94 protein-coding genes, 1 tRNA gene and 5 pseudogenes (1 of these 100 only partly in view) are annotated in these 114,307 nt (G+C 72.4%); 44 read left to right on the plus strand and 56 right to left on the minus strand.

The window, feature by feature from the left end; translation table 11 throughout:
- Positions 1–238 precede the first annotated feature (238 nt).
- On the minus strand, positions 239–3,769 hold the full coding sequence (gene mfd, locus PZB77_RS11875; protein ID WP_275492557.1) for a transcription-repair coupling factor: 3,531 nt from the start codon (positions 3,767–3,769) through the stop codon (positions 239–241).
- Between the two features lie 298 nt (positions 3,770–4,067).
- On the opposite strand from mfd, the gene PZB77_RS11880 reads away from it, so the two are divergent.
- The gene (locus PZB77_RS11880) at positions 4,068–4,667 is read left to right on the plus strand and encodes a DinB family protein (protein WP_275492559.1); all 600 of its coding nucleotides are present in this window, start codon (positions 4,068–4,070) and stop codon (positions 4,665–4,667) included.
- A 115-nt stretch (positions 4,668–4,782) separates the two neighbouring features.
- Here PZB77_RS11880 and PZB77_RS11885 read toward each other — a convergent pair whose 3' ends face one another.
- Complete coding sequence (locus PZB77_RS11885) at positions 4,783–7,365, minus strand: FtsX family ABC transporter permease (RefSeq protein ID WP_275492560.1); 2,583 nt, start codon at positions 7,363–7,365, stop codon at positions 4,783–4,785.
- Positions 7,362–8,150 (minus strand): ABC transporter ATP-binding protein, encoded by a 789-nt coding sequence (locus tag PZB77_RS11890; RefSeq protein WP_275492561.1) that lies wholly within the window; start codon positions 8,148–8,150, stop codon positions 7,362–7,364. The genes PZB77_RS11885 and PZB77_RS11890 overlap by 4 nt, the downstream gene beginning before the upstream one ends.
- Positions 8,151–8,555: 405 nt before the next feature.
- Here PZB77_RS11890 and PZB77_RS11895 point away from each other — a divergent pair, with 405 nt between their 5' ends.
- The 3 genes from PZB77_RS11895 (at position 8,556) to PZB77_RS11905 (ending at position 12,369) form a co-directional block, all read left to right on the plus strand.
- On the plus strand, positions 8,556–10,076 hold the full coding sequence (locus tag PZB77_RS11895; protein ID WP_275496024.1) for an MFS transporter: 1,521 nt from the start codon (positions 8,556–8,558) through the stop codon (positions 10,074–10,076).
- A gap of 194 nt (positions 10,077–10,270) precedes the next feature.
- Positions 10,271–10,762 (plus strand): DUF485 domain-containing protein, encoded by a 492-nt coding sequence (locus tag PZB77_RS11900; RefSeq protein ID WP_275492562.1) that lies wholly within the window; start codon positions 10,271–10,273, stop codon positions 10,760–10,762.
- A 26-nt stretch (positions 10,763–10,788) separates the two neighbouring features.
- Positions 10,789–12,369, plus strand: a complete 1,581-nt coding sequence (locus PZB77_RS11905) for a cation acetate symporter (RefSeq protein ID WP_275496025.1) — start codon at positions 10,789–10,791, stop codon at positions 12,367–12,369.
- A 102-nt stretch (positions 12,370–12,471) separates the two neighbouring features.
- Here PZB77_RS11905 and PZB77_RS11910 read toward each other — a convergent pair whose 3' ends face one another.
- A complete protein-coding gene (locus tag PZB77_RS11910; RefSeq protein WP_275492563.1) occupies positions 12,472–12,702 on the minus strand; it encodes a hypothetical protein in 231 nt (76 codons plus the stop codon).
- A gap of 256 nt (positions 12,703–12,958) precedes the next feature.
- On the opposite strand from PZB77_RS11910, the pseudogene PZB77_RS11915 reads away from it, so the two are divergent.
- Positions 12,959–13,096 (plus strand): annotated as a pseudogene (locus tag PZB77_RS11915) (IS5/IS1182 family transposase); the annotation flags it as partial.
- 174 nt (positions 13,097–13,270) lie between these two features.
- Here the strand turns inward: PZB77_RS11915 and PZB77_RS11920 are convergent.
- Positions 13,271–13,783, minus strand: a pseudogene (locus tag PZB77_RS11920) (transposase); the annotation flags it as partial.
- 146 nt (positions 13,784–13,929) lie between these two features.
- Here PZB77_RS11920 and PZB77_RS11925 point away from each other — a divergent pair.
- Positions 13,930–14,403, plus strand: a complete 474-nt coding sequence (locus PZB77_RS11925; RefSeq protein WP_275492564.1) for a hypothetical protein — start codon at positions 13,930–13,932, stop codon at positions 14,401–14,403.
- Between the two features lie 1,410 nt (positions 14,404–15,813).
- Here the strand turns inward: PZB77_RS11925 and PZB77_RS11930 are convergent.
- Positions 15,814–15,975, minus strand: a pseudogene (locus PZB77_RS11930) (IS5/IS1182 family transposase); the annotation flags it as partial.
- 303 nt (positions 15,976–16,278) lie between these two features.
- Between PZB77_RS11930 and PZB77_RS11935 the strand changes: the two are divergent.
- Positions 16,279–17,559: a helix-turn-helix domain-containing protein gene (locus PZB77_RS11935; RefSeq protein WP_275492565.1), complete on the plus strand. Its 1,281-nt coding sequence runs from the start codon at positions 16,279–16,281 to the stop codon at positions 17,557–17,559.
- A 28-nt stretch (positions 17,560–17,587) separates the two neighbouring features.
- Here the strand turns inward: PZB77_RS11935 and PZB77_RS11940 are convergent, their stop codons facing one another.
- The 3 genes from PZB77_RS11940 to PZB77_RS11950 form a co-directional block, all read right to left on the minus strand.
- Entirely contained in the window at positions 17,588–18,487 is a 900-nt protein-coding gene (locus PZB77_RS11940) for a cellulose-binding protein (protein ID WP_275492566.1), read from the minus strand.
- A gap of 275 nt (positions 18,488–18,762) precedes the next feature.
- A complete protein-coding gene (locus tag PZB77_RS11945; protein WP_275492567.1) occupies positions 18,763–21,177 on the minus strand; it encodes an SUKH-4 family immunity protein in 2,415 nt (804 codons plus the stop codon).
- A gap of 5 nt (positions 21,178–21,182) precedes the next feature.
- Positions 21,183–22,160 carry an SMI1/KNR4 family protein gene (locus PZB77_RS11950; RefSeq protein ID WP_275492568.1) on the minus strand — a complete coding sequence of 326 codons (978 nt, stop codon included), beginning with the start codon at positions 22,158–22,160 and terminating at the stop codon, positions 21,183–21,185.
- Between the two features lie 234 nt (positions 22,161–22,394).
- On the opposite strand from PZB77_RS11950, the gene PZB77_RS11955 reads away from it, so the two are divergent.
- Positions 22,395–22,919 (plus strand): YwqJ-related putative deaminase, encoded by a 525-nt coding sequence (locus tag PZB77_RS11955; RefSeq protein WP_275492569.1) that lies wholly within the window; start codon positions 22,395–22,397, stop codon positions 22,917–22,919.
- Between the two features lie 9 nt (positions 22,920–22,928).
- Positions 22,929–23,417: an SUKH-3 domain-containing protein gene (locus PZB77_RS11960; protein WP_275492570.1), complete on the plus strand. Its 489-nt coding sequence runs from the start codon at positions 22,929–22,931 to the stop codon at positions 23,415–23,417.
- A gap of 160 nt (positions 23,418–23,577) precedes the next feature.
- On the opposite strand, the gene PZB77_RS11965 is transcribed toward PZB77_RS11960, so the two are convergent.
- On the minus strand, positions 23,578–25,122 hold the full coding sequence (locus PZB77_RS11965) for a histidine kinase (RefSeq protein ID WP_275492571.1): 1,545 nt from the start codon (positions 25,120–25,122) through the stop codon (positions 23,578–23,580).
- A 478-nt stretch (positions 25,123–25,600) separates the two neighbouring features.
- On the opposite strand from PZB77_RS11965, the gene glmU reads away from it, so the two are divergent.
- From glmU to PZB77_RS11995, 6 genes and pseudogenes are all read left to right on the plus strand, one after another.
- On the plus strand, positions 25,601–27,046 hold the full coding sequence (glmU, locus tag PZB77_RS11970; RefSeq protein ID WP_275492572.1) for a bifunctional UDP-N-acetylglucosamine diphosphorylase/glucosamine-1-phosphate N-acetyltransferase GlmU: 1,446 nt from the start codon (positions 25,601–25,603) through the stop codon (positions 27,044–27,046).
- Positions 27,047–27,166: 120 nt separating this feature from the next.
- Positions 27,167–28,147 (plus strand): ribose-phosphate diphosphokinase, encoded by a 981-nt coding sequence (locus tag PZB77_RS11975; RefSeq protein ID WP_275492573.1) that lies wholly within the window; start codon positions 27,167–27,169, stop codon positions 28,145–28,147.
- 301 nt (positions 28,148–28,448) lie between these two features.
- A complete protein-coding gene (locus tag PZB77_RS11980; RefSeq protein ID WP_275492574.1) occupies positions 28,449–29,036 on the plus strand; it encodes a 50S ribosomal protein L25/general stress protein Ctc in 588 nt (195 codons plus the stop codon).
- A 175-nt stretch (positions 29,037–29,211) separates the two neighbouring features.
- Positions 29,212–29,805 carry an aminoacyl-tRNA hydrolase gene (gene pth, locus PZB77_RS11985; protein ID WP_275492575.1) on the plus strand — a complete coding sequence of 198 codons (594 nt, stop codon included), beginning with the start codon at positions 29,212–29,214 and terminating at the stop codon, positions 29,803–29,805.
- A gap of 265 nt (positions 29,806–30,070) precedes the next feature.
- A complete protein-coding gene (locus tag PZB77_RS11990) occupies positions 30,071–31,249 on the plus strand; it encodes a Cmx/CmrA family chloramphenicol efflux MFS transporter (protein ID WP_275492576.1) in 1,179 nt (392 codons plus the stop codon).
- Positions 31,246–31,356, plus strand: a pseudogene (locus PZB77_RS11995) (IS481 family transposase); the annotation flags it as partial. The gene PZB77_RS11990 and the pseudogene PZB77_RS11995, both read left to right, overlap by 4 nt.
- 160 nt (positions 31,357–31,516) lie before the next feature.
- On the opposite strand, the gene PZB77_RS12000 reads toward PZB77_RS11995, so the two are convergent.
- The 5 genes from PZB77_RS12000 to PZB77_RS12020 all read right to left on the minus strand — a co-directional run bounded on the left by PZB77_RS12000 (position 31,517) and on the right by PZB77_RS12020 (position 37,275).
- Positions 31,517–32,434, minus strand: coding sequence for a Gfo/Idh/MocA family oxidoreductase (locus tag PZB77_RS12000; protein WP_275492577.1), 918 nt, complete (start codon positions 32,432–32,434; stop codon positions 31,517–31,519).
- Positions 32,435–32,499: 65 nt separating this feature from the next.
- Positions 32,500–33,735 carry an ROK family transcriptional regulator gene (locus tag PZB77_RS12005; protein ID WP_275492578.1) on the minus strand — a complete coding sequence of 412 codons (1,236 nt, stop codon included), beginning with the start codon at positions 33,733–33,735 and terminating at the stop codon, positions 32,500–32,502.
- Positions 33,736–33,853: 118 nt separating this feature from the next.
- Positions 33,854–34,720 carry a carbohydrate ABC transporter permease gene (locus PZB77_RS12010; protein ID WP_275496026.1) on the minus strand — a complete coding sequence of 289 codons (867 nt, stop codon included), beginning with the start codon at positions 34,718–34,720 and terminating at the stop codon, positions 33,854–33,856.
- Positions 34,721–34,800: 80 nt separating this feature from the next.
- Positions 34,801–35,781, minus strand: a complete 981-nt coding sequence (locus PZB77_RS12015) for a sugar ABC transporter permease (RefSeq protein WP_275492579.1) — start codon at positions 35,779–35,781, stop codon at positions 34,801–34,803.
- An 87-nt stretch (positions 35,782–35,868) separates the two neighbouring features.
- Entirely contained in the window at positions 35,869–37,275 is a 1,407-nt protein-coding gene (locus PZB77_RS12020) for an extracellular solute-binding protein (RefSeq protein WP_275492580.1), read from the minus strand.
- A 134-nt stretch (positions 37,276–37,409) separates the two neighbouring features.
- Between PZB77_RS12020 and PZB77_RS12025 the strand changes: the two genes are divergently transcribed.
- The 4 genes from PZB77_RS12025 to PZB77_RS12040 all read left to right on the plus strand — a co-directional run bounded on the left by PZB77_RS12025 (position 37,410) and on the right by PZB77_RS12040 (position 42,849).
- A complete protein-coding gene (locus PZB77_RS12025) occupies positions 37,410–38,456 on the plus strand; it encodes a zinc-binding alcohol dehydrogenase (RefSeq protein WP_275492581.1) in 1,047 nt (348 codons plus the stop codon).
- A gap of 147 nt (positions 38,457–38,603) precedes the next feature.
- Entirely contained in the window at positions 38,604–39,416 is an 813-nt protein-coding gene (locus PZB77_RS12030; protein ID WP_275492582.1) for a sugar phosphate isomerase/epimerase family protein, read from the plus strand.
- A gap of 80 nt (positions 39,417–39,496) precedes the next feature.
- Positions 39,497–40,846, plus strand: coding sequence for a trehalase family glycosidase (locus PZB77_RS12035; protein ID WP_275496028.1), 1,350 nt, complete (start codon positions 39,497–39,499; stop codon positions 40,844–40,846).
- Entirely contained in the window at positions 40,843–42,849 is a 2,007-nt protein-coding gene (locus PZB77_RS12040; protein WP_275492583.1) for a glycogen debranching N-terminal domain-containing protein, read from the plus strand. Before PZB77_RS12035 ends, PZB77_RS12040 begins: the two co-directional genes overlap by 4 nt.
- Before the next feature lie 99 nt (positions 42,850–42,948).
- Here the strand turns inward: PZB77_RS12040 and PZB77_RS12045 are convergent, their stop codons facing one another.
- Positions 42,949–43,311 carry a hypothetical protein gene (locus PZB77_RS12045; RefSeq protein WP_275492584.1) on the minus strand — a complete coding sequence of 121 codons (363 nt, stop codon included), beginning with the start codon at positions 43,309–43,311 and terminating at the stop codon, positions 42,949–42,951.
- A 190-nt stretch (positions 43,312–43,501) separates the two neighbouring features.
- Positions 43,502–44,020 (minus strand): SMI1/KNR4 family protein, encoded by a 519-nt coding sequence (locus PZB77_RS12050; RefSeq protein WP_275492585.1) that lies wholly within the window; start codon positions 44,018–44,020, stop codon positions 43,502–43,504.
- A gap of 142 nt (positions 44,021–44,162) precedes the next feature.
- On the opposite strand from PZB77_RS12050, the gene PZB77_RS12055 reads away from it, so the two are divergent.
- Positions 44,163–44,741, plus strand: a complete 579-nt coding sequence (locus PZB77_RS12055; RefSeq protein WP_275492586.1) for a hypothetical protein — start codon at positions 44,163–44,165, stop codon at positions 44,739–44,741.
- Positions 44,742–44,863: 122 nt separating this feature from the next.
- On the opposite strand, the gene PZB77_RS12060 is transcribed toward PZB77_RS12055, so the two are convergent.
- Positions 44,864–45,361, minus strand: coding sequence for a GNAT family N-acetyltransferase (locus tag PZB77_RS12060; protein WP_275492587.1), 498 nt, complete (start codon positions 45,359–45,361; stop codon positions 44,864–44,866).
- Positions 45,362–45,633: 272 nt separating this feature from the next.
- Here PZB77_RS12060 and PZB77_RS12065 point away from each other — a divergent pair, with 272 nt between their 5' ends.
- Together PZB77_RS12065 and PZB77_RS12070 are read left to right on the plus strand one after the other, a co-directional pair.
- Complete coding sequence (locus tag PZB77_RS12065; protein ID WP_275492588.1) at positions 45,634–46,104, plus strand: hypothetical protein; 471 nt, start codon at positions 45,634–45,636, stop codon at positions 46,102–46,104.
- A 104-nt stretch (positions 46,105–46,208) separates the two neighbouring features.
- A complete protein-coding gene (locus tag PZB77_RS12070) occupies positions 46,209–46,727 on the plus strand; it encodes a hypothetical protein (RefSeq protein WP_275492589.1) in 519 nt (172 codons plus the stop codon).
- A gap of 128 nt (positions 46,728–46,855) precedes the next feature.
- Here the strand turns inward: PZB77_RS12070 and ppc are convergent, their stop codons facing one another.
- The gene (gene ppc, locus PZB77_RS12075; RefSeq protein ID WP_275492590.1) at positions 46,856–49,585 is read right to left on the minus strand and encodes a phosphoenolpyruvate carboxylase; all 2,730 of its coding nucleotides are present in this window, start codon (positions 49,583–49,585) and stop codon (positions 46,856–46,858) included.
- 349 nt (positions 49,586–49,934) lie between these two features.
- On the opposite strand from ppc, the gene PZB77_RS12080 reads away from it, so the two are divergent.
- Entirely contained in the window at positions 49,935–50,933 is a 999-nt protein-coding gene (locus PZB77_RS12080) for a fatty acid desaturase (RefSeq protein WP_275492591.1), read from the plus strand.
- The gene (locus tag PZB77_RS12085; protein WP_275492592.1) at positions 50,930–51,616 is read left to right on the plus strand and encodes a TetR/AcrR family transcriptional regulator; all 687 of its coding nucleotides are present in this window, start codon (positions 50,930–50,932) and stop codon (positions 51,614–51,616) included. The genes PZB77_RS12080 and PZB77_RS12085 overlap by 4 nt, the downstream gene beginning before the upstream one ends.
- 88 nt (positions 51,617–51,704) lie before the next feature.
- On the opposite strand, the gene PZB77_RS12090 is transcribed toward PZB77_RS12085, so the two are convergent.
- Positions 51,705–52,445 (minus strand): hypothetical protein, encoded by a 741-nt coding sequence (locus PZB77_RS12090; protein WP_275492594.1) that lies wholly within the window; start codon positions 52,443–52,445, stop codon positions 51,705–51,707.
- A 52-nt stretch (positions 52,446–52,497) separates the two neighbouring features.
- Positions 52,498–53,301: a trans-aconitate 2-methyltransferase gene (locus PZB77_RS12095; RefSeq protein WP_275492595.1), complete on the minus strand. Its 804-nt coding sequence runs from the start codon at positions 53,299–53,301 to the stop codon at positions 52,498–52,500.
- Between the two features lie 87 nt (positions 53,302–53,388).
- Here PZB77_RS12095 and PZB77_RS12100 point away from each other — a divergent pair, with 87 nt between their 5' ends.
- A complete protein-coding gene (locus PZB77_RS12100) occupies positions 53,389–53,886 on the plus strand; it encodes a MarR family transcriptional regulator (protein ID WP_275492597.1) in 498 nt (165 codons plus the stop codon).
- Positions 53,887–54,036: 150 nt separating this feature from the next.
- Here PZB77_RS12100 and PZB77_RS12105 read toward each other — a convergent pair whose 3' ends face one another.
- The 4 genes from PZB77_RS12105 to galT form a co-directional block, all read right to left on the minus strand.
- Positions 54,037–54,774 (minus strand): response regulator transcription factor, encoded by a 738-nt coding sequence (locus PZB77_RS12105; RefSeq protein ID WP_275492598.1) that lies wholly within the window; start codon positions 54,772–54,774, stop codon positions 54,037–54,039.
- A gap of 448 nt (positions 54,775–55,222) precedes the next feature.
- A complete protein-coding gene (galK, locus tag PZB77_RS12110; RefSeq protein WP_275492599.1) occupies positions 55,223–56,440 on the minus strand; it encodes a galactokinase in 1,218 nt (405 codons plus the stop codon).
- Entirely contained in the window at positions 56,437–57,417 is a 981-nt protein-coding gene (galE, locus tag PZB77_RS12115; protein WP_275492600.1) for a UDP-glucose 4-epimerase GalE, read from the minus strand. The genes galK and galE overlap by 4 nt, the downstream gene beginning before the upstream one ends.
- Entirely contained in the window at positions 57,414–58,457 is a 1,044-nt protein-coding gene (gene galT / locus PZB77_RS12120; RefSeq protein WP_275492601.1) for a galactose-1-phosphate uridylyltransferase, read from the minus strand. Before galT ends, galE begins: the two co-directional genes overlap by 4 nt.
- Positions 58,458–58,702: 245 nt before the next feature.
- Between galT and PZB77_RS12125 the strand changes: the two genes are divergently transcribed.
- Both PZB77_RS12125 and PZB77_RS12130 read left to right on the plus strand, forming a co-directional pair.
- Positions 58,703–60,373 carry a sodium:solute symporter family protein gene (locus PZB77_RS12125; protein WP_275492602.1) on the plus strand — a complete coding sequence of 557 codons (1,671 nt, stop codon included), beginning with the start codon at positions 58,703–58,705 and terminating at the stop codon, positions 60,371–60,373.
- A 14-nt stretch (positions 60,374–60,387) separates the two neighbouring features.
- Positions 60,388–60,684, plus strand: a complete 297-nt coding sequence (locus tag PZB77_RS12130; RefSeq protein ID WP_275492603.1) for a hypothetical protein — start codon at positions 60,388–60,390, stop codon at positions 60,682–60,684.
- 48 nt (positions 60,685–60,732) lie between these two features.
- Here PZB77_RS12130 and PZB77_RS12135 read toward each other — a convergent pair whose 3' ends face one another.
- The 4 genes from PZB77_RS12135 to PZB77_RS12150 all read right to left on the minus strand — a co-directional run bounded on the left by PZB77_RS12135 (position 60,733) and on the right by PZB77_RS12150 (position 67,833).
- Positions 60,733–61,461, minus strand: coding sequence for a LuxR C-terminal-related transcriptional regulator (locus PZB77_RS12135; RefSeq protein ID WP_275492605.1), 729 nt, complete (start codon positions 61,459–61,461; stop codon positions 60,733–60,735).
- Positions 61,462–61,712: 251 nt separating this feature from the next.
- The gene (locus tag PZB77_RS12140; RefSeq protein WP_275492607.1) at positions 61,713–63,626 is read right to left on the minus strand and encodes a PQQ-binding-like beta-propeller repeat protein; all 1,914 of its coding nucleotides are present in this window, start codon (positions 63,624–63,626) and stop codon (positions 61,713–61,715) included.
- Positions 63,627–63,702: 76 nt separating this feature from the next.
- Entirely contained in the window at positions 63,703–65,604 is a 1,902-nt protein-coding gene (locus PZB77_RS12145; protein WP_275492608.1) for a PQQ-binding-like beta-propeller repeat protein, read from the minus strand.
- Between the two features lie 408 nt (positions 65,605–66,012).
- On the minus strand, positions 66,013–67,833 hold the full coding sequence (locus PZB77_RS12150; RefSeq protein WP_275492609.1) for an ABC-F family ATP-binding cassette domain-containing protein: 1,821 nt from the start codon (positions 67,831–67,833) through the stop codon (positions 66,013–66,015).
- A gap of 120 nt (positions 67,834–67,953) precedes the next feature.
- On the opposite strand from PZB77_RS12150, the gene PZB77_RS12155 reads away from it, so the two are divergent.
- Positions 67,954–68,643 (plus strand): lipoprotein, encoded by a 690-nt coding sequence (locus PZB77_RS12155; RefSeq protein ID WP_275492610.1) that lies wholly within the window; start codon positions 67,954–67,956, stop codon positions 68,641–68,643.
- Between the two features lie 131 nt (positions 68,644–68,774).
- Here the strand turns inward: PZB77_RS12155 and PZB77_RS12160 are convergent, their stop codons facing one another.
- Complete coding sequence (locus PZB77_RS12160; RefSeq protein ID WP_275492611.1) at positions 68,775–69,719, minus strand: DMT family transporter; 945 nt, start codon at positions 69,717–69,719, stop codon at positions 68,775–68,777.
- Positions 69,716–70,534, minus strand: coding sequence for an SDR family oxidoreductase (locus PZB77_RS12165; protein ID WP_275492612.1), 819 nt, complete (start codon positions 70,532–70,534; stop codon positions 69,716–69,718). Before PZB77_RS12165 ends, PZB77_RS12160 begins: the two co-directional genes overlap by 4 nt.
- A 140-nt stretch (positions 70,535–70,674) precedes the next feature.
- Here PZB77_RS12165 and PZB77_RS12170 point away from each other — a divergent pair, with 140 nt between their 5' ends.
- A complete protein-coding gene (locus PZB77_RS12170) occupies positions 70,675–71,256 on the plus strand; it encodes a TetR/AcrR family transcriptional regulator (RefSeq protein WP_275492613.1) in 582 nt (193 codons plus the stop codon).
- Between the two features lie 79 nt (positions 71,257–71,335).
- Here PZB77_RS12170 and PZB77_RS12175 read toward each other — a convergent pair whose 3' ends face one another.
- From PZB77_RS12175 to PZB77_RS12190, 4 genes are all read right to left on the minus strand, one after another.
- The gene (locus tag PZB77_RS12175) at positions 71,336–72,253 is read right to left on the minus strand and encodes a 4-(cytidine 5'-diphospho)-2-C-methyl-D-erythritol kinase (protein WP_275492614.1); all 918 of its coding nucleotides are present in this window, start codon (positions 72,251–72,253) and stop codon (positions 71,336–71,338) included.
- Positions 72,250–73,122, minus strand: a complete 873-nt coding sequence (gene rsmA / locus PZB77_RS12180; RefSeq protein ID WP_275492616.1) for a 16S rRNA (adenine(1518)-N(6)/adenine(1519)-N(6))-dimethyltransferase RsmA — start codon at positions 73,120–73,122, stop codon at positions 72,250–72,252. The genes PZB77_RS12175 and rsmA overlap by 4 nt, the downstream gene beginning before the upstream one ends.
- Before the next feature lie 48 nt (positions 73,123–73,170).
- A complete protein-coding gene (locus tag PZB77_RS12185; RefSeq protein ID WP_275492617.1) occupies positions 73,171–74,037 on the minus strand; it encodes a TatD family hydrolase in 867 nt (288 codons plus the stop codon).
- A gap of 100 nt (positions 74,038–74,137) precedes the next feature.
- Positions 74,138–74,566, minus strand: coding sequence for a hypothetical protein (locus PZB77_RS12190; RefSeq protein WP_275492618.1), 429 nt, complete (start codon positions 74,564–74,566; stop codon positions 74,138–74,140).
- A 478-nt stretch (positions 74,567–75,044) separates the two neighbouring features.
- Between PZB77_RS12190 and PZB77_RS12195 the strand changes: the two genes are divergently transcribed.
- The 5 genes from PZB77_RS12195 to PZB77_RS12215 all read left to right on the plus strand — a co-directional run bounded on the left by PZB77_RS12195 (position 75,045) and on the right by PZB77_RS12215 (position 79,044).
- Positions 75,045–75,224 (plus strand): hypothetical protein, encoded by a 180-nt coding sequence (locus PZB77_RS12195; RefSeq protein ID WP_275492619.1) that lies wholly within the window; start codon positions 75,045–75,047, stop codon positions 75,222–75,224.
- Positions 75,225–75,234: 10 nt separating this feature from the next.
- Entirely contained in the window at positions 75,235–75,951 is a 717-nt protein-coding gene (locus tag PZB77_RS12200) for a hypothetical protein (RefSeq protein ID WP_275492620.1), read from the plus strand.
- Positions 75,948–77,000 (plus strand): hypothetical protein, encoded by a 1,053-nt coding sequence (locus PZB77_RS12205; protein WP_275492621.1) that lies wholly within the window; start codon positions 75,948–75,950, stop codon positions 76,998–77,000. The genes PZB77_RS12200 and PZB77_RS12205 overlap by 4 nt, the downstream gene beginning before the upstream one ends.
- Positions 76,997–77,920, plus strand: coding sequence for a hypothetical protein (locus PZB77_RS12210; RefSeq protein WP_275492622.1), 924 nt, complete (start codon positions 76,997–76,999; stop codon positions 77,918–77,920). The genes PZB77_RS12205 and PZB77_RS12210 overlap by 4 nt, the downstream gene beginning before the upstream one ends.
- Before the next feature lie 86 nt (positions 77,921–78,006).
- Positions 78,007–79,044, plus strand: a complete 1,038-nt coding sequence (locus PZB77_RS12215) for a serine hydrolase domain-containing protein (RefSeq protein ID WP_275496029.1) — start codon at positions 78,007–78,009, stop codon at positions 79,042–79,044.
- Positions 79,045–79,084: 40 nt separating this feature from the next.
- Here PZB77_RS12215 and rsmI read toward each other — a convergent pair whose 3' ends face one another.
- The gene (gene rsmI, locus PZB77_RS12220; RefSeq protein ID WP_275492623.1) at positions 79,085–80,011 is read right to left on the minus strand and encodes a 16S rRNA (cytidine(1402)-2'-O)-methyltransferase; all 927 of its coding nucleotides are present in this window, start codon (positions 80,009–80,011) and stop codon (positions 79,085–79,087) included.
- A gap of 61 nt (positions 80,012–80,072) precedes the next feature.
- On the opposite strand from rsmI, the gene PZB77_RS12225 reads away from it, so the two are divergent.
- The 3 genes from PZB77_RS12225 (at position 80,073) to PZB77_RS12235 (ending at position 84,358) form a co-directional block, all read left to right on the plus strand.
- On the plus strand, positions 80,073–81,842 hold the full coding sequence (locus PZB77_RS12225; protein WP_275492624.1) for a phospholipid carrier-dependent glycosyltransferase: 1,770 nt from the start codon (positions 80,073–80,075) through the stop codon (positions 81,840–81,842).
- 241 nt (positions 81,843–82,083) lie between these two features.
- Positions 82,084–83,712 carry a penicillin-binding transpeptidase domain-containing protein gene (locus PZB77_RS12230; RefSeq protein ID WP_275492625.1) on the plus strand — a complete coding sequence of 543 codons (1,629 nt, stop codon included), beginning with the start codon at positions 82,084–82,086 and terminating at the stop codon, positions 83,710–83,712.
- A 109-nt stretch (positions 83,713–83,821) separates the two neighbouring features.
- Entirely contained in the window at positions 83,822–84,358 is a 537-nt protein-coding gene (locus PZB77_RS12235) for a YbaK/EbsC family protein (RefSeq protein ID WP_275492626.1), read from the plus strand.
- Positions 84,359–84,404: 46 nt separating this feature from the next.
- Here the strand turns inward: PZB77_RS12235 and PZB77_RS12240 are convergent, their stop codons facing one another.
- From PZB77_RS12240 to PZB77_RS12260, 5 genes are all read right to left on the minus strand, one after another.
- Positions 84,405–85,199, minus strand: a complete 795-nt coding sequence (locus tag PZB77_RS12240; RefSeq protein ID WP_275492627.1) for an SDR family NAD(P)-dependent oxidoreductase — start codon at positions 85,197–85,199, stop codon at positions 84,405–84,407.
- A 47-nt stretch (positions 85,200–85,246) separates the two neighbouring features.
- Positions 85,247–86,407 carry a serine hydrolase domain-containing protein gene (locus PZB77_RS12245; RefSeq protein ID WP_275496030.1) on the minus strand — a complete coding sequence of 387 codons (1,161 nt, stop codon included), beginning with the start codon at positions 86,405–86,407 and terminating at the stop codon, positions 85,247–85,249.
- Between the two features lie 66 nt (positions 86,408–86,473).
- Positions 86,474–87,265, minus strand: a complete 792-nt coding sequence (locus tag PZB77_RS12250) for an ABC transporter ATP-binding protein (RefSeq protein WP_275492628.1) — start codon at positions 87,263–87,265, stop codon at positions 86,474–86,476.
- Positions 87,266–87,343: 78 nt separating this feature from the next.
- The gene (gene cbiQ / locus PZB77_RS12255; protein WP_275492629.1) at positions 87,344–88,105 is read right to left on the minus strand and encodes a cobalt ECF transporter T component CbiQ; all 762 of its coding nucleotides are present in this window, start codon (positions 88,103–88,105) and stop codon (positions 87,344–87,346) included.
- Between the two features lie 8 nt (positions 88,106–88,113).
- On the minus strand, positions 88,114–89,199 hold the full coding sequence (locus tag PZB77_RS12260; protein ID WP_275492630.1) for an energy-coupling factor ABC transporter permease: 1,086 nt from the start codon (positions 89,197–89,199) through the stop codon (positions 88,114–88,116).
- Positions 89,200–89,389: 190 nt separating this feature from the next.
- Between PZB77_RS12260 and PZB77_RS12265 the strand changes: the two are divergent.
- Positions 89,390–89,716, plus strand: a pseudogene (locus tag PZB77_RS12265) (SsgA family sporulation/cell division regulator); the annotation flags it as partial.
- 249 nt (positions 89,717–89,965) lie between these two features.
- Here the strand turns inward: PZB77_RS12265 and PZB77_RS12270 are convergent.
- On the minus strand, positions 89,966–92,191 hold the full coding sequence (locus PZB77_RS12270) for an MMPL family transporter (RefSeq protein ID WP_275492631.1): 2,226 nt from the start codon (positions 92,189–92,191) through the stop codon (positions 89,966–89,968).
- Between the two features lie 144 nt (positions 92,192–92,335).
- Positions 92,336–92,950 carry a TetR/AcrR family transcriptional regulator gene (locus PZB77_RS12275; RefSeq protein WP_275492632.1) on the minus strand — a complete coding sequence of 205 codons (615 nt, stop codon included), beginning with the start codon at positions 92,948–92,950 and terminating at the stop codon, positions 92,336–92,338.
- Between the two features lie 179 nt (positions 92,951–93,129).
- Between PZB77_RS12275 and PZB77_RS12280 the strand changes: the two genes are divergently transcribed.
- A complete protein-coding gene (locus tag PZB77_RS12280) occupies positions 93,130–96,636 on the plus strand; it encodes a S41 family peptidase (protein ID WP_275492633.1) in 3,507 nt (1,168 codons plus the stop codon).
- A 172-nt stretch (positions 96,637–96,808) separates the two neighbouring features.
- Here the strand turns inward: PZB77_RS12280 and PZB77_RS12285 are convergent, their stop codons facing one another.
- From PZB77_RS12285 to PZB77_RS12300, 4 genes are all read right to left on the minus strand, one after another.
- Positions 96,809–97,021 carry a hypothetical protein gene (locus tag PZB77_RS12285; RefSeq protein WP_275492634.1) on the minus strand — a complete coding sequence of 71 codons (213 nt, stop codon included), beginning with the start codon at positions 97,019–97,021 and terminating at the stop codon, positions 96,809–96,811.
- Between the two features lie 120 nt (positions 97,022–97,141).
- Entirely contained in the window at positions 97,142–98,026 is an 885-nt protein-coding gene (locus PZB77_RS12290; protein WP_275492635.1) for an SDR family oxidoreductase, read from the minus strand.
- Positions 98,023–98,955 carry an alpha/beta hydrolase gene (locus tag PZB77_RS12295; protein WP_275492636.1) on the minus strand — a complete coding sequence of 311 codons (933 nt, stop codon included), beginning with the start codon at positions 98,953–98,955 and terminating at the stop codon, positions 98,023–98,025. Before PZB77_RS12295 ends, PZB77_RS12290 begins: the two co-directional genes overlap by 4 nt.
- Entirely contained in the window at positions 98,952–100,601 is a 1,650-nt protein-coding gene (locus tag PZB77_RS12300; RefSeq protein WP_275492637.1) for an NAD(P)/FAD-dependent oxidoreductase, read from the minus strand. Before PZB77_RS12300 ends, PZB77_RS12295 begins: the two co-directional genes overlap by 4 nt.
- Before the next feature lie 169 nt (positions 100,602–100,770).
- Between PZB77_RS12300 and PZB77_RS12305 the strand changes: the two genes are divergently transcribed.
- Entirely contained in the window at positions 100,771–101,424 is a 654-nt protein-coding gene (locus tag PZB77_RS12305) for a MerR family transcriptional regulator (RefSeq protein ID WP_275496031.1), read from the plus strand.
- A gap of 304 nt (positions 101,425–101,728) precedes the next feature.
- On the opposite strand, the gene PZB77_RS12310 is transcribed toward PZB77_RS12305, so the two are convergent.
- Positions 101,729–102,544: an exodeoxyribonuclease III gene (locus PZB77_RS12310; protein ID WP_275492638.1), complete on the minus strand. Its 816-nt coding sequence runs from the start codon at positions 102,542–102,544 to the stop codon at positions 101,729–101,731.
- 49 nt (positions 102,545–102,593) lie between these two features.
- Between PZB77_RS12310 and PZB77_RS12315 the strand changes: the two genes are divergently transcribed.
- The gene (locus tag PZB77_RS12315; RefSeq protein ID WP_275492639.1) at positions 102,594–103,079 is read left to right on the plus strand and encodes a GNAT family N-acetyltransferase; all 486 of its coding nucleotides are present in this window, start codon (positions 102,594–102,596) and stop codon (positions 103,077–103,079) included.
- 286 nt (positions 103,080–103,365) lie between these two features.
- On the opposite strand, the gene PZB77_RS12320 is transcribed toward PZB77_RS12315, so the two are convergent.
- Positions 103,366–104,340 (minus strand): Lrp/AsnC family transcriptional regulator, encoded by a 975-nt coding sequence (locus PZB77_RS12320; protein ID WP_275492640.1) that lies wholly within the window; start codon positions 104,338–104,340, stop codon positions 103,366–103,368.
- A 535-nt stretch (positions 104,341–104,875) separates the two neighbouring features.
- Here PZB77_RS12320 and PZB77_RS12325 point away from each other — a divergent pair.
- A complete protein-coding gene (locus PZB77_RS12325; protein WP_275492641.1) occupies positions 104,876–106,015 on the plus strand; it encodes an FAD-dependent monooxygenase in 1,140 nt (379 codons plus the stop codon).
- A gap of 322 nt (positions 106,016–106,337) precedes the next feature.
- Here PZB77_RS12325 and PZB77_RS12330 read toward each other — a convergent pair whose 3' ends face one another.
- On the minus strand, positions 106,338–107,261 hold the full coding sequence (locus PZB77_RS12330) for a type II CAAX endopeptidase family protein (protein WP_275492642.1): 924 nt from the start codon (positions 107,259–107,261) through the stop codon (positions 106,338–106,340).
- 346 nt (positions 107,262–107,607) lie between these two features.
- On the opposite strand from PZB77_RS12330, the gene PZB77_RS12335 reads away from it, so the two are divergent.
- Together PZB77_RS12335 and PZB77_RS12340 are read left to right on the plus strand one after the other, a co-directional pair.
- On the plus strand, positions 107,608–108,936 hold the full coding sequence (locus PZB77_RS12335) for a histidine kinase (RefSeq protein WP_275492643.1): 1,329 nt from the start codon (positions 107,608–107,610) through the stop codon (positions 108,934–108,936).
- On the plus strand, positions 108,933–109,634 hold the full coding sequence (locus PZB77_RS12340) for a response regulator transcription factor (protein WP_275492644.1): 702 nt from the start codon (positions 108,933–108,935) through the stop codon (positions 109,632–109,634). Before PZB77_RS12335 ends, PZB77_RS12340 begins: the two co-directional genes overlap by 4 nt.
- Positions 109,635–109,916: 282 nt before the next feature.
- On the opposite strand, the gene PZB77_RS12345 is transcribed toward PZB77_RS12340, so the two are convergent.
- The 6 genes from PZB77_RS12345 to glp form a co-directional block, all read right to left on the minus strand.
- Positions 109,917–109,990: transfer RNA gene (locus PZB77_RS12345), tRNA-Ala, on the minus strand.
- A gap of 96 nt (positions 109,991–110,086) precedes the next feature.
- A complete protein-coding gene (glpR, locus tag PZB77_RS12350) occupies positions 110,087–111,292 on the minus strand; it encodes a gephyrin-like molybdotransferase receptor GlpR (protein WP_275492645.1) in 1,206 nt (401 codons plus the stop codon).
- Between the two features lie 165 nt (positions 111,293–111,457).
- Entirely contained in the window at positions 111,458–112,090 is a 633-nt protein-coding gene (locus PZB77_RS12355; RefSeq protein WP_275496032.1) for a GNAT family protein, read from the minus strand.
- Positions 112,087–112,614: a MogA/MoaB family molybdenum cofactor biosynthesis protein gene (locus PZB77_RS12360; RefSeq protein WP_275492646.1), complete on the minus strand. Its 528-nt coding sequence runs from the start codon at positions 112,612–112,614 to the stop codon at positions 112,087–112,089. Before PZB77_RS12360 ends, PZB77_RS12355 begins: the two co-directional genes overlap by 4 nt.
- Positions 112,611–113,111 (minus strand): cyclic pyranopterin monophosphate synthase MoaC, encoded by a 501-nt coding sequence (gene moaC, locus PZB77_RS12365; protein WP_275492647.1) that lies wholly within the window; start codon positions 113,109–113,111, stop codon positions 112,611–112,613. The genes PZB77_RS12360 and moaC overlap by 4 nt, the downstream gene beginning before the upstream one ends.
- Positions 113,112–113,234: 123 nt before the next feature.
- Positions 113,235–114,307, minus strand: partial view of a gephyrin-like molybdotransferase Glp gene (gene glp, locus PZB77_RS12370; RefSeq protein ID WP_275492648.1) — the 3' portion only. 238 nt of this gene lie beyond the right edge of the window; 1,073 of the gene's 1,311 nt are visible here — the last part of the coding sequence; its start codon lies beyond the right edge, outside the window; it ends in the stop codon at positions 113,235–113,237.

Here is a 114,307-nt window from a genome sequence, read left to right on the forward strand (position 1 = left end):
GATCGGCGACCACGGCAGGGGCCAAGTAACGCGCGGACGTGGGGCCCGCTTCACCGCCGCTCATCGTTCTCCCTCGTCACTGTTCCGCCCCACCTGGTTCGCGCATAGGGAGTCCCCGAAGGGCGGCACCGGCGGGGCGTGACGGCTTCGGGGTGGGGTGGTCGCCGTCCCGACGGTCCACCCACCCCGCAGCTGTCACCCAGCAGTCGTCGACGTGACGCGTCCCGTACGGTCGTCCCTACGACCCCAGGATGGTCGTCAGGAACTCGCCCGTCCACGCCAGCAGGTCGCGGCCCACGACCGGCTTGCCGCCGATGCGGCCGGTGGTAGGGCGCGGGACGAGGATCTGGTGGGTGGTGGCCTTGATGACCGTCTTCGGGTGGAGCCGCTTGAGGCGCAGCTCCTGGGACTCGCGCAGCTCGACCGGCGCGAAACGGACGTTCGGGCCCTGGAGGACGATCTCGCCGACTCCGCAGGCGCGGGCGAGCATCCGCAGGCCGGCCACGAGGAGAAGGTTCTCGACGGGTTCGGGGAGCGGGCCGTAGCGGTCGGTCAGCTCCTCGCGGACCGCGCGGACGTCCTCCTCGGAGTTGGCGGAGGCGATGGCGCGGTAGGCCTGGAGGCGGAGCCGCTCGCCGGGGGCGTAGTCGTGCGGGACGTGGGCGTCGACGGGGAGCTCGATCTTGACCTCCAGCGGCGCTTCCTCCTCGACCGTGCCGTCCATCTGGGCGCGGTAGTCGGCGACGGCTTCGCCGACCATGCGGATGTAGAGGTCGAAACCGACGCCCGCGATGTGGCCTGACTGCTCGCCGCCGAGGAGGTTGCCCGCGCCGCGGATCTCCAGGTCCTTCATGGCGACGTACATGCCGGCGCCCATCTCGGTGTGCTGGGCGATGGTGGCGAGGCGCTCGTGGGCGGTCTCGGTGAGCGGCTTCTCCGGCGGGTAGAGGAAGTAGGCGTACCCGCGGTCGCGTCCTCGGCCCACGCGTCCGCGCAGCTGGTGGAGTTGGGAGAGGCCGAAGTTGTCGCCGCGCTCGACGATCAGGGTGTTGGCGTTGGAGATGTCGATGCCGGACTCGACGATCGTGGTGGAGACGAGGACGTCGAACCTCTTCTCCCAGAAGTCCACCACCACCTGCTCCAGGGCCTGTTCGGACATCTGGCCGTGCGCCGTGGCGATCCGGGCCTCGGGGACGATCTCGCGCAGCCGGGCGGCGGCCCGGTCGATGGACTCGACCCGGTTGTGGATGTAGAACACCTGCCCCTCACGCAGGAGTTCGCGGCGCACGGCGGCACCGATCTGCTTCTCCTCGTACGGGCCGACGAAGGTCAGCACGGGGTGCCGCTCCTCGGGCGGGGTGGTGATGGTGGACATCTCGCGGATGCCGGTCACGGCCATTTCGAGCGTACGGGGGATGGGGGTGGCCGACATGGTGAGGACGTCGACGTTGGCGCGGAGCTTCTTCAGCTGCTCCTTGTGCTCGACGCCGAAGCGCTGCTCCTCGTCGACGATGACCAGGCCGAGGTCCTTGAACTTCGTCTCGGACGAGAAGAGGCGGTGGGTGCCGATGACGAGGTCGACGGCGCCGTCCTTCAGTCCGGCGAGGGTGGCCTTGGAGTCCGCCTCGGACTGGAACCGGCTCAACGCGCGTACGTTGACCGGGAACTGGGCGTAGCGCTCGGTGAAGGTGTTGAAGTGCTGCTGGACGAGGAGGGTCGTGGGGACGAGCACGGCGACCTGCTTGCCGTCCTGGACGGCCTTGAAGGCGGCGCGCACCGCGATCTCGGTCTTGCCGTAGCCGACGTCACCGCAGATCAGGCGGTCCATCGGGACCGTCTTCTCCATGTCCTCCTTGACCTCGGCGATCGTGGAGAGCTGGTCGGGCGTCTCCGCGTACGGGAAGGCGTCCTCCAGTTCGCGCTGCCACGGGGTGTCGGGACCGAAGGCGTGGCCGGGGGCGGCCATGCGGGCGCTGTAGAGCCTGATCAGGTCGCCGGCGATCTCCTTGACGGCCTTCTTGGCGCGCTGCTTGGTCTTCGTCCAGTCGGCGCCGCCGAGCCGGTGCAGGGTCGGTGCTTCGCCGCCCACGTACTTGGTGACCTGTTCCAGCTGGTCGGTCGGGATGTAGAGCCGGTCGCCGGGCTGGCCGCGCTTGGCGGCGGCGTACTCGACGAGCAGGTACTCACGGGTCGCGCCCTGCACGGTGCGCTGCACCATCTCGATGTACCGGCCGACGCCGTGCTGCTCGTGGACGATGTAGTCGCCCGCCTCCAGCGTCAGCGGGTCGATGGTCTTGCGGCGGCGGGCCGGCATCCGGCCGAGTTCCTTGGTCGCGGTGCGCTGGCCGGTGAGGTCGGTCTCGGTGAGCACCGCGAGCTTCAGGCCGGCGTCGACGAAGCCGTGGTCGATGGCCCCGCAGGAGACGTGCACGAGCGACGGGGAGATCTCCGTCAGATCGGCGTCGAGTCGGGCGGCGATGCCCTCCCCGCCCAGCACCTCGACGGTGCGGGAAGCCAGGCCCTGGCCCTCGGTGACGTACACCGTGCGCCAGCCTTCGGCGATCCAGCCCTTGGTGTCGGCGAGCGCGCGTGCGGTGTCGCCCCGGTACGCCTCCGGGGCGCGCATCCCGAGCTTGAGGGTGTCGTCGTCCAGCTCGTCGTCGGCGGCGAACGGGGAGGTGGACCACCACATCATGCCGAGTTCGCGGGCCCGGTCGCGTACGTCGGCGATGGACCACAGCGAGGCCGCGCCCACGTCGATCGGGGCCTCCCCGCCGCCCGCCGTGGCCGCCCACGACGCCTGCAGGAACTCCTGGCTGGTCGCGACGAGGTCCGAGGCCCGGGTGCGGACCCGCTCGGGTTCGCAGACCAGGGTCATGGCCCCCGCGGGCAGGACGTCGAGCAACAGCTCCATGTCGTCCACCAGCACGGGTGCCAGGGATTCCATGCCCTCGACCGCGATGCCCTCGGCGATCTTGCCCAGCAGCTCGCCCAGCTCCGGATGGGCCTCGGCGAGCACCGCGGCGCGCTCGCGGACCTCGTCGGTGAGGAGCAGCTCCCGGCAGGGTGCGGCCCAGAGCCCGTGCTCGGCGACCTCCAGGGAGCGCTGGTCGGCGACCTTGAAGTAGCGGATCTCCTCGACGTCGTCGCCCCAGAACTCCACCCGAAGGGGGTGCTCCTCGGTGGGCGGGAAGACGTCCAGGATGCCGCCGCGCACCGCGAATTCTCCGCGCTTCTCGACCAGCTCCACCCGGGCGTACGCGGCGGCGGCGAGCGCCTCGACGACCTCGCCCAGATCGGCGCCCTGCCCGCTCCGCAAGGCCACCGGCTCCAGATCGCCCAGCCCCTTGACCTGCGGCTGGAGTACGGAGCGTACGGGCGCGACCACCACGCTCACCGGTCCCGTCTCCGGGTCGTCGGCGCGCGGGTGCGCGAGGCGCCGGAGCACGGCGAGGCGCCGCCCCACGGTGTCCGAGCGGGGCGAGAGCCGCTCGTGCGGCAGCGTCTCCCAGGACGGGTACTCGGCGACGGAGTCCGGCGGCAGCAGGGTGCGCAGCGCGGCGGCCAGGTCCTCGGCCTCCCGGCCGGTGGCGGTGACCGCGAGGACCGTACGGCCCGTCTCCCGGGCCAGCGCGGCCACAGCGAAGGGCCGGGCGGCGGGCGGACCCACCAGGTCCACGTGCATCCGGTGACCGTCGGTGGCGGCCTTCACCGCTTCGGAGAGCGCGGGATCGCGTGCGACGAGATCCAGCAGACCGTGCAGGCTCATGGAGGGCTTCCGTCCGGGGTGGCTTCGGGTGTCCCGGCAGCCGGCTGCTGCCAGGAGCTGCGCGCGGCGCCCGGGGGACGCAACGCGAAGGGCCCGACACGTAGGACGGGCCGGGGATCCCAGACTACGACGCACGACGGACAGTCGCGTGCGGGGCGGGTCGGCGGGCGGCCTCCGGGGCGGCCGGAACGGGCGCGGAGGCCGGAGAGGCCGTGCGCAAGCCCGTGCGAAAACCCCGTACGGAAAAGCCGTGCGAAAACCCCGTGCCCGGCCGCGGCGGGAGCAGCAGGATGGCCCGATGCCCCTCTCGGACTTCACCACGGATCTGCGGCTCTACGTCCAGGACGCCCGCGACGCCTTCCTGTGGAAGCTGGACGGCCTCTCGGAGTACGGCGTCCGCCGCCCCATGACCCCCACCGGCACCAATCTCCTGGGCCTCGTGAAGCACGTCACCGGTGCCGAGGTGCTCTACCTCGGAGAGACCTTCGGGCGGCCCTTCCCCGGTGCGCCCCGGCTCTGGATCTCCGGCGACGCCGAGCCCAACGCGGACATGTGGGCGACCGCCGAGGAGTCGCGCGAGGGGATCGTCGAGGCGTACCGCCGGGTCTGGGCCCACTCCGACGAGACGATCCGGTCCCTTCCTCTCGACACGGTCGGCCGGATGCCCGGAGGGCCGGGGGAGCCGGGGCCCGCGCTGACGCTGCACCGGGCCCTCGTGCACGTGATCGCGGAGACCCACCGGCATGCCGGTCACGCGGACGTCGTGCGGGAACTCGTCGACGGAGAGGTGGGACAGCGGAAGGGGGGCCGCAACACGGCTCCGGGTGACCGGGCGTGGTGGCAGGGGTACCGCGACCGGCTGGAACGGGTGGCGAAGGGGGCGGGCGGGCGCGCGTAACCCTGCCCCGACCCCGGAGCGGAGGACGCCCCCCCCCTGCACGCCGGGGCCCCGGAACGTTCACAGGAACGTCCCGGGGCCCCGGATCACCTTCGGTGCGGTACGCGTCTCCCCGTCAGCCGTCCGTGGCGATGGCCGTCAGGACGTTCATCCGGCCCGCCCGGAAGGCCGGGACGAGGGCGGCGAAGAGGCCGACGAAGGCGGAGGCGACGAAGACCGTGATGATGGTCGCCCAGGGGATCTCCAGCGCGTTCAGCCCTTCCAGCGCGAGGAGTTGCTGGGCGGAGGCGCCCCAGCCCATCCCGAGGCCGAGTCCGAGGAGCGCGCCGAAGAGCGCGATGACCACCGACTCCAGGCGGATCATCCGGCGCAATTGCCGGCGAGAGAGACCGATCGCCCTCAACAGGCCGATCTCCCGCGTGCGTTCGACGACGGAGAGGGCGAGGGTGTTCACCACGCCGAGGACCGCGACGACGATGGCGAGTGCCAGCAGGCCGTAGACGATGTTCAGCAACTGGCCGACCTGGTCCTTGAGATCTTCCTTGTAGTCGGCCTGGTTGCGCGGCTGGTACACCGGGTACGGGGCGAGCGCCTTCTTCAGCGCGGCGTAGGCCGTCTTCTCCTGGCCGTCCTTCGCCTGGGCGAACATCAGCAGGCTGTCGGGGAGTTGGTCGGCCGCGATGTGCTTCGCCGCGGTGGCGCGGCTGATGTACTTCGCGCCGCCGTCGATGCTGGTGTCGTCGGAGGTGATCGCGGCGACCTTCAGCCGCGCCGTCCCGCCCGCCCTGAAGGCCACGGTGAGGGTGTCGCCGACCTTCACGCCGTGCTTCTCGGCGTAGTCGCCGCCGACCGAGACCGAGTCCTCGCTGTAGGCGGCGGCGAGGTCGCCGGAGAGGACTTCGCGGTGGACGTCCTGCTGGTAGCTGGGGTCGGCGGCGACCAGACCCTCGTCGTCCTTGCCGCCGTCGGGGGAGGTGACGGTGGCGTCGAGGTAGGCGTAGTGGGTGACGTGTTCCAGACCGGGGACGGCTTCGACGGCCTTGGCGGCCTGGGGCACGATCGGCTGGCCGTCGGCGGTCTGCACGATGAAGTCCGCGCCGACCGACTTGTCCAGCTCGTCGGTGACGGAGGCGACCATGGACGCGCCGACGACCGAGAGGCAGGCCACCAGGGCGAGGCCGATCATCAGGGCCGCGCCGGTCGCCCCGGTACGGCGCGGGTTGCGCAGAGCGTTGCGTTCGGCCAGGCGGCCGACCGGGCCGAAGAGCCGGAGCAGGACCGCGCTGAGCCCCCGTACGACGACTCCGGCGAGCAGCGGGCCGATCACGATGAACCCGATGAGGGTGAGGACGACGCCGGCGCCCAGCAGGTACGAACCGTCGCTCGCCTCGTCGGCGCGCGCGGTCGCCCAGAGGGCGGCGGCGCCGGCGCCGGTGAGGACGATGCCGAGGGCGGCGCGGACGCGTCCGGCCTGGCCGTCGGCGGGGGTTCCGGCGTCCCGCAGGGCGGCCATCGGCGACACCTTCCCGGCGCGCCGGGCGGGTACGTACGCGGCGAGCACGGTGACGATGATGCCGAGCGCCAGACCCACGACGGGGGTGGTCCAGGCGACGGTGAGGTCGTCGGTGGAGAGCTCCATGCCGACGGCGCCCATCAGCTGCATGAGGCCGACGGCGAGTCCGACGCCGGCCGCGACGCCGAGGGCGGAGCCGACGATGCCGAGGAGGAGGGCTTCGACGAGCACCGACCGGTTGACCTGACGGCGGCTGGAGCCGATGGCGCGCATCAGGCCGAGTTCGCGGGTGCGCTGGGCGACCAGCATGGAGAAGGTGTTGACGATGAGGAAGATGCCGACGAGGAAGGCGATCCCGGCGAAGCCGAGCATCGCGTACTTCATCACGTTCAGGAAGGACCCCATGGAGTCCTTGCTGTCCTCGGCCGATTCGGCCTGCGTCTTCAGCGTGTAGAGGGAGGTGTCGCCGAGCGCGGCGGCGACGTTGGCCTTCAGCTCCTGGTCGCTGACGCCCTTCTCGGCGGTGACGCTGATCATGCTGTAGGCGTCGGGGCGGCCGAGCAGCTTCTCCTGGGCGGTCGCGGTGTCGAAGTAGGCGACCGCCGCACCGGGGTTGGTGACGGTGAACTCGGCGATGCCCACGATCTTCGCCCTGAGGTCGCCGGCCGCGGTGATGGTGCGCAGTTCGTCGCCGAGCTCCAGCCCGTGCTTGTCGGCGGTTCCGGCGTCGATCATCATCTCGGTCGGGCCGCGCGGGGCGTGGCCCGAGCTGATCTTCATCGAACGCAGGTCGTTGCGCGTCCAGTTGCCCGCGATGGTGGGGGCCCCGGTGTCCGGGCTGAGGTTCTTGTCGTGGCTGTCGACGAGGGTCACCTGGAGGGTGGTCACCTGGCCCTCGGCGTCCTTGACGCCCTCGGCCTTCCCGACCTGGGCGAGGACGGACGCCGGCATGGTCTGCGGCTTGCCGTGGTCGGGCTCGGCGTCGGACTCCTCAGCGGCCTTGAGGCCGACGGAGACGTCGGGCGAGGAGACGGTGAAGAGCTTGTCGAACGTGGTGTTCATGGTGTCGGTGAAGACGAGGGTGCCGCAGACGAAGGCCACCGACAGCAGGACGGCGACGGCCGAGAGGGCCATCCGTCCCTTGTGCGCGAGGAAGTTGCGCAGCGAGGTCTTCCAGACGGTCATGACGTCCGCCCGCGGGTGTCGAAGTTCTTCATGCGGTCCAGGACCTGGTCGGCCGTGGGGTTGCGCATCTCGTCGACGATCTTGCCGTCGGCGAGGTACAGCACCCGGTCCGCGTAGGAGGCGGCGACCGGGTCGTGGGTGACCATGACGATGGTCTGGCCCAGCTGGTCGACGGAGGTGCGGAGGAAGGACAGCACCTCGGCGCCGGCCCGTGAGTCGAGGTTGCCGGTCGGCTCGTCCCCGAAGATGATCTCGGGCCGGGCGGCCAGGGCGCGGGCGACCGCGACGCGCTGCTGCTGGCCGCCGGAGAGCTGGGTCGGCCGGTGCTTCAGCCGGTCACCGAGGCCCACGGTCTCCACGACCTGCTGGAGCCAGGCGGCGTCGGGCCTGCGGCCGGCGATGTCCATCGGCAGCGTGATGTTCTCCAGCGCGTTGAGCGTCGGCAGCAGGTTGAACGCCTGGAAGATGAAGCCGATGCGGTCGCGGCGGAGCTGGGTGAGCTTCTTGTCCTTGAGGCCGGTGATCATCGTCTCGTCGAGGAAGATCTCGCCGGAGGTCACCGTGTCGAGTCCGGCCAGGCAGTGCATCAGCGTCGACTTGCCGGAGCCCGACGGGCCCATGATCGCGGTGAACTCACCGCGTGCGATGTCGACGTCGACGTGGTCGAGGGCGACGACCCGGGTCTCGCCCGTGCCGTACGCCTTCACCACCTGACGTGCTCGTGTTGCCACGGCAGTCCGTTCTCCGGCGCCCCCGTGCCTGGGATTGGTCACAGCCGTCGTCACGATTCTTCTCCTCCGGGGTTGGGCGTACGCCGCCCAGCGAACGCGGTGAACCCCACCCGTCCACCGTCACCGGCCGCACTCCGCGACCTGATGAATACGCTAGGGATGACGTGCCCCGATCACCTCGTCCACGGGGAGGACCGCCCCCTTGGGCCCTGGGGGGAGGTCCCCCTAGGGGTCGGCCGCGAGCCCCTCGTCCTGGAGACGGTGGGGCTAGCCCCCCACTCCTCCCGCCGGACGGCGGGACGGCCCCCGGTGCTCATCGTCCTGACCGCGCACCGGACGGAATGAGACAGTGGGCCCCGGCAGGTACGTGCAGGGGGAAGGAACACCGTGGGCGCCACCAGCAGTACGGACGGCGGCCCCGACGCGGGCCGCAGCCCGGAGCCCGTACCCGAGGCCGCCGTGCCTCCGGCTCCGCGGGGGCGCGGGCCCGTCGTGGCGGCCCTGATGGTGGCGATGGCGCTGGCCGCCGTGGACGGCACCGTCGTCTCCACGGCGGTACCCCGGATCGTCGGCGACCTCGGCGGCTTCTCGGTCTTCTCCTGGCTGTTCTCCGGCTACCTGCTGGCGGTGACCGTCACGCTGCCGGTGTACGGGAAGCTCTCCGACACCTTCGGCCGCAAGCCCGTCCTCGTGGGCGGCATCGTCCTGTTCGTGCTCGGTTCGCTGCTCTGCGCGGGCGCGTGGAGCATGACGGCCCTGATCGCCTTCCGGGTCGTCCAGGGCCTGGGCGGCGGAGCGCTCCAGGGCACGGTGCAGACCATCGCCGCCGACCTCTATCCGCTCGAGGAACGCCCGAAGATCCAGGCGAAACTCTCCACGGTCTGGGCCACCTCGTCCGTCGCGGGCCCCGCGATCGGCGGCCTTCTCTCCACGTACGCGGACTGGCGCTGGATCTTCCTGGTGAACCTGCCGGTCGGCGCCCTCGCGCTCTGGCTGGTCGTCCGCCACTTCCACGAGCCGGCCAGGCCGCGTCCCGCCGTCCGCCCCCGGATCGACTGGGCGGGCGCGCTCACCATCTTCTGCGGCACCGCGCTGCTGCTGACCGCGCTGGTGCAGGGCGGTGTCGCCTGGGACTGGCTCTCGGCCCCCTCGCTGGCCCTCTTCGGGGCGAGCGCCGTCCTCGTCGCGCTGACGGTCCTGGTGGAACGCCGTGCCGCCGACCCGATCGTGCCGGGCTGGGTGTGGCGGCGGCGCCCGATCGCCTCGGTCAACCTGGCCCTGGCCGCGATGGGGCTGCTGATGGTGGCCCCGACGGTCTTCCTGCCGACGTACGCGCAGTCGGTCCTCGGTCTCGGGGCGATACCCGCCGGCTTCGTGCTCTCGGTGATGACGCTGACCTGGCCGGTGTCGGCGGCCCTGTCGAACCGGGTGTACGGACGCATCGGTTTCCGCTTCACCGCGATGACCGGGATGGGCTGCGCGCTGCTGGTCCTCCTCGCGTTCACCGCGCTCCCCTATCCGGGGGCGGTGTGGCAGCCGGTGCTGATCATGCTGCTCCTCGGCGCCTCGCTCGGCCTCTTCCAACTCCCGCTGATCATCGGCGTCCAGTCGACGGTGGGCTGGGCGGAGCGGGGGACGACGACGGCGTCCGTCCTCTTCTGCCGGCAGCTCGGCCAGTCGCTGGGGGCCGCGCTCTTCGGTGCGGTCGCCAACGCGACCCTGGCCTCCCGGCTCGGCGACGCTCCCGCCGCCGGGCTCCCCGGGGACCTCGACTCCGTCGCGCGTGCGCTGGAGGACCCGGGCACCCTGACGGCTTCGGCCGCCGACACCCTGCGGCGTGCGGTGGACGCGGCGGTGGACCACGTGTACCTCGGCGCGGCGGCCGCGGCGGCGCTCGCCCTGCTCGTCCTGGTCTGCGTGACCCCTCGTGACTTCCCGGCCGTCGCCGAGGAGACCGCTGCCGCACCCGCGGACGGCTGAGCGCCTCGGGCGGCCGCCGACCCGCACCACGCTCCCGCCGAGGTCTCCAACTGGCCTAAATACCACCACTGTTCGGCCATTCTGCGGCCGCCACCACCTACTCACTGGTAACTTCGCCACGATTCCACCACCACCGCTCCGCCCGCGTGCCTCGCCGTCCCCTCGTACCGGCTCATGCAAGGAGCAGCTCTGCCATGCACCCCGAGCACGACGAGTCCCCCGCGCACCGGGAGCCGCATCGGCTCCCGCCTCCTCCGCCGCCGTTCCAGCGGGACTACCTGCTTCCCTGGCAGAGTTCCCCGCCGCCGGTTCCGCCGCCACCGCGCCGCCCCGGGCCGAGGGGGACGCGTGCGCAGGCGCCGGGCCGCCACCGGGATCTGCGGCGGCTGCGCACCTCGTACCGGACGCTGCGGCGGCGCTCCGCCGTCACGGTGCTCGGCTTCTTCACCGTCTTCCTGGCTCTCTCCGCGTACGCACCCACACTGATGGCCCGGGACGCCGGCTTCGGCGGTCTCACGATCGGGCTGCTCCTCGCGCTGGTCCAACTACCCCTCGTCCTGCTCTCCTTGGTGCGGTACGAGCGCACCGCACGGCGCACCGTGGATCCGCTCGCCGCCGAGCTGCGGCAGCGCGGCCGGCGTACCGATCCCGTCGTCCGGCCGAGCAGTTGGGGAACCGACCGGTGAAGGGGTTCGACGACTCCGCGCAGGCGATGTCCCTCGTCGTGTTCATCGCCGTCGCCACGATCGTGCTGCTGCTCTGCGTGCTGTCCGGTCCCGACCGGGACGACCTGGAGGACTTCTACACCGGCTACGGCGATCTGGCGCCGCTCCGCAACGGCCTCGCCATCGCCGGCGACTACCTCTCCGCCGCGACGGTCCTCAGCACCACCGGCATCATCGCGCTCACCGGCCACGACGGGCTGGTCCTCATGCTGAGTACGGTCCTCTCCCTGCTCCTGCTGATGTTCCTGCTGGCCGAACCCCTGCGCAACGCGGGGCGGTTCACCCTGGGCGACGTCCTCGCGCGCCGTTCCCCCGGGCGTGCGGTGCGCATCACCGCGTGCACGGTCACGCTCGTCGCCCTTGTACCCTTCATGGCGGTCCAACTGGCGGGCAGCGGCTCCCTCCTCTCCTTCATCCTCGGCTTCGACAGCTCCGGGTTCCGTACCGGGACGATCGCCGCCGTCGGCGCGGTGATGATCAGCTACGCGGCGATCGGCGGGATGCGGTCCACCGCGCTGATCCAGATCATGAAGACGGTGACGCTCCTCGGTGCGGGGCTGCTCATCTCCGTACTGATCCTGGACCGCTTCCAGTGGGACACCGGCGCCCTGCTCGCCGCCGCCCAGCGGCGCAGCGGAGCCGGGGACGCGTATCTGCGGGCGGGGCTGCAGTTCGGGGGCGACGACCTCGACATGATCAGCTCCGAGCTGACCGTGGTGTTCGGCGCCGCCTGCCTGCCGCACATCATCATGCGGATGGCGAGCGTCAACAGCGCCCGGGCGGTGCGCCGTTCGCTCTCCTGGGCGGTCTCGGCGGTGGTCCTCGTCTGCGCCTTCCTCACCGTGATCGGTTTCGGTGCCGCCGCCCTGGTCGGCCACAGCGCCATCGCGGCAGGCGGCAACCAGGGCAGCAGCGCGATCCTCCAGGTGAGCAGCGTGGTCGCGGGCGGTGGCCGCACCGGGGCACTGATCGCGACGACGATGACCACGGCGATCTTCCTCACGCTGCTCGCCTCGGTCGCCGGGATGACCCTGGCCTGCGCGAACTCGCTGGCCCACGACCTCTTCGCGCACGGCCTGCCCGGCAAGGACCGGCCCGGCCCCGCGCCCCGTACCGAGATCATGACCGCCCAGGCGGCGGCGATCGGCGTCGGCGTCCTCGCGACGGCGCTCGCGGTCGTCGCGCGCCACTGGAACGTGCAGGCGCTGGCGATCTTCTCCTTCTGCGTGGGCGCCTCGGCCCTCGCACCGGCGCTGATGTTCAGCCTGTTCTGGCGCCGCTTCACCCGCACGGGGCTGCTCTGCACCCTGATCGTCGGCACCACCGGGGTGGTGGTGCTCATGACGGGGACCAACCTGGTCTCCGGAACCCCGGGGGCGGTCTTCCCGGACGTGGACGCGAACTGGTTCCCGTACACGACGACCGGCCTGGTCTCCATCCCGCTGGGCTTCCTCGCGGGCTGGCTGGGCACCGTCCTCGGCCGCCGCCCCGCAGCCGAGGAACGCCGCCGCTACGAGCGGGTCGAGCCGTGGATCCTCGCGGGCACACCCCCGGTGGAGCGCCGGTAGGCCGATCGGGGCGCCGCTCCCCGTTCCGCTCGTCGCGGCGCTCGTGTGCGTCGGCCGCCTGTTCGACCCGAGCCGGCAGCAGTCGCCGTGGGGTGCCGGGGGTCAGAGTTCGGTCCGTCGACGGCGTGCGGATCGGTTGGCCACCAGGAGGCATACCCACACGACGGGTTGCGCGGCTGCGAAGACGACCTGTCCGGCAGTGGCACCCGCACCCACCCGCCAGACCAACAGGCCGACGCTGGTGAAGAGCAACGGCCAGTAGATCGACGGCCCCCAGCGGTTACCGGCCTTGGTCCATTCCGGCGCGGTGTACGGATCAGAACGTCGAGTCACGCATGCCTCCCCCGTCGGGACGAGCATTCCCCCGCCGCCTCGCTGCATTCGTCCGTCGACTGAGCATGGTCGCCATGCCACGGGTGACGTCGGCGAGACGCGTCGCACGGGGCGCACGTTCCGTGGAGGGAGATGGTCGACCTCTCAACTCATCAGCTCGGGTGACTCATTGGCGACGACCGCGCCTGCGCGGGCGCCGACCCTCGGCCACCACCGAACGCAGGCGCCCACCCGACGGGCGCCCGACCCCGACGGACGGACGGTCGACCAGGCACAGGCCACCTCTCGAACTCCCGTCGAACGCGGTAGGGCACGACTCATGTCCTGGCGGATATCCCGAAGATCGCGAGGCAGCCCGAGCCGCCTGGCGTCCATCACGAAGGCCGTCCCCACCTCGAGAGACGACGCTGAGAACGCCCGTGCGCACTTCCTGCCGACGATCCGACCCCGTGAACTTCCGCTCAATCTGCCAGTTCATGTACGGGAGAGCCCGGCTTGAGAACCCCCTCCGGTATCTCACCCGAGTCACATGTTCCCTCGACGAGCCCGATAAAGAAGGGTTGGCTGGTCAGCCAAGGTTGGGGAGGGATGCGAGTCGTTGGGTCTCGGTGGTGATGAGGTCGGTCCGGGGCCAGTGGTGGGCGGATCTCGGATGGCGGCGGCGGGCAGTGGTGATGATCTGGGCGGCAGCGGAGAAGAGACGGAGCCGTAGCCGACGGGGTTCCCCTGTACGGGCGTCGCCGGTCAGGGCGAGCATGGGCATCCAGGCGAGCAGGTCCAGGGCGATCTGGACGATCTCCGGCCGGATCTGGTCCTGTGCCGTCTTGTGCAGGGGCAGGTTGTGCAGGCTGGTGGCCCGGGCGGCGCTAATGCGGTCCTCGGCACGTGCCCACTGGCGGTGTCGTAGTTCGAGTGCGGCGATCGGGATGTTGACGGTGTTCGTGGCGAACGCGGTGAGCCGCAGTCCGTCAGTGTCGGTGAACCGCAACTGGTCTCCGGGGCGCGGGCGTTCTTTGCGGACGATCAGCCGCAAGCCCTGCGGCCAGCCCTTGAGGACGTTGCCGCCGAGTTCGGCGACCCACCTGGGAAGTGCCTCCGACGGCGACAGGAACAAGGGCCTCCACAATCCTTGGGTCGGGCCCCTCAGGGTTGGCCCGCTCGTCTCTCCTTGCTTGCGCCTCGCCACCACGAGCCGGCTTGTCAGAGCCGTCCGATAGCTTCCTGATCATGGGGAACTCAAGCGGATCATTGACGACCCGGTCCACCGGGGAGCTGCACCAGCTCATGCGGGCAGCAGGATTCACGGGTCTGGAAGACACGGAGGCGTTGGCGGAGGGCTGGCAGGTGACGGGCTTCGCTGAGGCTGGACAGCGCAGCCTGGCCGACCTTGTCCAGAGAACGGGGACACCGGCGGTCATGGTGTCCTTCCTGGACAGCGATGTGGGGTTTGTCGAGGCTGTCACGCCGGACGGCAGCAGCTGGGAGGGCCTACTGAACCGCGAGATGGCGAAGAGCTACGAGATCCCTCTGGAGCACTTCCCCGTCGAACCCGCCGTCGCCGGGGCACTCGCCTGGTCGGCTGCCGCCGGACTCACGCCCGACGAGAAAGCGATCCGGCAGACGCTCACCGGGTCGGCTCTGTTCGCGGAACAGCTCTCCTCTGCGCTTCTGGTCGCCCTGGGGCTACCCGGCGCGACCTAGCCTTCCAGACAAGGTCGATGCGGAATTCCTCTACGCGTCACGGTCATTCCGCAGAGCCTGCATGAGCCAGGGGTACACCGGGATCAGGTTCGGTACTACCTGCCAACCGTTGACGTGCACGATCTGGGACGATGGAGGGCTTCCCCCGGGAGTGCCTCCGACGGCGCAGGAAAAAGGACCTCGGCAATCCTCATTCTTGCTGATCAGAGGTTCTTTCTGGCTTCCTGATTTTCTGCCGGACAGCCCGCTTCATGAAAGCGCGAGGCTCATCGCACACCAATGGAACGAGTCACCGTCCACCGAATCACCCTACGGAATCAACCCGGCGCACATGGGGTGCGGGAGCCGGCCACCCGCCAAGTTGCCAACCGGTTGCCCTCGTTGCGGTTCGACGAGTATCTAAGGATTCTCCTTCCTGCCGAGGGGGTGGAGCGGAATACACTGACGCGATGGCCTACGACCTGGAGACTCCACCTGGACTCGGAAAGGACGAATGTCCTTCTCGCCCAGACCGTGACTCGTTCGCCATCCGGAGTCTGAACCGAACGCGTATTTCAGTGTTCCCGGACAACCGACCCAGCCGTCGAGCCGAACCCGCTCACTGACCCCTTTTCCTCTGAGTAGTCGCGGGTCAGCAGTGTGTGGACGGCCTGGACGGTGGGCGCCACGAACACTGAGCCGGGCATGGTCCCGGTTGTACTGCTGGTAGTCATCTGGCTGTTCGCGGTGGCCGAGAGCAGGGGGCGCGAAGGTGTGCCGGCACCTTGGTAGACGGGGTCGGCCAGGAACCAACAGGGCACCTCGGGCCGCCGGCGTGATGAGTGCATCACCACCCCGGCGACGAGGGGCCCTGGCTCGTCACCACAACCGCTGACCAGCCCATTTCACTCCTGCGGCGCAGGATGAAAGAGGTGCAGTGGCGTTTGATGGGCACAACCACCGTCCACGGTTCCCCGATCGGCCGCAACGCGCAACCCTCACAGATAACGCGGGTGCGGGCTCTGCTCACTTTCTCCAGGAACCTCGAACGATCGTTGCGGTACTAGTTCGTGTGGCGCCTGACCCAGGACTTGAAATCACTTTCCGAGGAGAACGTGGCGTCACGAGTCCTGGTGGTCCCGTGATTGTCGATGACGGTGGCACTGGTCAAGCTGCCGTTCGATTGCAGTTTCCCGGATGCCTTCCAGTGGCTACTGTCGTCCATCCACAGCACAGTCTTTTCGGTCATTGCTTCCTCCGCCGCGTGCGTACAGTGAGGCTTGGACTCTTGCGGAGGCTAACCAACACGAGCGATGGCGTCCGTGATTCGCAAAAATCGAGGCGGCGGCCTACGCCCAACACCTGACGAACCGAGTAGACATGAGAGCCATGTGACAAAGGAAAGACAGCACGGTCAGTGCGCTTCTTTCGTCCTGAGCAGTCGCAGGTCAGCAGTGTGTGGACGGCCTGAACGACGGTGCCGATGCGGCGGGTTGAGCATCTGGTTCGCCGGAGCGGTCGCCAGGACTTCGGTGGCGCGAAGGCGTGCTCTCCAGGAGCTTTGAGCCGGGCGTGGTCGCGGTCGTACTGCTGGCAGGGAACGGCCGTGCACGTCCCCGCAGTCGGTCGGTGTCCCGTCGTCGGCCTGTGGTCGGACACTCCACCGGACGCCGGTATGCCGTTCCCTGGCGAGTCGGCGAACTCCTCAAAGAACCGGGGGAAAGAACTACCCCCCTCCCTCCCCTCCCACTCATCACCCGTGCGGGTGACTCGGTTGCTCAGGGGCGGTTCGGGCGGTTACGTTCAGCTCACTTGCTCCACACACAGAGCGACCCCCGGCCGGGAGTGCAATCCCGATCGAGGGTCTGACCAAGCAGGAAGACAGGACCCTTCCCCATGGCTAAGGCCGAGTTTATCGCGCCCTCGGGCGCCCGCTCCGGTGCTCCGCACCCGGTGTCCGGCGTGACGCATGTCCGCACCCGCCTCACCGCCGAATTCACGATCCTCCACAACGCCCTGGCCCAACTCCGGGGCAGCGCGGCCGCAGTGGGCGTCGGCGCCTACATCCAGTCGCTGCCGGACGGCGCGCCGGTGACCGTCGAGGCCCTCTGCGCCCACTTCGACGAGGGCCGGACCACGATCGCCCGTGCCCTGCGGGAGCTGGAACAGGCGGGCTATCTGGTCCGCCGGAAGGAACGCTGGTCCGGGGGCCGCATCCGTACCCGGACCTTCTTCCGCACGGTACCGGAACTGCTGCTGCCGGAGGTGCCGGGACCGGGACCGGGACCGGAGCCGGAGCCGGTGTCCGCGCCCGAGACGCAGGACCCCGAGGCGTCGGAGGTGTCCGCGCCGGAGGCGCACGGCACTGACGTGCCGAGCCCTGACGTCACGCCCTCACCGGAGTCGGCGGCGAGGGAGTCGTCCTCCCCGGCGGTGCCCACTCAGCGGAGGCCTCTCCCGTCACCGATCGCTGCGGACGCGGAAGGCCCGGCGGACGCGGCGAAGACCGAAGACGGCACCGAGGACGAGGCCGATGAGCACCAAGGTGATGAGCACGAAAGTGATGAGCACAGAGGTGATGAGCGCGAGGGCGATGAGCACGCCCCGCTCGGTATCGCCGAGGTCGACCCGCAGGCCGTAGTGATCCTCGCTTCGCTGCGGATCGTCGATCCCCGACTGGTCCTCAACCGGGGCGAAGTGCGCACCCTGGCACCCGCCGTCGCCAAGTGGCTGGCCGGAGGGTTCGACGCCGCACAGATCACCGAGACCCTGACGGTCGGGCTGCCCTCGCCGTTCCGCTCCCGCCCGGCCAACATCCTCGCCTACCGCCTTCGCGAGACGCCGGTGGCACTTCCCCCGCGACCGGCCCCTTCTCCTCAGGAGTCCGACGAGCGGGCGGCGGACGGATCACCGGCGGGCGGAGCGCCTCTCTCCCCCTGGCAGACCTGCGACGGCTGCGAGCGCGCCTTCCGGGCCTGTGCCCCGGGTCCGTGCCGTGAGTGTGCCCGGGAAGCCGCTCCGGCGCCCGCGCCCAGGGCCGAGGCTGCCACCGGTTCGATCGCGTCGATGCGGAGCGCGCTGAGCGACAGCAGGGCGGCGCGCGCCGCCGCACCCGTCAAGCGGCCGAGGTTCTCCGCCCGCCCGCAGCCCCGGACGGCCGGGGCCGCGCCCGCCTGAACTCCCCGCCCGGCCCCGGCGCCCCGGGTCAGCTCTCGGCCGGCGGGGTCGGGGTCCGGCCCGTGAGGGCGGCGAGGGAGTTGCGGACGTGGTCCATGCGGGCCTGCAACTCCTCACGGCTCTCCTCGTGTTCGCGGAGTATGCGTGCGGTCTCGCGGACCACCCGCTCCTCGCGCACCCGGGCCTCGGAGAGGAGTTCGGCGGCACGGGCCTCCGCGTCCTCCTGGCCGTGCCGGGCGGCCTCCTCGGCCTCGGAGAGTCCGCGCCTCGCCGTCGCGAGCACGGCATCGGCGCGCGCCAGCAGGTCGTCATGACGGGCCGTCTGCTCGGATTCCCGGGCGAGGATCTCGGTCTCGGCGGCCTTGAGGCGTTCGGCCTGCTCCTGCTCCTGGTGGGCGAGGACGCTCGACGTACGGACGCGGGTCCGGGCCATCAGGTCCTCGCCCTCCGCCCGGATCCGTGCGGCCTCCTCGTCCGCGGCGGCCGTGATCTCCGCGGCCGCCCGGCGCGCCTCGGCGAGGGTGCTCCCGGCGTCCTCCTCGGCCTGGGCGCGCAGCTTCTCCGAGAAGGCGCGGGCCGCGTCACGCGCCTCGCGTCCGGCTGCTTCGGCCGCGTCCCGCAGCGCCTGTGCCGCCTCCTGGGCGGCGGCGCCGAACTCGGCCGCCTCCTCCTCGACGAGGGCCAGGAGGGAACGGGCCCGCTCGGTCAGCTCCTGGTACGTCTGCGGGGCCAGGTTCGCGACCCGCTCGGTCAGCGCGGCCGACCCGGCCGTCAGTTCCTCGGCGAGCGCGGACAGCCGGGAGATCTCGTCCAGGGCCGCGTCCCGCTCCGCCGTGAGCGCCGCGACGGTACGGTCCACCTGCTCCGGTCGGTAACCACGTCCTCGTACCCCGACGAAGCCATGCCCGGACACCGGTGCAGCACTCATCCCTGAAGCCCTCTCTTCCGCACGCCGCCATCGATCCTGAGGTCAAGGATGCGGCAATTGGGCCGGAAGTCGGAATCGATCAGCCGCTTTCCGGACGGAAGCGACCGGCGTCACAGACCGGCAGCGTCCGCGAACGCCCACCGCAAACACCCCAGGGATACCCGGCCGGACAGGCCCGGACACGCGAAGGCGCCCGCCCCCTCCGCACACGGGGACGAGCGCCTTCGGAGCCACCGGTCCGGGGACGGGGCCCGGGACCGTTGGCGGCGGACGGATCAGATCAAGCCGTCCCACATCTGTTCGAGCAGCACCGACCACCAGCTCTCCGGCGACGCGAGCGCCGCCGGGTCCAGCGCCGCCAACTGCGCCTGGAAATCGACCGTCCAGCGGCCCGCCTGCTCCGGGTTGAGGCCGTACCGCAGCCGCCACATCCGCCCGAGCAGGGCCATGCAGCGGACGAACTCGGGCAGCCCGGTGTTGACGAACTGCGGCAGCACCGACTGCCCGCCCGGACCGGCCTCCACGGGTACGGCGACGATGTTCGCCGTCCCGTACTGGACGCAGATCGCCCGGCCGAAGTCCGTCCCCATCACGAGGTACGCCCCCGCGTCCGGCGCGGGCCGCACCTGGCGCTGCGCGGCCAGCTCGGCGAGTGTCGGTATCACCGGCTGACCGGGCTGGGCCCAGAAGAACGGCCCGAAATCGGCGGGCAGCCCCGCCCAGACCAGGGTCCGTCCCACGGTCTCCGGCACGCCCTGCCGGGAGACCGCCCGCTCGTCGAAGCGGAGCACGCCCTGCGGGCCGAACGCCTGGAGCAGCTCCTCGGCCACCCCTTCCGGTCCGACCGGCGGCACGGGCTGCACCGGAGTCAGCGGAGCACGCACCGGGGCGGGCCGCGCCGGGCCGTCGGCGACCTGGTGCAGCTCGCCCTGGTGGGTGAGGAGGTGCCGCATGCCCTGCTGCCGGCTCGCGTGATCGGTGCCGTACGGGGCGACGCTGGTGATCCGCACCTGCGGCCACATCTCGCGGATCATCCGCGCGCAGTAGCCACCGGGCAGCTCGCAGGACTCCAGCTCGGTGTGGAGTTCGATGACCTGCTGCGGCGGCACGTTCATGCCGCGCAGCTCATAGAGCATCTGCCACTCCGGGTGCGGGGTGCCGGGCGCCGAACGGCGGATGAGCTGCTGCTCGCTGCCGTCGGGCGCGCGGTAGCGCAGCACCGCCTGGTAGCCGGGGCCCACCGTCGGCGGCTGGGCGGGCTGCTGCGGATAGCCGTACGCAGGCGGAGGCGGGGGCACGGCCCCGGGACCGGGCAGGCCCGGACCGGGTACGCCGCCCGGCATCCCGCCGGGCGCACCGGGCGGTCCCGGCGGTCCGGGAGGACCGGGGGTACCGAGCGGGGAGCCGATCGGAGGCGCGGCGAACACCGTCTCCGCGTGGTGCACACCACCCGGCGGACCGGGCGGGGCCGGGGCGCCGGGCGGCCCGGGCGGAGCCGGGGGCTGCGGCACGCCGGGGGCACCGGGCATGCCGGGAGCACCGGGCATGCCGGGAGCACCGGGGCCGCCGGGGTGGACGGCGGGCGCCATCTGCGTCGGGACGTAGCCTGCGGCGGGAGCACCGGGCGCGCCCGGCCCCGAGGGCGGCGGGGTCGCGCCGGGGCGTGTGCCCGGGATGCCCGGGGCGCCCGGCGGCGGGGGCACCGAACCGGGGCGCGGCGCGCGCGGCGGCAGGCCCGCCTTGCTGGTCGCGGCGTTGGCGATGTCCTCGGCCCCGGGGGCGGCGTCCGGCAGCCGCCGGGGCTGCACCGGCGTGGCGACGGCGGTGGGCGGCAGTGCGCTGCCGCCCGACAGCAGCGCGGTCGGCGCCTCGGCGGGGACCCGGGGCGCCGGGGTGCCCTCGTCGTCGGCGCCCGAGAGCGGCGGGGCGAACACGGTGACGGGCAGCGGGACCGCCCGGTCGTCCGAGTCGCGGTTGGTGTCCGTACCCGCCCACGGCGTGGCGCCGTCCGGCACGGGGGCCGCGCCGGCCCCGGCCACCGGGGAGGCCGTCGCGGGGACCCCGTCCGAGGCGGTCGGCTCGTGGTCCCCGGGCTCCGGTTTCGCGGGCCACGGGGTCGCGCCCGAGTCCTGCGAGTGCGAGGTCGGGACGGAGGGCGCGGAGAACGGCACCGCGGGCGCGGCGGGTGCCGCGGGGACAGCGGGCGCACCGGGGGCGGCGGGCGCGGACGGCACCGTGTCCCGCACGTCGTCCTGCGCACCCGCCCCGGGGGCCGCGTCGGCGGGCGCCGCTTCGGACGGTTCGCGCCTGCCGTCCGGGATGCCCAGCTTGTCGGCGGCTTCCTGGAGCCACTCCGGCGGTGTGAGCAGGAAGGAGGTCTGGTTCAGATCGATGCGCGCGGGCGGCCGGGGCGCGGGCGCCGCGTCCGCCGGGGAGCCGTACTCCTCCTCGTAGCGCCGTACCACCTCGCCCACCGGCAGCCCCGGCCACAGCGTGGCCTCGCCGCTGTCGCGGGCGATGACCAGCCGCTGACGGCCGCCGTCCGAGACGGGTCCCTCCGGACGGTCCTCCGCCCACACCACGAAGCCGAGTTCGAACTCGCGGACCCGCACCTCCCGGTGCTGGTAGGCGGGCACGTCACCGTTGACCCACTCGTCGGCCCGCTCCTGCGCCTGTGCGAACGTCACCATCGCGCTCACCCCTCCACCGGGACGGCACGGGCGAAGCCGCCGTCCACCATCAGGTTGGCCACCGTCTCCAACTCCTGCGGGCTGCCCGCGAGCCGCTGGAGGAACGCGTCGAAGTCCGCACCGCACGGCAGCAACAGGCGATCGGCCCGCTCCTGCACCGACATCTCGTTCCGGTCGCGCGCGTCGTCGTACGCGCAGAACCAGACCGAACCGATGCCGCTCCCCTTCACCTTCACCGCCAGCAGACCGCCCTGGACGAACGCGACGCCCAGGAAGTCCTTGGTGAAGTGGTCCCGCAAGCACTTGTTGACGTAGACGAGGTCGTTGACCGCCGCCTCCTCGCGCACCGTGAAGAACGGCTGGTCCACCAGGAGGCCCAGTTCCTCGTCGAGCGCCGTGCCCACCGGCGCGGATCCGCCCGCCGCCTTCAGGAACGAGCGGTACGCGCCCGGCAGGCGGTACCCCAGGTCCTCTTCCACGCCCTGGATCTGCTGCTCGGACACCGCAACCGCGCCCTTCGGCAACCGGAAGTGCGCGGGCCGGGTGCCCTGCAACGGCCGCGTGCCGCGCCGCTCGTGGTCCACCGGGGCCGTCGAGAGGCCCGCGTGGTGGCGCAACAGCGCCTTCACCTCGACCGGTACGAGTTCCATTCGGCGGGTACCCGACACGTGGTGCCAGGTCCAGCCGTGCGGAGTCGCCACCGAAGGGATCATGTCCCACAGCTCGTGCCCGGTCGCCGCCAGTGCGGCGTTGGCCGACACGTAGTCGGTGAGCCGGAGTTCGTCGATCCCGAAACCCTCCGGCGGATCGGCGATCTCCGCCGCCGCGCGCGCGTAAGGAGAGAAGTCCGGGTGACCGTTGGCGCCCATCCGCACACCCCTCGGGTGGCGTGACGCCCGGACCGGGTCCGGGAAGTGCACGACCTGCCCGGCGTAGGCCGCGTTCGGTGGCGCGGCTTGCTGCCCGAGCCGACCTGTCTCCATGGCGGTTGCCCCCTGCTGCGTCCGGTGTTCCGCACAGCCTATGCGGTGGCGCACCTGGGAGAACCGTCCCTCCGGAGCCATCACCGACCGTCACGCCGAGGTGACGGAAGAGCGACGGTTGGGCGGCTTTGGACGACACGCTGCACGCAATACCGCCCCAGCTTCCCCACCGTCCGACACATTTGACAGGCTGTCCCCGCAACTCGGGGGATTGCACGGGAGGAAATCCAAGCCATGCACGATGTACACACAGTCACATCAGGGGATCCGCGCCTCAGCTGGAGCAGCACCGACTCCAACCGCGTCCCCCGGCTGCTCCACCGCCGCGACGGCATCCTGCCGGCCGTGGCCGCCGCGCTGTCCGTGCGCGGGGAGACGCTCACCTGCACCGCGGGCAAGGGCGATCAGCCGCCCGCGCTGCACCACCTCGTCCAGGACTTCCTCGACACCCTGCCGACCAGTCGGCGGGAGCGTTTCAGCGGACGCTGCCCGGAGGCGATACTCCTCTCCCGGCTGCTCACCGCGACCGAGGAGACCCGCTCCAAGCGCGCCCAGCGCAAGCCGATGACGAGTGGCGAGGCCCGTCGCGCGCTCAAGCACGCCCGGCTCACCGCCCGCCACATCCGCGAGGACGGCGACCCCCGGCACGGGGGCTACGCGGCGCCCTGCCGCTCCTGCACGGTGATGCTCGCCCACTTCGGCGTACGCCCCGTGGACCTCGGCGCCAACAGCGCGGCCACCACCGCCGAGAAGGGCTGACACCGCCCGATGCACGAGCACAGCACCACACGCTTCACCCCCGTCGTGGAGAAGGCCCTGCGCACCGCGGGCTGGGAGCCCGGCCGGTGGGTCATCCGGCAGGCCGAGGAGTGGGCCGACGCGTTGAGCGCCCACACCTCGCCGGCGGGCCACCGGCACGCCGTCTTCCCGGCCGTGGTCGAAGCCTGGGCGGAGTTCGGCAACCTGGACATCGTCGCCCCCGGCCCCGGCCGGCAGATCGCCCCCGTCTCCGTGACGATCGACCCGGTCAGCGGCCTCCACCTCGCCCGCACTCTGGGCGACCTCGGGCGGGCCCTGGAGACCGAGATCAGCCCACTGGGCCACGAGGGCGACGGGCAGGCGGTCCTCGCCATGGACGCCGAGGGACGCGTCTACAGCGTCGACCACACCGGCGACTGGTACCTCGGGCCGGACATCGACCGCGCCCTCAACACCCTGCTGACGGGCGTCCAGCCGACCCGGCTGACGTCGGGCTGAGGGCTTCCCGGTCGCCGGGCCGAGTCCGGCAGAGCGGCCGGCCGGTGTCGGCGGAGTTCACCCGTCGCGACGCCCGGCACGCACGGGCCCGTTCCGCCGCAGCCGTAGCCCGGCCGGACCGGGCGCCCGGCTCCCCCGGGCGGGGTGCCGACGAGTCCCCCTACCGCGCGCCCGCGTCCCTCTCGGGGGGCGCGCCCTCGGCGTCCGGCAACACGCGGGACGGTGCCCCGCCCTCCGCGCCGCGCACCCCCTCCGGCCCCGGCAGTGCCACCTCCATCGGTACCGACTCGACCTCGGGAACGACCACCACGACCTCCGGTGCCGTCACCTCCGGCGCCTCCGCCCCGGCGGCGGACGCCGTTCCGTCCGGCAGTACCGCCGACACCCGGAAGCCGCCCGCGTCCGTCGGGCCCGAGACGAAGACACCGCCGAGCCCGGTCACCCGCTCGCGCATCCCGACCAGGCCGTTGCCCCCGCTCGGCAGATGGGCGTCGGCCGCGGCCGCGTCGGACGGGCCGTTCTCCACCTGCATCGCGACCTCCGCCTCCCGGTGCGCGAGCCGTACCCAGGTCTTCGCTCCGGCCGCGTGCTTGTGCACATTGGTCAGCGCCTCCTGCACCACCCGGTAGGCGGTCCGCTCGACCCCGGGGGCGTACGGGCGGGGGTCACCGTCCACGGACAGCTCCACCGTCATACCGGCCTGGCGCGACTGGGCGACCAGCGCCTCCAGCTCGCCCAGGCGCGGCCCGTCCTCCGGCGCGGAGGCGACAGCGGCGGCGGCCGCGGCGCGGCCCACCCCGGCCAGCGGCGGCCCGCCCGCAGCCGTACCCGGGCCCGTCGTGCGGGTGCCCGCCGGGCGCGGCGCGACCAGGGTGTCCCCGCTGCGCAGCACGCCCAGCATCTCGCGGAGTTCGGTCAGCGCCTGGCGCCCCATGTCGCCGACGAGCGCGGCGTTGCGGACCGCCTTCGCCGGGTCCTTCGGCGCGATGGCCTGGAGCGCCGCCGCGTGCACCACCATCAGACTCACCCGGTGCGCCACCACGTCGTGCATCTCCCGGGCGATCCGGGTGCGTTCCTCCGTACGCGCCCACTCCGCGCGCTCCTCGGCCCGGTCGGCGAGCAGCGACAGCTCCCGCTCCAGCGAGTCGGCGCGTTCGCGCAGGCTCTCCATGAGGCGGCGGCGGGCACCGATGTAGAGGCCGAAGAGCAGCGGGGGGGCGGTCAGTCCCAGCGACATGAAGAGGGCGACCACAGGCGCGTACCAGTCCCCCGGCATCACGTCCGACGGGTCGACGAGGCTCTGGCTCAGCCGTACGTAGGTGACGATGAAGCTGCCGACCAGCGCCATCCCGGTCAGGACGACGGTGATCCTGCGCGGCACGCCGGACGCGGCCAGCGAGTAGAGGCCGACGAGGCCCATCAGGAAGCCGACCTCGGCGGGCGTGGTCGCGATCGACACCAGCACCACGACGATCGGCCACCGGCGCCGCAGCAACAGGACCGAACCGGCGACCAGGCCGAAGAGCACGCCGACCGGCACCGGCAGCCGGGCCTCCCCGGCGAACTGGATCCCCTCCAGTGCGCACTCCAGCGCCGAGACCAGCGCCAGTCCCACGTCCAGGGCGACACCGCGCCGCCGCTCCCACCACCAGTAGCCGCGGGTGGTCGCTCCCGCCGCCTCCCGGTCTGCCCCCGTTGCGGTCATGCCGTCCACCCTACGGGCGCCCGCATCCCATTTTCGGGTGACCGCGACAGCACGACGTGTGCGCGGGGCGGGCCGCAACCGCGTGCGGACCCGGGACCAGGGGAATCGCGGCGGAGCGGCTCCGGAAGGGGATCTTCCGGACGATCTCGCCCACGTGACGGACGCCACGGGCGGGCGCGTGCGCCGGCGCGCGATCGCGAGGCCGGACTCCGTCGTCGCGCGGAAGGGGCTTGGTACGGCATAGTGTTGGGTGCCGATCCGGCGAACTGACAGGATGTCCGTTTAGCCGGGATTATTCCCCCATGGTGTAATCAGGCAGCACTGCGGTTTTTGGTACCGTCTGTTCAGGTTCAAATCCTGATGGGGGAGCTCTTCGACGCGGGCCCCGACCTCACCGGTCGGGGCCCGCGCCCGTTTCCGGCACATGCACCCCCGGTATCCTGCGGGTGACCGCACCCGAAAGCCGAAGGGCACATCCGTGAGCGCCAGCAGCCCCGCAGCAGTCGTCGTCCTCGCAGCGGGTGGCGGCACCCGTATGAAGTCGAAGACGCCCAAGGTCCTCCACGAGGTCGCCGGGCGCTCGCTCGTCGGCCACGTCGTCGCCGCCGCCCGCGAACTCGGCCCGGAGCACCTCGTCGTGGTCGTCGGGCACGCCGGCGAGCAGGTCGTCGCGCACCTCGACGAGAGCGGCGCGGGCGTGCGCACCGCCTTCCAGGCCGAGCAGAACGGCACCGGCCACGCCACCCGCACCGGGCTCCAGGAGCTCGGCGGCGTCGACGGCACCGTCCTCGTCGTCTGCGGCGACACCCCCCTGCTCTCCGGCGCGACGCTCGGCGCGCTCGCCGCCACCCACGCCTCGGACGGCAACGCCGTCACCGTGCTCACGGCCGAGGTGCCGGACTCCACCGGTTACGGCCGGATCGTGCGCGACGCGGCCACCGGCGCCGTCACCGAGATCGTCGAGCACAAGGACGCGAGCCCGTCGCAGCGGGCGATCCGGGAGATCAACTCCGGGGTCTTCGCCTTCGACGGCCGGCTGCTCACGGAGGCGCTCGGCAAGCTCCGTCCGGACAACAGCCAGGGTGAGGAGTACCTCACCGACGTCCTCTCCATCCTGCGCGAGGCGGGCCACCGGGTGGGCGCCTCGATCGCGCGGGACCACCGGGAGATCCTCGGCATCAACAACCGGGTCCAGCTCGCCGAGGCCCGCCGGCTGCTCAACCAGCGGCTGCTGGAGCGCGCCATGCTCTCCGGCGTGACGATCGTGGACCCGGCGTCGACGCTGATCGACGTGACGGTCACCTTCGGCCGGGACGCGGTCGTGCACCCCGGGACGCAGCTGCTCGGGACCACCCACGTCGGCGAGGACGCCGAGGTCGGCCCGAACTCGCGGCTGACCGACACGGTGGTCCACGAGGGCGCCCGGCTGGACAACACGGTCGCCCAGGGCGCCGAAGTCGGCCCCGGCGCCACCGTCGGCCCGTACGCCTACCTGCGGCCGGGGACCAAGCTCGGCGCGAAGGCGAAGGCCGGGACGTACGTCGAGATGAAGAACGCCACGATCGGCGAGGGGACGAAGGTCCCGCACCTGTCCTACGTGGGTGACGCGACCATCGGCGACCACAGCAACATCGGTGCGGCGAGCGTCTTCGTGAACTACGACGGGGTGGCCAAGCACCACACCACCATCGGCTCGCACTGCCGTACCGGCTCCGACAATATGTTTGTGGCACCGGTCACGGTGGGCGACGGGGTTTACACCGCCGCGGGCTCGGTCATCACCAAGGACGTACCGGCGGGCTCGCTGGCCGTCGCCCGCGGCCAGCAGCGGAATATCGAGGGCTGGGTCGCGCGCAAGCGGCCCGGAAGCGCCGCCGCTCAGGCCGCCTTGGCCGCCACACAGGATTCCGAAGGCGAAAGCTGACCGGAAACGCGTGCGCCGGACTCGGCGTACCGTGATAGATGCTCACCCATTTCGGCTGGCACGTTGCACATCGGGACACATGCGTGCAACGGTCAGAAACACGTCTGAGGAGACTGTGCTGTGACCGGGATCAAGACGACCGGCGAGAAGAAGCTGATGCTCTTCTCCGGCCGCGCCCACCCCGAGCTGGCCGAGGAGGTCGCGCACAAGTTGGGTGTCGGCCTCGTGCCGACGAAGGCCTTCGATTTCGCCAACGGTGAGATCTACGTCCGCTTCCAGGAATCCGCCCGCGGCGCCGACTGCTTCCTGATCCAGAGCCACACGGCTCCGATCAACAAGTGGATCATGGAGCAGCTGATCATGCTGGACGCGCTCAAGCGCGCCTCGGCCCGTTCGGTCACGGTGATCGTGCCGTTCTACGGGTACGCCCGCCAGGACAAGAAGCACCGCGGCCGCGAGCCGATCTCGGCCCGCCTGGTGGCGGACCTGATGCAGACGGCGGGTGCGGACCGCATCCTCACCGTCGACCTGCACACCGACCAGATCCAGGGTTTCTTCGACGGCCCGGTCGACCACCTCTTCGCGCTGCCGATCCTCGCCGACTACGTCGGCGCCAAGGTCGACCGCTCCAAGCTGACGATCGTCTCCCCGGACGCCGGCCGCGTGCGCGTCGCCGACCGCTGGTGCGACCGCCTGGACGCCCCGCTGGCGATCGTGCACAAGCGCCGCGACAAGGACGTGCCGAACCAGGTCAGCGTCCACGAGGTCGTCGGCAACGTCGAGGGCCGGGTCTGCGTCCTGGTCGACGACATGATCGACACCGGTGGCACGATCTGCGCCGCCGCCGACGCCCTGTTCGCGCACGGTGCCGAGGACGTCATAGTGACCGCCACCCACGGCGTGCTCTCCGGCCCCGCCGCGGACCGACTGAAGAACTCCAAGGTCAGCGAGTTCGTCTTCACGGACACCCTGCCGACCCCGGGCGAGCTGGAGCTCGACAAGATCACGGTGCTCTCCATCGCGCCGACGATCGCGGCCGCGGTGCGCGAGGTCTTCGAGGACGGTTCGGTCACGAGCCTCTTCGAGAACGACGAGGACTGAACGACGGGCACGGGGCGGCCCGGCCCGGCGCCGGAGGGCGCCGACCGGTGACGGTGGCGTCGGCCGCCGCGCACGGGTTCACCACGTTGCACGAGTAACCAGCAGGTCAGCGGGGTGCTCGCAGGACGGGACTGATCCACTTTGGGGTACGGCCTCCCCGCCGGGTAGACTCACGGAGTTGCTCGGCGAGGGAGGCCGTACTCATGTACGGCGGTCCGTTATCGACGCGCTCTTCGTAGCAGGCCATCAAGTCGTGGCCGGGTGACCGATCCGTTTTCGTCACCTCACGAGGAGTGCAGCCATGGCCGACCAGATCAACCTCGCCGCCGAAGCCCGCACCGAGTTCGGCAAGGGTGCCGCCCGTCGCGCGCGCCGTGCCAACCTGGTCCCCGCGGTCGTCTACGGCCACGGCGCCGAGTCCGTCCACATCAACCTGCCGGGCCACGAGCTGCAGCTCGCGCTGCGCACCGCGAACGTCCTCATCGGTCTCACGATCGACGGCAAGGACGCGCTGGTCATCCCGAAGGCCGTGCAGCGCAACGCCCTCAAGGGCAACATCGAGCACGTCGACCTGCTGACCGTGAAGCGCGGCGAGAAGGTCAACGTCGAGATCGCCGTCGAGACCGAGGGCGACCTGGCCCCGGGCGCCTTCCTGCTGGACTTCGTCCAGAACACCCTGAGCGTCGAGGCCGAGGCCACCCACATCCCCGAGTCCGTCACGGTCTCGGTCGCGGGCCTGTCCGCCGGTGACTCGATCCTGGCGAAGGACATCACGCTGCCGAAGGGCTCCGTGCTCTCCGGTGACGAGGACGCCATCATCCTCCAGGTCGTCTCCGCGCAGGCCGAGGAGCCGGCCGCCGAGACCGCCGCCGAGACCACCGAGGCCTGAGCCTCCGTCTCGTACCGAGCTGCTTGACCGACGGGGCGGCGGCCTCCCATCCCGGGAGTCCGCCGCCCCGTCGGGCGTGTGCGGGGCACCTCAGCACCGGTGACCCGCCCGAGTGACCCGCCCCGCCCTCCGGCCATTGCCCGACCCGGCCCGTATCCGAGGAGACCGCGCGCAGATGTCCGACGTCACCGACCCCTGGCTCATCGTGGGCCTCGGCAATCCCGGCCCCGAGTACACCGGCAACCGCCACAACGTCGGCTTCGTCGTCGCCGACCTGCTGGCGGAGCGGATCGGCGGGAAGTTCAAGCGGGCCCAGAAGGCGCAGGCGCAGGTGCTGGAAGGGCGGATCGGGCCGCCCGGACCGGCGAACCGGCGCGTGATCCTGGCGAAGCCGCAGTCGTACATGAACCTGTCGGGCGGCCCGGTGACGGCGCTGCGCGACTTCTACAAGGTGCCGACCGACCACGTCGTCGCGATCCACGACGAACTGGACGTGGAGTACGGCGGTTTGCGGCTGAAGCTGGGTGGCGGCGACAACGGCCACAACGGGCTGAAGTCGATGACGAAGGCGATGGGCCCGGAGTACCACCGGGTGCGCTTCGGCATCGGCCGCCCGCCGGGCCGGATGCAGGTCGCGGACTTCGTGCTGAAGGACTTCTCCTCCACCGAACGCAAGGAGCTCGCCTACCTGGTGGACCGGGCGGCGGACGCGGTGGAGTCGCTCCTCACGGACGGCCTGGAGCGGGCCCAGGGGACGTACAACTCCTAACTGTTGCGGGACATGACGTTGGTGACAGAAGTCGAAGCTGGTGCAACCCAGGCGCCTCGACGGGCATCGGTCGGGTAGCGTGCAGGCCATGTCGAGTCCTGAGTCGGACAAGGTGGGGGCTTTCGGTCACGCCGTCAGCCCCCTGAAGCCCTGAGCTCGTAGCCCTGTCGTTGCGCCGCATTCCGTGGTGGGACGAGTGTGCCCGTGGGGCTGGCCGCGGTGACGAGATGACCTTCTCGTACCTCTCCTCACCTCGGAGCCTTCGATGCCTTTCCCGCTCTACCTGCTTGCCATGGCGATTTTCGCCATGGGCACCTCGGAGTTCATGCTCGCCGGCCTGTTGCCGGACATCGCCTCAGATTTCGACATCACCGTCGGGACAGCAGGCGTGCTCACCTCGGCCTTCGCGATCGGCATGGTCGTCAGCGCTCCCCTTGTGGCCGCGCTTGCCCGCAACTGGCCCAGGCGCTCCAGCCTTCTCGGATTCATCCTTGCTTTCGCGGCAGCTCACGCTGCGGGGGCCATCTCCATGAGCTTCCCGGTCCTGTGCGCCACCCGAGTCGTTGCAGCGCTCGCGAACGCGGGGTTCCTTGCCGTCGCTTTGACGGCTGCCGCTGCCCTGGTCCCGCCTGACAGGAAGGGACGTGCGCTGGCCCTGCTGCTGTCGGGCACCACGGTGGCCACGATCGCCGGTGTCCCCGGCGGGTCGGTGCTCGGTACGGTGCTCGGCTGGCGAGCCACATTCTGGGCCGTCGCCCTTCTCTGCCTGCCCGCGGCGCTCGGCATCCTGAAGGGCATCCCGGCGGGACGTGTGAAGGAGGAAGCGAGGGGCGGCCCGGCCCTGCGAGCGGAACTCGCCCTGCTCACAAGGCCACGGTTGATTCTCGCGATGCTGCTCGGCGCACTGGTGAACGCGGCAACGTTTGGAAGCTTCACCTTCCTCGCCCCCGTGGTGACCGGTACAGCCGGGCTGGGCGAGTTGTGGATCTCTGTGGTTCTGGTGCTCTTCGGGGCTGGTTCCTTCGTCGGCGTCACCGTCGCCGGGCGACTGTCCGACCAGCGGCCCGGTCTGGTCATCGCGGCCGGTGGTCCGCTGCTCCTCGTGGGCTGGCCGGCCCTGGCGGTGCTGGCCGACGAGCCGGTCGCCCTGTGCGCCCTCGTGTTCGTGCAGGGCGCGCTGTCGTTCGCGCTGGGCAGCACGCTGATCACGCGGGTTCTCTACGAGGCGGCGGGAGCTCCCACCATGGCCGGCTCGTACGCGACCGCGGCACTCAACGCCGGCGCCGCCGCCGGCCCCCTCGTCGCCGCGACCACCCTCAGCACCCAGGCCGGGGACCTCGGACCGATGTGGGCAAGCGGGCTCCTGGTCGCTGTCGCCCTACTCGTCGCGATCCCCCTCCGCGCTGTTGTCACGGCGGGCCGAAGCGCCGAGGTGCCCCAGTGACACACGCGAACGCTCCCCTGAGCATCGAAGGGCGCCGAAGGCTCGTGGAACGCTGTCGCAGTCGTCCCCTCGCCCGGGTGGCAGCCGGAGCCGGCGTATCCCGCGCCGGCCTGTCCCCATGGAAGAACCGGTACGACACATACGACAACTACCACCGGACTCACACCACGGCAGGAAACCGTCCACCAGCCTCACGCCTCCTCACGGACGGCCTGGAGCGGGCCCGGGGGACGTACAACTCCTGGCGGGCCCCGGGCCGGCACTCCGTCAGGCGGCCTGCGGCCGTGCCTGGTCGAGGAGTTCCTGGATGCGCAGGCCGCGTGCGGCGTCGATGCCGGTGCCGGTGCCGGTGCGTACGGCGCCGGCGAACTCCCGGCGCAGCACCGGCCAGCACTCCTCGTGGTCGATGCCGGCGGTGTCGTAGACCAACTCCTCGCGGGGGCCGAAGAGTTCGATGCGGGTACGGGCGCGGGGCAGGCGGACACTCCCGGACAGGGAGGCCTGGCTGACCGCGCCGTTCTCGTGCTCGCAGGTCAGCTCGATCCACCGGCGGGGGTCGCCGGTCCCGCGTACGGAGACGATCGGGGCGACCGCGCTGTCCAGCAGGTCCAGCAGGTGCGGGCCGAGGTCGAGCAGAGCGCCGTGCTCCAGCCGCCAGGAGGTGGCGAACTCGCCGCCGAGGAAAGCCCCGTGGAGGTAGCAGGAGCGGGCTCCGGCGACCTCGAGGCCTGCCGCCTCGGCGAGGAACGCCCGGGTCGTCGGGTGGTAGCGCTTGGTGAGGACGAGCTGCGAGACCACCCCGTGTTCGGCGACCGCGTCGGCGACCGCGCGGGCGGCGTCGAGTCCGGCCCCGAGCGGCTTCTCCAGCAGCAGGGCCTTGCCGGCCCGTGCCGCCCGCACGGCGAGCGCCGCCTGTACGGCGGGCGGCACGGCGAAGGCGACCGCGTCGCAGCCGTCGAGCAGCTCCTCGAACGAGCCCGCGGCCCGCGTGCCGGAGGCGTCCGCCACCTCGGCGGCGGCTTCGGGGCGCCGGGCCCAGACACCGGTCAGGATGGTCTCCGGTCCGGCCGCCAGCATCCGGGCGTGCATCGTGCGGGCCCACGGCCCCGCCCCGACCAGGCCGACGCGGACCGGCGGGTATGCCCAGGCGTCGGTCGGGGTGCCGGCGGCGGGGGTCTGCGACATGGTGCTCTCCATCGAAGGGGTACGGCCGTCCGGTGCGGCGGCCGATCGGTGCGGTACGGGGCGGGTCAGCCGGCCGTGCCGCCGCCCGCGTTTGCCGAAGCGGCGAGCCGGGCGTCGGCCCGGTCGGGGTCGTAGAGGCGCTCGACGACCATGACGGCAGCCCCCGCGAGGGCGGCGCGGTCGCCGAGCGTGGTGGTGACCACCTGGAGGTGGGCCGTGGTGCGGGGCAGGGCCCGCTGGTAGAGGAGTTCGCGCACCCCGGTGAGGAACGGGGTGCTCGCCAGGTCGCCGCCGAGCATCAGGACACCCGGGTTGAGGAGCGTGACCACGGTGACGAGCACCTCGCCGACGCGCTGCCCGGCGGCGCGGGCGAGCCGGACGGCGTCGGGCTGCCCGGCGGCGAGGTGGCGGCGCACGTCCGAGCCGGAGGCGGTGGGCACGCCCGCCGCCGTGAGCTGCTCGGCGATGGCCCGGCCGCTCGCCACGGCGGCGAGGCAGCCGTAGGAGCCGCACATGCAGAGCGCGTCGGGCCGGTCGTGCAGGCGGATGTGGCCGATGTCGCCGGCGCCTCCGTCGATGCCCCGGTACATCTCGCCGCCGACGACCATTCCCGCGCCGATGCCGGTGGACGCCTTCACCAGGACGAACGCCCCGCAGTCGGCGTAGTTCTCGCGTTGTTCGGCAAGCGCCATGAGGTTGGCGTCGTTGTCGACGTAGACGGGGAGCGGCTCCGCCCCGCCCAGCGCGCCGGGGCCTGGCGGGCCGAGGTGCTCGGCGAGCGCGGTGCGCAGTCGCTCCCGTACGGGGAAGCGGTCCCAGCCGGGCATGATCGGCGGCTGGACGACCTGGGCGCTGTCCCAGTCGACGGGCCCCGGCACGGAGAGGCCGACGCCGCACACCCGGGCCGGCGGGGTGCCGGCCTCCTCCAGGAGCGGGCCGAACCAGCGGGCGATCCGGTCGAGCACGACGTCGGGGCCGTCCGTGACGAGGAGGCTCCCGGTCCGCTCGGCGAGGACCTTCCCGGCGAGGTCGACGACGGCGGCCCGTCCGTGCCGGGTCTCCAGGTCCGCGACGAGGACGACGGCGTGGGTGGGGTCGAACTCCAGCCGGGCGGACGGGCGTCCGCCGGTGGAGGTCCCGGCCGCGCCGCGCAGCCAGCCCGCACCGAAGAGCTGGTCGAGACGGTGTCCGACGGTGGATCTGGAGAGGCCGGTGGCCTGTTGGAGCTCGCCGCGCGTGGTGGCCTCCCCGCTGCGGATGAGCCGCAGCAGGTGTCCCGCGCTCGCCTGGTTTCCCGCCATCGTCGCCGTCCTCGTCCCGTCTCTCGTGTCCCCGTCGGGGGCGGCCGTGCGGCCGCGCCTCCCCCGGGCGCGGCCGCCGCTGACCGGGCGTCACCAGGTGCCGGTCGGTGTCAGGTTGTCAGCCCTTGTCCGCGCCGCTGGTCAGCCCCTCGGTGAGGAGCCGCTCGGAGGCGAAGAAAAGGATTACCACGGGGATGGTGAGGATCACCGAACCGGCCATCAGGACCGTCTTGGAGACCTCGATGCCGTTGGCGAGCTGCTGGAGGCCGAGCGAGACCGTCCACTTGCCGGGGTCGGCGGCGAGGAAGAGGAGCGCGAAGAGGAACTCGTTCCACGCGATCATGAAGACGTAGAGCCCGGTCGCCATCAGGGTGGGCAGCGCGAGCGGCAGGACCACCTTGCGCACGGTCTGCAACCGGGAGGCGCCGTCGATGGCGGCGGCCTCCTCGATGGAGTACGGGATGGTGACGAAGTAGTTCTTCATCATGTAGATCGAGACCGGCACCGTCTGCGCGATGTAGACGACGGCCAGCCCGACGAGGCTGCCCGAGAGCCCCATCTTCGCGAACATCACGAAGAGCGGGACGGCGAGCAGGGTGGCCGGGAAGAGGTAGACGGCCAGGAAGAGCGCGCTGACGTGCCGGCTGCCGAAGAACTTGAGACGGCTGACGGCGTACGCCCCGGGCACCGCGGCGGCGAGCGTGAGCAGCACCGTGGCGACGGCGACCAGCGCGGAGTTGGCGAGCATGCCGAGGAAGCCCTGGCCTCCGTCGTCGGTGGACTTCAGCACACTGCGGTAGGTGTCGAGGGTGAAGTCCTTCGTGGAGACCCAGAGGTTGCCGGGCTCCACCAGCAGCTTGTCGATGGGCTTCACCGACAGCATCAGCATGTAGTAGAAGGGCACGATCGTGATCACGGCGAGGAAGATGATCACGAGCCAGCGGGTGACTCCGAAGAACCGTTCCTCGAACTGGGCGCGGCTCATGCGCCGCCTGCGCGGGGCGGGCGTGCCGGAGGGGGTGGCGGGGCCGGAGGCCGGCGGGCGCGTCACGGACGGGGCGTGGGTCATGCCGATTCCTCCTGGACCTTCTTGCCGAAGAAAGCGAAGTAGAGGCCCAGCAGGACCATGAGGACGACCGCCAGGACGAGCGCCTGGGCCGAGGCCGCGCCGACGTCGAAGCGGGAGGTGAGGAAGTCGTACACGCGCACCGCGACGACGTCCGTGCCCGAACCGCCGCCGGTGAGCAGGTAGATGTCGTCGAACTTGTTGAACGTCATGATGAAGCGCAGGACGGACAGCAGGGCGATGACGGGCATCATCAGCGGCAGCAGGATGTGGCGGAAGCGCTGGGAGATGGTGGCGCCGTCGACCTCGGCGGCCTCCTCCAGGCTGTCCGGCACCGCCTGGAGGCGGGCCAGCATGAAGAGGAAGGCGAACGGGAAGTAGCGCCACGACTCGAAGGCGATGACGGTGAGCAGCGCCAGCGGGATGTCGAAGTGTGCTCCCAGCAGGCTGACTTCGTAGGAGCGGGTGGAGAGGAAGGCGATCGGGTCGTCCCACCCGAGGAACCTGCTGCCCCACTCGTTGACGATGCCGTACTGCGGGCTGAGCGCCACTTCCCAGACGAAGGAGACGGCCACGACGGGGGCGACGTACGGCAGCAGCATCGAGGCCCGCAGGATGCCGCGGCCCCGGAAGGGCTTGCGCAGCGCGAGCGCGGCGACCAGGCCGAGGAGGATGGAGCCCGCGGTGGCGCCGACGGTGTAGAGCAGGGTGGTGCCGAGGCTGCTCCAGAAGCCGGGCGAGCCGAAGACCTGCTGGAAGTTGTCGAGGGTCCAGTTGCCGAAGAGGCCGTTCTCCTGGATGTCGACGAGCTTGGCGTTCTGGAAGGCGAGCAGCACGGTCCACAGGATCGGCAGGATCACCACGACCAGGACGACCAGGAAGGTGGGGGTCACGAAGGCGAGGCCCGCGCGGTTCTCCCGGCTGCTGGTGGTCCGTGGCCTGCTGCGGCGCACCGTCGCGCCGCTGGTTTTCGTACTCATGGGTCGGTTACCTCGGGGGGAGAGCGCCGTGCGGCTGCTGCGGGAGGGACTTCTCTCGGGGGGAGAGGGCCGTGGGCCGGGCGGCTGCTACTGGAGGGACTTCTGGAGGGCGGCCACTTCGTCGTTGGCTTCCTTCGCGGCCTCGTCCGGTGAGCTCTGGCCGCTGGTCATCGCCCCGATGGCCTTGGCGACGGGCAGTTCACCGTTGGTGGCGCCCACGAGGGTGCCCTGGCCCTGGGTGAGGCCCCACCGCTTCATGTCGCCGACGCCGGCGACGAGCCGGTCGAGGAGTTCGGAGGGGTACGCCTTCTGCATCGACTCGCGCCTGTCGACCCCCATGACGCTGGCGCGCCAGGCCTTCTGGAAGGAACCGGGGTCGGTGGTGGTGCCGGTGCGGACCGGGATCTTGCCCTCGGGGGCCATGCCGAACCAGTCCTCGTAACCCTTGCCCATCATGTACTCGATGAACTTCGCGGAGGCGCCGGTCTCGGCGGTCTTGGTGACGGCCCAGGAGGTGATCTCGCCGAACTGGGCGGGCTCCTCGCTGTCGGGGCCCTGGAGGGAGGTGACGATGCCGGTGTTGCGGGCGAGGAAGCCCGGGTCGTCCTGGCACTCGGCGCAGCTGGGCAGCGCGTCGGAGCGCAGGCCGGCCAGTTCGTCGAGGAGGAAGGAGGACCAGACCATCATCGAGGACTTGCCGGAGAAGTAGGTGGAGCGGGTGGAGTCCACGGTCTGCGTGCCGGGGGCGCCGTGTTCCCCGCCCAGTTCGGAGTAGGTGGCGAAGGCGGTGCGGCAGGCGGCGGAGTCGAGGGCGGGTTCGCCGTCGTCGTCCACCAGTTGGCAGCCGTTGGCGAGAGCGAGGTCCTCGAAGCTCTGCTGGGTGAAGACGTCCGAGGGGTCGGTGGCGAGCGAGATCCCGTCGACTCCGCCCTTGTCGAGTGTCTTGGCGGCCTTCAGGGCGCTCGCGTAGGAGTCGGGGGCGTCGAGCCCGGCCTTCGCGAAGAGGTCCTTGCGGTAGACGAGGAGCTGGAGCCAGGCGTCGGAGGGGACCGCGAGGGTGGTGCCGGCGTCCTCGGTGAGCGAGAGGGCGTTGGCGTTGAAGGTCCCGGTGCCGAGGTCGTCGACGATCTTCCCGGCGACCTCGGTGTTGAGCAGCCCGCTGCCGTACATCTGCCAGACCTGGCCCATCGGGACGGCGCCGATCACATCGGGGAGGTCGCCGGCGGCGGCCGCGGACATGATCAGCTGCGGCAGCTGCGCCTCGTCCACGCCGACCAGGTCCACCTGGACACCGGTCTCCTTCTCGAACCGCTCGACCACCTTCTTGGTCGCCGCCATCCGTGGCGCCAGGTTCTCCTGCGACCAGACCGTGATCTTGTCGTCCGGCTTCCGCTCGGCACCGGAGCTGCCCGAGCAGCCCGCCAGCAGGCCGGCGCCCAGGGTCGCGGCGAGTCCGAACAGGGTCGCCCTCGACCGTCGGGTCTTCATCACCATGCTGTTTCCTCACGCCACTTACGCACTTTCATGACGCATCTCACCACCACTTTTGTTTATTGACAAGACATAACTCTGAGATATCTTCGACCTAAGTCAGGAGCAGTCACCTCCCAGCACCAACGGAGACCCCCGTGGAACGCGTCGTCCAGTTCGTCGGCCCCCGCCAGGTAGAAGTCGCCGAGCACGAGAGCGCCGCGCTGCCCGCGGGCCATCTCCGCGTCCGTACGCGCTACTCGGGCATCTCCGCAGGCACCGAGCTCACCGCGTACCGCGGCACCAACCCGTACCTGACGCGGACCTGGGACGCCGAGGCGCGGATCTTCCGCGACGGCGCGGCGGGCATCGAGTACCCGGTGGCGGGGTGGGGGTACTCCGAGGTCGGCGAGGTGACCGAAGTCTCACCCGAACTGGCCGGGGTCGCGGACATGCCCGTCGTGGGCGACCTGGTCTGGGGCATCTGGGGCCACCGCAGCGAGGGCATCGTGCCCGCCGAACGGATGGCCGGACACACCCTGCCGGTGGGCCTGGAGCCGTTGGCGGGCGCTTTCGCCCGGGTCGGTGCCATCGCGTACAACGCGGTGCTGGCCGCCGACATCCACCTCGGCGAAGAGGTCGCCGTCTTCGGACAGGGCGTCATCGGCCTGCTCACCACCCGCCTCGCCCAGCTCAACGGCGCCCGCGTCACCGCCGTCGACGCCCTCGACGGCCGGCTCGACACCGCCCGCGGCCACGGCGCGCGCCGCACCCTCAACGCCCGCACCGACAGCGTCGCCGAGCGCGTCCGCGAGGCCACCGGCGGCCGGGGCGCAGACGTCGCCATCGAGATAAGCGGCGCCTACCCGGCGCTCCACGAGGCGCTGCGCTCGGTGGCCGTGGGCGGCCGCGTGGTCGCCTCCGGCTTCTACCAGGGCGACGGTGCCGGACTCCGGCTCGGCGACGAGTTCCACCACAACCGGGTCCAGCTCATCTGCTCACAGATCGGCGGCGTCCCGCCGCAGCTGGCCGGCCGGTGGAGCGTCGAGCGGCTCCAGCAGACCTTCCTCTCCCTGGTCGCCGAGGGCTCGGTCGACGTCACGTCCCTGGTCAGCCACGTCGTCCCGGTGGCGGACGCGGCCGAAGCCTACGTCCTGCTGGACGAGCGGCCCGCCGAAGCCCTCCAGGTCGTCCTGGAGTTCTGAGCCGGTCCCGGACCGCAGGGCGCCGTGCGCATCGCGGCCCCCGCGGCACGGGCACGGGGCGCCGCCGCACCCCGGCCCCGCTCCGCACGATCTCCGCCCCTTCCCCACCCCCGCACGCTGCCCGCCGGCAGCGCCGAAAGGCCCCTCATGCCGAAGACCGCGTTGAAGACCGCCTGCCAGGAACAGCTGCTCCCCGGTGACACGCTCCAGGAGAAATGGGCGTTCGCCCAGGACGCCGGGTTCGACGCCGTCGAGCTGCGCTCGCGGGGCGACTTCCACTTCCGCGACCGCCTCCCCGAGCTGAAGCGCGCGCTGGCCGACGGTGTCGTCATGCCGACCGTCTGCGTCGAGATGTCGCACTTCTTCGCCGCCTTCGACGACGGCCTGCGCAAGGACGCGCTGGAGCAGATGAAGTCGCAGCTCAGCGTCGCCGCCGAGATCGGTGCGCTGGGCGTGCAGACCCCGGCGTCCTACGGGATGTTCTCGCGCCGGCTGCCCCCCTTCGAGCCGCCGCGCTCGGAGGCGGAGGACCGCGAGGTGCTCGTCACGGGACTGACCGAACTCGGCGAGCACGCCCGCGCGGAGGGCGTCACCCTCTACCTGGAGCCGCTCAACCGGTACGAGGACCACATGGTCAACCGGCTCGACCAGGCCGTCGACCTGCTCCGCACCGTGGGGCTCGACTCGGTCAGGATCGGCATCGACAGCTACCACATGAACATCGAGGAGGCCGATCCGTCGGCCGCCATCCTCGCCGCCGCCCCGTACATCGGCCACGCGCAGGTCAGCGACTCCAACCGGTTCCAGCCGGGTGCGGGCCACCTGGACTGGCCGGCCTGGCTCGGCGCGCTGCGCACCATCGGCTTCGACGGCTACCTCGCCGCCGAGTGCCGGCTGACCGGCGACCCGGTCGAGGCCGTCCGCTCCATCCCGGCGTTCCTGCGGAGGTCGGGCGCGTGACCTCGCTCCTCGTCGGGACCCCCGCGGACCCCACGCCGGGGGACGACGCCCCCGAGGCGCTCCGGCGCGGCGCCGCGGGCGTGCTGCTCAGCAACTGGACCGGTGCCTCCACCGTCCCCTCCCGCGGCCTCTACCCGCACCAGTGGAGCTGGGACTCCGCGTTCATCGCGATCGGCCTGCGTCACCTCTCGGTGCGCCGGGCCCAGCGCGAGCTGGAGACCCTGCTGCACGCGCAGTGGGCGGACGGCCGGGTGCCGCACATCGTCTTCAACCCGGCTGTCCCGCACGACGCGTACTTCCCGAGCCCGGACTTCTGGCGCTCCTCCAGCGCCGGTGCCCCCGCCGGCGCCCCCGGGGGCACCGAGACCTCCGGGATCGTGCAGCCCCCGGTGCACGCGCTGGCCGCCTGGCTGGTGCACCTCGCCGACCCGGAGGACTCCCGCCGACGCGGCTTCCTGCCCCGGGTGTACGGGCGCCTCGCCGCCTGGCACGACTACCTCACCGGTCCCCGGGACCTGGGCGGCGGCGGTCTCGCCGCGATGGTGCACCCGTGGGAGCCGGGCATGGACAACAGCCCGTGCTGGGACGGGCCGCTGCGGCGCGTCGAGCCCGCCGCCTCCGGCTCGTACCGGCGCGCCGACCTCGACCACGGCCAGCCGTCCGAGCGGCCCACCGACCTGGACTACGGCCGGTACGTACGGCTCGCCACCGACTACCGTGACGGCGGCTACGCGGACGCGGGCACCGCCCACGCCTTCGCCGTGGAAGACCCGTGCGTCAACGCGCTGCTGATCGTCTCCGAGCACGCGCTCGCCCGCATCGCCGCCGAGACGGGTGCCGACCCGGCCCCGCACCGGGAGCGCGCCGCCCGCCTCACCGGGGCACTGGTCGCGCGGCTCTGGTCGCCGGAGGCCGGGATGTTCCTCTGCCGCGACCTGGTGGGCGAGGAGCTGGTCCCGGAGCGGAGCGTTGCCGGGCTGATCCCGCTGATCGTCCCCGGTCTCCCCGGCGAGGTCGTGGACGCCCTGCTCGCCACCGCCACGGGCGCCTCCTTCCGGCTGGGCGAGGTCCCGATGGTCCCCTCGTACGACTTCTCGGGCGCCGACTTCGACCCCTCCCGCTACTGGCGCGGACCCGCCTGGTTCAACACCAACTGGCTGCTGGAGCGCGGCCTGCGGCAGTACGGGCGGACCGTCGCGGCCGACCGGCTGCGGTCGGCGATGCTGGCGGCCGCCGGGGCGAGCGGCTTCGCTGAGTACGTGGACCCCTTCACCGCCGAGGCCCGCGGCACCCGCGACTTCGGCTGGACCGCGGCGCTGGCGCTGGATCTCCTGGTGGCGGCGCACGAGGGCGGCGCGAGCGCGCCCGCCACCGGTGACGCTGCCGCGGACGGGGCGGTCACGGGCGAGCCGGTCGGGGCGGACGCATGAGCGCGGGCACGGGACCGACCCTGGTCCGCGCCGGCATGTTCGCCGTGCTGGGCGCGGACGGCCGGATCACCGGGCGTCGGGGCGCCTCGCCGGACGGCCTCTTCCGCCGCGACGCCCGCCACCTGAGCCGCTGGACGCTGAGCGTGGACGGGGAGGTCCCCGGTGTGCTCGTACCGGCCGCCGGGGAGCACGTCGCCACGTGCGTGCTGACCCCGTCCGGCACCCGGGACGAGCCGCCGGCCTACACCGTCTTCCGCGAACAGGCTCTCGGTGACGGCTTCCTGACCGAACGCGTCCGGCTGGTGGGCAACCGCGACGAGCCGGTCTCCGCCGTCCTCGGCCTCACTGTGGATGCCGACTTCGCCGACCAGTTCGAACTCCGTTCGGACGGCCGCCACTACGACAAGGACGAGGCCCGGCACAGCTCGGCGCCCACCCCGGACGGGGCCGTCTTCGCGTACGAGCGGGGTGACTGGATCTCCCGCACGACGGTGTCGGCTTGCCCCGCACCGGACGAGGTGAGCCCCGTGGGCGACGCGCCGACGGCGCGTCACCTCCGCTGGCGCGTGGAGGTGCCGGCCCAGGGCGCGGCCGAGCTGCTGCTCACGGTCGCGGCCCGGCCGCACGGCGCCCCGGCGGTCGGGCCGCTGGTAGCTCCGGACGTGGCGGCGGCCGAACAGGCTCTGGACGCGGCGTCGTTCACGGGCGAGGTGAGCCCCCGCCCCTCCGCCGGCCCTTCTTCCGGGCCCCTTCCGCTGCCGCTCACCCGCTCGCTTCCGGCCGACGCTCCGGACGGGCTGGCGGACGCCTGCGCACGCGGGCTCCGCGACCTGGCGTCGCTGCGGGTCCCGGCGCTCGGCCCGGACGGTGAGGAACTGCGGGTGCCGGGGGCGGGGGTGCCGTGGTTCCTGACCCTCTTCGGCCGGGACGCCCTGCTCACCTCGCACTTCGCGCTGCCCTACCGGCCCGGACTGGCCGCGGCCACCCTCGGCGCGCTCGCGGCGACGCAGGGCACCGGCTACGACGCGTTCCGGGGCGAGCAGCCTGGCCGCATCGTGCACGAGATCCGGCACGGCGAACTCGCCGCCTTCCGCCAGGTCCCCTACGGCCGTTACTACGGCTCGGTGGACGCGACCCCGCTCTTCCTGGTCCTGCTGGAAGGGTTGACCCGTACCACCGGTGACACGGCGCTCGCCGTGCGCCTCGAAGCGCACGCACGGGCCGCGGTGGCCTGGATGTTCCGGGACGGCGGCCTGGCCGACAGCGGCTACCTCGTCTACACCCCGGACCCGGGCGGCCTCGTCAACCAGAACTGGAAGGACTCCGAGGGCGCGATCTGCTTCCTCGACGGCACCCAGGCCGAAGGCCCGATCGCGGTCGCGGAGGCGCAGGGGTACGCGTACGACGCCCTGGTCCGCACCGCACACCTGGCCCGCACGGTGTGGGGCGACCCCGCCTGGGCCGGTGAACTGGAGTCGGCGGCGGCGGACCTGCGGGAACGGTTCCTGCGGGACTTCTGGATGACCGGGCCCGGCTTCCCGGCACTGGCGCTGGACGGGAAGGGCCGGCAGGTCGACTCGCTCGCCTCCGACGCCGGCCACCTCCTCTGGTCGGGCATCCTCGACGAGGAGCACGCCCGCCGGGTCGGACGGCGGCTGCTGGAGCCCGACTTCTTCTCGGGCTGGGCGATCCGCACCCTCGCGGCGGGACAGCCGGGCTACCACCCGCTCTCCTACCACCGGGGCACCTCCTGGCCGCACGACAACGCGGTCATCGTGCTCGGACTCGCGCGGGCGGGCCTGGCCGACGAGGTCCGCACCGTCGCACGCGGCCTGCTGGACGCCGCCCGCCACCACGGCGACCGGCTGCCCGAGGTGATGGCCGGCTACGGCCGCACCGACCACCCGCGCCCGGTCCCGTACCCGCACTCCTGCTCCCCGCAGGCGTGGGCGGCGGCGACCCCGCTGGCGATCCTCACGGCGCTCCGGGAGACGGCCGCGTAAGCGCTGCCCCGAAAAGGGCCGGCCGCCCCACCCCGATGCGACGATCGGCCGGGGCGGCCCGCCCTCTTCCCCCGCTCAGGCTTGCGCGCCCGGGTGGGATCAGGTGGAGTCGTGGAACTCGTGGACCAGTCGGATCGGGCCGACGAGGTGGGCGTTGAAGAGGTCGAGCTCTTCCGCCGGCACCCAGAGCTCCAGGATCGTCCGGCCCCCGGCCTGCCGGACGGGGTAGCGGGTGAGGAAGTCCGACTCGACCTCGAACCGGGTGACGTAACCCGCCCCGTCGAACCGGACGTTCCATTCCCGGGCGATCGTGACCGCGTACCCCTCGTCGAGGACCGGGTAGAAGATCGGCTGCTCGGGCAGGCGCGGCGGCCACGCGCGCCACCCCGACTCCTTGACCAGGTCGAGCTCCGCGGGACCGGTGGGGCGCCAGAGGGTGGTGGTCGCTCGTCGGCCGGTCATGGCTCTCTCCGCACGTCGGGGACCGCCGAAGCGGTGGTCCGGGGCCGGACGATACCGGTCGGCCCCCGCACGTGACCACGCCGTTTCCGGTGTCGAGCGCCCCGACCCGGGGGGCCCGCCACCACCTGTTGCCGCTCGTCGCCCTCCTGGCGCCCCCTGGTAGCTCTCGGCGGCCTCGAACCGGCCCGCGTCAGGGGCTCCAGGGCTCGACCTGTTCCAGCGGTTCGAAACGGGCAGCCCCCTCGATGACCGGAGCGTGGAGCTCGCCCTTCAGAGCGGCCCACAGGAAGTCGGTGAAGCTCATCTCGAACACCGCCCACTCCCCCATCTCGACCGCCACAGCCCACTCACCGGCAACCGGGCCGGGCACGAGGAAGACGGTGTTTCCGGAGATGCTTCGCGCGATCGGTACGAATCCATTCTCCGCGGGGTGTACCGGACAGGGATACATCTCGGGGTCCTGACGGGAGAGCTCGCCGTACGCGGTGGAGGTCTGCTCCCACAGGGACGACAACCGCAGACCGGCTGCCCGGGGGTGGAAGAGATCGAGCTGGTCGTTGACGCGCCCGGGTCCGTACGCCGAGACGAAGCGCTTGTAGTCGTCGGGGAGCCCGGCGCCGTATGCGGCTTCGGTCTCCCTCCACTCCCGCTCGACATCGCCGTTGACCAGCGGCGCGCCGAACAACTCGCCGAAGCGGGAGAGTTCCACCGGATGCCCCTTCCCTTCCACGCACAACGGCCGGGACGGCCGGCCAGGGGGCGGAGCCTACCGGCAGGGCGGGAACGGGGAGTACTGCTTCACCAGGGGGGTGCCGGGAGCGCGCCACTCCGGGCTGGCAGAATCTCCGTCCGTGTCCCCCACCCCCTCACTCACCCCCTCACTCACCCTGGCCCGCGTGGGCACGGTGCTGCACGCTTCCAGCATGGTGACGGAGGCGGAGTTGCGCGGAACTCTCGCAGCCGCCGCCGGATACGCCGACGAGCCGCTGAATCCGTACGGAACGGCCCGCGCCCTCGAGGAGTTCGGCGCGGCGGTCTCCGTCCACGGCGACGACATCGACTCCCTCGGCGAGGGGTACGCGGAGCTCCTGGCGCGGGCCGCCCGGGTCGCCGGTGGTTCGGTCGCCATCACCGGCGTACGACTGGTGCGGGGCGAGGCCGGATTCGCCGACGGACGCGCGGACGTGGTGGAGTTCGACCGGGACGGCGTGCGCGTGTCCGTCCCCGCCGAGCACTTCGCGGACGACTACCTCGACCACATCGCCGCTTGCGAGGCGGTGGCCCGGACCGTTCACCGCGACGACCCCCGCACATGGCGGTCCGTGGACTTCCCCCGCGATCCGCACGCGACGTACGACAGCATCATGGTGCTGGCCACGCCCGACCAGGCGGAGTCGTTGCGAGCACGTCTCGGACTCCGGATCGGCTGACGGCCGTCGCGCTACGCCCGTCCCGGAGCAGCGCGCGCGTCCCGGAGCAGCGCGCGCTTCCTGGTCGGCGGCCGGCAGGACGGTGAGCCCGTTCGACGGTCCTCCGTCGTGACACCCCGTGGTCAGCCCTCGCCGTCCCCCGGGACCCTGAACTCCATCAGAAGGTGCTCGTCCGTGCTCGACACCTGCTGGAAACCGGCTTTCTCCCAGGCGCGCACCGCGCGCGTGTTCCCCCGGGCGGGGTCGACCGTCACGCGCCGCCACCCGAGGTCCCCGACGAGGTGCGCGAGGAGCGCGCGAGCGGCGTCCGGCCCCAGGCCCCGGCCCCGCGCGGCCGGTCCCAGCACCATGTCGATGCCACCCTCGGCCGCCCCGCCGTGCCAGTACTGCGCGTAGCCCACGGGCGTTCCCTCCGCCCGTACCCGTACGAGGAAGGACTCCACGCGCGGTCGGCGCCGTCCGACGTACTTCTCGGCCACCTCGTCCCGTGTTTTCGGTACCCCGTCCCAGTGCTCGAAGAAGGCCGGCGTGGCGAACCATCCGGCCAGCAGGTCCACGTCGTCCTCGGTCGTCGGGACGAGACGGGTCAGTACGCCGTCGAGAGCTGCTCCCCCGGCCATGGTTCTCTCCCCTTCCGCTGTCGGACACCCGGCCCGTACCTACCCCAGGAGTTCGGCCGGCAGCCCGCGTACCCGTCGCTCGATCCCGTCCATGAGGGGCGGACCGCCTCGGCGCCCTGTCCGGCGGGGTCGTCGAGCCGCCGGGCGAGGCGGCGCCCGCCGGGGATCACCGGGCGGGTGCCACGCCCAACTCCCGACATAATCACCGCTTCCCCGTCCCTTTTCGGCCGCGAGTTGACCGAGGGCATTGTTCTGCCCAAAGATCGGCCCTCATGAAGCGGACCCCCTCCCAACTCGCGGCCCTGATCGGCCGCAACGGCGCGATGGCCCTGGTCGCCCTCCTGCTGCTCGTCGCCGGCGGGTGGACCTCGTGGGAGTCCGCGCACCACATCATTCTGGCCAAGGGGCGCGAGCACGGCACGCTGACGGTGACCGGCTGCGGCGAGGAGACCTGCACCGGTCCGTACGCCCCCGACGCCCAGTCCCCGCCCCGCTCGGGCGTGATCGTCGAGCGCTCGGTGGCGGCCCGGCGCGGCGACGCGTTCCCGGTCGTACTGAAGCCCGGCACCGCCGAGGCCGTACGGACCGGTGTCCCCGGATTCCTGCACGCCTGGCTCCCGTTGGGCGGCGCGCTGCTCCTGGCGTCCCTGGTCCTGGGCGGCGGCCTGCGCCTGACCCGTACGGCGTGGGCGGTGGGGGTGGCGGGCGCGACCCTGCTGGTGGCGACGTTCCTCGCGCTCTGAGGGGGAGACGCGGTGCTCCGCCCTCCCGTACCGCACCCGAGGTCGCAGACCACGTCCCTCGCGCCCTCTTCCCTTGTGTCGCAAGGGCGTTGGAGAATCCGCGCATGAATTCGCCTGCGCCAGAACCGACCGCCGACGCGGCTGCCGCGTACCTCACGGCACTCCACCAGCGACTGACGACCGACGGGTGCACGGTCAGGACGTCCGACTGGAAGAACCACCCGTCACTGACCGGCTACCGCGCCGACCGCAAGGCCCGCTGGTTCGGGACGAGGGTCGAGCTGTTCGTCTTCGCGGCGGCCGTCCCCGAAGTCGACGTGGCCCTCCTGAACGATTTCACGACGTGGGCCATGCAGTACGCGAAGAGCGTGCGCGGCGGGATGCCCGGCGCCCGCAACGTGGCGCAGGTGCTCCCCGCACTGGTGAGCTCCCGCGTGCAGCCCGACGCGGCCCGGTGGGCGGCCCAGGACGCCCGCCTCCTCGGCACGACACTGATCAGCCGCCCCCACACGGTGGAGATCACCCCCGGCGCCCCGCGCACCACGGCGTACCGGGGCGGAACCGCCTGGGGCGGCATGTTCACGCGCCACACACTGGAGAAGGCCGCCCTCTACTTCCCGTGAACCCGGACGCCCCACGGGCCCGGGCTCCTTCCGCGGGTCCGGCGGCTTCCGCCGACGCACAGGTGCCCCCGCCCGGACGACACGTCCGGACGGGGGCACCTGTGCGCGAGCGGGCAACGACCTCTGGATCAGCCGGTGTTGCGGAGACCCGCCGCGACACCGTTGACGGTGAGCAGCAGGGCCCGGGCGAGCAGCGGGTCGGCTTCCTCGCCGGCCGCCGCGGTGTCGCGCTGGCGCTTGAGGAGGGCGACCTGGAGGTAGGAGATCGGGTCCAGGTAGGCGTCGCGGATGGCGAAGGTCTGCTGGAGGACCGGGCTGGTGCCGAGGAGTTCGGCGTTGCCGGTGATCCGCAGGACTTCCTGCACCGTGAGGGCGTGCTCCGCCTCGATGGTGTCGAAGACGTGCTTCAGCTCGTCGGGGACGAGTGTGTCGACGTAGTGGCGGGCGATGCGCAGGTCCGTCTTGGCCAGCGTCATCTCGACGTTGGACAGGAAGTTCTGGAAGAAGTGCCACTGGCCGTGCATCTCGTCCAGGACCGTGTCGAGACCGGCCTCGCGCAGGGCCTTGAGGCCGGAGCCGACGCCGAACCAGCCGGGGACGATCTGGCGGGACTGGGTCCAGCCGAACACCCACGGGATGGCGCGCAGTCCGTCGAGGCCCATACCCGAGTCGGGGCGGCGCGAGGGCCGCGAGCCGAGGTGGAGTTCGGCGAGCTGGTCGACCGGGGTGGAGGAGAGGAAGTACGCGGGCAGGTCGGGGTCCTCGACGAGCCGGCGGTACGCGGAGTGCGCGGCGTCGGAGACGGTGTCCATCGCCGCGTCCCAGCGGGCCAGCGCCTCGTCGGACTGGCGCGGGGCGGTGTGCAGGGCGGAGGCCTGCAGGGTCGCCGCGACGGTCAGTTCGAGGTTCTCGCGGGCGAGCGCGGGGATGAGGTACTTGTCGGAGATGACCTCGCCCTGCTCGGTCACCTTGATCTCGCCCTCCAGGGTTCCCCAGGGCTGGGCGAGGATCGCGTCGTGCGAGGGGCCGCCACCGCGGCCGACGGTGCCGCCGCGGCCGTGGAAGAGGCGCAGCCGTACGCCGTAGCGGTGGGCGACGTCGCGGAGCCGGCGCTGGGCGCGGTGGATCTCCCACTGCGAGGTGGTGATGCCGCCGAACTTCGAGGAGTCGGAGTAGCCGAGCATGACCTCCTGGACGTCGCCCCGCAGGGAGACGAGGCGCCGGTAGGAGGGGTCGGCGAGCATCTCGTCGAGGATGACGTCGGCGGCGCGGAGCTCGTCGGTGGTCTCCAGCAGCGGCACGATGCCGATCTTCGCCCAGCCGCCGTGCAGGTCGAGGAGACCCGCCTCACGGGCGAGCACGGCGGCGGCGAACACGTCGTCGGCGCCCTGGCACATCGAGATGATGTACGACTCGATGACCTCGGGACCGAAGCGCTCGAAGGCCTCCCGGATGGTGTGGAAGACGCCGAGGGTCTTCTCGCCCGCCGCGTCCAGCGGAGCCGGGGTCGGGGCGAGCGGACGGCGGGAGCGGAGCTCCTTGGCGAGGAGCTTCTGCCGGTAGTCGCGGGGCATGTCGGTGTAGCGCCAGGACTCCTCGCCGAGCCGGTCGAAGAGCTGACCGAGGGCGTGGTGGTGGGCGTCCGCGTGCTCGCGCACGTCCATGGTGGCGAGCTGGAGGCCGAAGGCGCCCAGCGTGCGGATGGTGCGGTCCAGCCGGCCGTCCGCGAACAGGCCACCGCGGTGCTCGCGCAGCGAGGTCTGGATGAGGGTGAGGTCGGCGAGGAGCTCGGAGGTGCCGAGGTAGTCGCAGCCGGGGCGGTGCGGGGTGCCGTTGGCGAGGCGCTCGCGGGTGTTGACGAGCTTCTGCCGGATGCAGGTGGCCTTGAGGCGGTAAGGCTCCTCGGCGTTCAGCCGCTTGTAGCGGGGGCTGATCTCCGGGAGACGCTCCAGGTCGGCCTGGAGGGATTCGAGCAGCTCTTCGGTGGCGCCCGTGTAACGGATGGAGTTGGAGAGCAGACCGCGCAGGTGGTCGATGAGTTCGAGGGCGTCACCGATGCCGTGCTCGTGCTGGAGGATCAGCACCTCCCAGGTGACGGCGGGCGTCACGTTGGGGTTGCCGTCACGGTCGCCGCCGATCCAGGTGCCGAAGGTGAGCGGGCGGGTGCCCGAGGGCAACGGGACGCCGACGCGCTCCAGTTCGGCCGAGAGGTCTTCGAGGACGTCGCCGACCGCGCCCGTGTGCAGCTCGTCCAGGTAGTAGATGGCGTTGCGGGCCTCGTCGGCGGGCTCCGGGCGGACGACGCGCAGCTCGTCGGTCTGCCAGATGAGGTCGATGTTCTCCGCGAGCCGCAGGTCGACGCGGCGCCGGTCGGCCTCGATGACGGGCGTCTCCAGCAGGGCGGCGATGCGGCGGAGCTTGTTCAGCACCGAGCGGCGGGCGGCCTCGGTGGGGTGGGCGGTGAAGACGGGCCGCACGTTGAGGTTCCGGACCGTCTCGCGCAGGTGCTCGGGGTCGGCGTCCTTGAGGAGGTCGGCGGTACGGGCGAGGAGCCCGCCCTCCGCGGCACGCCGGTCGCGCATCTCGTGGGCGCGGTGCACCTGCTCGGTGACGTTGGCGAGGTGGAAGTAGGTGGAGAAGGCGCGTACGAGCTGCGCCGCGGTCTCCAGGTCGGTGTCCCCGAGAAGCTCGGCCGCCGCTTCGCCGTCCGTGCGGGTGAGGGCGCGAACGCGTTCGACGAGTTCGAGGAGTTCCGGGCCCTCCTGGCGTACCAGGGTCTCGCCCAGCAGGTCGCCGAGGCGACGGATGTCGGCCCGCAGCTCGGGGCTGGCGGCAGGGGTCTGGTCGGCACTGCTCACAGTGTGCGGCTCCTTGCAGTGGTAGAGCACGAGTCCGGGGCCGACGGCCGCAGCGGTGCTGTTGCCACCCCCCGGGACGAGCGGGGTGCGGACCGCGCTGTCCGACTCTCCCAGGATATGTGTCACCGGCCTCGGCGCGTCCGGTGGCCTCACAGGGTGGGACGGCGGAAGCGATCGGCGGCCGGAGCCGTACAGGCTTTACCCGTACGGGGGCAGGAGATACCACGAACGGCGCACGGAACGTGGTCTGGTGGTGTGGGCCGCGTCACTGCGGTACCTACGATCCCGTAGCTTACGGACCCGTAGCCAAGGCCGATTCCGATTTGCTCCTCACCCCCCGGGGGACCACATGACCATCAGCCCCGACCTGACCGACCAGCCGGATCAACCGGCCGTGCCGGCTTCCCCTCCCTCCGCCACGCTGGGCGGCGACAGCAAAGGGTCGATCGAGCAGATCGCCCTGCTGCTCTTCATCGTGGTGCCGTTCGCGGCTCTGGTGGCGGCGGTGCCGCTGACCTGGGGCCACGGCGTCAGCTGGCTCGATCTCGGGCTGATGGTGGCGATGTACTACATCGGCTGCCACGGCGTGACGATCGGCTTCCACCGCTACTTCACGCACGGTTCCTTCAAGGCGAAGCGCCCGCTGCGCATCGCGCTCGCCGTCGCGGGCTCCCTCGCGGTGGAGGGCCCGCTGGTGCGGTGGGTCGCCGACCACCGCAAGCACCACCGGTTCTCCGACGCGGAGGGCGACCCCCACTCCCCGTGGCGCTTCGGCGAGACGCTGCCGGCCCTGACGAAAGGGCTGTGGTGGGCGCACATCGGCTGGATGTTCAACGAGGAGCAGACCCCGCAGCAGAAGTACGCCCCCGACCTGGTCAAGGACCCGGCCATGCGGGGCATCTCGCGCCACTTCCTCACCTTCACCATCATCTCGCTGGGCATTCCCCCGCTCGTCGGCGGTCTGGTCACGATGTCCTGGTGGGGCGCGGCGACGGCGTTCTTCTGGGGTTCGCTGGTCCGCGTCGCGCTGCTCCACCACGTCACCTGGTCGATCAACTCGATCTGCCACGCGGTCGGCAAGCGCCCCTTCAAGTCCCGTGACAGGTCGGGGAACGTGTGGTGGCTGGCCGTGCTCTCCTGCGGCGAGTCCTGGCACAACCTGCACCACGCGGACCCGACGAGCGCCCGGCACGGGGTGATGCGCGGCCAGATCGACTCCAGCGCCCGTCTGATCCGGTGGTTCGAGCAGCTCGGCTGGGCCTACGACGTCCGGTGGCCGGACGCCGACCGCATCGACTCACGACGCAAGGAGTCCCGGCGGGAGGCCGCGTCCGCCGACGCGGCATGATGGGGAGCGTGGCGACCGACGGCAGCACGCGCAGCGAGAAGAGCAGTCCTCCCCCCGTGCGCCGGACCCGGCGGGTCCGCATGACCGGGAAGGAGCGGCGCGAGCAGCTGCTGGACATCGGTCGCACGCTCTTCGCGGACAAGGGGTTCGAAGGGACCTCGGTGGAGGAGATCGCGGCCCGCGCCGGGGTCTCCAAGCCGGTGGTCTACGAGCACTTCGGCGGCAAGGAAGGCCTCTACGCCGTCGTGGTCGACCGGGAGATGCGCCGACTGCTGGACATGGTGACCGGCGCCCTCACCGCGGGCCACCCGCGCGAGCTGCTGGAACAGGCGGCGTTCGCGCTGCTCGACTACATCGACACGTACACCGACGGCTTCCGCATCCTGGTCCGGGACTCCCCGGTCGCCCAGTCGACGGGGACCTTCGCCTCGCTCATCAGCGACATCGCCACCCAGGTCGAGGACATCCTGGGCATGGAGTTCGAGGCCCGGGGCTTCGACCAGAAGCTGGCCCCCCTCTACGCGCAGGCTCTCGTCGGGATGGTGGCCCTCACCGGCCAGTGGTGGCTGGACGTCCGCAAGCCCCGCAAGGCGGAGGTGGCGGCGCACCTGGTGAACCTGGCCTGGCACGGCCTGGAGAACCTGGAGTCGAAGCCCCGGCTGATAGGGCACCGCAAGAGCTGAGGCATCCGTGGGTGTCCGAGAAGGGTCCCGCCGTCCGCGAGGGTGGCGGGACCCTTCTCGTACGGGGACGTACGCCGCCCCGGGGAAGTCAGCCGTGCAGCCAGACCCGCAGCGGGCCGGCCGGGGTGAAGCCGTGGCGCCGGGCGGTGTCCAGGTCCTCGCCGTGTTCGTAGCCGACCACGGGCAGGCCGGGGAAGAGCCGGTGCGCCGCGTCCAGGGCCCCGGGCCAGGCCGCGTCGGCGCCGCCGTCCCGGGCGAAGACGTTGGAGAGGCCGAGGACGCTCCCACCGCGGGCGTCCTCGCCGGGGCCTCCCTCACCGCGGCTCGCCACCGCCCCGGCGGTGACCGTGCCGTCCGCCGCGCGGGCGGTGAGCAGGAAGGTGCCGGGGTCGTCGAGGAGGGCGGGCCGGAAGAGGTCCGCGTTCCCGTCGCCCCCGTCCCAGGCGTGCGCCCAGGCGCGTACGGAGTCCGGGTCCTCCGCCACCTCCCAGGGGACACCGGAGAAGGCGGTGGGCGGACCGGCCGGGCGGTGGATCCACTCGGCCTCGAACAGCACCCGGAATCCGGCCGCCGTCAGATCGAGGTCGGCGAAGCTGTCCTTGACGGTGGCGCCGGGCGTGGTGAGGTCGATGCGCCCGACGACGCCGGCCGGATCGGCTCCGGGGAGCAGGGTCACCGCGTCGGGGTGGTACAGCGGGGTGCGGACCGGTGCCGCCCATGCCTGCGCACCGAACTCGCCCGGCACCCCGTGCGTGCGGCTCATCACCGCGCACCAGGCGGCGTTGTTCCGGGCGGACTTCTGGACCAGGGAGGGCTTCGTCGTCGTCACGGGGACGGAGCCTGCCCCGGGGCTCCCTGATCCGTCGAGCAGTTTTCGCCGCTCACCCGTCACTCTTCCGGGCGACTGCGAAGATCCGCCGGAACGGGAAGACCGTGCCGTTCCGGCCCGGCGGGTAGGCGGTGCGCAGCAGGTCGCGGTAGGCCCCGAGGAAGGCGTCGCGGGCGTCGGGGTCGTCGGCGAGGGCGGCGAGGACCGGGCGCAGGCTGGTTCCCGCGGTCCAGTCGAGGACCGCGTCCTCGCCGTGCAGCACCTGGAGGTAGGTGGTCTCCCAGACGTCCACCCGCGTACATCCGGCGGCGGCGAGCAGGTCGTGGTAGGCGGCGGGTTCCAGGACCGCGTCGTCGTGGCGGAGGAGTCCGGCGAGGCGGCCCCGCCAGCGGGGGGACTCGGTGAGTCCGCGCAGCAGGACGTGGCTGGGGGCGGTGAAGTTGCCGGGTACCTGGAAGGCGAGGGTGCCGCCGGGGGCGAGGCCGTCCAGCCAGGCGGGGAAGCGGCCGGCGTGGCCGGGGACCCACTGGAGCAGGGCGTTGGAGACGATCAGGCCGTGCGGCTCCGCGGGGGTCCAGAGCGCCGCGTCCGCTTCGGCGAAGTCGACCGTGGCGGTGGCGCGGGAGCGGGCCTCGGCCAGCATCGGCGGGGAGTTGTCGTAGCCGGTGATCCGCGCGCCGGGCCACCGGGCGGCGAGGAGGAGGGTGACGTTGCCGGGGCCGCAGCCGAGGTCGGCGATGCGGGGGCGGGGGCCGCCGGGGAGGTCGCCGATCCGGGCGAGGAGATCGAGGAAGGGGCGGGCGCGGTGCGCCGCGTGGTGGAGGTACTGACCGGGGTCCCAGCCGGGTTCGCTCATGCCGCCAGCATCCCTCCCGACTATCTTGACGTCAAGACACTTGAGACCAAGAGACTTCATGTCGACAGACCCTCTACACTGATCGACATGGAGGATGAGGTCGACCGTCTGGTCGCAGCATGGCGCCGCGAGCGCCCCGACCTCGACGTGGAACCACTGGAGGTCCTCAGCCGGGTGTCCCGCCTCGCGCGCCACCTCGACCGGGCCCGCCGCATCGCGTTCTCCGAGCACAGCCTGGAGCCCTGGGAGTTCGACGTCCTGACGTCGCTGCGCCGGGCCGGCGCCCCGTACCAGCTCTCCCCCGGCCAGCTGCTGACCCAGACGCTCGTCACCTCGGGCACGATGACCAACCGCATCGACCGGCTGACCAAGAAGAACCTCGTGGAGCGCCTCCCCGACCCCAGCGACCGGCGCGGAGTGCTGGTCCGGCTGACCGCCGAGGGGCGCGACAAGGCCGACCAGTCACTGGCCGGGCTGCTCGACCAGGAGCGCGCCATCCTCGGCGAGCTCTCCTCGCGTCAGCGCGGGGAACTCGCGGACCTGCTACGCCAGTTGACCGCCCCGTTCGACAACGTCCCCGGCTAGGCCGCGTCCGGCGATTCGCGTCGGACCGGCGGGCGGTGTCCGGTGCGGTGCCGCGCAGTCCGCGAGGATCGCCCGCGCACGGGATGTGTACGGGCGGTCCGACGACGCCACGGGATGCCGCGTCGGGTGCCAGGCGCCCGACGGGAAGGGTCAGACACGGTCCAGCGGCGTCAGGTCCACCGGACCGACGCCCGCCCGGCGGGCCAGTGCGACCGCGGCCAGCGTCGAGTGCACCCCGAGCTTGCCGAGGACGTTCTGCATGTGCGTACGGACCGTGTGCGGCGAGAGGTAGAGCCGCTCCGCCACCGCCTTGCGCCCCAGCCCCGCGACCATGCAGCACAGCACCTCACGCTCGCGCGGGGTGAGCGACTCCACCAGCAGCTCGCTCTCGGTACGGTGCTTGCGCGCGGCCGTCAGCTCCCGCAGCACCCCGGTGAGGAGGGCGGGCGGCAGATGCGTCTCGCCCCGCAACACCCCGCGGATGACCGTCAACAGGCGTTGCAGGGAACAGTCTTTGGCCACCCAGCCGGAGGCTCCCGCCTGGAGCGCCGCCGCCGCCCGGCGCGGATCGTCCCGCTCGGCGAGCACCACCGTGCGCACCGCCGGCCGGCTCTCGCGGACCCCGGCGACCAGGGCGATGCCGTCGACCGGTCCGCCGCCCTGGGGCGGGACCGCTCCGGCCGCGCCCAGCACCCCGCCCAGCTCCGCGTCGACCAGCATGACGTCGTAGCCGCGGCCCTCGGTGGCGGCGCGTTCCAGGCAGCGCAGCGCGGCCGGGCCGCTGCCGGCGGCTGCCACGTCCACGTCCGGCTCGGCGGCGAGTGCCGCGGCGAGCGATTCGGCGAAAATGCGATGGTCGTCGACCACGAGAACCCGGATACGGGCCACGTCTACCCCCCAGTGGGACGGTCCCGGTCCGACGTCCTGAGGCCGGACCCGGGTGGGGACGCGTCGAGGCGGTCGTGACGCCCGAGTCCCGCAGGGGGAGAGCCGCCCGCACGGACCCGCCGCGCGCGCCGAGCCGCCACCTGCGCCCGGGTGCCGCACCGCCCCTCTCGGCCCCTGAACGGCACCGGCCCCCACCGGTGCTGCCCATCAGCGTACGGGCGTACGGAGGGCCGGGAAGGCCAAACGCGGAAGTGACCGTCCTCGGCGTTCAGGGGGTGCTTCCTGGCCGTTGTGGGACGGATGGGGGACGGAAGTGGACGAACGGGGGCGGATTCTGTGCCGGTCCGGGCCCCTGGCCGGGCACACGCGCGGCAGAGCGCCGGGAGCCGGCCGTGGGGCCGGTCCCGGCGCTCTGCCGCGCGGATCGGGTGCGGGTGCGGGCAGGCCCTCAGGCCAGGCGGCGTGCGCCCTGCGAGGGGACCGCGGCGAAGACGCCCGGGGCGGCGTGGCCGGCCGCGGCGAAGGCGTCGAGCACCGAGGCGGTGACCGCTTCCGCGTCGGCCTCCTCGACCAGCACGATCGCCGAACCGCCGAAGCCACCGCCGGTCATGCGGGCGCCGAGCGCCCCGGCCGCGTTCGCGCTCGCCACGGCGAGGTCGAGCTCCGCGCAGGAGACCCGCAGGTCGTCACGGAGCGAGGTGTGGCCCTCGGTGAGCACGGGGCCCGCCGCACGCACGTCGCCGGAGTCGAGCAGGGCGATGACCCGCTCGACCCGCGCGTTGTCGCCGACCACGTGGCGTACGTAGCGCACCACGGACTCGTCCGCGCCGGCCGCCTTCAGCCGGTCGAGGGCGTCGGGGAGGTCCTCGTACGCCAGCTCGCGCAGCTTGCCGAGCGAGAGCAGGCGGGCGCCCTCCTCGCAGCCGGCCCGGCGCTCGGCGTAGGCGCCGTCGCCGAGCGCGTGCTTGACACGGGTGTCCACGACCAGCAGCCGCAGCCCGTGGGCGGCCAGGTCGAAGGGCACCTGCCGCACCGCGAGGTCGCGGGTGTCCAGGTGGAGGGCGTGGCCCTCGGTGCAGCAGGCGGAGGCCATCTGGTCCATGACACCGCAGGGCACGCCGACGAAGTCGTTCTCGGCGGCCTGGCCGAGGACCGCCAGCTCCGCCGCGCTCAGGCCGAGGCCGAAGAGGTCGTTCAGCGCGAGCGCCACGACCACTTCGAGGGCGGCGGACGAGGAGAGCCCGGCGCCGGTCGGCACGGTGGAGGTGACCTGGATGTCCGCGCCGGTGATCTCGTGCCCGGCCCGCCGCAGCGCCCAGACGACACCGGCCGGGTACGCGGCCCAGCCGTGGCCCTCGTGCGGGGTCAGGCCGTCGAGGGCGAGCTGCACGATGCCGCCGGGGACGTCGGTGGAGTGCAGGCGCAGCTGTCCGTCGGTGCGGCGGGCGACGGCGGCCCGGGCGGTGTGCGGGAGGGCGAGCGGCATGACGAAGCCGTCGTTGAAGTCGGTGTACTCGCCGATGAGGTTGACGCGCCCGGGGGCGGCCCAGACGCCTTCGGGCTCGGTGCCGTACAGCGCGCGGAAGGAGGCGACGAAGTCGGCCTGGTCCGTCGGACCGGTGGTCGCGACGGTTTCGGCGGTGGTGGCCCCGGTGGTTCCGGTCATGATGCGGAGGTCTCCTCTCGGCGGGCGAACGCCCAGGCGTCCGCGACGATTCCGGCCAGGCCGGGGCGGCTCGGCGTCCAGCCCAGGCGCTCGCGGGCGGTGGCGGCGGAGGCGACGAGGACGGCCGGGTCGCCGGCGCGGCGGGGGGCGGCGGTCTCCGGGATCGGGTGGCCGGTGACCTCGCGGACGGTCTCGATCACCTGGCGCACCGAGAAGCCGTTGCCGTTGCCGAGGTTGCAGATGAGGTGCTCGCCGAACGTGGCGGCACCCAGCGCGAGGAGGTGGGCCTCGGCGAGGTCGGCGACGTGGATGTAGTCGCGGACGCAGGTCCCGTCGGGGGTGGGGTAGTCGTCGCCGTAGACGTTGATCGACGCGCGCTCGCCCGCGGCGACCTGGAGCACCAGCGGGATGAGGTGGGACTCGGGGTCGTGGCGCTCACCGGTGTTGCCGTACGCGCCGGCCACGTTGAAGTAGCGCAGCGAGACGGCGGCCAGCCCGTGCGCCGCGGCCTCCCCGGTGATCATGTGGTCGACGGCCAGCTTGGTCGCGCCGTACGGGTTGGTGGGGGCGGTCGGGTCGGTCTCCGTGATGGGGCTGGAGACCGGCTCGCCGTAGGTGGCGGCCGTCGAGGAGAAGACGAGGGTGCGCACCCCGGCGTCGCGCATCGCGGTGAGCAGCGCGGTGGTGCCGCCGACGTTGTTGAGCCAGTACTTCTCCGGGTTCACGACGGACTCGCCGACCTGGGACGACGCGGCGAAGTGCAGGACGGCGTCGTAGGAGGCGTCGAGCCACTTCGCGGCGTCCTGGATGCGTCCCTCGATGAACTCGGCGCCCCGCGGGACGCCCTCGCGGAAGCCCGTGGAGAGGTCGTCGAGGACGGTCACGGCGTGCCCGGCCTCCAGCAGGTGGGTGGCGACCACACTGCCCACGTACCCCGCGCCACCGGTCACCAGGTACTTCTTCGGGGTGCTGCTCACTTGCCGGCCACCTCTCGCAGTCGCTGGGCCGCGCTCTCCGGCGGCACGTCGTTGATGAACGCTCCCATGCCGGATTCCGATCCGGCGAGGAACTTCAGCTTGCCGGTGGTCCGCCGGATGGTGAAGAGCTCCAGGTGGAGGGCGAACTCCTCGCGTCCGGGGGCCCGGAACGGCGCCTGGTGCCAGGCCGCGATGTACGGGGTCGGGGGCTCGTCGGGGCCGAAGATCCGGTCGAAGCGCCTCAGGAGTTCGAGGTACATCCGCGGGAACTCCGTGCGGGCGGCGTCGTCCAGCCCGCGGAAGTCGGCGACCCGGCGGCGCGGGTAGAGGTGGACCTCGTAGGGCCAGTGGGCGGCGTACGGCACGAAGGCGACCCAGTGCTCGCCTTCGAGGACGACCCGGTCGCCGTCGGCGAGTTCGCGGGCGACGACGTCCTCGAAGAGGTTGCGGCCGGTCTCCGCGCGGTGCGCGACGGCGGAACGCACCATCAGTTCGGTTCGGGGCGTCACGAAGGGGTAGCCGTAGATCTGGCCATGGGGGTGACCGAGCGTCACACCGATCTCGGCGCCGCGGTTCTCGAAGCAGAAGACCTGGGCGACCTGGTCGAGTTCGGCCAGTGCGGCGGTGCGGTCGGTCCAGGCCGCGAGGACCAGGGCGGCCTGGTCGTCGGTGAGATCGGCGAAGGAGGAGTCGTGGTCGGAGGTGAAGCAGACGACCTCGCAGCGACCGGAGTCCCCGGCGAGCGAGGGGAAGCGGTTCTCGAAGACCACGGCGTCGTACCGGTCGTCGGGGATCTCGCTGAGCCGTCCGTCGCGGGAGGGGCAGAGCGGGCACTCGTCGGCCGGCGGGTGGTAGGTGCGGCCCTGGCGGTGCGAGGCGATGGCGACCGCGTCCCCGAGGAGCGGATCGCGCCGGATCTCGGACGAGCTCACGACCGCGTCGAGCGGCCGCCGGTCCACCGCGTCCCGCACGACGTCCTCGGCCAGGTCGTAATAGATCAGTTCCCGACCGTCGGCGAGGGTCGTTGCCGTCTTCTTCACCAGGTTCCTCCAAACATAACCAAACACAACTAACCACAAACCAACAGAGGCGTCAATGACGTAACCCTTTGTAAGCATTCTGATTCACTGTGTGCGTTTTAGTGGAGATCCGTTTCCTTATAACGGGTCATATCGCCCCTCTGCATCACGATCAAACAAAGAACATCAGTCGAGTCATTCATTTATTGAATGCATGGGCGTAAGTTTCCTCAGGTTCAGTTCGCGCAACGAAGCGAGTACCCCCCATGAACTATCTGGCTGAAGGGCTTCGGCTCCCCACGAACGGCCTCGATTACACAATCCTGGCCATCTACTTCGTCGTGGTCCTCGGCATCGGCTTCGCAGCCCGCGCCAGTGTGAAGACCAGCCTCGACTTCTTCCTCTCCGGCCGCTCGCTGCCCGCCTGGGTCACCGGACTGGCCTTCGTGGCCGCCAACCTCGGCGCCACCGAGATCCTCGGCATGGCGGCGACCGGCGCGCAGTACGGCGTCTCGGTCGTCCACTGGTACTGGATCGGCGCCATCCCGGCCATGGTCTTCCTCGGCCTGGTGATGATGCCCTTCTACTACCGGTCGAAGGTCCGCTCCGTCCCGGAGTTCCTGCTCCAGCGGTTCGACAAGTCGGCCCACGTGCTGAGCTCGGCCCTGTTCGCGTTCGCCGCCATCCTGATAGCCGGCGTCAACCTCTACGCGCTCTCGATCGTCGTGGAGGCGCTGCTGGGCTGGCCGAAGTGGTTCGCGATCATCGTCGCGGGCATCTTCGTCCTGCTCTACATCACCATCGGCGGACTCTCCTCGGCGATCTACAACGAGGTGCTCCAGTTCTTCGTCATCCTCGCCGCGCTCATACCCCTGACCGTCCTGGGTCTCAAGCGCGTCGGCGGCTGGGACGGGCTGAGCGACTCCCTGACCAAGACGCACGGGTCGAACTTCATGTCCGCCTGGAGCGGTACGGGCATCGGTGACTCCAACGCGCTCGGCGCCAACTGGCTGACGATCATCCTCGGCCTCGGCTTCGTCCTCTCCTTCGGTTACTGGACGACCAACTTCGCCGAGGTGCAGCGCGCCCTGTCCGCGAAGAACCTCTCGGCCGCGCAGCGCACCCCGCTCATCGCCGCGTTCCCGAAGATCTTCATCGTCTTCCTGGTGATGATCCCCGGCATGGTCGCCGCCGTCGTCGTCCCGAACATCGGTACCGACCGCTCGGACCTGACGTACAACGACGCCATCCCGCTGCTGATGCGCGAACTGCTCCCGAACGGCGTCCTCGGCATCGCCGTGACCGGCCTGCTGGCCGCGTTCATGGCCGGCATGGCCGCCAACGTCTCTTCGTTCAACACGGTGTTCACCACGGACATCTGGGCGCGGTACGTGCAGAAGGACAAGCCGGACGCGTACTACCTGAAGTTCGGCCGCGGCGTCACCGCCGCCGGTGTGCTGGCCTCCATCGGCACCGCGTTCATCGCGTCGAGCTTCTCGAACATCATGAGCTACCTGCAGACGCTGTTCTCCTTCTTCAACGTCCCGATGTTCGTCGTCTTCATCATCGGCATGTTCTGGAAGCGCGCTTCGATGAAGTCCGGTGTCTGGGGCCTGGTCGCGGGCACCACGGCCGCGATGGTCAACTACTTCGTCTTCTACAAGCAGGGCGTCATCGGCATCCCGACCGACCAGGGCGCGAACTTCGTCTCCGCCATCGTCGGCTTCGTCGCCGGTGCGGTCGTCATGGTCGTCGTCACCCTCTTCACCGCTCCGAAGCCGGAGGCCGAACTGGCCGGTCTGGTCTACGGCACCGAGTCCCCGGACGCCCCCGAGGTGCCGGAGGAGTCCGACGCCGCGTGGTACCGCAAGCCGGCCCTGCTCGGCTGGGGCGCGATCGTGATCGCCGCCGCCTGCTACGTCCCCTACTCGTTCTGATCGGAGGAACCACCATGTCCGAGCTGCACAAGGAAGTCTCCGACCTGGAGAGCAAGTCCGCCACGGCGGCACGCCTCTTCGACATCAGGCGGATCATCGGCGGTCTCTTCGTGGTCTACGGAGTCATCGTCACCATCGCGGGCATCAGCCCCTCCGACGCCGACCTGGAGAAGGCCCAGGGAGTCAACATCAACCTCTGGACCGGCCTCTCGATGCTGGTCCTCGGGCTGCTGTTCCTCGTCTGGATGTGGCTGCGCCCGACGCAGGCGCCGGTCGAGCCCGTCGAGCCGGGCGGCCCCGCCGGTCACTGACCGGCCGCGCCTCCCCCGGTCTCCGCAGGGGCCGGACACACCCGCGGTTCAGGGTGTGTCCGGCCCCTGCGCCGTGTCGTGGCCCGGTTCGCGGGCCGCGCCCATCGCCGTGTGCACGGCCGCCCGGTCCAGCAGTCCGGTACGGGCAGCCAGCGCGGCGGCCTCCAGCCGGGAACCCACCCCGAGCTTCATCAGGACCCGCTGGACGTGGGTGCGCGCGGTGCTCGGCGCGATCCTCATGCCGGCGGCGATCAGCCGGGTGCCCTCGCCCTCGGCGACGCGTACCAGCACTTCGGCCTCGCGGGGCGTCAGCAGCCGCAGCAGCCGCTGCCCCTCGTCGTCGGGCTTCTCCACCGGGTTCAGCAGCTCGGTGAAAGCACCTCGGAGCAGGGCGGGCGCCACCGACGCCTCGCCGGCCCTGGCCTTCATCATGGCCCGTTCCACGCCCTCGATGCGCTCGTCGTGCCGGACGTAACCGGCGGCCCCGGCCGCGAAGGCCGCCGCGATCCCCCGGGGGCTGGGCACCGGACCCAGCACCACCACCGCCACCTGCGGGCGTTCCCGCCCGATCCGCACGATCGGATCGAAGGCACCCGGCACGGCCGGCGAGGCCGTCCCGAAGAGGCAGACCTCGGGGGCCCTGGCTATGACCAGATCGGCGGCGCCCGCCGTCGGCGCCGTGGCCGCGAGCACGCGGTGCCCCCGGAGCTTGAGTGCCGAGGCGAGCGCCTCGGCCAGCAGGCGGTGGTCGTCGACCACCATGAGCCGCACGCTCATCGCGCAGATACCCCCAGTACCGCCGTGAACCGCCGTGCGCAGATGTGCCACGACCGTCGGCCCCCCGGCCTAGACCCGGCAAGCTACACGCTTGTTCGACGCCATGGCGCCCATACGTGGCAGAAGCCCCCCAGAAGGCCGGTTTCTTCTGCTCCTGGCCCCACCGGGTTGACGGAAAACGATCGGCCCCGCTGGTCAGGGTGTGACCGGCGGGGCCGTTGCGCCGGAGCGCGCGGTGTCTTCGACGGGCGTCAGCCGGTGGTGAACGCCATCGCGAGCAGCCTCTCCTCGCCCGCCCCGCCGCTCGACTCGCTGATGATGTTCGGCGACAGGAAGAGCCGTCCCTTCTCGTACAGGAACTCCCCCCGGTCGTAGCCGAAGTACGTCTCCGCGTCCCGGGTCTTCTCGGTGCTGGGGTTCTCCATCAGCACCGTCTCCTCGAGGGTGGTGCCGTCGAGCGAGACGACCTGGCCGCCCTTGTCGTACGGCGGCACCTTGTACGCGATGACGTCGCCGCCGTCCATGCGGAGCGGGATCATGGTGTACCGCTCGCCCGCGTCGGCGCGGGCGCCGATCATCTTGCCGGTGGTGAGGTCGAAGGCGACGACCTCGTTGGTGTCACCGAACTCGGCGGTGCCCTCGTGGGACTCGGTGGGCACGTACAGGCGGTTGTTGCCGACCGCCATGCCGACGCACCGTTCCACCTCGGTGGAACCGCACTCCCCCGCGAACCGCTCGGCGTCGGCGGAGATCCGCACGATCAGCTTGCCGGTGCCGGAGTCGAGGGAGAAGTAGTCGGAGATGCTGGAGCCGTCACCTGCCGTGTCGCCGACGTCGGCGGCGACGACCAGCGGCTTGGTGGAGACGACCCCCGCGTAGTCGATGCCCGGCGGCATGTCGTACGAGGAGAGCGGGGCGCCGGTTCTGGGATCGAGTGTCTGGATGGAGAGCGTCGGGTCGTCGTACGAGCCGCACTTGCGGACGGTGACGAGCGCCTCGCCGCCGGCGTAACCGGTGTCGTAGCAGTCGTCGGTGGAGACCTTCGGCGCCCAGAGCTGCGCCCCGGTGGCGATGTCGAAGGCGGCGCCGCCCTCGGTGCCCGCCGCGGCGACGGTCGTCCCGCTGATCGTCACCTCCGAGAAGCGCACCGGCTTGTCGCCGTTGGACGCGGCGACGACCGACTTCGACCAGATCATCTTGCCGGTGTTCAGGTCGAGCGCGCCGAGCTTGTTGCAGGAGGGGTACTTGTCCGCGGCGGTCGGCTTGCCCTCCTCGAAGACGATCGCGGTCTTGTAGTCCTTGGTCATGTGGCGGGAGGCCGCGCAGAGCTGGCCGGCCGTGGGGACCGACCAGAGCTTGGTGCCCTTGGCCAGGTCGTACCCCGCGACCTCGTACACCCCGGTCTTCACGTAGACCTTGTCGGTGACCCAGGAGCCGTAGACGGAGGTGACGTCGGAGACCTCCGGCTTCGGGATCGTGAAGGCGACCTTCGACTTGGTGGAGGCCGGCACCTTCTCGGTGCCCCCGGACGCACCGCCGTCACCCCGCCCGTCGTCGCCCCCCTTGTCGGCTCCGCCGGTGGGACCGGCGGTGGAGACGTCCGGGTCGCCGCCGTCACCGGACGCCGAGTAGACGATCCCGGCGCCGACGATCAGCACCACGGCGAGGACCGCCCCGAGGATGATCTTCGTCTGGGCGGAGAGCCTGCCCCGGCCCCCGCCCTGGGGAGGCTGCGGCTGCGCGTACTGCGGCTGCGTCGGATAGCCGTACCCCGGCTGACCGGGACCGGGCTGGCCGAAGTAGCCGGGCTGGCCCGGCTGCGCGGAGGTGGGGGTCTGCGGATAGCCGTACCCGGGCTGCCCCTGGGGATAGCCGTAACCGGGCTGCGGTTGCGGGTAGCCGTACGCGGGCCCGGCCGGTCCCTGCGGCGGCGGGCCCGCGGGCGGGGTGCCGTACGCGCCGGGGGGCGACGGCTGGGGCGCCTGCGGCGGCGGGGGCTGCTGTGGGGCGTGCGGCGGCGAGGGCTGGGGCGCCTGCGGGGGCGGAGGCGGGGGCGTTCCGGGGGAAGGGGGCGGGGGCGCGCCGAATCCGCCGGGCGGCGGGTCCTGCGGGGCCCCGAACCCGCCCTTCGGCGGCTCGTCGGGCTGCTGCGGCGGCTGGGTCATGGCGTGCGTACCTCGGGGGGAAGGGGGACGGAGCGGGAAAAGGGGAGCGGGTGGAGGCGGCCGGGCGGGGGGAGCGTCACTCGCCGAAGGCCATCATCGTGTTCTCGCGCTCGTCGCCGCGGTTGTTGGCCTCGGTGAGCCGGTCGGCGACGATGACGGAACGCCCGCCCACATAGAGGAAGTCGGCGTCGAAGAAGCCCTGCTCCACGGCCGAGGTGGACGCCGGGTGCTGGAGCAGGATCTTCGGGGTGCCGCCGGTCGGCGGAAGCGACGCGACGGCGCCGCCCGCTTCGTACGTCGGCTCCATGTGGAGGATCACGTTCGCGCCCTCCATCCTCATCGGGGTCATGACCCGGCCGGCCGGTGCGGCCGCCTTCCACCGGGGCTTGCCGGAGTCGAGGTCGAAGGCGACCACCTTGTTGGAGCGGTCCGTGGTGCCGGCGGCCTCGGTCGCCATGTAGAGGGTGTCGGCCGACACCGCCACGTCGTCACAGCCGTCCAGCGTCTTGGAGAAGATCTGCAGGAGGGCACCGCCGCAGCTCGGCGAGAACGCGTCCCCGGCGTCGCTCACCAACTGGGAGCGGAGCGCGCCGTTCTCCCGGAGGGTGATGACCCCCCACGACTTCTCCTTCTCGTTGGTCAGCGCCATGACGAGCGGGTCGACCGAGTAGACCTTCTCGATCTCCCAGCCGCGCTTGGGCTGGTAGGTCCAGCGGGCCTTGCCGGTGACCGGGTCGAGCTGCTGGATCTGCTGCTGCGGGTTCTCCGGGTCGTCGGTGGTGCAGTTGAGCGCGGCGATGAGCTTCGTGCCGCCCGCGAAGGCCTCGGGCGTGCACTTCCCGGTCGGGGATCCGAAGAGGGCCGTCCCGTCACTGACCTTGAAGGCGTCGGTGCCGCCGGAACGGCCGACCGTCACGGTGTCTCCGCTGATCGCCAGACCGATGTCGGACAGCAGGTCCCAGAGGCCGTTCGGCTTGATCGTCTTCTTCCAGCCGGCCTTGCCGGTGGTGAGGTCGACCTGCTGGACGGTGGTGCACTTCGCCCGGTCGCCGGTGCCGTCCATCACACCGATGACGATCTTGCCGTCCTCGGTGGCGTTGCTGGGCGCGGCGCAGACGTCGGTGGGGAACGTGCGGGTCCACTTCTCCTCACCGGTGGCGGCCGAGTATCCGGAGATGCTCCGGTACATGGCCTTGACCAGGGTGTCGCCCACGACCCAGGGTCCGTAGACCCGGGCGCCGTTGCGGGGCAGCTTCACGTCGTTGGGCGTGAGCCAGAGGACCTTCGCCTCACCGGGCTTGCGGCCGGCGTTGAGGTCGTCCCGCGCACCACCGCCGTCGCCGTCGCCGTCGCCCTTGTCCTCCGAGGTCGAACCGGTGGGCCCCGGAGCGTCCGTACCGGTGGGGCTTCCGCTTCCGTGCGCGACCGGCTTCTCCGGGTCGTCGTCGCCCCCGAGGACCGCGAACCCGACACCGGCTCCGACCACCAGCACCACCGCGACGGCCGCGGCCGTGACCACCCCGGTCCGGCCGCGGAGGAACCCGCGACCGGAGGAGGCCGGCGCGGGTACGGGGGCGTAGGCAGGGGCGCCGGGGTGCCCCTGCTGCCCGTACGCGTACGGACCCGGCTGCTGCCCGTACGGACCGGAGGCCTGGGGCTGCTGCCCGTACGGACCGGGCTGCACGGGCTGCTGCCCGTACGGACCGGGTGCACCGGGAGCGGGGGGCTGCTGCCCGTACGGGCCGGGGGCCGGCGGCTGTTGGCCGTACGGGCCCGGCTGCGGCGGCCCGTACGGGCCGGGCGGCTGCTGCCCGTACGGGCCCGGGGCCTGCGGATAGCCGTACGCCGGAGCTCCCGGGACGGGCGGCTGAGCGGGCGGGGCGGGCGGGAGCGGCGGGGTCCCGGAGGGCTGAGCCCCGGGCTGCTGCGGGGTCCCCGAGCCCTCCTGCGGCGGTTGCTGGCTGGGCGGCTGAACCATCAGCACGTCCCCCTTCGTGCGGTACCGGTGCCCGTACCGGCCTCCCCCGCTATCCCGCGGGAGCCGGAGGAACGTCGTACGACGAACGTCCGAGGCTCCCCGGAATGGAGCGGAACGGGCATGGCCACCGCGGTGTCACGACACTCGGGCGGGGCTTCTTTGTACCACCCGCACCACCGCCCACACCGGTTCGGTCCGCTGCCCGTTCCCAAGGGAGAACCGGGTCGTGACACCGCCGTTATGCGCGAACGGGGCGCCGGTCCGGCACGTCGGACCGACGCCCCGTCAGGAGCACCATGGGCGGGGCGACTTCGGCGGCATCAGACCACCGCGCCCGCAATCACCCGTTTCGTACGCACCTCACGCCGCACCCGGCCCGCACGGGCCGCCGGGGGCGGCCGCATCACCTCACGCGTCCTCGGCCAGCTCCAGCCAGCGCATCTCCAACTCGTCCCGCTCGGTGACCAGTTCGCGCAGTTCGGCGTCGAGCTTGGCGACCTTCCCGAAGTCCGTGGCGCTCTCCGCGATCTGGGCGTGCAGCTTGGTCTCCCGGTCGGAGAGCTTGCCGAGCTGGCGCTCCACCTTCTGCAACTCCTTCTTCGCCGCACGCGACTCCTGCGCGGAGAGGGCGTTGACGGGCGCCGCGGACTCCTTGGCACCGGCGCCGGGAGCGGCGGACGGGGTGGCCGCCTCCTCCATCCGCTGCCGCCGCTCGATGTACTCGTCGATGCCGCGCGGCAGCATCCGCAGCGCCCGGTCACCGAGGAGCGCCATCACGCGGTCGGTGGTGCGCTCGATGAAGAACCGGTCGTGCGAGATCACGACCATGGAGCCGGGCCAGCTGTCGAGGAGGTCCTCCAGCTGGGTCAGGGTCTCGATGTCCAGGTCGTTGGTGGGCTCGTCGAGGAAGAGGACGTTCGGCTCGTCCATCAGCAGGCGCAGGATCTGGAGCCGGCGCCGCTCACCACCGGAGAGGTCGCCGACCGGCGTCCACTGCTTCTCCTTGGTGAAGCCGAACTGCTCGCACAGCTGCCCGGCGGTCATCTCGCGGCCCTTGCCGAGGTCGACCCGGTCCCGGATCTGCTGCACGGCTTCCAGCACCCGCAGGTTCGGGTTGAGCTCGTGCACCTCCTGGGAGAGGTAGGCGAGCCGGACCGTCTTGCCGACGATGATCTTCCCGGCGGCCGGCTGGACGTCGCCCTGGCTGCGGCACGCCTCGGCCATCGCGCGCAGCAGCGAGGTCTTGCCCGCGCCGTTGACGCCGACGAGACCGATGCGGTCGCCGGGTCCGAGCTGCCAGGTGAGGTGTTCGAGCAGCGTCTTGGGGCCGGCCTGGACGGTCACGTCCTCCAGCTCGAAGACGGTCTTTCCGAGGCGCGCGTTGGCGAACTTCATCAGCTCGCTGGTGTCGCGCGGCGGCGGCACGTCGGCGATCAGCTCGTTGGCGGCCTCGATGCGGTAGCGCGGCTTCGAGGTACGGGCGGGGGCGCCGCGCCGCAGCCAGGCGAGCTCCTTGCGCATGAGGTTCTGCCGCTTGGACTCCTCGGTCGCGGCGATCCGCTCCCGTTCGGCCCGGGCGAAGACGTAGTCGCTGTAGCCGCCCTCGTACTCGTGGACGGTGCCGCGCTGGACGTCCCACATGCGGGTGCAGACCTGGTCGAGGAACCACCGGTCGTGGGTCACGCAGACGAGCGCGGAACGGCGGGCCCGCAGGTGTCCGGCGAGCCAGGAGATGCCCTCGACGTCGAGGTGGTTGGTGGGCTCGTCGAGGACGATCAGGTCCTGGTCCGCGATCAACAGCTTGGCGAGCGCGATGCGGCGGCGCTCACCGCCGGAGAGCGGCGCGATGACGGTGTCCAGCCCGTGCTCGAAGCCCGGCAGCGCGAGGCCGCCGAAGAGGCCGGTCAGCACGTCCCGGATCTTGGAGCTGCCCGCCCACTCGTGGTCGGCGAGGTCGCCGATGACCTCGTGGCGGATGGTCGCCTTCGGGTCGAGGGAGTCGTGCTGGGTGAGGACGCCGGCGCGCAGCCCGCCGAGGTGGGTGACGCGGCCGGAGTCCGCCTCCTCCAGCTTGGCGAGCATCCGGATGAGGGTCGTCTTGCCGTCGCCGTTGCGGCCGACGACACCGATCCGGTCTCCCTCCGAGACGCCGAGAGACACACCGTCGAGCAGCGCACGGGTGCCGTACACCTTGCTGACCTGCTCGACATTGACCAGATTGACGGCCATTTCACTCCTGCCCAGGGGATGGATCGACTTCCCAGGGTAGTCGCCGCGCGCATGCGGTAGCGTGCGGCGATCTTCCGGGGGCGGACCCCGGGCAGGAACGACTCCGGGGTGGGGACTCACATGGCGGGCAGGACGGCACGGCGCGGGATCCCGGCGGTACTGGTGGCCGCGGCGACGACGGTGGCGGTCTGCGCCCTGTCCGGCTGCGGCAGCGGGGACGACGGCGCGGCTCCGGCGGACGAGGTCACGGCGTCGGCGGCCACCAGCGCCCCCGCCTCCGCGCAGGACGGGGCCGGTCCGAACGCCGGGTCCGTGGCCAAGGGCGGCAGCATCGGCGCCGCAGGCTCCGCCTGTGAGCTGCCGGTCACCTTCGACCTGGCGGCGGACTGGGAGCCGCAGGCCGTCGACACCACCGACGCCCCCGAGCTCGCCGCCCTGGCGGAGCAGGGCCCACTGACCATGGTCTGCGAGATCGACGCGAAGCCGGCCGGGAACATCGGCTACCTGCGGGTCTGGCGGGGCGAGAAGTCGTCCGGCTCCCCGCGTGACCTGCTGAAGGCCTTCGTGACGGCCGAGGCGGGCGCCACCGACATCACCTACACCGACATCGAGGCCGGCTCGGTCGCCGGAGCCGAGGCCTCCTACACCGTGGACGTCGAGCTCCTGGACGAGACGAAGACGGAACGCGCCTTCCTCGTGCCCACGGCCGAGGGCCCGGTCGTCGTCCACCTCGGCGGCCTGGACACCGAGGAGCACGAAGCGATGCTCCCGGCGTACGAGCTGGCGAAGTCGAGCCTGCGGACCGGCTGAGGCGGGGCGGCTCCGGGGATCCGGACCGGCCCGTCCGGCCTGACCGTCGTCGAGGGCCGCGCCGCCGGTCCGGCGGATGCGGAGCGGACGGAACGGGGAGCCGAGTCGTCCCGCCCACCGGCACGGGCATCTCAGTGTTCTTCACGGTGGACCTCCCGTTCCTCCGTTCCGGACCGCTGGGCGGGAAGGCCTTCCTGCCCAGCGGTGCCGGTCGTCCCGGGCTGCCGCATGCCGATCAGGACACCTGCGGCGACGATCACCGCGCCGGCAGCGTCCGCGGGGCCCACCTCACCGAGCCCGAGCACGAGGGTGGTGACCAGTGCGCCCACCGGGACGAGCCCGGCGAAGAGTCCGGCACGTGCGGCGCCCAGTCGGCGCAACGCGTCGTACCAGAGGAAGAAGGCAGTGGCCGTGACGAGCACGCCGAGGTAGCCGAAGGCGGCTGCCTCGGTGGGCGTGGGCAGGCGGAGGGAGCTCGTACCGTCCAGGGCGAGGCTCGCGGCCAGCAGCATGGGCACGGCCAGCGCGGCGGGGTAGGCGGCGACTCTCACGGGGCCGAGTTTGGGCAGCAGGGGAAGAGCGAGCAGCGAGAAGGCGACCTCTCCGCACAGGGCGCCCAACGAGAGCAGCACACCGTGCGGGCTGCCGCCGCCGAGCCCGGCGGCGACGCCGGCGCCCAGGGTCACGACAGCCGCGGCGCCGACGGTGCGCCCGGCCGGCCGGCGGCGTTCCGTCAGCGGCCCGACGAGGGCGAGGACGATGGGGATCGCTCCGACCACCGTGCCGATCATCGCGGGGCTCGCGTGCCGGGTGGCTTCGACGAGGAAGATGTTGAAGCCCGCCAGGCCGGTGGCCGCAAGTGCCAGAAGAAGCAGGAGGTCACGGGGGGTCAGCCGGGCACGGGGTAAACGGCGGTGGCGTACCACGGCGAGGAGGATCGCCGCGGCGAGCGCGTAGCGCAGGGCCTGACCACCGAGGACGGGATAGTCGGCGATCGTCGCGGAAACGGCCGTCGAGGTACCGACGAGCAGCATCGCGGCGGCGGCGCCTGCGGCGGGAACCGTGGAGGAACTCATGCCGCGAGCTCCTTCGAGGGTGCGTCGGTGCCCACGGGGCCGAGGACCTTACGGGTGACGCGCTCGGCGACGGCGGCGACGAGGGTGCGCGGCCGGCGCGGCAGCAGATGCGCGGCCAGGGCATTGCCGAGGCCGGGAGTGACGTAGCCGCGGTCGCGGTCGAGTGCGCGCAGAGCCGCGCGGACCACCGGTTCCGGTGTGGTCATCGAACCGTTGACGGCCGCCTCGCGGGTGCCGATGGCCTCGAAGAAGGGGGTGTCGACGGGGCCGGGGCACAGGGTGAGTACGCGAATGCCGCGCCCTCGGTACTCCTGGCGCAGGGCGAGGCCGAAGTTCAGCACGAAGCCCTTGGCCGCGCTGTACACGGCGAAGTACGGGGAGGGCTGGAAGCCCGCGGTGGACGCGACGTTCACGACCGCGCCCGTGCCGCGCTCCAGCATCGCGGGGAGCAGGGCGTGGGTGAGACCGACGAGCGCGACGACGTTGACCATCAACAGGTCGTGGTCGCGGTCCGCGGCGATGTCCTCGAAGCGACCGCATGTGCCGAATCCGGCGTTGTTGACCAGCAGGTCGACGCTCAGACCGCGGTCGGTGAGACGCCTGGCGATCCGCCGGGCCGCCTCGGGCTCGGCGAGGTCCTGTACCAGGACGTGGGCGCGGATGCCGTGCTCCGCGGCGAGACGCTCGGCGAGGTCGGTGAGCCTGTTCTCGGAACGCGCCACCAGGATCAGATCGTGTCCGCGGGCGGCGAGCTGCGCGGCGAACTCCGCCCCGAGTCCGGACGAGGCACCGGTGATGAGCGCTGCAGAAGGCACGGGATCTCCTTGGTTGGCCGATGAACCAGGGCACCAGAGTATCCATTCCTCTCCTACATGCAACACACTTGATGCAGTTAAAGCCTCAGTCGCCCAGGGCTGTATCGTTTCGAAGCACGACCAGGTGAGTGGGAGGCACGATGAGTGAGACAGCGGCACGGCCGTTGCGAGCGGACGCGGAGCGCAGTGTGCGCGCGATTCTGGAGGCAGCCGAACGCGTTCTCTCCCAGGATCCCGGTGCGTCGATGGAGCAGATCGCGGCTGCCGCGGGGGTGGCCAGGACCACGATTCACCGGCGGTTCGCCCACCGGCAGGCTTTGATCGACGCACTGGCCGCTTCGGCCGCCCGGCAGCTCGTCCGAGCCGTGGAGGACGGCAGGCCGGACACCGCCCCGCCCCTGGTGGCCCTGCACCGGATCACGGCCAACGTGCTCGAGGTGAAAGGTGCCTGGGCCTTCGCCCTGGAACTCCCGGCCGCTCCCGGCAGCGACGCGGCCGTCCTCCACGAGGACATCGGCCGACGGTGCATCACCGTGCTGGAACGGGCCCGGGCGGACAAGCTCATCGACGAGGCGGCCGACCTCCACTGGCTGCGGCGGGTCTACTACGCGCTCCTCGGCGAGTCACTGCGCGGAAGCCCGGACGATGCCGGCATCGACACCGACACCCTCGCCGCCCGCGTCATCGACACCCTGTTGCACGGCGCGGGCCCACGTACCTGAGCCTGAGTCCCGCCGGCAGACCGGGCACCCGCACGGCCGCCGACGGCGCCCCCGTCCCCCGGGAACCGCACTCGCGGGCTCAGACCACCGTCGCCCCCGCAGCCGGCGAGAGCGCCGTGCGCGCGGTTCGGCAGGTGCCGGAGGCGGTCAGGGCGGCGGCGACCCGGTGTGCGGTGGACTCGTCGGGGACGAGGAACGCGGTGGTGGGGCCGGAGCCGGAGACCAGGGCGCCGAGCGCTCCGGCGCCGGTGCCGGCGGCCAGGGTCGCCGCGAGCGAGGGCCGCAGCGAGAGCGCCGCGGCCTGGAGGTCGTTGCTCAGGGTCTTGGCCAGGGCGGCCGGGTCGCCGGAGGCGAGGGCGTCGAGGAGGGCCGGGGCGGCGGCCGGGACGGGGAGGTCCGTGCCGGCGGTGAGCCGGTCGAACTCGCCGAACACGACCGGGGTGGAGAGCCCGCCGTCGGCGAGGGCGAAGACCCAGTGGAAGGTGCCGCCGGTCGCGACCGGGGTGAGGAGTTCGCCGCGTCCGGTGCCGAGGGCGGCGCCGCCGAGCAGGCTGAACGGGACGTCGCTGCCGAGTTCGGCGCAGATCTCCAGCAGCTCCTCGCGGGAGGCGCCGGTGGACCAGAGCGCGTCGCAGGCGAGGAGGGCGGCGGCGCCGTCGGCGCTGCCCCCGGCCATGCCGCCGGCCACGGGGATGTCCTTGGCGATGTGGAGATGGACGGCGGGCTCGATACCGTACCGCTCGGCCAGCGCCAGGGCCGCGCGGGCGGCGAGGTTGCCGCGGTCCAGCGGCACCTGGGCGGCGTCCGGGCCCGAGCAGGTGATCGTCAGCTCGTCGGCGGGGGCCGCGGTGACCTCGTCGTACAGACCGACCGCGAGGAAGACGTTGGCCAGGTCGTGGAACCCGTCGGGGCGGGCGGCGCCGACCGCGAGCTGGACGTTGACCTTGGCCGGGACACGGACGGTGACGCCGCGGGTCCCGGTGTCGGCACGGGTCATGCGGGGAGCTCCGGCTTGTTCTCGGCGATGGCGGCGAACTCCTCGACCGTGAGTCCCTCGCCCCGGGCCTGCGGCGAGATTCCGGCGGCGACCAGGGCGGCTTCGGCCGCGGGAGCGGAGCCCGCCCAGCCGGCCAGCGCGGCGCGCAGCGTCTTGCGGCGCTGGGCGAAGGCGGCGTCGACGACGGCGAAGACCTCCCTGCGGCTCGCGGTGGTGGCGACCGGCTCCGCCCGCCGGACCAGCGAGACCAGCCCGGAGTCGACGTTGGGGGCGGGCCAGAAGACGGTGCGGCCGATGGCTCCGGCGCGCTTCACGTCGGCGTACCAGTTCGCCTTCACCGACGGCACGCCGTAGACCTTGTTGCCGGGGCGGGCGGCGAGCCGGTCGGCGACCTCGGACTGCACCATGACGAGCGTCCGCTCGATGCTCGGGAAGCGCTCCAGCATGGTGAGCAGTACGGGCACGGCGACGTTGTACGGGAGGTTGGCGACGAGCGCCGTGGGCGCGGGGCCCGGCAGCTCGGTGACCAGCATCGCGTCGGAGTGGACGAGGGCGAACCGGTCGGCGCGTCCGGGCATCCGGGCGGCGACGGTGGCCGGCAGCGCCGCGGCGAGGACGTCGTCGATCTCCACGGCCACGACCCGGTCGGCCGCCTCCAGCAGCGCCAGGGTCAGCGAACCGAGCCCCGGCCCGACCTCGACGACGACGTCGTCGGGCCGCACCTCGGCGGTGCGCACGATCCTGCGGACCGTGTTGGCGTCGATGACGAAGTTCTGGCCGCGCTGCTTGGTCGGGCGTACGCCCAGCGCCGCCGCCAGTTCGCGGATGTCTGCGGGGCCCAGGAGGGCGTCGGACTCTGTGCTGCTCACCGGCTCAGCGTAGTGCGTGCGCGTCACGGGAACGGTCGTCGGGCACGCTCAGTAGTCGAAGGCCCGCGCGGTGTTGGCGTCGATCGTCGCGGCGAGGGTGTCCTCGTCGACGCCCTTGACCTCCGCCATCGCCCGGAGGGTGACCGGGATGAGGTAGGGGGCGTTGGGGCGTCCCCGGTAGGGCGCCGGGGTGAGGAAGGGGGCGTCCGTCTCGACCAGCACCAGTTCGGCGGGGGCGACGGCGAGGGCGTCGCGCAGCGGCTGGGCGTTCTTGAAGGTGACGTTCCCGGCGAAGGACATGAAGTAGCCGGCCCGCGCGCAGATCCGGGCCATCTCGGCGTCGCCGGAGTAGCAGTGGAAGACCGTGCGGTCCGGGGCGCCCACCTCGGCGAGGACGCGCAGCACGTCGGCGTGGGCCTCGCGGTCGTGGATGACCAGGGCCTTGCCGTGCCGTTTGGCGATCTCGATGTGCGCCCGGAAGGACTCCTCCTGGGCGGCGCGGCCTTCGGGCCCGGTACGGAAGTGGTCGAGGCCGGTCTCCCCGACGCCACGTACGTGGGCGAGGGCGGCGAGCGCGTCGATCTCCGCGAGCGCCTCCTCCAGCGCGGCCCGGCCGCCCGGTGCGCGTACCCCTTCCCGGGTGTGCCCGTCGGGGTCGCCGTGGACGATGCGCGGCGCCTCGTTGGGGTGGAGGGCGACCGAGGCGTGCACCCGCGGGTGGGCGGCGGCGGTCTCGGCGGCCCAGCGCGAGCCGGCGAGATCGCACCCCACCTGGACGACGGTGGTGACGTTGACGGCGGCGGCCCGCGCGAGGGCCTCCTCCACGGTGCCGTCCTGCATGTCCAGGTGGGTGTGCGAATCGGCGACCGGAACCCGCAGGGGTTCGGGCAGCGGCGGCGCTTCGGTACGGCTCATGTCCTTGATCGTACGAGGAGTGCCGGACGGCAGTCCCGTGGGCGCCGGCCCGGGGCCCAGGGCGTGCGGGCGGGCGCCGGCTCGGCGCGGGAGTTCCCCGTCAGCGGCGCTGGAAGGGGTGGAACAGGTCCGAGAGGTGCCAGTGCCGGTCGGCTCCGGCGCCCGCGGGCACGGCCACGGCGGCCACCCGCTCGTCGTCGCCCGGCCCGGAGACCGTGCCGGGGCCCGTGCCGCTCGTGGCGCCGGCCAGGGCGGACGGCTTGTGACCCGGGTTGCCCCGCAGCAGTTGCTGCACGAGGGAGACCCGCCCCGAACCCATGATGCGGACCACGTGGCCGCCGCAGTTGGTGCAGGTCGGTGTCGACAGGGGCGAGGGGACCCGCTCCCCGTCGGCCTTGTACACGACGAAGGTCTTCCCGGAACCGTCGACGTGGTGCTCTATTGCGTAGGCCTGTTCCCAGCCGTGTCCACATCGCATGCAGGCGAAGGCATAGGCCTCATGGACCGTGGTCACCGCGATCTCACTCATACGTACTCCCCTTGTCCGCCGGACAAGCCACTGCCGAGTGTTTCCACCTCCAGTGCACACCCGCGGTAAGTGGATCGCACCGGCTCGGAGCCAGTGTTGATGCGTTCTTGGCGTCCTTGGTGAGCCCTTGGCCCGCCCATGGTGCGAGGGCTCCCCGCAGGAGACCGGCCGTTGGTGACGCGCGGGCGCGCACCGCCCGTTCACCCGGCTGGAGGGCGCGTTCTCCGCTCCTCGCACCCCCCGCGCGCCGGGCCTCCGCACGGGTTCCACCGCCGGAGAAAGGGCGCGGGACCACGGTGGAGAAGGGGGCGCTCGGGGGGCGCATTCACATCCCGCGGAATGCATGAGGCATTCAATTGAATTCCGAACCTACGAAAACGGCATGTCCGGTTTGCGCGGTTCGCTTATCTGCCTTTCACTCAGTCTGTACGCAAGTACGCACCACCCCGGCTTTTCCACAGAACAGAACGGGAAACCCATGCGCACCGAAATCACCCCCACCACGACGGACCTCGACACGGACCTGGAGGCCGCGCTCAACCCGGGCGAGGTCGAGGGCCTCTACCGTGACTCGCGCGAGTGCGCGTACCTGGCGCTCCTCGGTGGCGGCTCGCTGCTCCTTCTCTCGCCGCCCACCCCGCGGCCGAAGAAGGGCTGACCCTTCACCGATGAACCAGTCAAGCGCTTCGTCCCGTCTCACGGACGCGGTGCACGACCTGGCGAACGAGGTGGTCCTCGCTCTTAGGAGCGGGGGCCACCTCGCCACGGTGTGCGGCGCGGCCGGAATCCACGAGAACGACAGAACAGGCATCGCCGCGGTACGGGTCATCGGAGCCGACCTGCTGCTGCCGAGCGTGCTGTACGGACAGCGACCGCACCCCGGGGACGTGGAGGTCTTCCACCGCGCGGTACGGGAGTTCCCGCCCCGCCCCGACGCCTCCCCCTCCGCCGCGTGGGGCCACTGGGCGATGCTCTCCACCCTGCGCCGGGTGGCCCCCTCCCTGACCACCGGACTTCCGGCGGACGGGGTGAGTGCCCTGGACGAACCCGGCGTCACCGGTCTGGACGACGCGCCCTGGCAGGCGTTCTCGCACCAGATCTCCCTCCTCGCTCCGCTCGCCGTCCCGGCGGCGGCGTCCTCCGTGGCGTCGGTCGCCCGGGGCCGGGTGACCGACCTCGCGCGCGGATTCGTCCGCGCGGTGCGCCGCCGCGACTGGCTCCAGGCGTCGGGCACCGGCCGCTGGCTGGCCGCCCTGGGCGGGGAGCCGCCGACGCTCGGTCTCGACCGGGGGCTCGACTTCGTCGAGCTGATGGGCGGCCAGGACCCCCGGGTGGCCCTGAACGTCCGCGCGGCCCGGCTGATGACCGAGGAGCGCGGCAGGTGACGGCGGAGCACCCCGGCGGCCGGGACGCGGCGGGGCACCGGACCGCCGCGCCCGCCGCGCTCACCGGCCTCGTGCGCGAGGTGCGTGACCGGGCACTGGCCTGGACCGAGGACCACCTCGGCGGGTTCGTCCTCCCCGACGACGTGCTGGAGCCGCACACCAAGGTCGACCACACCCTCAAGCCGCTCGGCGAGCTGGCCCAGCTCTGCGGCACCGCCCAGCGGGTCATCGCCCCCGACGACCCGTCGCACGCCTCGGCCGGGCGGCTGATCGGCTTCGCGTGGGAGCAGACCCGGCACGGCGAGCTGCTGCTGGAACTCCTGCGCTCCGAGCCGTTCGCCGCGTACCCCTTCGAGATCTACGCGGCCTTCGCCGGTCACGGACTGCGCCACGAGGGGTTCGAGCGGCTCGCCCGGCGGATCGCCACCACCCGCGGCTGGGCCTTCACCGAGCAGCACGCCAACCGTCAGCTGGGACTCGTCAACTCGGAGCGCCGGGTGGGCGTGGCCCCGCACGCGGACGCCGAGGAGGTGCTGCGCCGCACCTGGCTGGGCGGGCTCTGCGAGCCGTGGATGCTGGAGCGCGCCTCCGGCTACTCCCTGACCCACGCCGCGTACCACGTCACCGACTGGGGCACCGCACCCGAGCGGATGCCCGCCGACCTGGACGTCTATCTGCGGACCTGGCTGCCGCCCTGGGTGGACGGCTGTCTGGAGAGCGACCAGTGGGACCTCACCGGCGAGCTGCTGGCGGTGGGCGCGGGTCTGCCCGGCGAACCGCCGGTGGAGCTGTTCGCGGCGGCCTGGCCGGTGCTCGCACGGGTCCAGCACCCGGGCGGTGCCCTCCCCGAGACCGGTCCGCCGGTGGAGCTCCCGGAGGACGGGGCTCCGGCCGGCGAGGAGCCGTACCCGTTCCTGGGCTGCTACCACTCCACGCTCGTGACCGCCTTCGCCGCGTCGCTCACGGTCGCGCGGCTGGAGGAGACCCCCGCCGCGGACGTCGTCCACCCGGCCGTACCCACCCCCTCCGGAAGGAAGCAGCCCGCATGAGCGGTATCCAGCAGATCCACGAGGTGGGCGCGAAGGCCCTGCAGTGGCTGCACGCCCACCGGGACGGGTTCCGGCTGGAGGACGACCCGTCCCCCGAGGTCGGCATGCTGGACCGGTTCCAGCCTCTCGGTGAGCTGGCGCTCATCAGCAAGGTGATCTTCCGCGAGGGTGTCGCCGGATCCCAGCAGGCCTCGCTCGCCCGTTCCCTCCTCGACTTCGCCTGGCACGAGCTGCTGGACTCCGGTCATCGCCTGCTGGAGGGCCAGCGGCGCGAGCCGCTCTCGCCGGCGCCGATGGAGGTGTACCTGCCGTTCAAGGAGCTGGGGTATCAGCACCAGGGTCTCGAAACGGCCGTCCGCCTCAACCACCGGCTCGGCAGCTGGGGCCGGCTGGAGGTGCGGCCGACCCGGCGCCTCGGCATCGCCACGGTCGAGCGCCGCTTCGGGCTCGCCGCGAGCCTCCCGGAGGACGAGGCGTTCCGGCGCACCTGGCTCGCCGGCCGCCCCGAGCCGTGGACCGTCGAAGGGCACACCGGCTACGACATCACCCACACCGTCTTCCACCTCACCGACTGGGGGCAGTCCCCCGAAGGGCTTCCGCCCGAGACCGCCGAGTACCTCGCACTCTGGCTGCCCGTCTGGCTGGACGACTGGCTCGACCTGAAGCGGTGGGACCTCCTGGGGGAGCTGCTCGTCGTCGACGCCTGCCTGCCCGAGCCGACGCTCGACGCGGACGCCTGGCGCGGATTCGCCGCCGCGCAGCAACCGGACGGGGCGATGCCGGCGCTGCTGGGGATGCCCGGGGGCGACCCGGAGACCGTCTTCGACCTCGTCTACCACCCGACGCTGGTGGCCGCGTTCGCCTCGGCGCTGGCGGTCTCCCGGTCCCTGTCGGACCTCACCTCGGCGGCCTCCGCGTGAGTGCGGGACCCGCCGTCGCCCGTACCGCGCCCGGCGGCCCCGGTCTCCCCGAGGGGGCCGACCGGGCCGCTGCGGCCGACGCGCTTCTGCTGGGCCGCGCTGCCGACGCGATCGGCCCGGCGCCCGGCCTGGTGCTCGCGCTCAGCCGCTACGGCCGCCGCACCCTGCACTCCACCGGCACCGCGCCCGCCGGCGGCCGGCCGCGCGACCGCCTCCGGTACGAACTCGGCTCGGCGTCCAAGACCTTCACCGGGCTGCTGCTCGCCCGGCTGGTCGCCGCCGGCCGGTTCTCCTACGACGACCCGGCGGCGGAGCTCCTGGCCCCCGGCCACCCGGTGCACCCCTCGGTGCGGGCGATCACCCTGCGCCATCTGGTCACCCACACCTCGGGGCTGCCCGGCCTGCCGGCCGACTTCTACCCCCAGGCCGTACCGCGCTGGACCACCGCCCCGTACGCCGGTTACCCGGCCGGCCGGGTCGTCCGCGCCTTCCTGCGGGCCCGCCCGCGCCACGCGCCCGGGACACGCTGGCACTACTCGAACTTCGCGGTCGCGGTGCTGGCCCACACCCTCGCCACCGCGACCGGCACGCCCTGGGAGGTCCTCGTCCACCGGGAGGTCCTCGCGCCACTGGGCCTGGACGCCACCTCGCTCGCTCCGGGACGGCCGGGCGCCGACGCACGGGGCCACCTGCGCGGCGGGGAGCCGGTGCCGGTGCTCGACATCGGCGGGTTCGCCGGGGCGGGCGCCGTCCGGTCCACCCCGCACGACCTGCTGACCTTCCTGGAGGCGCACCTCGCGGCGAGCGGCGCGTACGCCGGGACCGGGGCGGCCGGGGACATGCCGACCGTGCCGCCGGACGGCCCGCTCACCGCCGCGCTGGCGGGGATGGCACGGCCGGTGCTCCGCCGGGGCCCGCGCCACACCCACACCCACACGCTGACGTGGTTCCAGCACGCGACCCCGCACGGGCCGGTGAACTTCCACGCCGGGGCGACCCCCGGGCAGCAGGCGTTCCTCGGCTACTGTCCGGACACCGGGACCGCGCTGGCCGCCGTCTGCACCCGGCGGGTGTCGTTCAGGGACCCGTTCGTCGCGACGGCCCACGGCCTGCTGACCGACTGAACGCGGACGCGGGGCACGACGGGGCGGGGCACGGCGGGGTTCAGGCGCCCGGTGCGGGCGTCAGGTGGTCTTTCGCCGCGTTCTTCGCCGCGTTCTTCGCGGCCACCACCGCGTCGAAGACCTCGCGCTTGGGCAGCCCGGCCTCCGTCGCGACCGCGGCGATGGCCTCCTTGCGCCGCTCCCCCGCCTCCTCGCGGACCTGGACCCGGCGCACCAGTTCCTCCGCGTCCAGCTCCTCGGCCACGTCGCCCGCGCCCTCGACGACCACGGTGATCTCGCCCCGTACGCCCTCGGCCGCCCACACCGCGAGCTCGCCGAGCGGGCCGCGCTTCACCTCTTCGTACGTCTTCGTCAGCTCGCGGCAGACGGCGGCCCGCCGGTCCGCGCCGAAGACCTCGGCCATCGCGGCGAGGGTGTCGTCGAGGCGGTGCGGGGCCTCGAAGAAGACCATGGTGCGGCGCTCACCGGCGACCTCGCGGAGGCGGCCGAGACGCTCGCCCGCCTTGCGGGGCAGGAAGCCCTCGAAGCAGAACCGGTCCACCGGCAGGCCGGAGAGCGCCAGCGCGGTGAGGACCGCCGAGGGACCGGGCACCGCGGTGACCTTGATGTCCTTCTCGACGGCGGCGGCGACCAGGCGGTAGCCGGGGTCGGAGACGGACGGCATGCCCGCGTCGGTGACGAGCAGCACCCGCGCCCCACCGGTCAGCGCCTCGACCAGCTCCGGAGTGCGGGCCGACTCGTTCCCCTCGAAGTAGGAGACGACCCGCCCCGTGGTGTGGATGCCGAGCGCCTGGGTGAGGCGGCGCAGCCGGCGGGTGTCCTCCGCCGCGACGACGTCCGCCGTCTCCAGCTCGGCGGCGAGCCGCGGCGGGGCGTCCGCCACGTCGCCGATGGGGGTGCCGGCGAGGACCAGCGTTCCGGGCGTCGGCGTTCCAGGAGGTCCGGGCGTTCCAGGCGTTTCAGTCACAGAACCATTCTCCCAGCCCGGGAGGCACCCCTCGCACAGATGATTTCCCTACGATGGCGCGGTGACGAGTACTGCGCCCGACGCCCGGCAGGGCCACGACGCCGGGGACGAACTCCCCGGCGAGCAGCCTTCTCCCTGGGAGCGGCGGCTGCACCGCTTCGGCCACGTGCCCCGGAAGGACATCGGGCTGCGTGAACGCCTGATCCCTCCCTACACCCGGCCGAGCCCCCGTGTCTGGGGCGTCCTCGGGGTGTCCCCGGTGCTGGCGGACCGGCTGCTGCGGTGGTCGGGATGGGCCGGTCCGCTGCTGGTGACCCTCGTCGCCGGGGTGCTGCGCTTCTGGCGGCTGGGGCAGCCCGACGCGGTGATATTCGACGAGACCTACTACGCCAAGGACGCCTGGGCCCTGATCAACCAGGGGTACGAAGGCGCCTGGCCCAAGGACATCGACAAGGTCATCCTCAACGACCCGTCCCGCGTGGACGTCCCCGTCGAGCCGGGGTACGTGGTGCACCCGCCGGTCGGCAAGTGGGTCATCGGGCTCGGCGAGCACATCTTCGGCTTCACACCGTTCGGCTGGCGGTTCATGGTGGCGGTGCTCGGCACCCTGTCGGTGCTGCTGCTCTGCCGGATCGGGCGCCGGATGTTCCGCTCGACGTTCCTGGGGTGCCTGGCCGGCCTGCTGCTCGCGGTGGACGGCCTGCACTTCGTCATGAGCCGCACCGCCCTGCTCGACCTGGTGCTGATGTTCTTCGTGGTCGCGGCCTTCGGCTGCCTCGTGAACGACCGGGACTGGGCCCGCCGGAGACTGGCCCGGGCGCTCCCCGTCGACGGGGACGGAGTGCTCCGCCCGGACGCCCGGACCGCCCAGACCCTGCGCCTCGGCCCGCGCCCCTGGCGGCTCGCGGCCGGGCTGATGCTCGGCCTCGCCTTCGGCACCAAGTGGAACGGCCTCTACATCCTCGCCGCGTTCGCCGTCATGTCGGTCCTCTGGGACGTGGGCGCCCGCCGCACGGCCGGCGCGGCCCGCCCGTACGCGGCGGTCCTCCGCCGCGACCTGCTGCCCGCCTTCGTCTCCACGGTCCCGGTCGCCCTCGCCACGTACCTCGTCTCCTGGACGGGCTGGCTGGTCACCGACAAGGGGTACGACCGCGACTGGGCGAACAGCGCGGAGGGCCGGAAGGGTTCCTGGACCTTCCTCCCCGACTGGCTGCGCAGCCTCTGGCACTACGAACACCAGGTCTACGACTTCCACGTCGGCCTGACCTCCGGTCACACCTACCAGTCGAACCCGTGGAGCTGGATCGTCCTCGGCCGCCCCGTCTCGTACTTCTACGAGGAGCCGAGCTGCGCCGAATCGGCCACCGGCAAGTGCTCCCGCGAGGTGCTGGCGCTGGGCACACCGCTGCTCTGGTGGGCCGCCTGCTTCGCCCTCGTGTACGTCCTGTGGCGCTGGTTCTTCCGCCGCGACTGGCGGGCGGGTGCCATCGCCTGCGGGGTCGCGGCGGGTTGGGTGCCGTGGTTCTTCTACCAGGAACGCACGATCTTCCTCTTCTACGCGGTCGTCTTCGTGCCCTTCCTCTGCCTCGCCGTGACGATGATGATCGGCGCGATGATCGGCCCGGCCGCCGGCACCGGGACCCGCGCGGAACTGGGCCTCTCCACCTCCGACCCCACCGGCGAACGCCGCCGGGCGATCGGGGCGGTGGCGGCGGGTCTGCTGGTGCTGCTGATCGTCTGGAACTTCATTTATTTCTGGCCGCTGTACACGGGGAACCCGATCCCGGAGCCGGACTGGCGGAACCGGATGTGGCTGGACACCTGGGTGTAGCGGGTGAGGCCCGGAGGAGCGTCCTGGGGTGGCCGTCCCCACCCCCGGACGGTCCTCCGGGCCTCCACGCCGGGTCATGCCGTGGACGACCCCAAGCGGGGAGAGCGCTCCCCCCTCCACCCCCGCACAGCGTCCCGTTCTGATAACAACTGGCCCTCCCCACACTCATGTCCCGTACAGTCATGCACGCAGGTCGATTCTTGAACATGTTCAAAGAAGATCTCGGGGGAGGGACCGCATCATGCGCAGCGGAGCCAAGGTCGCCATCGTCGGCGGGGCGTTCGTGCTGGTGGCCGGAGGGTTGAGCTACGGCGCGTACACCGTGCTGACCGGGGACGGGGACGTCGGCATCGGGTCGCAGAGCGCACCCGCCGAGGTGAAGAGCGGACCGCCGGACGCCAAGGAGATCGCCGCCGCGTCGAAGGCGTTCTTCGATGCCTGGTCCTCCGGAAACGGGTCACTGGCCTCGCAGTTGACCAACAACGCGGTCGACGCCGAGCCCGTGCTGACCGGCTACTCCACCGAGGCGCACATCGAGAACCCGGTGATCACGCCTGGTCCGGCGGTCGGGGCGACCGTCCCGTACACGGTGAAGGCGACCGTCTCCTACGAGGGGAAGAGCCGGCCGCTCTCCTACTCCTCCGAGCTGACCGTGGTCCGCGGGCTGACCACCGGCAAGGCGCTCGTCGACTGGCAACCCAGCGTCGTCCATCCGAAGTTGACGAAGGGGGCGAAGCTCGTCACCGGGGAGCCGTCCGCGCCGGAGATCGAGGCGGTGGACCACAACGGCACGGTGCTGACGGCGGAGAAGTTCCCTTCGCTCGGGCCGGTCATCGCCACACTGCGGCAGAAGTACGGGGAGAAGGCGGGCGGCTCCGCCGGCATCGAGACGTGGATCGAGGGCCCGGACGAGGCCACCCCCGACATCACCCTGCTGACGCTCGCCAAGGGCAAGCCGGGCAAGGTCCGGACGACCATCGACGCGGACGTGCAGGCGGCGGCCGAGAAGGCGGTGAAGCAGTACGACGAAGCCTCCGTCGTCGCGGTCAGGCCGTCGACCGGTGCCATCCGGGCGGTCGCCAACAACCCGGTGACCGAGTTCAACGTGGCACTGGAGGGCCAGCAGGCACCCGGCTCGACGATGAAGATCGTGACCGCGGCGATGCTCCTGGAACGCGGCAAGGCCACGGCGAACGGGGCCGTCGAATGCCCCGTGGACGTGATGTACCAGGGCCGGACGTTCCACAACCTGAACAACTCCTCGCTCCCGGACGGCAGCAGCTTCACCCAGACCTTCGCCAACTCCTGCAACACCGGCTTCATCAAGCTGATCGACGACGTGGACGACGACTCCGCGCTCGCGAAGGAGGCGAAGGAGGTCTTCGGGATCGGGGAGGACTGGAAGACCGGTGTCACCAGCTTCGACGGGAGTGTGCCCGAGGAGACCGGCGGTGAGGCCGCGGCCCAGTACATCGGGCAGGGCACGATCCAGATGAACGTCCTCAACATGGCGTCCATCACCGCCACGGCCCGCACCGGGACCTTCCACCAGCCGGTCATCGTGCCGCTCGACCTCGACGGCCGGCCCGCCGCCACGGCGTCGCGCTCGCTCCCGTCCTCCGTCGTCCAGCAGCTCACCACGATGATGCGGGCCACCGCCGCGTGGGGCACCGGCGCGAAGGCCATGGCCTCGGTCGGCGGCGACAAGGGCGCGAAGACGGGCTCCGCCGAGGTCGACGGACAGGGGAAGTCCAACAGCTGGTTCACCGGATTCAGCGACGACCTGGCGGCGGCCGGTGTAGTCCAGTCCGGCGGCCACGGCGGCGACGCGGCCGGTCCCATCGTCGCAGCGGTCCTGCGGGCGGGGTGACCCGGGCGCGGCCGCGCGTGGGGGAAGCCGGGCGCGGCCGCCCTGCCACCCGGCTCCGGATCACCGCCGACCCGCCCGGCGACCCGTCGGAGTGCGTAGCGTGCGGGTCATGAGTACTTCGACCGCAGGCTCCGCCGCCGAGCCCCAGCCCGCCCCCGTCTCCCCCGCGCACCCCGACGCGCACCCCCGGTTCGCCGCCGCGCTGGCGGAGTTGGGCGTGAGCGTGGAGGTACGCCGCTTCCCCGATGCCACCCGCACGGCGGCCGAGGCGGCCGCCGCGATCGGCTGCGGGCTCGCCGAGATCACCAAGTCCCTGGTGTTCGTGGCCGACGGCGCCCCGGTGGTGGTCCTGATGGACGGCGCCTCCCGGGTCGACGTCGAGCGGGTGCGCGAGGTGCTGGGCGCGGCGAAGGTGAAGCGCGCGGGGGCCGACGTGGTCCGCGAGGCGACCGGGTACGCGATCGGGGGCGTACCGCCCTTCGGCCATGCGACGCGGACCCGGGTGCTGGCCGACCAGGGCTTGCTGGATCACTCGATCGTGTGGGCGGCGGCGGGAACCCCGCACACGGTCTTCCCGCTCGATCCGGAGAGCCTGATCGCCCACGCGGGCGGCACGGTGGTGGACGTGCGCGAGCGGAGCGCCTGACGCGCCTGCCGTGCACGCGGGCGCCGGGCGTGCACCCGCGCCCCGCTCACTCCCCCGCCATCGCCTGCTTGAAGCCCGTGTTGACGGCGAGCAGGCCACCGTCGACGCGGAGGGTGGTCCCGGTGATCCAGGACGCGTCGCGGGAGGCGAGGAAGGCGACGGCGGCGGCGATGTCCTCCGGCTCGCCGATGCGGCCGAGGGGGTAGAGGGCGGCGGCGCGGTCGAGTTCGGCGTCGCGGCCCGCCCAGGCGTCGGTGCGCAGGGTGCCGGGGGCGATGAGGTTGACACGCACCCCACGCGGTCCGGCATGGCCGGCGAGCGTACGGGTCAGGCTGGTGAGGCCCGCCTTGGCGGCGCTGTAGGCGTGGCCGCCGAAGTCCTGCTCGCCGTTGACCGAGCCGATGTTGACGATCGCGCCCCGGCCGGAAGCGGCCAGGTGCGGGAGGGCGGCCCGCGAGCAGCGGAACGCGCCGCCGAGGCAGATGTCCAGGTCCCGCTGCCAGACCTCGTCGCTCTCGTCCTCGAAGAGCGGGGCGTCCGGACCGGCCGCGTAGGCGTTGTTGACCAGCACGTCGAGCCGGCCGAAGGCCGCGACCGCGTGCGCCACCGCCGCCTCCACGGCCGCCCGGTCGCCGACGTCGCAGGCGAGGGAGTCGGCCGATCCTCCCTCGTCCCGTATCCGCCCGGCGGTGGCCCCGGCCCGGGCCGGGTCGAGGTCGGTGACGAGGACCGAGGCGCCCTCGGCCGCGAGCCTGCGGGCGGTGGCGGCGCCGACGCCCTGTCCGGCGCCGGTGATGAGGATGCTGTGGCCGTCGAAACGCGCGAGCGTGTGGGGTGTCATGGGGGCGACCGTACTGCCCCGGGCGGGACCGCTGTACCGGAGCGGTCTCAGAGCACCGATCGCACCGCCCGGATCAGTGCCTGGGCGCGGGGGTCGGCGGTGACTCCCTTCCGGAGGCCGTTGGTGACGTAGCCGAGGGCGATGCGGGACTCGGGGTCGGCGAAGCCGAGGGAGCCGCCGCGTCCGGGGTGGCCGAAGGAGCCGGGGCCGAGCAGCGGGGCGGCGGGGCCGTGCAGCATGTACCCGAGTCCAAAACGGGTGTGGACGACGAGGACCCGGTCGGGTCCGGCGGACTCCTCGGTACGGGCCAGGGTGAGGGTGGCCGGGGCGAAGAGGCGGTGGCCGTCGACCTCGCCGATCATCGCGGCGTAACAGCGGGCGAGGGCACGGGCGGTGGCGATGCCGTTGGAGGCGGGGAGTTCGGCGGCCCGGTAGGCGGGGTCGTTCTCGTCCGGGTCCGGGTGGATCGCGCCGAAGGCCCGGCTGGTGAGCGAGTCCGGGTCGGCGTAGGCCTCGCTGACGGCGCGTTTGGGCCGGATCCGCAGGGCGCCCGGGTCGCCGTCGGCGGGGGGTGGGACGGGGCCGATCCGGCCGATGCGGTGGGCTTCGTCGGCGGGGAGCCCGAACCAGAAGTCGAGTCCGAGGGGGCGGCCGATCTCCTCGGCGATCCAGCGGCCGATGGTCCGGCCGGTGGCCCGGCGGACGAGTTCGCCGATGAGCCAGCTGTAGGTCTGGGCGTGGTAGCCGTGGTCGGTTCCCGGTACCCACTCGGGGCGTTGGGCGGCGAGGGCGGCCGGGCCGCTGTGGCCGTCGGCGGCCTCGGCGGGGGTGAGCGGCCGGTCCAGGGCGGGGACGCCGGCCCGGTGGGCGAGGAGGTCGCGGACGAGGACGCGTTCCTTGCCGTTCGCCTTGAACTCGGGCCAGTACGTGCCGACCGGGGCGTCCAGGTCCACCTGTCCGCGCTGATGCAGCATCAGGGGGACGGCGGCGGCGATGCCCTTGCCGGCCGAGCGGACGATCTGGACGGTGTCCACCGCCCAGGGCTCGGCGCCGTCCACGTCCCTCGTACCGGCCCAGAGGTCCACGACCTTGCGCCCGTCGCGGTAGAGGGCGACGGCCGCGCCGCGCTCACCGCGCTGTTCGAAGTTCCGTACGAAGGCGTCCCGGACCGCTTCGAATCCGGGGGCCACCGTGCCCCGTACGTCCACGCCTGCTTCCGCGCTCCCGCTCATCCCCCCATCCTGCACGGCCACGCGGGTCGTGCGGGTGGCGGGTCACCCCGTTTCGGGGGTCACGGAACCGGGATCGAAGCCGAAGGGCAGCTCCAGCCTGTGAGCGCGCATCAGTTCCTCGTCGAGGAGGAGGTTCTGCGTGCGGTCGTCGGCGACGATCACCCCGTCGCTGAGGACGACAGCGCGGGGGCAGAGTTCCAGGGCGTACGGGAGGTCGTGCGTGACCATCAGGACGGTGATGTCCAAGGAGCGCAGGATGTCGGCGAGTTCACGGCGGGAGGCGGGGTCCAGGTTGGAGGACGGCTCGTCGAGGACGAGGATCTCCGGCTCCATGGCGAGGACGGTGGCCACGGCCACCCGGCGGCGCTGCCCGAAGGAGAGGTGGTGCGGCGGGCGGTCGGCGTACTCGGCCATGCCGACCTGGGTGAGGGCGGTGGTGACCCGGGCCTCCAGTTCGGGTCCGCGCAGCCCGGAGGCGGCGGGGCCGAAGGCGACGTCCTCGCGGACGGTGGGCATGAAGAGCTGGTCGTCGGGGTCCTGGAAGACGATGCCGACGCGGCGGCGGATCTCGGCTAGGTTCCGCTTCTCGACCGGGAGTCCGGCGACGCGGACCGTACCGGCGCCCGCGTCGAGGATGCCGTTGAGGTGGAGTACGAGGGTGGTCTTCCCGGCGCCGTTGGGGCCGAGCAGGGCGACGCGCTCGCCGCGGCCGACGGTGAGGTTCACCCCGAAGAGCGCCTGGTGTCCGTCCGGGTAGGCGTAGGCGAGCCCGCTGACGTCGAGGGAGGGCGGCGCGGCGGGGGGAGTGGGGCCGGTGGGGGTGGGGCTGTTCATGTGCTCATCCCAGCAGACGTACGGAAGGGGGGTGCGGGGAGCCCGCGGGATCGCGGGACGCCGCGGGGCGCGGGCTCCTCACAGCGCCCACCCCAGGGCGCAGACCACGAGGGCGGGCAGCGGGAGGGCCGCCGCGTACGCCCACTGGACACGGGTGGCCGTCACCTCGTCGATGACCGGCATGGTCCCGGTGTACCCCCGGCTGACCATCGCCAGGTGGACGCGCTCGCCGCGTTCGTAGGACCGGATGAAGAGGGCGCCGGCCGACTTGGCGAGGACGCCCCACTGCCGTACACCGCGCGCCTCGAAGCCCCGGGAGCGGCGGGCGATCGACATCCGGCGCATCTCGTCGGTGATGACGTCCCCGTACCGGATCATGAAGGACGCGATCTGGACGAGGAGCGGCGGAAGTCTGAGCCGCTGGAGGCCCAGCAGCAGGGCGCGGAGTTCGGTGGTGGAGGCGAGGATCACCGAGGCGGCGACGCCGAGGGTGCCCTTGGCGAGGACGTTCCAGGCGCCCCAGAGGCCGGGCACGCTCAGGTGGAGGCCGAGGAACCCGGTCTGCTCCCCCGGTACGAAGAACGGCATGAGCAGCGCGAACGCGACGAACGGGATCTCCACGACCAGTCGCTTCAGGAGGTACCCGGCGGGGATCCGGGCCACCGCGGCGACGGCTCCGAGCAGGACCGCGTACAGCGCGAAGGCCCAGACCGCGTCGCGCGGGGTGGAGACCACGACGAGGACGAAGACGAAGACGGCGGCGAGCTTGCAGTGCGGGGGCAGCGCGTGGACGGGGGAGTGTCCGTGCCGGTAGAGGCGGTGGGCGTGGCCCGAACCCATCGCGGTCCTCAGACCTTCTCGGAGAGCGGCGTGTCGGCGTGTCCGGCCGTCGTGTCCCCGCCCTCGTCCCGGCGGCGGCGGATCACCCAGAACACCGTGCCGCCCACCACGACGGTGGCACCGACGCCGATGACCCCGGCGAGACCACCGGAGAGGCGGGCGTCGTCCACGTCCTTCACTCCGTAGTCGGCGAGCGGGGAGTCGGCGGAGGCGTGCTCCTTGACGTGCCGGTCGATGCCCTGGTCGGTGGCGACCTTCTCCAGGCCGTCGGGGCTGGAGGAGGCGTAGTACGAGACGAAGCCGGCCAGCACGAGGGCGGCGAGCAGACCGGCGGCCAGCAGACCGCGCGTGGAGCGGGTCGCGACGCCGATGGTCTTGGTGCCCCTCGTGGCGGCGGCGGGGGCGGCGTCGACCAGCTTCCCGTCCACCCGGAGCTTGAGCGGCGCGGCGAAGCCCCTGGCACCGTGCACCAGGTCGGGGCGGACCGCGATGACGGCGCCGACCGTGGCGGCGGTGATGACCGCCTCGCCGATGCCGATGAAGACGTGGACGGTGACCATCGCCTTGAAGACGTCGCCGATCGGGATGTCGGTGGTGCCACCGATCCAGTAGAGGAACGTGAAGGCGAGGGCGGCGGCGGGTACGGAGACCAGCGCGGCGACGAAGGAGGCGACCGTGACGGTGGACCGGCGGCGCGGCAGGACCCGCATCAGCAGGCGGAAGACCCCGTACGCGACGACGGTCGTGACCACGCCCATGTCCGTGATGTTGACACCGAGGGCGGTGAGGCCGCCGTCGGCGAAGAGGATGCCCTGCATCAGCAGGACCACGGTGACGCAGAGGACCCCGGTGTAGGGCCCGACGAGTATCGCCGCCAGGGCCCCGCCGAGCAGGTGGCCGCTGGTGCCCGCGCCCACGGGGAAGTTCAGCATCTGCACGGCGAAGATGAAGGCCGCCATCAGCCCGGCGAGCGGGGCGGTGCGCTCGCCCAGCTCACGGCGGGCGCCACGCAGGCTGACCGCGACGGCGCCCGCGGCGACGACTCCGGTGGCCACCGAGACAGGTGCGTTGATGAAACCGTCGGGTACATGCATGGGGAGGCTCCGCTTCTGCGGGGTCGACGAGGACGGGGTCTGCGACCCGGCACGGGCCATGAACCCGCCAATCATAGGGCGTTCTTGCGAACGATGCGCAAGAGCGCATGTCCCACATCTACGCGCCGCGCGTGCGCTGCGATATATGGGACATTTATTACAAAGTGCTTTTAACAGGAGGAGTCGGCCGATGTCCCCCGTGATCGAAGAACACACCCGGGCCCGCCTCATCACCGACGGTCCGCTCACGCGTCCGGTCCCGGTCGACCTGCGCTACGACGCCGAAGACGACCCCGGCACCGTCCACCTCGTCTTCGACGGCGGCGCGGACTGGGCGCTCGGCCGCGAGCTGCTGGAGGACGGCATGAACGCGCCGGTCGAGAACGGCGAGGTGCGCCTCTGGCCCGCCGGGCGGGCGCAGTTGATGCTGGAACTGCACTCCACCGGCGGAGTCGAGGTCTTCCAGATCGACAACGCGGCGCTCCAGCGTTTCCTCTGCCGCACCCGCGCCGAGACCGCTCCACCCGCCGCGGCCGGCCGCTGACCCGGGGCCGCCGGGTCAGCGGACCGACCCCCCGGCCCGCATCCCGCATCCCGCAGACGTAGCGGGTACGTCGAAAGCCCCCGTGCCGCTCGCACGGGGGCTTTCTGTCACACCGGCACCCGTCCCCACAGATGTCGGTGCACCCGGCGCCGCGCCCCGCTCAGGCGCGGCCCCGGAGTCCGGTGCGGCCGTCGGACCGGTGGGCCCGACGGCTGCCGGGGGTCAGACCCGGCTCAGCGCGCGCTCGCCGCCGGCCGGCCCGTCGCCGTCACCGGCGTCGTCGGCCGGGAGGTGCTTGCGCAGACCCTCGCCCTCGACGTCGACGTTCGGCAGGGCGCGGTCCAGCCAGCGCGGAAGCCACCAGGCGTGCTTGCCCAGCAGGGCGAGCACGGCGGGGACGATCGCCATGCGGACCACGAAGGCGTCGAAGAAGACGGCGATCGCGAGACCGAAACCGATCATCTTGATCATCGACTCGGTGGCGCCGATGAAGCCGCCGAAGACCGCCATCATGATGACCGCCGCCGCCGTGACCACACGGGCGCCGTGTTTGAAGCCGGTCTCGATCGCCTGGTGCGGGGTCTCCCCGTGGACGTACGCCTCCCGCATCCGGGTGACGAGGAAGACCTCGTAGTCCATCGCCAGACCGAAGACCACGCCGACCATGAAGATCGGCATCATCGACATGATCGGACCGGTCGTCTCCACGCCCAGCAGGGAGGCGAGCCAGCCCCACTGGAAGACCGCGACGACCGCGCCGAGTGCCGCGACGACCGAGAGCAGGAAGCCGAGGGCCGCCTTCAGCGGGACGAGGATCGAGCGGAAGACCAGGATCAGCAGGAGGAAGGCCAGGCCGACGACGAGCCCCAGGTAGGGGACGAGCGCGTCGTTCATCTTCTGCGAGAAGTCGATGTTCATCGCGGTGGCGCCGGTGACCAGCACTTCGGCGCCGGTGTCGCTCTTGATGTGCCGACCCGCGTCACGGATCTGGTGCACGAGCTCTTCCGTGCCGGCCGAGCTGGGCCGGTCCTTCGGGACGACCGTGATCGTCGCGGTGTCCCCGGCCTCGTTGTACACGGCCGGGGCGACGGCGGCGACGTGGCCGATGGACTCGATCTCGTCGGTGACCTGCTTGACCGCGGTCTTACCGTCCGAGCTGTGGCGGGTGTCGACCACGACCATCAGCGGCCCGTTGAAGCCGGGGCCGAAACCGTCCGACAGCATGTCGTACGCCTGGCGCTGGGTGGTGCTCTTGGGCTGGGAGCCGTCGTCCGGCAGGCCCATCTCCAGCGAGGTGGCCGGCAGGGCGATGGCCCCGAGGCCGAGGACCCCGACGACCAGGACCCACACCGGGCGGCGCAGCACGAAGCGGGCCCAGCGGGTACCGCCGTTCGGCCTGGCGTCGGGAAGGTTCGCGGCGGCGGCCTTGCGCGCCTTGCGGCCCATGATCCGCCTGCCCGCGAAGCCCATCAGGGCCGGAACCAGGGTGAGAGCGATGAGGACGGCGACGACGACCGTGCCGGCGGCGGCGAAGCCCATCTTGGTGAGCATGGGGACGTTGACGACGGCGAGACCCGCGAGGGCGATGACCACGGTCAGCCCGGCGAAGACGACGGCGGAGCCGGCCGTGCCGACCGCCCGTCCGGCGGCTTCCTCCGGTTTCCGCCCCTCGGCCAGTTCGGCCCGGTAGCGGGAGACGATGAAGAGCGCGTAGTCGATGCCGACCGCCAGGCCGATCATCGCCGCGAGCGTGGAGGTGGTGGTGCCGAGGTCCAGCACGTTGGCGAGCGCCGTGATCGAGCCGACGCCGATGCCGACGCCGATGATCGCGGTCAGCAGCGGAAGCCCGGCGGCGACCAACGAGCCCAGGGTGACGACGAGCACCACTGCGGCGAGGACGACGCCGATGACCTCGGTGGCGCCGCCCTCGGCGCCGGGTTCGAGCGCGTCACCGCCGACGGCCACCGTCATCCCGCTCGCCTCGGCGTGGTCGCCCGCCTCGGTGAGGGCGTCGCGGGTCGCGTCGGTGATGTTGGTGGCGTCCTCGGTGTAGGAGACCGAGATGTACGCGGTCGAACCGTCCTCGCTGACGGCGTTGGCGGTGTACGGGTCGGTCACCGAGGCGACCTGGTCGGAACTGCCCTTCAGCTCACCGACGATCTTCTCGACGTCGGCCTTGTGGGCCGCGTCGGTCACCTTCTGCCCGTCCGGGACGTTGAAGACGACCCGGGCGGTGGCGCCATTCGCGTGGGAGGCGGGGAAGCGCTGCTCCAGCAGGTCGAAGGCCTTCTGCGCCTCCGTCCCCGGTATCGAGAAGGAACTGGAGGCGGGGGTGGCCGCGGTGGCGGCACCCACTCCGGCGACTGCCAGCAGGGCAACCCAGATGAGGGCGACGTAGCGCCGCCTGCGGAACGCGAGGCGCCCGAGTTTGTAAAGGAAAGTGGCCACGGAGGCGGACTCCCGGTCAAGTCGTGTGCGGGAAATGAGGCGTGAGGAACCAGCCCGACGACGAGAGCGGCGTGTCAGGTGGAGCGGTGGGGAGCGGACCGCCGGGGAAGCGGCCGGGGAGGTCGGACGCCGGTGTCCGACGGGTCAGGCTCGGACGGGGCTCGAAGCCCCGGCCGTGGTCCGCCCGGCGACACCGAGGGCGGGGAGCACCACGGAGTCGACGTATTCGAGAAGGAACTCCTGGTCGACGGGGCGGCCGTCGACCAGGTGCCGGACGCCGAGGGCGCCCATCAGCATGTGGGGTACGTACTTGAGCGCCGGATTGTCCGGGTTCAGCTCGCCCCGCTCGACACCCCTGCGCAGCAGCAGGGCGAGTCCGGAGAGCTCCGGCTCGACCAGCAGGTCGCGCAGGGCCTGGTGCAGATCGGGGTTGTCGTGGACGGCATGGCTCAGGCCTCGCATGAGCGCGGAATCCTGTTCCATCCGGCAGTCGTCGGTACGGGTCACGACGGCGTGGAAGTCCCCACGCACCGATCCCGTGTCGATGTCGGCGAGGCTCACCGGCTTGTTGTGCCGCAGGGCCGTCACCACCAGCTCGGGCTTGCTCCCCCACTGGCGGTAGAGGGTGGCCTTGCTGGCGTGGGTGCGGGCGGCGACGGCGTCCATGGTCAGGGCGTCGTAGCCGACCTCGCGGAGCAGGTCGAGGACGGCGGCGAACAGCTCGCTCTCGCGTTCAGGCGTGAGCCTGGTGCGTGCCACGGGCGCCGGCCTCCTTCCTTGCTCCGGTCCACGGCTCGCTCACAGGAACGAAACCGTTTCGTACACCTGAGCCTACGTCCGCCCCCCAGCGAAACGGGGCCGTTTCGCTTGTGGGGTGCGCCACATGTAAGCCGCGTCACGAGTTGCCCCGGGACCCGCCCACCGAAAGCATGGGTCGGGTGAGTGACGACGTCGCGTATCTCCGTTTCCCGCACCTCCACCAGGACATGCTCTGCTTCGCGGCCGAGGACGATCTCTGGGTCGCCCCCCTCGCCGGCGCCGGGCACCGTCCCGGACGGGCGTGGCGGCTGACCGCCGACCGCACCCGGGTCGGCCACCCGCGCTTCTCCCCCGACGGGAGCGGCATCGCCTACACGACTTGGCGCACCCTCGACCCCGAGATCCACCTCGCCCCCGTCGACGGCGGCCCGGCCCGCCGCCTCACCCACTGGGGCTCAACCGACGCCCGGGTCTGCGGCTGGACGCCCGACGCCGGCGACGGCGCCCAGATCCTGGCCGTCTCCTCGCACCGCCAGCCGTTCTCGTACTTCTCCTGGGCCTACAGCGTCCCCACCGACGGCTCCCCCGGGGGCCGGCTCCCCTGGGGGCCGGTCTCCGACATCGCCGTCGCCGACCTCGACGGCGAGCGCCGCACCCTGCTGCTCACGGGGACGCCGCCGCACGAGCCGGCCGCCTGGAAGCGGTACCGGGGCGGCGCGACCGGCCGCCTCTGGCTCCACGGCCGACGGCTGCTGCCGGACATCGGGGGGCATCTCGACGCCCCGATGTTCGTCGGCCGGCGGATCGCCTTCCTCTCCGACCACCAGGGCGTCGGCAATCTCTACTCCTGCCTTACGGACGGCACCGACCTGCGCCGCCACACCGACCACGACGCCTTCTACGCCCGCCACGCCTCCAGCGACGGCACCCGCGTCGTCTACCAGTGCGCCGGCGACCTCTGGCTGGTCGAGGACCTGGAGGACCCGGCCGCCACCCCCCGGAAGCTGGAGGTACGGCTCGGCGGCCCGCGCACCGGACGCCGCACCTACCAGGTGCCGGCCGCCAGCCACGTCGGCTCGCTCTCGGTGGACGAGACGGGCCGGGCGAGCGCGGTCAACGTACGCGGTTCGCTGTACTGGCTCACCCATCGCGACGGCCCGGCGCGCACCATCGCCGACACCCCGGGCGTACGGGTCCGGCTGCCGGAGATGCTCGGCAGCGGCGGCCAGGTCGCCTACGTCACCGACGCCGACGGCGAGGACGCGGTGGAGATCGCCGCCCTGCCCCGCGCCACCGGCGACCGCCCCACCCGGCGGCTCGCCTCCGGGCAGCTGGGCCGGGTGCTGGAGATGGTCTCCGACCCGGAGGGCGAGCGCCTCGCCCTCGCCGCGGACGACGGACGGCTGCTGCTCCTGGACACGCGGGACCCCGGCGAGGCGGACGCGACGGCGGCGGGCGAGCCGCCCGGGTCGGGGCCCGGCGGGTCCACCCGGGCCGAGGTCTTCCGCGCACGCGCCGCCGGGGTCGCCGAGAAGGCCGGGGCGGTCGAGGCGACGGCGGTGGCCGCGCTCGCCGAGACCTCGGGGCCGGACGACCCGGAGGAGACGCCGGAGGCCGCGGACCCGGACACCGCCGAGGTGCCGTCCCCGGCGCCGCCCGCCCGGATCACCGAGCTGATCCGGTCCGTCAACGGCCCCGTCCGCGACCTCGCCTTCTCCCCCGACGGCGCCTGGCTCACCTGGTCCCACCCGGGCATCGGCCGTTCGCTGCGGCAGATCAAGCTCGCCCGGATCTCCGGTCCGGGCGCCCCGGTGATCGTCGACGTGACCAACGGCCGCTTCGAGGACGAGAACCCGGTCTTCACGGAGGACGGCAGGTACCTCGCCTTCCTCTCCTGGCGCGGCTTCGACCCGGTGTACGACGTGCACACCGGCGACCTCTCCTTCCCGCTGGGCTGCCGCCCCTATCTGGTGCCGCTCTCCTCCGCGACCCCCTCGCCGTTCGCGCTTCTGCCGGACGGCCGCCCGGCGGCGGGCGGCCTCGACCCACTGGACCTGCCCGAGGGCGGTACGGGCGAGGGGACGGCGCCGGTGACCGTCGAATTCGAGGGCTTGGAGAACCGGGTGGCACCGTTCCCGGTCGCCGCGTCGAAGTACTCCGCGCTACACCCCGTCAGCGGCGGCGGGCTGGTCTGGCTGCGGTGGCCGATCTCCGGCGCGCTCGGCGAGACCTTCGCCAACCCGGCGGACATGTCGGGCCGCCCCACGCTGGAGCACTTCAACATCGCCAAGGCCCGCAGGACCGAACTCGTCGACCACCTCGACTGGTTCGCGGTCAGCGGCGACGCGACCCGGATGGTCGTCATGGACGACGGGGAGTTGCGGGCCGTCCCGTCCAACGAGCCCGGCGACGGCGACTCCACCACCTACCTCGACCTGCGCCGCATCCTGCACGAGGTGGACCCGGCGGCCGAGTGGCGGCAGGCGTACGACGAGGCGGGCCGCATCATCCGTTCCTACTTCTGGGAGCCGGACATGTGCGGGATCGACTGGCCGGGGGTGCTCGACCAGTACCGCCCGCTCGTCGAACGCGTCTCCTCGCCCGACGAGTTCGCCGATCTGCTCCGTGAGGTCCTGGGCGAACTCGGCACCTCGCACGCGTACGTCTCCCCCGCCCGCCGCAACGAGGGCCCCCCGCACTACCAGCGGGCGATCGGCCTGCTCGGCGCCAACCTCGTCTGCCGGGACGGGGCATGGACCGTCCAGCGGGTGCTCCCCGGCGACTCCTCCGACTCCAAGGCCCGCTCCCCGCTCGCCGGCACGGGCATCCGGGAGGGCGCGGTCCTCACCCACGTGGACGGCCGCCCCGTCGACCCGCTCACCGGCCCGTACCCGCTGCTGACGGCCGCGGGCGGCACCACGGTCGAGCTGACGTTCGTCCCGCCGGGCGGCCAGGGGCGACCGCGCCGCGTCGCGATCGTGCCGCTGGTCGACGAACGGCCCCTGCGCTACCAGGACTGGGTGGCCAAGCGCCGTGAGGTGGTGAGGGAGTTGAGCGGGGGGAAGTGCGGCTACCTGCACATCCCCGACCTCGGGGGTTCCGGCTGGGCGCAGTTCAACCGGGACCTGCGCATGGAGGTGTCCCGCCCCGCCCTCATCGTGGACGTACGCGGCAACGCGGGCGGGCACATCAGTGAGCTGGTGGTCGAGAAGCTGACCCGCAGGATCCTGGGCTGGGACCTGACCCGCAACGCCCAGGCCGTCTCGTACGCCTCCAACGCGCCGCGCGGCCCGGTGGTGGCCCTCGCGGACGAGGCGACCTCCTCCGACGGCGACATGATCACCGCCGCGTTCCGGCTGCTGAAGCTGGGGCCGGTGGTGGGGCAGCGCACCTGGGGCGGGGTGGTCGGCATGACCGGGCGCCACCGGCTGGGCGACGGCACCGTGATCACGGTGCCGATGAACGCGGCCTGGCTCGACACGTACGGCTGGTCGGTCGAGAACCGCGGCGTCGAGCCGGACATCGAGGCGCTGCGCACCCCGCTCGACTGGGCGGAGGGCCGGCACGCGGTTCTGGACGACGCGGTGCGGCTCGCCCTGGAGCTGCTGGAGGAGCAGCCGGCCGCGACCCCGCCGACGTACGACGCCGTACCGGACCTGCGCCGGCCGCCGCTTCCGCCGAGGTGAGGCGGGTGCCCCGGCTTCCGCCGCGGTGAGGCGGGTGCTCCGGCGGGCCCGCCTCGGCCGGGTGCACGGCCGGGGCCGCAGGGGGTGAGCACGCCGAAGGGGCGCACCCGGTCGTCCGGGAATGCGCCCCTTCGTGGTCGGACCGGCCGGAGCCGGCCCGGGCCTCGGCCCGTCAGCGGTCGAAGCGCTCGCGGGCCTGGTCGGCCGCGTCGTCCGCCCGGTCGCGGAGACCCGCCTTCCCGTCGCCCCGGTCGCCGGCGTCCTTGGCGCGGTCGCCGGCGTCCTTGGCGCGGTCGCCGGCGGCGTCCTTGCCCTTGTCCGACTTCTGCTTGGCCTGGTCGGCGAGTTCCTGCGCCTTGTCCTTGAACTGGTCTGCGATACCCATGCTGTTCACTCCTGTGGGATGCGTGGGGCCAGGGGGGACCGCCCCGCGGGGTGGCCTCGCCCAGCCTCGCACGACAGGACATACGACGCATTTTGATCATTGGTGCACGGTGGCGGCGGCTCAGTGGCGCGGGGCGCGTGCCTCCGTGTCGGCCGCTCCGCCGGCTCCCACCAGCCCCTTGGGAATGGAGTCGAGCCGGGGGGCGAACCGTTTCATCTCCCGGGCGCCGACGGTGCCGATGAGCGTCGGCAGGTAGCCGCGCACCGACTGCATGCCGCGCAGCCACCACTGGGCGTAGACGTGCGAGGAGCGCCGCTCGATGCCGGCCACGATCCGGTCGACCGCCGGGCCCAGCGGGTAGGTGCGGTTGGTGGGCCAGGGCAGCCGGCCGCGCAGCTCCCGCATCACCTCGTCCTGGTCGGCGCCGCGCACCATGTCGGTGTCGGTCCAGGAGAGGTAGCCGACGCCGACCCGCACACCCCGGTAGCCGACCTCGGCCCGCAGGCTGTGCGCGAACGCCTCGACACCCGACTTGGAGGCGCAGTACGCGCTCATCATGGGCGCGGGGGTGATCGCGGCGAGGGAAGCTATCTGGAGGAAGTACCCCCGGCTCTCCATCAGTACGGGCAGGAACGCCCGGCCGGTCACCGCGCTGCCGATCAGGTTGACCTCGATCACCCGCCGCCAGGCCACCGGGTCGGAGTCGACGAACGGGCCGCCGGTGGCGACCCCGGCGTTGGCGACGACCACGTCCACCTTGCCGAAGCGCGCCTTGACCTCCTGGGCGACGCGCGCCATCTCCTCGTGGTCGGTGACGTCCGCGTACCAGTGGCCGCTCTCCCCGTGGAGCCGCTCCGAGACCTGCTTCAGCTCTTCCGGCTCCAGGCCGACCAGGGCCAGCGTGGCGCCGCGCGCGGAGAGTTTGCGCGCGAGCAGCTCGCCCACGCCCCGGGCCGCTCCGGTGACGACGACGACCTGTCCTTCGAGGCTCCTACCGGCGCTCATGCGACATCCTCCTTCTCGGTCGTCGCGGTCCCGGTGAGGTGACCGGCGACGAGTTCGCGGATCTTGGCGGTGACGGCTTCGGGTGCTTCGAGCGGCGTCATGTGCCCCATCCCGGGCAATTCGGTGAGACCGAGGCACTCCGGCAGGGCGGCGGCGAGCGCACGGGCGTGCGCGGGCGGGGTCATCCGGTCCTCGCGGCCCACCAGCACCGCGGTCGGCACCCGCAACTCGGGCACGTTGAGGTCCAGATCGAGGTCGGAGAGCACATGGCCCCACGCGGTGCGGGCCTTGGCGGGGCAGGCGTGCACGATCCGCGCGCAGATCTCCACCCGCTCGGGCGGCGAAGCGGGGCCCATCGTGGCGTACTTGAGGAGCTTGCGGGTGACGGGCGTGACCGGCCCCAGCGGGAAGGGCGCCCCGAGGATCGCCCGGGTCCCCCGGGTACGGGCGGCCCCCTTCGGCAGCGGAAGGACCCGGGACTCCGCCGCCAGCCGCCCACTGCCGGTGCTGCACAGCAGGACGGCGGCGGCGTGCTCCCGGAAGCCGGGGCGGCGGGCTGCGGCCATCATCGTCATCCCGCCCATGGAGTGCCCCGCCAGCACCGCCTTGCGGCCGGGCGCGAGGGTGGCGGCGAGCACCGCTTCCAGGTCGTCGGCGAGGGCGTCCGTGCTGTGGCCGCCGGGGCCGACGTCGGGGCTCCCGCCGTGTCCGCGCTGGTCGTAGGCGATGACCCGGTGGTCGACGGCGAGGTCGGCGATCTGGGCGGCCCAGAAGCGGGTGCTGCAGGTCCAGCCGTGCGCGAGGACGACCGCGGGCGCCTCCTCGGGGCCGTGCAGTTCGACGTGGACGCGGGAGCCGTCGGCGGAGACGGCGAAGAGCGTCCGCGCCGGTACGGGGGCGGGGGTACCGGGATTCGGTCGTGCGCTCATCGGGTGGCCTCCTCGGTCACGGGCCGGTCCGGTCCGGCGTTCTTCGCGTGCGGTACTGCCCGGGGTGCTGCGTTCGGTGCCGCCGCGGGTTCCTGGGCCGCCTGCGGGGCCCCGCCGGGCGTCCAGGACCCGCCGGACCTCTGCGCGACCACCGTAGGCGGCCGGGCGGTCGCGGGGGCGCGGATCACGTCGTACTCCGCCAGATCGACTGACCTGGTGGCGCGGCGGAAGTCGGCTGTGGTACCCGGCCAGACGGTGGTGTTGCGGCCGTTCTCGTCCAGGTACCAGCTGGTGCAGCCGCCGGTGTTCCACACGGTGCGCTTCATCCGCTGCTGCACCCGGTCGTTCCAGCCGTCCACCGCGGCCGGCCGGGCGGCGAGCGCGGTGCCGGCACCGAGGACCTTCAACTGCCGCAGGTAGTCGGCCATGTAGTTCAGCTGGGACTCGATCATGAGGATCATCGAGGAGTTCCCGAGCCCGGTGTTGGGGCCGATGATGGTCATCCAGTTGGGGAAGCCGGCGGCGGTCGCGCCGCGCAGCGAGCGCATGCCGCCCTTCCAGGTCTCGGCGAGGGTGGTGCCGTCGGCGCCGACGACCCGTTCGGCGATCGGCATGTCGGTGACGTGGAAGCCGGTGCCGAAGACGATCGCGTCGGCCTCGGTCTCCGTACCGTCCGACGCGACCAGCGTCGATCCGCGCACCTCGGCGAGGCCGGAGGCGACCACGTCGACATTGGGCCGGGCGAGCGCCGGGTAGTAGGTGCTGGAGAGCAGGATGCGCTTGCACCCGATGCGGTACGAAGGGGTCAGCTTGGCGCGGAGCGCCGGGTCCTTGATCGCCCGGGCCATGCCGGCCTTGGCTATCGACTCGATCAGGCCGAGGCCGTCGGGGTACTTCGTGAAGGCGCTGACCTGCAGCTCCCTTATGCCCCAGAGCAGTCCGCGCCGTGCGGTGCCGGTGACCGGGACGGTGCGGTGCAGCCACCGCTCCGCCTTGCCGATGGCCCGGTCGGCGCGCGGCATCACCCAGGGCGGGGTGCGCTGGAAGAGCGTCAGCCTGCCCACCCGGGGCTGGATGGCGGGCACGATCTGGATGGCGGAGGCACCGGTGCCGATCATCGCGACGCGCTTGCCGGTCAGGTCGTAGTCGTGGTTCCAGCGGGCGGAGTGGAAGACCTCGCCCGGGAAGGTGTCGAGCCCGGGGACGTCCGGCATCTTCGGGTCGGAGAGCGGTCCGGTCGCGGAGACGACGACGTCCGCGACGATCGTCGAGCCGTTGGCCGTCTCGATGACCCAGTTGAACGCCTCGGTGTCCCAACGCATCACGGTGACTTCGTGGTTGAGCCTCAGGTGCGGACGGATGCCGAAGGTGTCGGCCACCCGCTCCAGGTACGCACGTATGTGCTCCTGGCCGGAGAAGGTGCGCGGCCACTCGGAGTTGGGGGCGAAGGAGAAGGAGTAGAGGTGCGAGGGCACGTCGCAGGCGCACCCGGGGTACGTGTTGTCGCGCCAGGTACCCCCCACCGAGCCGGCCCGCTCCAGGACGACGAAGTCGGTGATGCCCTCGCGGCGCAGCCGGACCGCGGCCCCGAGGCCCCCGAATCCGGATCCGATCACCGCCACCCGTACGTGCTCGTGCTGGGCCATGCTGCCGCCTCCCCGAGGTACGCCATTCGACGCTGCCAGCAATCACTGGCACCTTTCGGAGGGTAGAGCAGCCCCGTACCGATGGGTAGAGGGCGGGACAAGGAAGTTACCGGCGGTACGACATAAGGTTCGCTCTGTGGCCGAAGGACATGAGCAACGCGAATACCGCATGGAGGAGCTGGCCGAGGAGGCCGGCATCACCGTGCGGACCCTGCGCTTCTACCGCGAGCGCGGACTCATCCCGCCGCCCCGCCGCGAGGGACGCATCACCTGGTACGACAGCCACCACCTGGCACGACTGCGCACCATCACCGGCCTGTTGGAGCGCGGCCACACCCTCAACGGCATCGCCGACCTCGCCGCGACCTTCGACAGCGGACGCGATGTCGCCGAGGTCCTCGGCCTCGGCGAGCCCACCGAGGAGACCCCGGTCCGGCTGACTCCGGAACAGCTCGCCGACTATTTCGAGGGCGAAGTCACACCGGAGAACCTCGCCACCGCCCTCGACCTCGGCTACCTCGCCACCGACGGCGACGAGATCGTCCACATCAGCCGTCGCCTGTTGGAGGTATCCGCGGAACTGGTGCGCGAAGGCGTCCCGCTCGCCACCGTCCTCTCCACCGGCCGCCGCATCCGCGAGCACGCCGAGTCGCTGGCCGAGATCTTCGTCCGCGTCATCCAGGTGCACGCGGCGGACAGCCCGATCGACAAACTCCGCCCACTGGCCCGCGCCGTGGTGGACGCGGAGCTCTCGATGGCCCTGGACCGGCGGCTGCGCGAGAGCGACGAGGGCGGGCCGGGGGCGGGCGCAACCCCGGAGTAGGCGCTCCGGGACCGCGCCCGGGGTGTGGGGCGCCAACCGGATCACGCCCACGCGGGCTGCGGCGCGGACCTGTTGACCGTCCGAGCCGATCGCGACCCGCGGCGGCCCGTTCCCTCACCCACCTACCGAGACGCGCGCCGCTCCACGAGATGCTGGACACGCAGCCGCTGCGTGCGGTGCGGGGAGCGAGCCGATCTCCTCGGATGCCACGAAGCGGAACTCCGCGCTCTCGTCCGTGCCGCCCGACACCCTCCGCGCGCAGGGCGCGCGGCGCCCCCACAGCGATGGTGAGCGCACTCCGCCCCTACCGCTCGTACGTCACCGTCACCGGCGCGTGGTCGCTCCACCGCTCGGGGTGGGTCGCCGCCCGCTCGACCCAGGCCTTGACGGCGCGGGCCGCGAGGCCGGGCGTCGCCACCTGGTAGTCGATCCGCCATCCCGCGTCGTTGTCGAAGGCGCGGCCACGGTAGGACCACCAGGAGTACGGCCCCTCCTGGTCCGGGTGGAGGGCGCGCACCACGTCCACGTACGCGGCCTCCTCGAAGACCCGGGTCAGCCACTCCCGCTCCTCGGGGAGGAAGCCGGAGTTCTTCCGGTTCGACTTCCAGTTCTTGAGGTCGGCTTCCCGGTGCGCGATGTTCCAGTCGCCGCAGACGACGACCTCGCGCCCCCCGGCGGCAGCCCGCTCCTTCAGCCCCACCAGGTACGGGAGGAAGACCGCCATGAAGCGCTCCTTCTCGTCCTGCCGCTCGGTGCCGACCTCGCCCGAGGGCAGGTACAGGCTGGCGACGGTGACACCCGGGAGGTCGATCTCGGCGTACCGGCCGCTGAGGTCGAACTCCTCGCCGCCCTCGGCCGCGAACCCGCCGAAGCCGATCTGTACGCGCTCCGGCGCACGCCGCGAGTAGAGGGAGACGCCCGCGCGCCCCTTGGCGGCGGCCGGGGCGTGCACGACGTGCCAGCCCTCGGGATCGCGTACCTCCTCGGGGAGCTGGGCCGCCTCGGCCCGCACCTCCTGGAGGCAGACGACGTCGGCCGCCGTCCCGGCGAGCCAGGGGACGAAGCCCTTCTTCGCGGCGGCACGGAGCCCATTCACGTTGACACTGGTGACGGTAAGCACCCGGGAACAGTACCCAAGGGCGGGGGCGCACATATGTACGCTTACCTGCGTGAATATCCAGCGCCGGTCGTACGACCACCCTGACGCCGTCAAGCTCGACGAACAGGTACAGCTCGAGTACGTGGAGCGGTACCAGGACGGCGGCGACGCCACCTTCCTCGACCCGACCATGTTCGAGCCGCCCCACGGCCTGTACCTCCTCGCCTACGACGAGCGGGAGCGCCCGGTGGCGACCGGTGGCTGGCGTGCCATGGAGCAGAACGAAGAGGGCTACTCCGACGGCGACGCCGAACTCAAGCGGATGTTCGTGGTACCCGAGGGACGTGGCCAGGGACTCGCCCGCCGGATACTCGGCCTGCTGGAGGAGGACGCCCGCGCCGCCGGCCGTACGCGCATGGTCCTGGAGACCGGCGACAAGCAGCCGGAGGCCATCGGGCTGTACACGTCGAGCGGCTACACGGTCTGCGAGAAGTTCGGCCACTACCGGACGTACGAGAACAGCATCTGCATGGCCAAGCCGCTCCAGGAGTCCTGACCCCCGCGTCCGCCACCCCGCCCGGGTCGCCCCGGCTCCCGGCCTCCGGGCCCTTTGCCGCGCGGCTGGAACGGACGGTCCGGCAGGAGCACCCGCTCCGGCTTGCCGGGGTCGCGGACCACCCGGATCCCCCCGATGCCGTCCGGTCCCGCCTCCGGGACGAGGACGTCGTCGTTCACCCCCGCGACGGTGACCGGCAGACCGGGCACGTCCGGTGCGGGAGAGGGGCCTCACGGGAGAAACAGGAGAGGGCCGCGCGATGTGACGTTCCCCGCCGCGAAGGGCTTCACCCGGCAGATGGCTGGGTGAGGGTCTTGACCCGGCGCAGGGTGGGGGTGGTCTCCGCCGTCACCACTCCCGGCAGCCCGGCGAGCTTCTCCCCGACGAACGCGTACAGGTCGGCGGTGGTGCGGCAGAGCACCGAGACGACGAGGTTGGTCCGTCCGGTGACCGCGCCCGCGAAGCGCACTTCGGGGTGGCCGGCCACCAGCCGGCCCGCCCCGACCAGGTCGCGCGGGGTGACGGTGAGCCAGCACAGGGCCTCGACGCCCCGTCCCAGCGGTACGTGGTCGTACTCGACGGCGAAGTACAGCACACCGGTGGAGCGCAGCCGGTCCAGGCGCCGTGCGACGGACGCCTCCGACTGTCCGGTGACCGTCTGGAGCTCGGTGAGGGGTGCCCGGCCGTCCCGGGCGAGCGCCGTGAGCATGGTCTCGTCGGCCGCGTCGAGTACCACCGCCGCCGAGGACGGGGCGGGCGAGGCGGTACGCAGTGCCAGCTCCTCCTCCGCGTCGAGCGCGCTGATCTTCCTCAGCCAGCCGAGGGTGTTGCCGTAGTAGGAGTGCAGCACGCAGTGGGCGGTGACAGAGGTCACCTGCGGGGTGCGCTGGATGCGTTCCAGGAAGAGTTCGTCGCGCTCCCGCTCGCTCCGGGGGCGGATCGCGCAGACGACTTCGGCGCCGCCCGCCACCAGGTCGATGTAGTGGGTGTCGGGCCGCCGGGCGAGCGCGGCGGCCAGCGACGGCGCCGCGTCGTGCGCGCAGCCGAGCCGGACGATCCAGCCCGTCCGGCCGAGGCGGCTCTCGTCCACCATGCCGACCACCCGCAGCCCCGCCGTGGCCCGCAGCCGCCGGAACCGGCGGGCGACGGTCTGGTCGGAGACCCCGAGCACCTGGGCGATCCGGCTGAACGGTGTACGTCCGTCGAGTTCGAGCGCCTGCAGCAGCTTGAGGTCCAGGGTGTCGAGCAGGTGGGGCTCCACGTGATTCTCCCGGTCGGTCCGAGGGCCCGGGCGAGGGCCGTCCGGCCCGACCGTACAGAAGTCGGCGACGAAGTCGCCACGGGAAACCCGTCGGCGCGAGGGGCGCCGAACAATAACGGCGGACCGCTCGGAAATGAATCACGGCGCCCCGGAAAGCTTCGCACCCCCCGGGGAATTCGGGCAAGCACATCAGCGCCGGGAAAGGAAATCCGACACCGCACGCCGACTCAGGACGCACATCCCTCGCTCCGGAGGGTGGGGGATGACTCCTCAGGGACATCACCGCAGTTCGCAGCCGTTGCCCACCCTGTCGAGTTCCCCTGCGCAGTGCGCGGTGAGCGCATGTCCGGCCCCCCGGGACCGGACATGCGCGATTTCGAGAGAGCACTTCCGGCCCGACGGGAAGGCGACGGGAACGCAATTTAACTATGCGTTTCCCCTTGCTTCCCTATGTGGCGCGGGGCCATTACGTTCGCCACTCATCGGTCCAGCGCATCCGCTCCGGACCGTCCGAACGAGATGCGGGTGGTCGGAAATGAGCCGAGGAACTGTTCTGGTCGTCGGTGGCGGTATCGGCGGCCTCTCCACCGCCGTCGCGCTGCGGGAGGCGGGGTACGACGTCGACGTCGTGGAACTGCACGAGGATCTGCACTCCTCGGTGTACGGCGTCGGCATCATCCAGCCGGTGAACGCATTGCGGGCCCTCGACGCGATCGGCTGCGCGGAGGCGTGCCTCGGCGTGGGGTACGCGACCACCGCGTGGGGCCAGGTCCACGACGTGGCCGGCAACCTGGTCCGGGAGATGCCGGGGGCGCGCATCGCCGGCTCCGAGCTGCCGCCCATGAACGGGCTCGCCCGTCCGCAGCTGCACCGCATCCTCACCGAGCGGGCCCGGGGCGCCGGCGTGACGATCGAGTACGCCAAGACCTTCACGGAACTCGTCAACGGCCCCGGGGGCGTCGACGTGACGTACACGGACGGTACGAGCGGCCGGGTGGACTTCGTGGTCGGCGCGGACGGGGTGTACTCGAAGGTCCGCCCGTACGTCCTTGCCGAGGACCTGACACCGGTCTACATCGGGCAGTCCGCGTTCCGCCTCAACATCCCCCGCATACCGGAGATCGACCGCATCATCCTCCAGCACGGGCCCACCGGCATGGCCGGCTTTGTGCCGATCGGGCCCGAGATGGCGTACTTCTTCTTCAACACCGTGTGGGAGGAGGGGCAGCGACTGGAGCAGAACCGGATGGACCACGTCCTGCGGGAGCTGCTCGCCCCGTTCGGCGGGTTGGCCGGCCGGGTCCGCGACGAGTTCGTCACCGACCCCTCCGCCATCGTGTTCCGCCCGGAGGAGTGGCTCATCGCCCCCGCCCCCTGGCACCGGGACCGGATCGTCCTCATCGGTGACGCCGTCCACGCGGTCACCCCGCACCTGGGGCAGGGCGCCGCGCAGGCCATCGAGGACGGCGTCGTACTCGCCCAGTGCCTCGCGGCCGGCTCCTCCCCGCAGGAGGCGTTCGAGCGGTACACCGAGCGCCGCTACGAGCGCTGCAAGCTCGTCGTGGAGTCCTCGGTCGCCATCGGTGAATGGGAGATCGACCCCACCGGCAAGGAGGACTTCGACCACGCCGGCCTCACCCAGCACGTGCTGGAGACGATGGTCCAGCCCTTCTGATCCCCCGGCGCGCACCGGACTGGCCGTCTCCCCACTCGCCGCCCCGACTCCCCACGCCAAGGGCTCTGCGGCCGGTCCGGCCGAGGCGACGCGCCGCGGCCGGGCCGGCCGCCAGCAGCAGCCGCCGCCCACCGTGGCGGCAGGACCGAGACGGCGGCAGCGCCGACGCACGGACCGCGCCGAATCCGTGGGCCGGGGCCGGTCTCAGGACGCCGGGGTCGTGCACACCTCGGCGCCGAGACGCGGCCCCCGTTCCGCTCGACCGTGCCAGGGTGACGCGGGCTCCGTCCGGTCCCCCCGGCTCGGCGGCGGGGGACGCCTCTCAGCCGCGTCGCGCCCGGGCGAGTTCGCCGCGCCCGTGGATCCGGCCCCGTCGCTCGGCGGCCCGCAGGAACACCACCGTCGCGACGGAGCACACCAGAATGGCGAAGATGCCGGCCTCCGGGCCGAAGCTCCCGCCGGACAGCAGGTGGGGGCCGCTGGTGGAAGCGTCCAGCAGGCCGCCGGTCCCGCTCCCGGAACCCGAGACGGCGGTGCCGAAGATGCCCTGCTCCGCCATGTTCCAGCCCAGGTGCACGCCGATCACCGGCCACAGCGAGCGGGTGGCGGCGTAGAGCGCGCCGAACATCAGCCCGGCCTCGACGGCGATGGCCAGCGCGCCCCAGAGCGTCGCGTTCTCGTTGACCAGGTGCAGGGTGCCGAAGGCGAGCCCCGAGACGATGACCGCCCCGTACGTCCCTGCCTTCTCCTCCAGTATCCGGAACAGCGCGCCCCGGAAAGCCAGTTCCTCGGTGACCGCCACGCAGCTCATCAGCCCCAGGGTGGTCAGCGAGCCGCCGATCGAACCCCACCCCCGGACGTGGTAGCCGCCCGAGAGGGCGACCGCCGCGATCGTGACGGCGAAGAGGCCCAGTCCGAGCAGGGCCCCCCGGCACAGCTCCGGCCGCGCCTTGGCGAGGGTGAGTTCCTGCGGTCTGCGGCCTTCCAGGCGGCGCACCAGTCCGGCGTACACGGCCAGCGCCGCGACGCCCGTCGCCACCCCGGCGATCAGGGCGGTCCACGCGGTCGCGTCGGCGGCGTGGTTGATCCCGGCGGCGATCGCGTTGACGGCCAGCAGGGTCACGAAGAACACCGGCAGGCGCACCCAGGGGGAGGCCGCCCACCGGGCGACCGGGCGGGAGGGGTTCGGGGTGGGACGGCTGTCACCGTCGGCCGGCGCCGCCGGGCGGGGATGGGGGAACGACATGGTTTGCTCCTCAAGTTCCCGCTCTCCGCGGGCGGTTCGCACCTTCGATGCCGGAAAGGTACGGGCCTTGGCTCCGGCGGATCGTCACCATGGGGTGGGCACTTTCCCCCGGCGCCGGTCCCCCGGGCGAGCTACCGGACTGTCCCCCGTGGGGGGATGCCGCCCGCGTCACCAGGCGCTACGTTCGCCGTAGGAGGCCGTCCGCTCCCCGTGCGGGGGCGCGGAGGGCGGGCTGCCCGACGGAGGCGCGGAACGTCGGCCGACCGGTGAACGCGGTACGCCTCACGCTCCGTTCGCCACCGGACCGGTCGCTCCGGCCCCGGACTTACCGGATCATGGACGGTGCATGGAAGACCGAGCAGCTCACGACCCCAGGGCCACGGCATGCCCCGAGCCGGTGGGCCCCGCCCTCCGCCCGGGCCGACCGTCGGCCCGCCCGTCCGCGGCGCCTGCCTCGCGCGGCGCGCACCCCGCGCCCCCCGGCCCCCCGGCCGATCCGCTCGCCGGGCTCCGTCGCCTCGCGCGGTGGTGGGCCTCCCGACCTGTCGGCACCCGGGACCGCGCGTTCGCCCTCGTCTTCACCGCGCTGTCGTTCGCGCCGCCGCTGTCGGGGATCGGGGCGCGGTTCGGGGACCTCCCCACCCACGGAGTCTCGCTCACCGGGGTGCTGCTGACGCTCGGTCAGACGCTGCCACTCGCGGTTCGGACCCGGTGGCCGGCCGCCTGCCTCGCGGTGACGGGCATCTCGTTCGCGGTCCACGAGTCCCTGGGCTGCCCGCCGACCTTCGGCAGTGTGGGGCTGTACCTCGCGCTCTACTCGGCGGGCGCCCACGGGGGAAGCCTGCGCAGGTCCGTCGCGCTGGTGGCGACGGGCGGCTACGTGATCTTCTGCGTCGTCCTGCACGCCCTGGGATCGCCCGCGGGGCCGGCCGACTTCCTCCTCTACTACGCGGTCCTGGCGGTGTTGTGGGGCCTGGGCCTCCTGGTCCGTGAGCGGCGGGCGCACGAGGCCGAGCGGCGGCGGCTCACCGCCCAGGCGTCCGTCGCCCAGGAACGCAGTCGCCTGGCGCGGGAGTTGCACGACGTGGTGACCCACCACGTGACCGCGATGGTGGTGCAGGCCGGCGCGGCGAAGTACCTCACCGGGGCGCCCGAGCGTCTCGACGACGCCCTCGACGCCATCAACGGCACCGGCCGCCGCGCCTTGGCCGAACTGCGGTTCCTGCTCGGCGTGCTGGAGGCGACCGGAGAGTCGGGGGACCGGGAGCGGACGCCGATGCCGGGCCGGGTGTCCGACCTGGTGGAGCAGACGCGCGCGGGTGGCCAGCCGGTCGAACTCGCCGAGGAGGGGGAACAACCGGAGATGGCCGTGGCAGCTCGGCTCACCGCCTATCGCGTGGTGCAGGAATCCCTGACGAACGCCGTGAAGTACGCCGCGGGCCGGCAGACCCGCGTACGGGTGACGCACGGCCCCGGCTGGACGGAGGTCGAGGTGATGACCGCGGGTGCCCCCGGCGGTGCGCCCCGCCCCGCCGGCCCGCATGCGTCGGGCGGCCGGGGTCTGGCCGGACTGCGGGAGCGGGTGGAGATGCTGGGGGGCGAGTTCGCGGCGGGCCCCGCCCCGGACGGCGGGTTCCGGGTGTCCGCGCGCATCCCCGCGGGAGGTGCCGCATGAGCGGCGAGCCCACGACGATCAAGGTGCTGGTCTGCGACGACCAGGCTCTCGTACGCGCCGGCTTCACCACGATCTTCTCCGCGCAGCCGGACATGGAGGTCGTCGGCGAGGCCGCGGACGGGAGGGCGGCGATCCGCCGGGCGCAGGAGCTGGAACCGGACGTCGTCGTCATGGACATCCGTATGCCACTGCTCGACGGCATCGAGGCCACCCGTCACCTGGCGGGCCCCGACGTCCTCAGCCCGGCCAAGATCCTGGTCGTCACGACCTTCAACGTCGACGAGTACGTGTACGAGGCCCTGCGCGCCGGCGCCAGTGGCTTCCTGCTGAAAGACGCGGCACCGCCCGAACTGATCAACGCCGTACGCACCGTCGCCCGAGGCGAGTCCCTCCTCTCCCCGGTCGTCACCCGCACCCTGATCGGCCACTTCGCCGAACGGCTGCGCCCGGCCGGGGCGCCCGCCTCCCCCGAACGCGACCGTCTCACCGTGCTCACCCCCCGCGAACGCGAGGTCTTCCTCCTCATCAGCGAAGGGCTGTCGAACGCCGAGATCGCCGGCGAACTGGTCCTCAGCCCCGAGACCGTGAAGACCTACGTCTCCCGCATCCTCACCAAGCTGGGCCTCCGCGACCGGGTGCAGGCGGTGGTCCTGGCGTACCGGGCGGGCATCGCGACGGGAGGCGGCGACCGGTCGTGACGCGAAGGTGGTCCACACGCCGGCCGCAGCGACAGTCCGGCCGGGCGGCCGGCCGGAGCCGGCCCGGGTACCCGCCGACCTTGCTCCGGCGGTGACGGCCGTCCCAACCGACCACGCGCGTCGGCGTCACCGTGCGGGGACGGGGTACGGAGTCCCCGTCGTACGCGTACGGCGGCGGGTCCCACACGCCGGCGGACCCCGTGAACGCCAAGATCCCGCCCGGTCTTCCGACCGGACGGGATCTCGTGACGTTCCCGAGAGCTACTCGCGAACTGTCGTCTGTGGACCTGTGGGGATTTGAACCCCAGACCCCCTCGATGCGAACGAGGTGCGCTACCAGACTGCGCCACAGGCCCTTGCGACGAGTGAAACTCTAGCACCCTCCAGGGGGTGCTTGGAAATCCGTTCCCCCCTGGTCAGGGGCGCCGGGTCCGTCGGACCTTCCGCGGCCGTCACTCGTTGGCGGCACGCGGTCGGTCCTCCTCGTCGTCGTACTGGTCGAAGAGAGGGGTACGGCCCCGGTCCCGGGTGCGGCGGGCGTCGGCGCGGTGGCGCGGCGCCCGGTCGGCGTCGGGGACGTCCGGCTCCGGCGGTGCGGGCTCGACGGTGCTGGAGCGGGCGGCGCTCCACGTCTCCGGGTCGTTGACCTCGACGCCGCCGGAGGCGCGCGGGGCGACCGGGGCGGTGACGTAGGTCGGCAGCGGGACGGGGACGGGCTCCCAGCTGTCGCCCTGGACCCGGCCGCGGTCGCGCTGCTGGTCCACCCACTCCGCGTGGTCCGTCTGCTCGACGAGCGCCCGGCGGCCGGCCTCCTGCGGGGAGACGGTCGGCACGGGTACCGGATCGGCGGGGTGCGCTTCGGGCTCCTCGTCGGGCTCGACCGCGGGGGCCGCCGCCTGCTGGTGCCGGCGGGGGCGGTTCTCGCGCAGGCGCTGCGCCGCGTCCTCGGCCCGGCGGCGGTCCATGGTGAAGGCGAACCGCCGTCGCTCCTGGGCCCGCAGGTGCACGATGTACGCGCTCAGCATCACCGCGGGCGCGGCGGGCGCCCAGAGGAAGCCGAGGCCCCCGACCGCCGCGACGACCGCGCCGCAGGTGAAGACGAGGAAGAGGACGATGGTGGTGCGCCGGCGCCGGGCAAGGACCTGGGAGCGCTGGGCGCGACGGACGCGCTCGGCGTCCTCCGCTCCGGCTCGGCCGCGTCGCATCGCGGACGCCCCCGGCGCCGCGCGCTGCTCCGGGGCTCTTCCGGCGGGCGGGCGCTGCGCCGGCGTACGGGCCCGGGGGTCACCCCGGTCGGGCGCCGGGTGCTCCACCGCCGGGCGTCCGGCGGCGCGCTCGGGAGCGTGCGCCGGATCGAGGATCCGGGCTTCGGTGTGCGCTCCGGGCGCGGCGAAGGCCCGGACGTCGACGGAGTCCATTCGATCCGTCTCGGCGTCCGGGGATACGGTCGGCTCCGCCTCCTCGGCGTCACGCTCCCGCAACTCCTTGGCGTAACGACGCTCCATCGCCGCCCGTCCGGACAGCAACCGGATGGCGGTGCTGAAGCGTTCCGTCGGACGGGCTTCGTTGAGTTCGTCCTGCCTTCGGAGCCACATCGGCACCAAGTAGGCGGCCCAGGCCCCGACGATGACTGCGTAGATCAGGCCGCTGCTGCTCACGCTCACACCGTAGAGGGGTTTGCGCGGCGGCATCGGCCAATTGCCACGGTGTGTCGCACGATCAGGCTGATATCACGGGCCTTTTCTGTGATTGTTCAGACCAACGAGTGACGCCGCCGGTGCTTAATGCGACGACAAGGCGCTTATTTCGAACACGCATTTGATTTATTCGGGTGAGGGGCGCGTCCCCGGTCTCGCCCGGTGCCAGCGCCGGAGCAGCCCGTCCGCCGCCTCCTCCGACGTGAGCGCGTAGATGAGGTGGTCCCGCCAGGCCCCGTCGATGTGCAGATAACGGGGCCTCAGCCCTTCTTCGCGGAATCCGAGTTTCTCCACGACCCGCCGGCTCGGCCGGTTCTCGGGGCGAATGCAGATCTCGATGCGGTGCAGCCCGACCCGGCGGAAGCAGTGGTCGGTGGCGAGGGCCACGGCGGTGGGCATGACGCCCCGGCCGGCCACCTCCCGGTCGACCCAGTAGCCGATGTGCGCCGAGCACATGGAGCCCCAGGTGATGCCCGCGACGGTCAACTGGCCGACGAGACGCCCCTCGTACTCGATGGCGAACGGCAGAATCCGGCCGGCCCTCGCCTCGGTGCGCAGGTGACGGACCATCTGCCGGTAGGTGGGCCGGCGGATCACCGGGCCGCCGGGGACGGGCGGCGGGACGGTGGCCTCCCACGGGCGGAGCCACTCGCGGTTGCGGCGGTTGACCTCGCGCCAGACGTTCTGGTCCCGCAGGCGTATCGGCCGCAGGGTCACCTCACCGTCCTTCAGGAGAACCGGCCAGAGGGGCGCGTTCAGGACGGGCTCCCGGGCCGGGGGTGGTCGCCGCCGCGCAGCTGGTCGACCGCGTGCACCAGGATCCGGCCGAGGACCGCGAGCCCGTCGCGCACGCCGCCCGTCGAACCGGGCAGGTTCACGATCAGCGTGCGCCCCGCGACCCCGGCGAGCCCTCGTGAGAGCGCCGCGGTCGGCACCGCGGCGCGGTTCTCGGCGCGGATCGCCTCGGGGATGCCGGGCACCTCGTGGTCCACCACCCGCCGGGTCATCTCCGGGGTGAGGTCGGTGGGCGAGATGCCGGTGCCGCCGGTGGTCAGGATGACGTCGTAGCCGGTGGAGACCCCGGCGCGGAGCGAGAGCTCGACCGGCTCGCCGTCCGGCACGACGAGCGGGCCGTCCGTCGCGAAGCCGAGGGCGGTGAGGCCGTCGACGAGGATCGGGCCGCCCTTGTCGGCGTAGACCCCGGCGGCCGCCCGGTTGGAGGCCGTGACGACGAGAGCGGTGTACGGGGCCGGGGGCTCTCCGGGACCGGAGGGGGCGCTCACGCGTCCGCCCCCGACCGCGCCGGGCGCTCCCAGTCGCCCGACGTGCCGCCGGACTTGGCCTCCACCCGCACGTCGGTGATGACCGCGGCCTTGTCGACCGCCTTCACCATGTCGATCACGGTGAGCGCGGCCACCGAGACCGCCGTCAGCGCCTCCATCTCGACCCCGGTGCGGTCCGTCGTCCGTACCCTGGCGCTGATCTCGACGGCGTCGTCGGCCACGCTCAGATCGACCTCGACGCCGGAGACGGCGAGCGGGTGGCATAGCGGGATGAGGTCGGGGGTGCGTTTGGCCCCCATGATCCCGGCGATACGGGCGGTGGCGAGGGCGTCGCCCTTGGGGACTCCCCCGCCCCGCAGCAGCTCGATCACCCGCGGCGACACGAGCACCCGGCCGCTGGCCCGGGCGACGCGCGCCGTGACGTCCTTCGCCGACACGTCGACCATGCGGGCCGCGCCCGACTCGTCGATGTGCGTCAGCCTGTTCTGCGTACTCAACTCACTCCGCCTAGCGGTAGGGCGCCGTTCGCCCGCCCGCCCCGCACCGGAGTGCGGGCCGGGGGTCCGGGGTACGTCCCCCGGTGAGGCAGCGGCAGACACCGTACCGCCACGGCGGCGGTCTCAGCGGAGCAGGACCACTTCGACGTCCGCGCCGGGCTCGACCGAGGTGGTGTCCTCGTCCACCACGATCAGCGCGTCCGCCCGTGCCAGGGCGCCGATCAGGTGGGAGCCGGACCCGCCCACCGGGACGACGGTGCCCGACGCCTCGTCGTAGGTACCGCGCAGGAACTGGCGCTTGCCCGGCGGGGAGGAGAGCGCACCGGTGGTGGTGAGAGCGGCGCGGACGGTGGGCCGGCGCACCTCGTCGAGGCCCATCAGCGCGCGGATCGCCGGTCGGACGAAGAGCTCGAAGGAGACGTAGGCGGAGACCGGGTTGCCCGGCAGCGCGAGCAACGGGGTGTGCTCGGGGCCGATGGAGCCGAACCCCTGCGGCTTGCCGGGCTGCATGGCGAGGGTGCGGAAGTCGACGCCGCCGCCCGCCTCGTCCTCGTCGCCGACCGAGGAGAGCGCCTCCTTGACGACGTCGTACGCGCCGACGCTGACGCCTCCGGTGGTGACCACCAGGTCGGCCCGGATCAGCTGGTCCTCGATGGTGGCGCGAAGGGTCTCGGCGTCGTCGGTGACCGCGCCGACGCGGTAGGCGAGGGCGCCCGCGTCGCGGGCGGCCGCGGTCAGCGCGAAGCTGTTCGAGTCGTAGATCTGACCGCCGGTCAGCTCCTCGCCCGGCTGGACGAGTTCGCTGCCGGTGGAGACGACGACCACCCGGGGCCGGGGGCGCACCGTGACCGTGGCGCGGCCGATCGCGGCGAGCAGGCCGATCTGCGGCGGGCCGACGACCGATCCGGCCGCGAGCGCCAGGTCGCCCGGCTTCACGTCGCTGCCCCGGGCCCGCACGTGGGCGCGGGCCGCCGCGGCGCGGTGGACCCTGACCTCGCCGCCCGCGGCCTGGGGAGCGTCCCGGTGGGCGCGCATGGTGGCGGCGGGGCCCTCGCCGGTGCCGCCGTCCGTCCACTCGACGGGGACCACCGTCTCGGCGCCCGGGGGCAGCGGGGCGCCGGTCATGATGCGGGCCGCCTGTCCGGGGCCGACCGCTGCGCCGCCGGGGAGCCCGTCGCTGCCGGCCGCCACGTCGC

This window comes from Streptomyces sp. AM 2-1-1, from assembly GCF_029167645.1.
Lineage (GTDB): Bacteria > Actinomycetota > Actinomycetes > Streptomycetales > Streptomycetaceae > Streptomyces.

What these genes read in the sequence shown, in the direction of transcription:
- mfd (WP_275492557.1), bottom strand. Translation starts at nt 3,769, where the DNA reads ATGAGCCTGCACGGTCTGCTGGATCTCGTCGCACGCGATCCCGCGCTC.
- PZB77_RS11880 (WP_275492559.1), top strand. Translation starts at nt 4,068, where the DNA reads ATGCCCCTCTCGGACTTCACCACGGATCTGCGGCTCTACGTCCAGGAC.
- PZB77_RS11885 (WP_275492560.1), bottom strand. Translation starts at nt 7,365, where the DNA reads ATGACCGTCTGGAAGACCTCGCTGCGCAACTTCCTCGCGCACAAGGGA.
- PZB77_RS11900 (WP_275492562.1), top strand. Translation starts at nt 10,271, where the DNA reads ATGCACCCCGAGCACGACGAGTCCCCCGCGCACCGGGAGCCGCATCGG.
- PZB77_RS11905 (WP_275496025.1), top strand. Translation starts at nt 10,789, where the DNA reads ATGTCCCTCGTCGTGTTCATCGCCGTCGCCACGATCGTGCTGCTGCTC.
- PZB77_RS11925 (WP_275492564.1), top strand. Translation starts at nt 13,930, where the DNA reads ATGGGGAACTCAAGCGGATCATTGACGACCCGGTCCACCGGGGAGCTG.
- PZB77_RS11935 (WP_275492565.1), top strand. Translation starts at nt 16,279, where the DNA reads ATGGCTAAGGCCGAGTTTATCGCGCCCTCGGGCGCCCGCTCCGGTGCT.
- PZB77_RS11940 (WP_275492566.1), bottom strand. Translation starts at nt 18,487, where the DNA reads ATGAGTGCTGCACCGGTGTCCGGGCATGGCTTCGTCGGGGTACGAGGA.
- PZB77_RS11945 (WP_275492567.1), bottom strand. Translation starts at nt 21,177, where the DNA reads ATGGTGACGTTCGCACAGGCGCAGGAGCGGGCCGACGAGTGGGTCAAC.
- PZB77_RS11950 (WP_275492568.1), bottom strand. Translation starts at nt 22,160, where the DNA reads ATGGAGACAGGTCGGCTCGGGCAGCAAGCCGCGCCACCGAACGCGGCC.
- PZB77_RS11955 (WP_275492569.1), top strand. Translation starts at nt 22,395, where the DNA reads ATGCACGATGTACACACAGTCACATCAGGGGATCCGCGCCTCAGCTGG.
- PZB77_RS11960 (WP_275492570.1), top strand. Translation starts at nt 22,929, where the DNA reads ATGCACGAGCACAGCACCACACGCTTCACCCCCGTCGTGGAGAAGGCC.
- PZB77_RS11965 (WP_275492571.1), bottom strand. Translation starts at nt 25,122, where the DNA reads ATGACCGCAACGGGGGCAGACCGGGAGGCGGCGGGAGCGACCACCCGC.
- PZB77_RS11980 (WP_275492574.1), top strand. Translation starts at nt 28,449, where the DNA reads ATGGCCGACCAGATCAACCTCGCCGCCGAAGCCCGCACCGAGTTCGGC.
- pth (WP_275492575.1), top strand. Translation starts at nt 29,212, where the DNA reads ATGTCCGACGTCACCGACCCCTGGCTCATCGTGGGCCTCGGCAATCCC.
- PZB77_RS11990 (WP_275492576.1), top strand. Translation starts at nt 30,071, where the DNA reads ATGCCTTTCCCGCTCTACCTGCTTGCCATGGCGATTTTCGCCATGGGC.
- PZB77_RS12000 (WP_275492577.1), bottom strand. Translation starts at nt 32,434, where the DNA reads ATGTCGCAGACCCCCGCCGCCGGCACCCCGACCGACGCCTGGGCATAC.
- PZB77_RS12005 (WP_275492578.1), bottom strand. Translation starts at nt 33,735, where the DNA reads ATGGCGGGAAACCAGGCGAGCGCGGGACACCTGCTGCGGCTCATCCGC.
- PZB77_RS12010 (WP_275496026.1), bottom strand. Translation starts at nt 34,720, where the DNA reads ATGAGCCGCGCCCAGTTCGAGGAACGGTTCTTCGGAGTCACCCGCTGG.
- PZB77_RS12015 (WP_275492579.1), bottom strand. Translation starts at nt 35,781, where the DNA reads ATGAGTACGAAAACCAGCGGCGCGACGGTGCGCCGCAGCAGGCCACGG.
- PZB77_RS12020 (WP_275492580.1), bottom strand. Translation starts at nt 37,275, where the DNA reads ATGGTGATGAAGACCCGACGGTCGAGGGCGACCCTGTTCGGACTCGCC.
- PZB77_RS12030 (WP_275492582.1), top strand. Translation starts at nt 38,604, where the DNA reads ATGCCGAAGACCGCGTTGAAGACCGCCTGCCAGGAACAGCTGCTCCCC.
- PZB77_RS12040 (WP_275492583.1), top strand. Translation starts at nt 40,843, where the DNA reads ATGAGCGCGGGCACGGGACCGACCCTGGTCCGCGCCGGCATGTTCGCC.
- PZB77_RS12045 (WP_275492584.1), bottom strand. Translation starts at nt 43,311, where the DNA reads ATGACCGGCCGACGAGCGACCACCACCCTCTGGCGCCCCACCGGTCCC.
- PZB77_RS12060 (WP_275492587.1), bottom strand. Translation starts at nt 45,361, where the DNA reads ATGGCCGGGGGAGCAGCTCTCGACGGCGTACTGACCCGTCTCGTCCCG.
- PZB77_RS12065 (WP_275492588.1), top strand. Translation starts at nt 45,634, where the DNA reads ATGAAGCGGACCCCCTCCCAACTCGCGGCCCTGATCGGCCGCAACGGC.
- PZB77_RS12070 (WP_275492589.1), top strand. Translation starts at nt 46,209, where the DNA reads ATGAATTCGCCTGCGCCAGAACCGACCGCCGACGCGGCTGCCGCGTAC.
- PZB77_RS12080 (WP_275492591.1), top strand. Translation starts at nt 49,935, where the DNA reads ATGACCATCAGCCCCGACCTGACCGACCAGCCGGATCAACCGGCCGTG.
- PZB77_RS12085 (WP_275492592.1), top strand. Translation starts at nt 50,930, where the DNA reads ATGATGGGGAGCGTGGCGACCGACGGCAGCACGCGCAGCGAGAAGAGC.
- PZB77_RS12095 (WP_275492595.1), bottom strand. Translation starts at nt 53,301, where the DNA reads ATGAGCGAACCCGGCTGGGACCCCGGTCAGTACCTCCACCACGCGGCG.
- PZB77_RS12100 (WP_275492597.1), top strand. Translation starts at nt 53,389, where the DNA reads ATGGAGGATGAGGTCGACCGTCTGGTCGCAGCATGGCGCCGCGAGCGC.
- galK (WP_275492599.1), bottom strand. Translation starts at nt 56,440, where the DNA reads ATGACCGGAACCACCGGGGCCACCACCGCCGAAACCGTCGCGACCACC.
- PZB77_RS12125 (WP_275492602.1), top strand. Translation starts at nt 58,703, where the DNA reads ATGAACTATCTGGCTGAAGGGCTTCGGCTCCCCACGAACGGCCTCGAT.
- PZB77_RS12130 (WP_275492603.1), top strand. Translation starts at nt 60,388, where the DNA reads ATGTCCGAGCTGCACAAGGAAGTCTCCGACCTGGAGAGCAAGTCCGCC.
- PZB77_RS12135 (WP_275492605.1), bottom strand. Translation starts at nt 61,461, where the DNA reads ATGAGCGTGCGGCTCATGGTGGTCGACGACCACCGCCTGCTGGCCGAG.
- PZB77_RS12140 (WP_275492607.1), bottom strand. Translation starts at nt 63,626, where the DNA reads ATGACCCAGCCGCCGCAGCAGCCCGACGAGCCGCCGAAGGGCGGGTTC.
- PZB77_RS12145 (WP_275492608.1), bottom strand. Translation starts at nt 65,604, where the DNA reads ATGGTTCAGCCGCCCAGCCAGCAACCGCCGCAGGAGGGCTCGGGGACC.
- PZB77_RS12150 (WP_275492609.1), bottom strand. Translation starts at nt 67,833, where the DNA reads ATGGCCGTCAATCTGGTCAATGTCGAGCAGGTCAGCAAGGTGTACGGC.
- PZB77_RS12155 (WP_275492610.1), top strand. Translation starts at nt 67,954, where the DNA reads ATGGCGGGCAGGACGGCACGGCGCGGGATCCCGGCGGTACTGGTGGCC.
- PZB77_RS12160 (WP_275492611.1), bottom strand. Translation starts at nt 69,719, where the DNA reads ATGAGTTCCTCCACGGTTCCCGCCGCAGGCGCCGCCGCCGCGATGCTG.
- PZB77_RS12170 (WP_275492613.1), top strand. Translation starts at nt 70,675, where the DNA reads ATGAGTGAGACAGCGGCACGGCCGTTGCGAGCGGACGCGGAGCGCAGT.
- PZB77_RS12175 (WP_275492614.1), bottom strand. Translation starts at nt 72,253, where the DNA reads ATGACCCGTGCCGACACCGGGACCCGCGGCGTCACCGTCCGTGTCCCG.
- PZB77_RS12185 (WP_275492617.1), bottom strand. Translation starts at nt 74,037, where the DNA reads ATGAGCCGTACCGAAGCGCCGCCGCTGCCCGAACCCCTGCGGGTTCCG.
- PZB77_RS12190 (WP_275492618.1), bottom strand. Translation starts at nt 74,566, where the DNA reads ATGAGTGAGATCGCGGTGACCACGGTCCATGAGGCCTATGCCTTCGCC.
- PZB77_RS12195 (WP_275492619.1), top strand. Translation starts at nt 75,045, where the DNA reads ATGCGCACCGAAATCACCCCCACCACGACGGACCTCGACACGGACCTG.
- PZB77_RS12200 (WP_275492620.1), top strand. Translation starts at nt 75,235, where the DNA reads ATGAACCAGTCAAGCGCTTCGTCCCGTCTCACGGACGCGGTGCACGAC.
- PZB77_RS12210 (WP_275492622.1), top strand. Translation starts at nt 76,997, where the DNA reads ATGAGCGGTATCCAGCAGATCCACGAGGTGGGCGCGAAGGCCCTGCAG.
- PZB77_RS12230 (WP_275492625.1), top strand. Translation starts at nt 82,084, where the DNA reads ATGCGCAGCGGAGCCAAGGTCGCCATCGTCGGCGGGGCGTTCGTGCTG.
- PZB77_RS12235 (WP_275492626.1), top strand. Translation starts at nt 83,822, where the DNA reads ATGAGTACTTCGACCGCAGGCTCCGCCGCCGAGCCCCAGCCCGCCCCC.
- PZB77_RS12240 (WP_275492627.1), bottom strand. Translation starts at nt 85,199, where the DNA reads ATGACACCCCACACGCTCGCGCGTTTCGACGGCCACAGCATCCTCATC.
- PZB77_RS12250 (WP_275492628.1), bottom strand. Translation starts at nt 87,265, where the DNA reads ATGAACAGCCCCACCCCCACCGGCCCCACTCCCCCCGCCGCGCCGCCC.
- cbiQ (WP_275492629.1), bottom strand. Translation starts at nt 88,105, where the DNA reads ATGGGTTCGGGCCACGCCCACCGCCTCTACCGGCACGGACACTCCCCC.
- PZB77_RS12260 (WP_275492630.1), bottom strand. Translation starts at nt 89,199, where the DNA reads ATGCATGTACCCGACGGTTTCATCAACGCACCTGTCTCGGTGGCCACC.
- PZB77_RS12285 (WP_275492634.1), bottom strand. Translation starts at nt 97,021, where the DNA reads ATGGGTATCGCAGACCAGTTCAAGGACAAGGCGCAGGAACTCGCCGAC.
- PZB77_RS12290 (WP_275492635.1), bottom strand. Translation starts at nt 98,026, where the DNA reads ATGAGCGCCGGTAGGAGCCTCGAAGGACAGGTCGTCGTCGTCACCGGA.
- PZB77_RS12295 (WP_275492636.1), bottom strand. Translation starts at nt 98,955, where the DNA reads ATGAGCGCACGACCGAATCCCGGTACCCCCGCCCCCGTACCGGCGCGG.
- PZB77_RS12300 (WP_275492637.1), bottom strand. Translation starts at nt 100,601, where the DNA reads ATGGCCCAGCACGAGCACGTACGGGTGGCGGTGATCGGATCCGGATTC.
- PZB77_RS12305 (WP_275496031.1), top strand. Translation starts at nt 100,771, where the DNA reads ATGGAGGAGCTGGCCGAGGAGGCCGGCATCACCGTGCGGACCCTGCGC.
- PZB77_RS12325 (WP_275492641.1), top strand. Translation starts at nt 104,876, where the DNA reads ATGAGCCGAGGAACTGTTCTGGTCGTCGGTGGCGGTATCGGCGGCCTC.
- PZB77_RS12330 (WP_275492642.1), bottom strand. Translation starts at nt 107,261, where the DNA reads ATGTCGTTCCCCCATCCCCGCCCGGCGGCGCCGGCCGACGGTGACAGC.
- PZB77_RS12335 (WP_275492643.1), top strand. Translation starts at nt 107,608, where the DNA reads ATGGAAGACCGAGCAGCTCACGACCCCAGGGCCACGGCATGCCCCGAG.
- PZB77_RS12340 (WP_275492644.1), top strand. Translation starts at nt 108,933, where the DNA reads ATGAGCGGCGAGCCCACGACGATCAAGGTGCTGGTCTGCGACGACCAG.